This is a genomic window from Streptomyces flavotricini, assembly GCF_020639365.1.
Classification (GTDB): Bacteria; Actinomycetota; Actinomycetes; order Streptomycetales; family Streptomycetaceae; genus Streptomyces; species Streptomyces flavotricini.
Map to the genome: position 1 here is coordinate 2,241,622 of NZ_JAINUL010000001.1, position 114,083 is coordinate 2,355,704.

97 protein-coding genes and 4 pseudogenes (1 of these 101 running past the window's edge) are annotated in these 114,083 nt (G+C 72.2%); 27 read left to right on the plus strand and 74 right to left on the minus strand.

From position 1 onward, the window contains the following. A protein-coding gene (locus K7B10_RS10180) for a beta-sandwich domain-containing protein (protein ID WP_037847103.1) crosses the window boundary here: on the minus strand, window positions 1-295 show its 5' portion. 287 nt of this gene lie to the left of the window's left edge; the window shows 295 of its 582 coding nt (coding positions 1-295); the start codon lies at window positions 293-295; its stop codon lies off the left edge, out of view. Window positions 296-316: 21 nt separating this feature from the next. On the opposite strand from K7B10_RS10180, the gene K7B10_RS10185 reads away from it, so the two are divergent. Next, a complete protein-coding gene (locus K7B10_RS10185; protein ID WP_229335787.1) occupies window positions 317-1,183 on the plus strand; it encodes a GNAT family N-acetyltransferase in 867 nt (288 codons plus the stop codon). A gap of 1,080 nt (window positions 1,184-2,263) precedes the next feature. Here K7B10_RS10185 and K7B10_RS10190 read toward each other — a convergent pair. After that, window positions 2,264-2,644 (minus strand): PPOX class F420-dependent oxidoreductase, encoded by a 381-nt coding sequence (locus K7B10_RS10190; RefSeq protein WP_229335788.1) that lies wholly within the window; start codon window positions 2,642-2,644, stop codon window positions 2,264-2,266. Between the two features lie 291 nt (window positions 2,645-2,935). Further along, the gene (locus tag K7B10_RS10195; protein ID WP_229335789.1) at window positions 2,936-3,187 is read right to left on the minus strand and encodes a helix-turn-helix domain-containing protein; all 252 of its coding nucleotides are present in this window, start codon (window positions 3,185-3,187) and stop codon (window positions 2,936-2,938) included. 64 nt (window positions 3,188-3,251) lie between these two features. Between K7B10_RS10195 and map the strand changes: the two genes are divergently transcribed. After that, window positions 3,252-4,019, plus strand: coding sequence for a type I methionyl aminopeptidase (gene map, locus K7B10_RS10200; RefSeq protein WP_229335790.1), 768 nt, complete (start codon window positions 3,252-3,254; stop codon window positions 4,017-4,019). 20 nt (window positions 4,020-4,039) lie between these two features. Here the strand turns inward: map and ggt are convergent, their stop codons facing one another. Beyond that, window positions 4,040-5,854 (minus strand): gamma-glutamyltransferase, encoded by a 1,815-nt coding sequence (ggt, locus tag K7B10_RS10205; RefSeq protein WP_229335791.1) that lies wholly within the window; start codon window positions 5,852-5,854, stop codon window positions 4,040-4,042. A gap of 121 nt (window positions 5,855-5,975) precedes the next feature. Between ggt and K7B10_RS10210 the strand changes: the two genes are divergently transcribed. Further along, a complete protein-coding gene (locus tag K7B10_RS10210) occupies window positions 5,976-6,701 on the plus strand; it encodes an aspartyl/asparaginyl beta-hydroxylase domain-containing protein (protein ID WP_229335792.1) in 726 nt (241 codons plus the stop codon). Here the strand turns inward: K7B10_RS10210 and K7B10_RS10215 are convergent. From K7B10_RS10215 to K7B10_RS10240, 6 genes and pseudogenes are all read right to left on the minus strand, one after another. Continuing rightward, window positions 6,661-7,932: a cytochrome P450 gene (locus tag K7B10_RS10215; RefSeq protein WP_229335793.1), complete on the minus strand. Its 1,272-nt coding sequence runs from the start codon at window positions 7,930-7,932 to the stop codon at window positions 6,661-6,663. The two genes, K7B10_RS10210 and K7B10_RS10215, sit on opposite strands and share 41 nt — an antisense overlap. A gap of 44 nt (window positions 7,933-7,976) precedes the next feature. Further along, complete coding sequence (locus K7B10_RS10220) at window positions 7,977-8,477, minus strand: hypothetical protein (protein WP_229335794.1); 501 nt, start codon at window positions 8,475-8,477, stop codon at window positions 7,977-7,979. Continuing rightward, on the minus strand, window positions 8,474-9,916 hold the full coding sequence (locus tag K7B10_RS10225; protein ID WP_229335795.1) for an ATP-binding protein: 1,443 nt from the start codon (window positions 9,914-9,916) through the stop codon (window positions 8,474-8,476). Before K7B10_RS10225 ends, K7B10_RS10220 begins: the two co-directional genes overlap by 4 nt. Beyond that, window positions 9,913-10,596 (minus strand): response regulator, encoded by a 684-nt coding sequence (locus K7B10_RS10230; RefSeq protein ID WP_229335796.1) that lies wholly within the window; start codon window positions 10,594-10,596, stop codon window positions 9,913-9,915. The genes K7B10_RS10225 and K7B10_RS10230 overlap by 4 nt, the downstream gene beginning before the upstream one ends. 40 nt (window positions 10,597-10,636) lie before the next feature. Continuing rightward, window positions 10,637-12,242 (minus strand): annotated as a pseudogene (gene murJ / locus K7B10_RS10235) (murein biosynthesis integral membrane protein MurJ). A 95-nt stretch (window positions 12,243-12,337) separates the two neighbouring features. Continuing rightward, window positions 12,338-13,438: a lipid II:glycine glycyltransferase FemX gene (locus K7B10_RS10240; protein ID WP_229335798.1), complete on the minus strand. Its 1,101-nt coding sequence runs from the start codon at window positions 13,436-13,438 to the stop codon at window positions 12,338-12,340. Window positions 13,439-13,762: 324 nt separating this feature from the next. On the opposite strand from K7B10_RS10240, the gene K7B10_RS10245 reads away from it, so the two are divergent. After that, window positions 13,763-14,956, plus strand: a complete 1,194-nt coding sequence (locus tag K7B10_RS10245; protein ID WP_229344918.1) for a L,D-transpeptidase — start codon at window positions 13,763-13,765, stop codon at window positions 14,954-14,956. A gap of 121 nt (window positions 14,957-15,077) precedes the next feature. Further along, window positions 15,078-16,679 carry a CocE/NonD family hydrolase gene (locus K7B10_RS10250; protein ID WP_229335799.1) on the plus strand — a complete coding sequence of 534 codons (1,602 nt, stop codon included), beginning with the start codon at window positions 15,078-15,080 and terminating at the stop codon, window positions 16,677-16,679. 36 nt (window positions 16,680-16,715) lie between these two features. On the opposite strand, the gene K7B10_RS10255 is transcribed toward K7B10_RS10250, so the two are convergent. The 12 genes and pseudogenes from K7B10_RS10255 to K7B10_RS10310 form a co-directional block, all read right to left on the minus strand. Next, window positions 16,716-17,600: an amino acid ABC transporter permease gene (locus tag K7B10_RS10255; protein ID WP_229335800.1), complete on the minus strand. Its 885-nt coding sequence runs from the start codon at window positions 17,598-17,600 to the stop codon at window positions 16,716-16,718. After that, window positions 17,597-18,241, minus strand: coding sequence for an amino acid ABC transporter permease (locus K7B10_RS10260; protein ID WP_229335801.1), 645 nt, complete (start codon window positions 18,239-18,241; stop codon window positions 17,597-17,599). Before K7B10_RS10260 ends, K7B10_RS10255 begins: the two co-directional genes overlap by 4 nt. 16 nt (window positions 18,242-18,257) lie before the next feature. After that, window positions 18,258-19,223: a glutamate ABC transporter substrate-binding protein gene (locus K7B10_RS10265; RefSeq protein WP_229335802.1), complete on the minus strand. Its 966-nt coding sequence runs from the start codon at window positions 19,221-19,223 to the stop codon at window positions 18,258-18,260. Window positions 19,224-19,233: 10 nt separating this feature from the next. After that, the gene (locus K7B10_RS10270; RefSeq protein ID WP_030858240.1) at window positions 19,234-19,977 is read right to left on the minus strand and encodes an amino acid ABC transporter ATP-binding protein; all 744 of its coding nucleotides are present in this window, start codon (window positions 19,975-19,977) and stop codon (window positions 19,234-19,236) included. A 107-nt stretch (window positions 19,978-20,084) separates the two neighbouring features. Then, on the minus strand, window positions 20,085-20,525 hold the full coding sequence (locus K7B10_RS10275) for a DUF6278 family protein (RefSeq protein ID WP_229335803.1): 441 nt from the start codon (window positions 20,523-20,525) through the stop codon (window positions 20,085-20,087). A 66-nt stretch (window positions 20,526-20,591) separates the two neighbouring features. Next, window positions 20,592-21,377 carry an exodeoxyribonuclease III gene (locus tag K7B10_RS10280; protein WP_229335804.1) on the minus strand — a complete coding sequence of 262 codons (786 nt, stop codon included), beginning with the start codon at window positions 21,375-21,377 and terminating at the stop codon, window positions 20,592-20,594. A gap of 30 nt (window positions 21,378-21,407) precedes the next feature. After that, window positions 21,408-22,040 (minus strand): MBL fold metallo-hydrolase, encoded by a 633-nt coding sequence (locus K7B10_RS10285; protein ID WP_229335805.1) that lies wholly within the window; start codon window positions 22,038-22,040, stop codon window positions 21,408-21,410. Between the two features lie 39 nt (window positions 22,041-22,079). Then, a complete protein-coding gene (locus tag K7B10_RS10290; protein WP_229335806.1) occupies window positions 22,080-22,676 on the minus strand; it encodes a hypothetical protein in 597 nt (198 codons plus the stop codon). Between the two features lie 161 nt (window positions 22,677-22,837). Then, window positions 22,838-23,962: pseudogene (locus tag K7B10_RS10295) on the minus strand (ROK family glucokinase); the annotation flags it as partial. A 16-nt stretch (window positions 23,963-23,978) separates the two neighbouring features. Then, on the minus strand, window positions 23,979-24,857 hold the full coding sequence (locus K7B10_RS10300) for an ATP-binding cassette domain-containing protein (RefSeq protein ID WP_229335807.1): 879 nt from the start codon (window positions 24,855-24,857) through the stop codon (window positions 23,979-23,981). After that, window positions 24,857-25,888 (minus strand): ABC transporter permease, encoded by a 1,032-nt coding sequence (locus K7B10_RS10305; protein ID WP_229335808.1) that lies wholly within the window; start codon window positions 25,886-25,888, stop codon window positions 24,857-24,859. The genes K7B10_RS10300 and K7B10_RS10305 overlap by 1 nt, the downstream gene beginning before the upstream one ends. Further along, the gene (locus tag K7B10_RS10310) at window positions 25,885-26,895 is read right to left on the minus strand and encodes a sugar ABC transporter substrate-binding protein (protein ID WP_078860043.1); all 1,011 of its coding nucleotides are present in this window, start codon (window positions 26,893-26,895) and stop codon (window positions 25,885-25,887) included. Before K7B10_RS10310 ends, K7B10_RS10305 begins: the two co-directional genes overlap by 4 nt. A gap of 211 nt (window positions 26,896-27,106) precedes the next feature. On the opposite strand from K7B10_RS10310, the pseudogene K7B10_RS41575 reads away from it, so the two are divergent. Further along, window positions 27,107-27,445: pseudogene (locus K7B10_RS41575) on the plus strand (Gfo/Idh/MocA family oxidoreductase); the annotation flags it as partial. Then, a complete protein-coding gene (locus K7B10_RS10315) occupies window positions 27,425-28,111 on the plus strand; it encodes a Gfo/Idh/MocA family protein (RefSeq protein WP_372481546.1) in 687 nt (228 codons plus the stop codon). The pseudogene K7B10_RS41575 and the gene K7B10_RS10315, both read left to right, overlap by 21 nt. Before the next feature lie 50 nt (window positions 28,112-28,161). On the opposite strand, the gene K7B10_RS10320 is transcribed toward K7B10_RS10315, so the two are convergent. The 3 genes from K7B10_RS10320 to K7B10_RS10330 form a co-directional block, all read right to left on the minus strand. Beyond that, the gene (locus tag K7B10_RS10320; protein WP_229335810.1) at window positions 28,162-29,355 is read right to left on the minus strand and encodes a cytochrome P450 family protein; all 1,194 of its coding nucleotides are present in this window, start codon (window positions 29,353-29,355) and stop codon (window positions 28,162-28,164) included. A 39-nt stretch (window positions 29,356-29,394) separates the two neighbouring features. Further along, on the minus strand, window positions 29,395-30,312 hold the full coding sequence (locus K7B10_RS10325) for a DMT family transporter (RefSeq protein ID WP_229335811.1): 918 nt from the start codon (window positions 30,310-30,312) through the stop codon (window positions 29,395-29,397). 187 nt (window positions 30,313-30,499) lie between these two features. After that, window positions 30,500-31,120, minus strand: coding sequence for a dihydrofolate reductase family protein (locus K7B10_RS10330; protein ID WP_229335812.1), 621 nt, complete (start codon window positions 31,118-31,120; stop codon window positions 30,500-30,502). Between the two features lie 208 nt (window positions 31,121-31,328). Between K7B10_RS10330 and K7B10_RS10335 the strand changes: the two genes are divergently transcribed. Further along, window positions 31,329-32,069, plus strand: a complete 741-nt coding sequence (locus tag K7B10_RS10335) for a 3-oxoacyl-ACP reductase family protein (protein WP_229335813.1) — start codon at window positions 31,329-31,331, stop codon at window positions 32,067-32,069. A 100-nt stretch (window positions 32,070-32,169) separates the two neighbouring features. On the opposite strand, the gene alc is transcribed toward K7B10_RS10335, so the two are convergent. Further along, on the minus strand, window positions 32,170-33,288 hold the full coding sequence (alc, locus tag K7B10_RS10340; RefSeq protein WP_229335814.1) for an allantoicase: 1,119 nt from the start codon (window positions 33,286-33,288) through the stop codon (window positions 32,170-32,172). A gap of 3 nt (window positions 33,289-33,291) precedes the next feature. Then, window positions 33,292-34,632: an allantoinase AllB gene (gene allB, locus K7B10_RS10345; RefSeq protein ID WP_229335815.1), complete on the minus strand. Its 1,341-nt coding sequence runs from the start codon at window positions 34,630-34,632 to the stop codon at window positions 33,292-33,294. 329 nt (window positions 34,633-34,961) lie between these two features. Here allB and K7B10_RS10350 point away from each other — a divergent pair, with 329 nt between their 5' ends. Then, window positions 34,962-35,765, plus strand: a complete 804-nt coding sequence (locus K7B10_RS10350; protein WP_229335816.1) for an IclR family transcriptional regulator — start codon at window positions 34,962-34,964, stop codon at window positions 35,763-35,765. A gap of 70 nt (window positions 35,766-35,835) precedes the next feature. Here the strand turns inward: K7B10_RS10350 and K7B10_RS10355 are convergent, their stop codons facing one another. Together K7B10_RS10355 and K7B10_RS10360 are read right to left on the minus strand one after the other, a co-directional pair. Next, window positions 35,836-36,546 carry an ABC transporter ATP-binding protein gene (locus tag K7B10_RS10355; protein WP_229335817.1) on the minus strand — a complete coding sequence of 237 codons (711 nt, stop codon included), beginning with the start codon at window positions 36,544-36,546 and terminating at the stop codon, window positions 35,836-35,838. Further along, window positions 36,543-37,631: an ABC transporter permease gene (locus tag K7B10_RS10360; RefSeq protein WP_229335818.1), complete on the minus strand. Its 1,089-nt coding sequence runs from the start codon at window positions 37,629-37,631 to the stop codon at window positions 36,543-36,545. The genes K7B10_RS10355 and K7B10_RS10360 overlap by 4 nt, the downstream gene beginning before the upstream one ends. A gap of 134 nt (window positions 37,632-37,765) precedes the next feature. Between K7B10_RS10360 and K7B10_RS10365 the strand changes: the two genes are divergently transcribed. Together K7B10_RS10365 and K7B10_RS10370 are read left to right on the plus strand one after the other, a co-directional pair. Beyond that, window positions 37,766-38,965, plus strand: coding sequence for a sensor histidine kinase (locus K7B10_RS10365; protein ID WP_229335819.1), 1,200 nt, complete (start codon window positions 37,766-37,768; stop codon window positions 38,963-38,965). Then, window positions 38,965-39,594, plus strand: a complete 630-nt coding sequence (locus tag K7B10_RS10370) for a response regulator (RefSeq protein ID WP_229335820.1) — start codon at window positions 38,965-38,967, stop codon at window positions 39,592-39,594. Before K7B10_RS10365 ends, K7B10_RS10370 begins: the two co-directional genes overlap by 1 nt. 39 nt (window positions 39,595-39,633) lie before the next feature. Here the strand turns inward: K7B10_RS10370 and yczR are convergent, their stop codons facing one another. Continuing rightward, a complete protein-coding gene (gene yczR, locus K7B10_RS10375; protein WP_229335821.1) occupies window positions 39,634-41,121 on the minus strand; it encodes a MocR-like transcription factor YczR in 1,488 nt (495 codons plus the stop codon). 88 nt (window positions 41,122-41,209) lie between these two features. Between yczR and K7B10_RS10380 the strand changes: the two genes are divergently transcribed. The 4 genes from K7B10_RS10380 to K7B10_RS10395 all read left to right on the plus strand — a co-directional run bounded on the left by K7B10_RS10380 (window position 41,210) and on the right by K7B10_RS10395 (window position 45,362). Next, the gene (locus K7B10_RS10380; RefSeq protein WP_229335822.1) at window positions 41,210-41,422 is read left to right on the plus strand and encodes a hypothetical protein; all 213 of its coding nucleotides are present in this window, start codon (window positions 41,210-41,212) and stop codon (window positions 41,420-41,422) included. Beyond that, window positions 41,386-42,000 carry a nucleotidyltransferase family protein gene (locus tag K7B10_RS10385; protein WP_229335823.1) on the plus strand — a complete coding sequence of 205 codons (615 nt, stop codon included), beginning with the start codon at window positions 41,386-41,388 and terminating at the stop codon, window positions 41,998-42,000. The genes K7B10_RS10380 and K7B10_RS10385 overlap by 37 nt, the downstream gene beginning before the upstream one ends. 273 nt (window positions 42,001-42,273) lie before the next feature. Then, window positions 42,274-43,902: a malate synthase A gene (aceB, locus tag K7B10_RS10390; protein ID WP_229335824.1), complete on the plus strand. Its 1,629-nt coding sequence runs from the start codon at window positions 42,274-42,276 to the stop codon at window positions 43,900-43,902. A 269-nt stretch (window positions 43,903-44,171) separates the two neighbouring features. Beyond that, entirely contained in the window at window positions 44,172-45,362 is a 1,191-nt protein-coding gene (locus tag K7B10_RS10395) for a GDSL-type esterase/lipase family protein (RefSeq protein WP_229335825.1), read from the plus strand. A gap of 60 nt (window positions 45,363-45,422) precedes the next feature. On the opposite strand, the gene K7B10_RS10400 is transcribed toward K7B10_RS10395, so the two are convergent. Further along, a complete protein-coding gene (locus tag K7B10_RS10400) occupies window positions 45,423-46,019 on the minus strand; it encodes a TetR/AcrR family transcriptional regulator (protein ID WP_229335826.1) in 597 nt (198 codons plus the stop codon). A gap of 114 nt (window positions 46,020-46,133) precedes the next feature. Here K7B10_RS10400 and K7B10_RS10405 point away from each other — a divergent pair, with 114 nt between their 5' ends. Then, window positions 46,134-46,958, plus strand: coding sequence for an SDR family NAD(P)-dependent oxidoreductase (locus K7B10_RS10405; RefSeq protein WP_229335827.1), 825 nt, complete (start codon window positions 46,134-46,136; stop codon window positions 46,956-46,958). A 190-nt stretch (window positions 46,959-47,148) separates the two neighbouring features. Here K7B10_RS10405 and K7B10_RS10410 read toward each other — a convergent pair whose 3' ends face one another. The 7 genes from K7B10_RS10410 to K7B10_RS10440 form a co-directional block, all read right to left on the minus strand. Beyond that, a complete protein-coding gene (locus K7B10_RS10410; protein ID WP_229335828.1) occupies window positions 47,149-48,534 on the minus strand; it encodes a nucleobase:cation symporter-2 family protein in 1,386 nt (461 codons plus the stop codon). 329 nt (window positions 48,535-48,863) lie between these two features. Further along, window positions 48,864-50,267 carry an 8-oxoguanine deaminase gene (locus tag K7B10_RS10415; RefSeq protein WP_229335829.1) on the minus strand — a complete coding sequence of 468 codons (1,404 nt, stop codon included), beginning with the start codon at window positions 50,265-50,267 and terminating at the stop codon, window positions 48,864-48,866. A 191-nt stretch (window positions 50,268-50,458) separates the two neighbouring features. After that, window positions 50,459-51,382 (minus strand): factor-independent urate hydroxylase, encoded by a 924-nt coding sequence (pucL, locus tag K7B10_RS10420; protein ID WP_048478357.1) that lies wholly within the window; start codon window positions 51,380-51,382, stop codon window positions 50,459-50,461. A 1-nt stretch (window position 51,383) separates the two neighbouring features. After that, window positions 51,384-51,788, minus strand: coding sequence for a hydroxyisourate hydrolase (gene uraH, locus K7B10_RS10425; protein WP_229335830.1), 405 nt, complete (start codon window positions 51,786-51,788; stop codon window positions 51,384-51,386). A 2-nt stretch (window positions 51,789-51,790) separates the two neighbouring features. After that, window positions 51,791-52,309, minus strand: coding sequence for a 2-oxo-4-hydroxy-4-carboxy-5-ureidoimidazoline decarboxylase (gene uraD / locus K7B10_RS10430; protein ID WP_229335831.1), 519 nt, complete (start codon window positions 52,307-52,309; stop codon window positions 51,791-51,793). A gap of 153 nt (window positions 52,310-52,462) precedes the next feature. Next, window positions 52,463-52,846: a helix-turn-helix domain-containing protein gene (locus tag K7B10_RS10435; protein WP_229335832.1), complete on the minus strand. Its 384-nt coding sequence runs from the start codon at window positions 52,844-52,846 to the stop codon at window positions 52,463-52,465. Next, window positions 52,843-53,094 carry a YkoF family thiamine-binding protein gene (locus K7B10_RS10440; protein WP_229335833.1) on the minus strand — a complete coding sequence of 84 codons (252 nt, stop codon included), beginning with the start codon at window positions 53,092-53,094 and terminating at the stop codon, window positions 52,843-52,845. Before K7B10_RS10440 ends, K7B10_RS10435 begins: the two co-directional genes overlap by 4 nt. Before the next feature lie 126 nt (window positions 53,095-53,220). Between K7B10_RS10440 and K7B10_RS10445 the strand changes: the two genes are divergently transcribed. The 3 genes from K7B10_RS10445 (at window position 53,221) to K7B10_RS10455 (ending at window position 56,685) form a co-directional block, all read left to right on the plus strand. Beyond that, window positions 53,221-54,054: a TIM barrel protein gene (locus tag K7B10_RS10445; protein ID WP_229335834.1), complete on the plus strand. Its 834-nt coding sequence runs from the start codon at window positions 53,221-53,223 to the stop codon at window positions 54,052-54,054. Window positions 54,055-54,129: 75 nt separating this feature from the next. Next, window positions 54,130-55,020, plus strand: a complete 891-nt coding sequence (locus tag K7B10_RS10450; protein ID WP_229335835.1) for a 2-hydroxy-3-oxopropionate reductase — start codon at window positions 54,130-54,132, stop codon at window positions 55,018-55,020. 207 nt (window positions 55,021-55,227) lie between these two features. Next, the gene (locus K7B10_RS10455) at window positions 55,228-56,685 is read left to right on the plus strand and encodes a catalase (RefSeq protein ID WP_229335836.1); all 1,458 of its coding nucleotides are present in this window, start codon (window positions 55,228-55,230) and stop codon (window positions 56,683-56,685) included. A gap of 383 nt (window positions 56,686-57,068) precedes the next feature. Here the strand turns inward: K7B10_RS10455 and K7B10_RS10460 are convergent, their stop codons facing one another. Next, window positions 57,069-57,704: an ATP-binding protein gene (locus tag K7B10_RS10460; RefSeq protein WP_229335837.1), complete on the minus strand. Its 636-nt coding sequence runs from the start codon at window positions 57,702-57,704 to the stop codon at window positions 57,069-57,071. A gap of 30 nt (window positions 57,705-57,734) precedes the next feature. Further along, window positions 57,735-59,183, minus strand: a complete 1,449-nt coding sequence (locus tag K7B10_RS10465; protein WP_267501365.1) for an MFS transporter — start codon at window positions 59,181-59,183, stop codon at window positions 57,735-57,737. Between the two features lie 100 nt (window positions 59,184-59,283). Here K7B10_RS10465 and K7B10_RS10470 point away from each other — a divergent pair, with 100 nt between their 5' ends. Beyond that, the gene (locus tag K7B10_RS10470; protein ID WP_229335839.1) at window positions 59,284-59,997 is read left to right on the plus strand and encodes a TetR/AcrR family transcriptional regulator; all 714 of its coding nucleotides are present in this window, start codon (window positions 59,284-59,286) and stop codon (window positions 59,995-59,997) included. Window positions 59,998-60,118: 121 nt separating this feature from the next. On the opposite strand, the gene gcl is transcribed toward K7B10_RS10470, so the two are convergent. Then, window positions 60,119-61,906, minus strand: a complete 1,788-nt coding sequence (gene gcl, locus K7B10_RS10475) for a glyoxylate carboligase (protein ID WP_229335840.1) — start codon at window positions 61,904-61,906, stop codon at window positions 60,119-60,121. A 299-nt stretch (window positions 61,907-62,205) separates the two neighbouring features. On the opposite strand from gcl, the gene K7B10_RS10480 reads away from it, so the two are divergent. Together K7B10_RS10480 and K7B10_RS10485 are read left to right on the plus strand one after the other, a co-directional pair. Further along, entirely contained in the window at window positions 62,206-63,018 is an 813-nt protein-coding gene (locus tag K7B10_RS10480; RefSeq protein ID WP_229335841.1) for a hypothetical protein, read from the plus strand. A 116-nt stretch (window positions 63,019-63,134) separates the two neighbouring features. Further along, window positions 63,135-63,626 (plus strand): glutathione peroxidase, encoded by a 492-nt coding sequence (locus K7B10_RS10485; RefSeq protein WP_229335842.1) that lies wholly within the window; start codon window positions 63,135-63,137, stop codon window positions 63,624-63,626. Window positions 63,627-63,740: 114 nt separating this feature from the next. Here K7B10_RS10485 and K7B10_RS10490 read toward each other — a convergent pair whose 3' ends face one another. Continuing rightward, complete coding sequence (locus K7B10_RS10490; RefSeq protein WP_229335843.1) at window positions 63,741-65,423, minus strand: AMP-binding protein; 1,683 nt, start codon at window positions 65,421-65,423, stop codon at window positions 63,741-63,743. Window positions 65,424-65,468: 45 nt separating this feature from the next. Further along, window positions 65,469-66,569: a winged helix DNA-binding domain-containing protein gene (locus K7B10_RS10495; protein WP_229335844.1), complete on the minus strand. Its 1,101-nt coding sequence runs from the start codon at window positions 66,567-66,569 to the stop codon at window positions 65,469-65,471. A gap of 135 nt (window positions 66,570-66,704) precedes the next feature. On the opposite strand from K7B10_RS10495, the gene K7B10_RS10500 reads away from it, so the two are divergent. Further along, window positions 66,705-67,877, plus strand: a complete 1,173-nt coding sequence (locus K7B10_RS10500; protein ID WP_229335845.1) for a magnesium and cobalt transport protein CorA — start codon at window positions 66,705-66,707, stop codon at window positions 67,875-67,877. A 289-nt stretch (window positions 67,878-68,166) separates the two neighbouring features. Here the strand turns inward: K7B10_RS10500 and K7B10_RS10505 are convergent, their stop codons facing one another. From K7B10_RS10505 to K7B10_RS10610, 22 genes are all read right to left on the minus strand, one after another. Then, window positions 68,167-68,880, minus strand: coding sequence for an alpha/beta fold hydrolase (locus tag K7B10_RS10505; RefSeq protein WP_229335846.1), 714 nt, complete (start codon window positions 68,878-68,880; stop codon window positions 68,167-68,169). A gap of 169 nt (window positions 68,881-69,049) precedes the next feature. Continuing rightward, window positions 69,050-69,850, minus strand: a complete 801-nt coding sequence (locus K7B10_RS10510; RefSeq protein ID WP_229335847.1) for a helix-turn-helix domain-containing protein — start codon at window positions 69,848-69,850, stop codon at window positions 69,050-69,052. A gap of 146 nt (window positions 69,851-69,996) precedes the next feature. Beyond that, window positions 69,997-70,848, minus strand: coding sequence for an alpha/beta fold hydrolase (locus K7B10_RS10515; RefSeq protein WP_229335848.1), 852 nt, complete (start codon window positions 70,846-70,848; stop codon window positions 69,997-69,999). A gap of 138 nt (window positions 70,849-70,986) precedes the next feature. Continuing rightward, window positions 70,987-72,234 carry a PucR family transcriptional regulator gene (locus K7B10_RS10520; RefSeq protein WP_229335849.1) on the minus strand — a complete coding sequence of 416 codons (1,248 nt, stop codon included), beginning with the start codon at window positions 72,232-72,234 and terminating at the stop codon, window positions 70,987-70,989. Between the two features lie 136 nt (window positions 72,235-72,370). After that, on the minus strand, window positions 72,371-75,244 hold the full coding sequence (locus K7B10_RS10525) for a helix-turn-helix transcriptional regulator (protein WP_229335850.1): 2,874 nt from the start codon (window positions 75,242-75,244) through the stop codon (window positions 72,371-72,373). A gap of 60 nt (window positions 75,245-75,304) precedes the next feature. Beyond that, window positions 75,305-75,919: an FMN reductase gene (locus tag K7B10_RS10530; protein WP_229335851.1), complete on the minus strand. Its 615-nt coding sequence runs from the start codon at window positions 75,917-75,919 to the stop codon at window positions 75,305-75,307. Beyond that, window positions 75,916-77,001, minus strand: coding sequence for an LLM class flavin-dependent oxidoreductase (locus K7B10_RS10535; RefSeq protein ID WP_229335852.1), 1,086 nt, complete (start codon window positions 76,999-77,001; stop codon window positions 75,916-75,918). The genes K7B10_RS10530 and K7B10_RS10535 overlap by 4 nt, the downstream gene beginning before the upstream one ends. 104 nt (window positions 77,002-77,105) lie before the next feature. Then, a complete protein-coding gene (locus K7B10_RS10540; protein WP_229335853.1) occupies window positions 77,106-77,942 on the minus strand; it encodes an alpha/beta fold hydrolase in 837 nt (278 codons plus the stop codon). A 134-nt stretch (window positions 77,943-78,076) separates the two neighbouring features. Further along, the gene (locus K7B10_RS10545) at window positions 78,077-80,845 is read right to left on the minus strand and encodes a helix-turn-helix transcriptional regulator (RefSeq protein WP_229335854.1); all 2,769 of its coding nucleotides are present in this window, start codon (window positions 80,843-80,845) and stop codon (window positions 78,077-78,079) included. Then, window positions 80,842-81,729 carry a carbohydrate ABC transporter permease gene (locus K7B10_RS10550; protein ID WP_229335855.1) on the minus strand — a complete coding sequence of 296 codons (888 nt, stop codon included), beginning with the start codon at window positions 81,727-81,729 and terminating at the stop codon, window positions 80,842-80,844. The genes K7B10_RS10545 and K7B10_RS10550 overlap by 4 nt, the downstream gene beginning before the upstream one ends. Then, window positions 81,726-82,691: a carbohydrate ABC transporter permease gene (locus K7B10_RS10555; protein ID WP_229335856.1), complete on the minus strand. Its 966-nt coding sequence runs from the start codon at window positions 82,689-82,691 to the stop codon at window positions 81,726-81,728. The genes K7B10_RS10550 and K7B10_RS10555 overlap by 4 nt, the downstream gene beginning before the upstream one ends. Then, window positions 82,691-84,022 (minus strand): ABC transporter substrate-binding protein, encoded by a 1,332-nt coding sequence (locus K7B10_RS10560; protein WP_229335857.1) that lies wholly within the window; start codon window positions 84,020-84,022, stop codon window positions 82,691-82,693. Before K7B10_RS10560 ends, K7B10_RS10555 begins: the two co-directional genes overlap by 1 nt. A 104-nt stretch (window positions 84,023-84,126) precedes the next feature. Then, window positions 84,127-84,852, minus strand: coding sequence for an alpha/beta fold hydrolase (locus K7B10_RS10565; RefSeq protein WP_229335858.1), 726 nt, complete (start codon window positions 84,850-84,852; stop codon window positions 84,127-84,129). A gap of 82 nt (window positions 84,853-84,934) precedes the next feature. Beyond that, the gene (locus tag K7B10_RS10570; RefSeq protein WP_229335859.1) at window positions 84,935-85,249 is read right to left on the minus strand and encodes a GNAT family N-acetyltransferase; all 315 of its coding nucleotides are present in this window, start codon (window positions 85,247-85,249) and stop codon (window positions 84,935-84,937) included. Window positions 85,250-85,294: 45 nt separating this feature from the next. Continuing rightward, window positions 85,295-86,032: a GPR1/FUN34/YaaH family transporter gene (locus tag K7B10_RS10575; protein ID WP_229335860.1), complete on the minus strand. Its 738-nt coding sequence runs from the start codon at window positions 86,030-86,032 to the stop codon at window positions 85,295-85,297. Between the two features lie 16 nt (window positions 86,033-86,048). Further along, a complete protein-coding gene (locus K7B10_RS10580; RefSeq protein ID WP_229335861.1) occupies window positions 86,049-87,935 on the minus strand; it encodes an amidohydrolase in 1,887 nt (628 codons plus the stop codon). Then, window positions 87,932-88,885, minus strand: coding sequence for an alpha/beta hydrolase (locus K7B10_RS10585; protein WP_229335862.1), 954 nt, complete (start codon window positions 88,883-88,885; stop codon window positions 87,932-87,934). The genes K7B10_RS10580 and K7B10_RS10585 overlap by 4 nt, the downstream gene beginning before the upstream one ends. Before the next feature lie 47 nt (window positions 88,886-88,932). Further along, window positions 88,933-89,763, minus strand: a complete 831-nt coding sequence (locus K7B10_RS10590) for an alpha/beta fold hydrolase (RefSeq protein WP_229335863.1) — start codon at window positions 89,761-89,763, stop codon at window positions 88,933-88,935. Between the two features lie 121 nt (window positions 89,764-89,884). Further along, window positions 89,885-91,309 (minus strand): dihydrolipoyl dehydrogenase family protein, encoded by a 1,425-nt coding sequence (locus K7B10_RS10595; protein ID WP_229335864.1) that lies wholly within the window; start codon window positions 91,307-91,309, stop codon window positions 89,885-89,887. Further along, window positions 91,309-91,887, minus strand: a complete 579-nt coding sequence (locus K7B10_RS10600; protein WP_229335865.1) for a Dps family protein — start codon at window positions 91,885-91,887, stop codon at window positions 91,309-91,311. Before K7B10_RS10600 ends, K7B10_RS10595 begins: the two co-directional genes overlap by 1 nt. 93 nt (window positions 91,888-91,980) lie before the next feature. Then, window positions 91,981-92,487, minus strand: coding sequence for a DoxX family protein (locus tag K7B10_RS10605; protein WP_229335866.1), 507 nt, complete (start codon window positions 92,485-92,487; stop codon window positions 91,981-91,983). Between the two features lie 5 nt (window positions 92,488-92,492). Further along, entirely contained in the window at window positions 92,493-93,155 is a 663-nt protein-coding gene (locus K7B10_RS10610) for a hydrolase (RefSeq protein ID WP_229335867.1), read from the minus strand. A gap of 360 nt (window positions 93,156-93,515) precedes the next feature. Between K7B10_RS10610 and K7B10_RS10615 the strand changes: the two are divergent. After that, window positions 93,516-93,644: pseudogene (locus K7B10_RS10615) on the plus strand (CorA family divalent cation transporter); the annotation flags it as partial. A 58-nt stretch (window positions 93,645-93,702) separates the two neighbouring features. Here the strand turns inward: K7B10_RS10615 and K7B10_RS10620 are convergent. From K7B10_RS10620 to K7B10_RS10640, 5 genes are all read right to left on the minus strand, one after another. Further along, entirely contained in the window at window positions 93,703-94,170 is a 468-nt protein-coding gene (locus K7B10_RS10620) for a hypothetical protein (protein ID WP_229335868.1), read from the minus strand. Next, on the minus strand, window positions 94,116-95,417 hold the full coding sequence (locus tag K7B10_RS10625; RefSeq protein WP_229335869.1) for a serine/threonine-protein kinase: 1,302 nt from the start codon (window positions 95,415-95,417) through the stop codon (window positions 94,116-94,118). Before K7B10_RS10625 ends, K7B10_RS10620 begins: the two co-directional genes overlap by 55 nt. A gap of 147 nt (window positions 95,418-95,564) precedes the next feature. Further along, window positions 95,565-100,229, minus strand: coding sequence for a HEAT repeat domain-containing protein (locus K7B10_RS10630; protein WP_229335870.1), 4,665 nt, complete (start codon window positions 100,227-100,229; stop codon window positions 95,565-95,567). A 104-nt stretch (window positions 100,230-100,333) separates the two neighbouring features. Next, window positions 100,334-101,716 carry an aKG-HExxH-type peptide beta-hydroxylase gene (locus K7B10_RS10635; protein ID WP_229335871.1) on the minus strand — a complete coding sequence of 461 codons (1,383 nt, stop codon included), beginning with the start codon at window positions 101,714-101,716 and terminating at the stop codon, window positions 100,334-100,336. Beyond that, window positions 101,713-102,960 carry an FxsB family cyclophane-forming radical SAM/SPASM peptide maturase gene (locus tag K7B10_RS10640; RefSeq protein ID WP_229335872.1) on the minus strand — a complete coding sequence of 416 codons (1,248 nt, stop codon included), beginning with the start codon at window positions 102,958-102,960 and terminating at the stop codon, window positions 101,713-101,715. The genes K7B10_RS10635 and K7B10_RS10640 overlap by 4 nt, the downstream gene beginning before the upstream one ends. A 240-nt stretch (window positions 102,961-103,200) precedes the next feature. On the opposite strand from K7B10_RS10640, the gene fxsA reads away from it, so the two are divergent. The 3 genes from fxsA to K7B10_RS10655 all read left to right on the plus strand — a co-directional run bounded on the left by fxsA (window position 103,201) and on the right by K7B10_RS10655 (window position 108,338). After that, complete coding sequence (gene fxsA, locus K7B10_RS10645) at window positions 103,201-103,392, plus strand: FxSxx-COOH cyclophane-containing RiPP peptide (RefSeq protein WP_229335873.1); 192 nt, start codon at window positions 103,201-103,203, stop codon at window positions 103,390-103,392. A 163-nt stretch (window positions 103,393-103,555) separates the two neighbouring features. Continuing rightward, window positions 103,556-107,242 (plus strand): FxSxx-COOH system tetratricopeptide repeat protein, encoded by a 3,687-nt coding sequence (fxsT, locus tag K7B10_RS10650; RefSeq protein ID WP_229335874.1) that lies wholly within the window; start codon window positions 103,556-103,558, stop codon window positions 107,240-107,242. 82 nt (window positions 107,243-107,324) lie between these two features. Beyond that, window positions 107,325-108,338 (plus strand): hypothetical protein, encoded by a 1,014-nt coding sequence (locus tag K7B10_RS10655; RefSeq protein WP_229335875.1) that lies wholly within the window; start codon window positions 107,325-107,327, stop codon window positions 108,336-108,338. On the opposite strand, the gene K7B10_RS10660 is transcribed toward K7B10_RS10655, so the two are convergent. The 4 genes from K7B10_RS10660 to K7B10_RS10675 form a co-directional block, all read right to left on the minus strand. Further along, window positions 108,319-110,676: a hypothetical protein gene (locus tag K7B10_RS10660; protein ID WP_229335876.1), complete on the minus strand. Its 2,358-nt coding sequence runs from the start codon at window positions 110,674-110,676 to the stop codon at window positions 108,319-108,321. The two genes, K7B10_RS10655 and K7B10_RS10660, sit on opposite strands and share 20 nt — an antisense overlap. A gap of 116 nt (window positions 110,677-110,792) precedes the next feature. Beyond that, complete coding sequence (locus K7B10_RS10665; RefSeq protein WP_229335877.1) at window positions 110,793-111,827, minus strand: P-loop NTPase family protein; 1,035 nt, start codon at window positions 111,825-111,827, stop codon at window positions 110,793-110,795. Further along, window positions 111,824-112,657, minus strand: a complete 834-nt coding sequence (locus tag K7B10_RS10670; protein WP_229335878.1) for a hypothetical protein — start codon at window positions 112,655-112,657, stop codon at window positions 111,824-111,826. Before K7B10_RS10670 ends, K7B10_RS10665 begins: the two co-directional genes overlap by 4 nt. Window positions 112,658-112,797: 140 nt before the next feature. After that, entirely contained in the window at window positions 112,798-113,988 is a 1,191-nt protein-coding gene (locus tag K7B10_RS10675) for a cation:proton antiporter (RefSeq protein ID WP_229335879.1), read from the minus strand. Between the last annotated feature and the right edge of the window lie 95 nt (window positions 113,989-114,083).

Consider the following 114,083-nt stretch of genomic DNA (forward strand, 5'->3'; position numbering starts at 1 on the left):
CGTCCTCGGTGCGCCGTTCGGCCGCGCCGACCAGGCCGATCCAGTCCCAGCTGCCGCCCGGCAGCTCCACCAGCTGCCCGCGGCAGCGGACGTTGTCCCCGGCGGCGCTCTTGCGGGCCGGGAACTCGAAGACGGCCCCCACGAGGTCCACCAGGGAGCCGGGCTCCGGCAGTTCCTCGGCCGGAAACGTATTGCGCCAGATATTGAAGCCGTAGTCGCCGGGCGTGTCCGGCGGCTGTATTCCGCGATTGTTGAAATGCGCGGACAGATTGACGACGGTGTTTCCCAATCCCATCACATCCACTATGTTGCGGCTGTGCTCACCACAGAAAAGGCGGCCACTGCCGTCGATATCCAGATCCGATTCCTTGACTCTGTCGCCGGCGCACCGGAAGACCTCTGCGAGCGGGTGGCGGCGGTCACCGCGGCCGCGTACGCCGCGGGCGACCTCGTCCCGGGCCTGCCCGTCGCCGACGGTGCCCGCGAACGGGCCGGGGACGTACGGGAGGACCTCGCGGCGGGCCGCGGACTGTGGGTCGCCTCCCTCGACGGGGAGACCGCCGGATCGGTGCGGGCCGTGGTCCGCCCCGACGGCGACTGGGAGGTCCGCCGGCTGGCCGTCTCCCCCCGGGTGCGCCACGCCGGGCTCGGCCGGCTGCTGCTGCGCCGCCTGGAAGCCGCGGCCGCGGCCGCGGGCGCCCGGCAGGTCGTGCTCGACGCCGTGGTCGAGCGGGGCAACCCGGCCTTCTACGCCCGGGTCGGCTTCCGTACGGTCCGCCACTTCGGCGCCGCCGACAAGCCGCTCTCCGAGGTCCACATGGTGCGCGACCCGCGCGCCCCGCAGGAGCCCGGAGCGCCCTACGCCCCCGGTGGGGACGGCTGGGCGGTGTCCTGGTGGGCCGGTCCGTGCGGCATCCGCTGCCGGACCGGTGAGCCGCTGCCCGCCGCCCCGGAGGAGGCACTGCTCGGCATCGACTTCCTGCCCGGTGCCACCGCGTCCCGACGGGCCGCCGTGGAAGGGGTGTTGGCGGCGGCCGCGGACCGGCGCACCGCGGACGGGCTGTTCTTCGCCCGCCCCGCGGCGCAGATCGCGGCGTTCGCCCAGCCCCGGCTGATCCACACCAGCCTGCTGGCCTGGTGGCGCAGCCCGGCCGCCCGCGCCGCCCGCACCCCGCGCCCCTGAACCGCGGCGGCCCGCCGGCCGCACGTCGGGCCCGGCGGCGGCCCGCACGTCGGGCTCCGGGGCGGCCGGGACGTCGGGCTCCGGGGCGGCCGGCACCTGCGGCTCGGGCGGGGCGAAGCGGGCGCGGCCGAGCGTTCCGGTGCGGGACCGGCGCAGGGCCCGGGGCTCCGGGCGGGGCTCGGCGCGGGAGTCGGAGCGGGAGTCGGGATGCGGCTCGGCGCGGGAGTCGGGGTGCGGCTCGGCGTGGGCGAAGCGGGCGCCGCGGGGCGCGGGGGCCGCATCCGGGTGGGCGGGCGGCGGGGTGAAGGGGGCGGGGGCCACGGCCGCCGCACCCGCGTACCGGGCTCCGCCGGCCCGCCGCGCACCGCGCAGCCACCGGCCCTCGGCCCGCCCCACGGGCGGCTCGGTCCGCTCCTCCCCCGCCTCCCGCTGCCGCGGCGCCCCGGACACCGCCCCGCCCTCCTGCGCCCCGGCCCACTCCCCGGCCGGCGGCTCGGCCCCGGCGGGGCCGGCGGACCACCCCGGCTCGGGCGGGGTGTCCAGGTCCCCGAGGCGGGACACGAGGTCTTCGTGGCGGGAAGCCGCCCTGGCGGTGTCGTCCTGGGTCCAGGCCAGTTCCCGGGTCAGGGCCTCCGCCTCCGCCGGGCCCGGGGCCGAGCCCAGCCGGGCCGCCAGCGCGCGGGTCGCCGCCTCCGAGACGGAGCGCTGGTCGGCGGCCGCCGCCAGCAGGGTCCGGAGCTCCTGCGCCCCGCCCGGCAGCCGGTCCCACACCGCGACCGCCGCGGCCCGCAGCCGGGCCGCGTGCTCCCTCTCCCGCGCCGCGAACTCCGCACCCCGGGCCCCCGCGAGATCCCCGAGCAGCGACTCCACCACGTCCCACGGCGGCATCGCGGCGCCGTCCAGGCAGGCCCGCAGGCCCTCCGGATCCCGGCGCAGGAACTCCCCGTACCAGCCCGTCCCCGGATCGAGTCTCTGCGTCAGCCCGCGTAAATAGGAAGAGAGTTGAGCGATCGCCTGCGAAGTCGCGGTCTCCATGCCCGCATTGGACCCCACCGGTGTTACGGGCGGGCTACGGGAATCTCAAAGCTTGACGGCGATCGCGGTGTGCGGGCGCTTCCCCCGGCGCACCAGGGCGGCCGGTACGTCCACGGCCCAGAACTGCCAGGTGTACTTCCGCGACATCAGCTTCCGCACCCTCGCCAGCCCCGCCTCGTCCAGCAGCCGCGCCTCGCCCTCCAGCACCTGCGCCCCTTCGGCGACCCGCCCCCGCACGTCGCAGGCGCTGACCTCGACCCGCCCGTTGTTGCGGATCCGCTTCACCTTCCAGGAGTCGCTGCGCGTCCACACGTACAGCTCACCCCCGTCGGCAACCGCCCAGACCGGCGTCGCGACGGGGGTGCCGTCCTTGCGGAAGGTGGTGAGGCTGACGTACTTGCCCTGGTTCAGCTCGTCGAGAGTCATCCCCGGAGCCTACGACGACCCCCGGGGCGCGGTAGGCCGCGGACCCGGATCCCGGGCAGAGGCCCGCCCGTCCGGCGCCGCACACGCCGCGAGCAGCAGACCGGTCGCGAGCAGGGCGCCGAGGAGCGCGAAACCGAGTCTTTGGGAAGCGTTCGAGGTCGACACGCCTTCACGCCTGCCCCGCTCCCGGCCGCCCCCACCGCCGATTGGGCCGTTCGGCCCGCCGGCCCCGCCCGAAAGAAACCGCAGGTCCGCGGCTCCGACAGGGGCTCGGGCGGCCCCGCCGGAGCCTCAGGCCGGCACGAACGCGCAGCGGCGCAGCACATCGTCCAGGGACAGTCCGAGCACCTCGGTGAGGGCGGCCACCGTGAAGAAGGCCGGCGTGGGCGCGCGGCCGGTCTCGATCTTGCGGAGGGTTTCGGCGGACAGCCCGGCGCTCGCCGCGACCTCGACCATGCTGCGACCGCCGCGGGCTTCGCGCAGCAGCGCGCCGAGCCGCTCGCCGCGCTCGCGCTCTTCGGGGGTGAGGGGGGTACGGACCATGGCCTCATCCTACCCCCTCCCCCAATAACTATCCCGTTAAAGTTATACCGGTATAGTTATTGGCATGGTGGAACTGAAGACAGAAGAGTCGATCAGCGCGATGCGGGCCCCCGGCCGGGTCGTCGCCCAAGCCCTGGCCGCCGCGCGGGAGGCGGCGGCCGTCGGGGTGTCACTGCTGGACCTGGACCGGGCGGCCCGCGCGGTACTGGCCGGGGCGGGCGCGAGCTCGCCGTTCCTCGGCTACCGGCCGCACTTCGCGCCCGTGCCCTTCCCCGGGGTCGTCTGCGCCTCGGTCAACGACGCGATCGTGCACGGCATCCCCGATGACTACCGGCTCCGCGACGGAGACCTGGTCAGCATCGACTGCGGGGCCGAGCTGGGCGGCTGGGTCGGGGACGCGGCGGTCAGCTTCACCGTCGGCCGGCCCCGCCCCGCCGATCTGCGGCTGATCGAGACGGCCGAGGCGGCCCTCGCGGCCGGCATCGCCGCCGCGCGGCCCGGCAACCGGATCGGCGACATCGCGCACGCCATCGGCACGGTCTGCCGCACCGCCGGGTACGGGATCATGGAGGACTTCGGCGGCCACGGCGTGGGCCGCACCATGCACGAGGACCCGGGCGTGCCCAATGAGGGCCGGCCGGGGCGCGGCATGCAGCTGCGCCCCGGCATGGTCCTCGCGATCGAGCCGATGCTGATCGCGGGCGGTACGGACGAGTACCGGTGCGACGGGGACGGCTGGACCCTGCGGACCCTCGACGGCAGCCGCGCCGCGCACGTGGAGCACACGGTCGCGATCACCGCCGACGGCCCGAGGATCCTCACCGCCCCCTGAACATCGGGAGCGGACGTTCCCTACGGCTTCCCGTGCGGGTGGACCACCATGGCCGAGCCCCCGCCCCGCCGGGTCGTCTCCGCCGCGGCCAGCCAGCGCCCGTCCGGGAGCCGCTGGACCCCGGTCGCCGCGCCGATCTCCGGGTTCTGCCGGAAGCCCTGGCCCAGCGCCTCCAGTTGACCGCGCAGCGGGCTGTTCCACAGGCCCGGCTCCAGCTCGGTGGTGGTCTGGTTGCGCTGGCTGGCGCGCGGCGCCGCGATGGCGTCGACCAGCGGCAGCCCCCGGTCCAGGTGCCCGATCAGGGTCTGCAGGACGGTGGTGATGATGGTGGCGCCGCCCGGGGAACCCACCGCGAGCACCGGGCGCCCGTGCTCCAGCACGATGGTCGGGGACATGGACGAGCGCGGCCGCTTGCCGGGGCCGGGCAGGTTCGGGTCCGGGACCCCGGGGGCCGCCGGTGCGAAGGAGAAGTCGGTCAGCTCGTTGTTGAGGAGGAACCCGCGGCCCGGGACGGTGATCGCGCTGCCGCCGGTGGACTCGATGGTCAGGGTGTAGGAGACGACGTTGCCCCAGCGGTCGGCGACCGTCAGGTGCGTGGTGTTCTCGCCCTCGTACGTGGTGGGTGCGGCCTGCCCGGCGCCGCCGCAGGCCGCCGGGTGGCGCGGGTCCCCGGGGGCCAGCGGGCTGGTCAGCGTACGGTCTGGGGAGATCAGGCAGCCGCGCGAGTCGGCGAACCGCTGCGAGAGCAGTTCCCGCGTGGGGACGTTCTCGGCGGCCGGGTCGCCGACCCAGCGGCCGCGGTCGGCGAAGGAGATCCGCGAGGCCTCGATGAACCGGTGGAGGTACTGGGTCTCGGACAGCTTCGACAGGTCGGTGCGCTCCAGGATGTTGAGCGCCTCGCCGACGGTGGTGCCGCCCGAGGAGGAGGGCGCCATGCCGTACACGTCGAGGCCGCGGTAGCCCACTTCGGTCGGGGCCTGGCGCTTGGCCCCGTACGCGCGCAGGTCGCCGGTGGTCAGGTCGCCGGAGCGGACGATCCGGGTGGCGGCCGGGTCCACGGGGGGCTTGCGGACGGCCCGGACGACGTCCTCGCCGATCGGGCCCCGGTAGAGCGCGCCGGTGCCCTTGCGGCCCAGCTCGGCGTAGGTGGCCGCCAGGTCGGGGTTCTTGAAGGTGGAACCGACGACCGGCAGGGCCCCGCCCGGCAGGAACAGCTTCGCGGTGTCCGGGAAGTCCTTGAACCGGTCCTGGTTGAGCTCCGTCTGCGCCCGGAACGTCGGGTCGACGGTGAACCCGTCGCGGGCCAGCTTCTCGGCGGGCTTGAGCATCTGGCCGAGCGACCGGGTGCCCCAGGCGTCCAGCGCGCTCTTCCAGGTGGCCGGGGTGCCGGGGACGCCGACGCTGCGGCCGCTGGTCTGGCCCTGCTCGAAGGGGATGGGGACGCCGTTCTCCTGGAACAGGGTTTCCGTCGCCGTCGCGGGCGCGGTCTCGCGGCCGTCGATGGTCTGCACCCGGCGCGACCCGGCGTCGTAGTAGACGAAGTAGCCGCCCCCGCCGATGCCGGCCGAGTACGGCTCGGTCACCCCGAGCGCGGCGGCCGTCGCGACGGCGGCGTCCACGGCGTTGCCCCCGGAGCGCAGCACCGCGATGCCGACGGCCGAGGCGTCGGCGTCGACACTGGCGACGGCCCCTCCGTACCCGGCGGCGACCGGAACCTTGGCCGGAGTGCCCGGGCTACCGCCGGACGCCGCTGACGGCGGGGCTGCCGCGCCGGTGGACACCAGCGCTCCGGTGAGGGCGACGAGCACTAACTGACGTGTGGCGGAGCGACGCATCCGAACCTCCAGTCGACGGCCTGTCGCACCCCACCGGACAGGCCTGAACCCTGAACTCGGCACTGTAACTTCACCGCACCCCCCGCGTCAGGAAGACCACGTGCGGGCTAGCATCCGGCGCATGAACGACGACGTGCGCAACATCGTGCTCGGGGTGGTGGCCACCGCGATCAGCGGCGGCTTCGGCTGGTTCTCCCGGACCTATCTGTGGCGCCGTACGCTGCGCCGCAAGCAGGCCTTCTTCGGGCTGCCCACCGGCTCCGACTGCCTGTTCGTGGTCAACCGGCAGATGGGCGGCACGGAAGGGTCGGTGCACCGCAACGACGCTTTCGCACTGCTGGAGATATCCGCCCTGATCAAGGACTGCGGGGCCAATCTCCAGATCGTCTCCCACGACTCCGTCCGCCAGGGCTTCGGCGAGCGTGCCGAGTTCTGCGTGGGCGGGCCGGTGTCCAACGCGCGGACGGCGGCGCACCTGGCCTCCATGCTGCCGGGCGTCCGGGTCGACCTGTCGAGGGATCCGGGGCCGGACCGCGGGGCGATCCACGTCGGCGGGGAGACGTACCGCTGGGAGAAGGGCCAGATCGACCACGTACTGCTGGCCCGGCTGACGACCGGGCCGGGCAGCCGCCCGGTGTTCCTCGTCTCCGGGCAGACCGCGATCAGCAACCAGGCGGGCGCCCGCTACCTGGCGCGCCATCACAAGGACCTGGCGCGCCGCTACCGCGGGGAATCCTTCTGCGTGGTGCTGAAGGTCAACAACTCCGACGCGTACGGCCCGGACGTGGTCGACCTGCTGGCGGACGTCACCCGGCAGGCCCGGACACCCGCAGCGGCAACCGTGTGATCCCGTTGATGAAGTTCGAGACCAGCCGGCGCGGCGGACCGGCGAGTTCGGGAGCCGGCATCGCCGCGCGCCACTCCTCGTGGAGCACGCGCAACTGGAGCCGGGCGAAGTGGGCGCCGAGGCAGACGTGCGGTCCGTCGCCGAAGGAGACGTGCGGGTTGGGCGTCCTGCCGAGGTCGAGGCGCCCGGGGTCGGTGAAGACGCGCTCGTCGTGGTTGGCGGAGGCGTGGAAGACCACCACCTTGTCCCCGGCCCGGATCGGCTGCCCGGCGAGCTCGGTGTCGACGGCGGCGGTGCGGCGGAAGCTGAGCACCGGCGGGTGGACGCGCAGGAGTTCGTCCACCGCGCCGGCCATCGGCACCCGGCCGTCGGCGAGCAGCCGGTACGCGTCCGGGTCGCGCGCCAGGGCCAGCAGGCCGCCGGGGGCCGCGCTGCGCACGGTGTCGTTCCCCGCGACGGTGAGCAGGAAGAAGAACATCTCCAGTTCGGCCGGTTCCAGTCCGGCCTCCGCGAGGGCGGTCATCACGTCGTCGCCGGGGTGCCCCCGCTTGTGGGCGGCCAGTTCGCGGGCGTACGCGAACATCTCGCCGAGCAGGGCCGGGGAGCGCGGGTTCAGGGGCTTGCCGTCGGGGCCGAGCCGGGGCGCGGGCGCGTCCTCGGGATCCTGGTACCCGATGATCCGTACGGTCCACTCCAGCAGCAGGCCCCGGTCGGCGGCCGGAACGCCCAGCAGGTCGGTCAGGTTGAGCAGCGCGTACTCGTCGGTGACCGCGGCGACCAGGTCGGCGGCGCCGTCCTCGGCCCCGTCCCGGGCGGCGGCCAGCAGCGTGCGGGCGCGCTCGCGGACCCGGCCCGTGAAGGCGTCGACGCGGGCGGGGGTGAAGGCGCGCGAGACCAGGCGGCGCAGCCGCCCGTGGTCGCCCGCCGCGCGGCGCGGGTCCTGGTTGAGCATGGTGCGCCGCAGGAACGGCAGGTCGGCCGGGTCCGGGTCGCGGATCTGGGTGGCGCCGAGCCAGGAGGAGTACGTGGTGTGGTCGCGCAGCACACGGACCACGTCGGCGTGCCGGGTGACCGCCCGGAAGCCGGGGCCGGCGGGCCAGCCGGCGATCTCCGGCTCCTCCTGCCAGGCCACCGGGTGGTGGTCGCGCAGCAGCCGGTAGCTCGCGTACGGGATCCCGGCCCCGTAGATCCGGGGGTCGAACACGTCGGGCACGTCCGCGGCGGGGTCCATGGGGCCACGGTGGCGGGAGCAGCCGCCCCGCCGCAAGGGGACGGTCAGTCGCCGAGTTCGCAGCGGGCGGGGCCGATGTCGGCGTCCGGGCCGAGCAGGACGACCTGGTACCGCGGTTCGGTGGAGGCCACCGTGCACACCAGCTGCTGGCGGGCCGTCTCGGACAGGGTGGAGACCTTGAAGGGCACGCCGACCCCGATGGTGTCGGCCGAGATCATGGTCGTCCCGGCGCTGGCGCCCTGTTTCTTGATGTCCAGCACGGGCAGCCGGGTCTCCAGGCCCGCGGCCCTCTGCGCTTCGTTGGGGCCGACGAGCAGCCGTACGAGGAGCGAGGTCTCCGACACCGAGGGCTGCTCCCTGTCGGGTATGGGGAAGAGCCGCCCGTCGGCCGACACGAGGTACACCGTCCCCGTGGTCCCGGGCCCTGGCACGACGACCTTCGCGGCGGCTCCGCTCTCGATGACCCCGGTGGGCTTGATCCCGCAGCCGGTGAGCAGCCCGCCCAGCAGCAAGGCGGCGGCCGCGGCCGCCCGTGTCCGGGTCATGCGTCGGCCTCCAGGGGCATGTCGAGGGTGAACACCGCTCCCCCGGCGGCGCCGTTCGCGGCGCGCAGGGTGCCGCCGTGCAGCCGGACGTTCTCCAGGGTGATGGCGAGCCCGAGGCCGCTGCCCGCGGAGCGGGTACGGGCGGCGTCGGCCTTGAAGAACCGGTCGAAGATGTGCGGCAGCACCTCGGGGGCGATGCCGGGCCCGCTGTCGGCGACTTCGATCAGCAGCCGGGGGCCGTCGGGCCGCGGCTGCGTGCGCACGCCGACGCGGACGGGGGCGCCGCCGTGCCGGAGGGCGTTGCCGATGAGATTGGCGAGGACCACGTCGAAGCGGCGCGGGTCGAGCCGGGCGCGGACCTGCGACGGCAGGTCGGTGAGCACCCGCTTGTCGTCCCAGTGGCGGCGCTCGAGGGTCTTGCGGACCGCCTCGGCCACGTCCACGTCGTCGAGGTTGAGCTCGGCCGCGCGGGCGTCGAAGCGGGATATCTCCATGAGGTCCTCGACGAGGACGGCGAGCTTCCCGGTCTCGGCGCTGACCAGCCGCAGGGCGGCGGCCGTATCGGGGTCGAGGCGCTCGGCCTCCTCGTCCAGGACCTCGGTGACGGCGAGCATCCCGGCGAGCGGGGTGCGCAGTTCGTGGGAGACGTCGGAGGCGAAGCGGCGGGCCCGGGCCTCGGCCTCGCGCAGTTCGTCCACCGACTGTTCGAGGGCGCCGGCCGTCTCGTTGAAGGTGCGGGCGAGTCCGGCGAGCTCGTCGGAGCCGCGGACCTCGATCCGCGTGTCGAGGCGGCCGCTGCCGAGCCGCTGGGCGGCGCGGCGCATGTCCCGTACGGGGCGCAGCACGCTGCGCGCGGCGAGCAGGGCGGGGATGACGGCGATGGCGAGGCCCGGGACGGCGCCGCGCTTGGCGGCTTCGACCATGGCCTCGACCGTCTTGCCCTCGGTGGTCAGGGGCATCGTCGCGAAGAGGATCAGGCCGGTGGGTTCCCGGACGTCCTGGTGGAGCCAGACGGCCGGCATGCCGACGGCGAGGTACGGTCTGCCCGCGGGATCGGTCACCCGTTGGAAGGCGCCGTGCGGATGGGCCGTCACCTGGCGGCGGAGCTCGTCGGTGACCACGGTGGAGGTGGGCGCGCTGGTGCTGGAGGCCCGCAGGGTGCCGTACTCGCCGAAGACGTTCCAGGGGTTCGGCTTGCCCTTCTTCCCCAGCTCGGTGACGACCCGCTGGAGCTGTGCCTGGTCCAGCGGCAGGTCGAGCGGCAGGGTCTCGATCTGGTCGCGCAGGGTGCTGACCGCGGTGTCCTGGCTCTGCTTGAGCACCGCCGTGCGGGCCTGCTGGTAGGTCAGCGTGGCCGTGGTCACCGCGCTGATCGCGGCGACCAGCAGGAAGGCCGCGATCAGCCGGGTGCGCAGTCCGAGCGGCGCGATGCGCCTCACAGCGGGCCGAAGCGGTAGCCGAAGCCGCGCACGGTCTGGATGTAGCGGGGGCTGCCCGCGGGGTCCTCGATTTTGGTGCGCAGGCGGCGTACGCAGGCGTCCACGAGCCGGGCGTCGGCGTGGTAACTGTGCTCCCACACGTACTCCAGGAGCTGCTGACGGGAGAAGACCTGCTCGGGCGAGGCCGACAGGTGCAGCAGGAGTTTGATCTCGCTGGGGGCGAGGGGGACGCGTTCGCCGTTCTTGGCGACGGCCAGTCCGGCCCGGTCGATGGCGAGCTCGCCGTGGAACTCGACCTCGGGCCGGCTGCCCGCCGGGGCGCCGAGGCGGCGGAGCACGGCCCGGATGCGGGCCTCGATGACCTCGGTGCGGGCGGGTTTGACGATGTAGTCGTCGGCGCCGGCTTCGAGGCCGACGACTATGTCGAAGTCGTCGCCGCGGGCGGTCAGCATGATGATCGGGAGCTGGCTGGTCTCGCGTATGCGGCGGCAGACCTGCACGCCGTTCATCCCGGGCAGCATGAGGTCGAGCAGGACCAGCTCCGGGAGGAAGGTCCCCATCAGCGCGAGGCCCGCCTCGCCGGTTTCCGCCGCGGCCACCTCGTGGCCGCGCCGGCGCAGGCCGAGACCCACTCCTTCCCGGATGGAAGGGTCGTCCTCGATCAGCAGTACGCGTGGCATCCGGTCATTATCCAAGACGGTTCGAAGGCTCTTCCTCCCGCTAACGGCCGGTCTTGCGCCGCAGGGAGTCCAGCAGGTCGGTGATTTCCGTGAGGCCGAGCGGCCTGGCGAGGAGGACGACGACGAGCGCGAGCGCCGCGGTTCCCGCGCCGACGGCCGCGAAGTCGCCGAGGCCGTCCGCGGCCCGGGCGGCCGCGTGGCCCCGCGGCCCGGGCGGCCGCGTGGCCCGCGGCGGCCCCGGGCAGGCAGGCGGTCAGCAGCCGCAGGTGGGTGCGGACCGCGGTGGCGCGGCGCTCCGTACGGGTTCCGGTGCGCGGGCCGAGCCGCCGGGCGAGGGTGTACGCGGTCACCGCCAGGCCCGCGAACAGGGCGACGGAGTAGGCGCCGGCCATGCCGGTGACGGCCCAGCGCGGGGGCAGCAGCAGGTAGGCGGCGGCGGACAGTCCGGCGTTCAGGGCGGCGATGACCAGGTTCAGGAAGAAGGGGGTCCGGGTGTCCGAGAGGGCGTAGAAGGCGCGCGAGAGGACGTACTGGCCGGAGAAGGCGATCAGGCCGGGTGCGAAGGCGACGAGCATGCCCGCCATGACCTCGGTGTCGGCGGCGCCGGTGCGCCCGTACCCGAAGACGCTGCCCATCACCCAGGGGGCGAGCGCCGCGAAGAGGGCCGCGGCGGGGACGACGAGGGCGGCGCTGGAGCGCAGCGCGTACGACACGTCCCGGCGGAGCGCGCCGAGGTCGCCGTCGGTGGCGGCCGCACTCATCCGGGGCATCAGGGCGGTCACGAGGGAGACGGTGATGATGCCCTGCGGGACGATCCACAGCTGGTAGGCGTTGCTGTAGGCGGTGTACCCGGCGCCGCCCGCGAGCCCGGCTTCCACGGCCCGGTGTCCGGTGGCGGTGGAGAGCCGGGTGACGACCCAGTAGCCGATCTGGTTGGTGAACACGAGCATGACCAGCCAGCCCGCGTTGCGCAGCGGGCGGGCGAGGCCCTGGCCCCGCCAGTCGAAGCGGGGACGCCAGCGGAAGCGGGCGGCGCGCAGCGAGGGGATGAGCGCGACGGCCTGGATGACGATGCCGGCGGTGGTGCCGAGGCCGAGGAGGCGGGTCTCGCCGGCCGTCAGGGCGTCCGCCGAGCCGTGGGTGACGTACAGGAAGAGACCGAAGACGCCGATGATCACGAAGTTGTTGAGAACGGGGGTCCACATCATCGCGCCGAACCGGCCGCGGGCGTTCAGCACCTGGCCGAGCAGGGTGAACAGCCCGTAGAAGAGGATCTGCGGCAGGCAGTACCGGGCCAGGGCCACGGTGGTGCTCGCCTGGCCCCCGGTGTACGGGGTGTACGCGGCGACGATGAGCGGCGCGGCCACCACGGCGACGGTGGTCAGTACGACGAGCGCCGCGGTGCACGCGGTGAGCAGCCGGTCGGTGTACGCGGCCCCGCCGTCCTCGTGCTCCTTCGCGGCCCGGACCAGCTCGGGGACGAAGACCGCGTTGAGCGCGCCGCCGATGAGCAGCATGTACAGGATGTTCGGGACGGTGTTGGAGACGGCGTAGCCGTCGCCGAGCAGCCCGGTGCCGAGCGCGGCGACGACGACGGCGGAGCGGACGAATCCGGTGGCGCGGGAGACGATCGAGCCGGCCGCCATGAGGGCGCCGCTGCGCAGTACCGAGGTCTTCCCCGCTGCCGCGCCGGCGGCTGCGTCGGCGGAGGGGCCGGTGGCCGGTCTGGTGTCGGTGGTGGTCACCGGCGGGCCAGGTAGGCCTGGAATGCCTTGTGGAGCGCCGTGTTGGCGTATCCGTCCATGGGGGTCTCCCACTCGCCGAGCGTTTCGACGACCTGCCCGCCGGTGCCGAGCTTCCAGCGCAGCAGCCCGAAAGAACGTTCGTCGGGGTCAAGGGTGGAGGGTACCCCGCGCATGTCGTACTCGTCGGCTCCGAGGTCGAGGGCGTCGCACATCATCCGCCACTGGAGCGCGTTGCTGGGGCGGACCTCGCGGCGGTGGTCGGCGGAGGCGCCGGTCTGGTACCAGACCCGGCTGCCGGCCACGATCATGGTGTGCGCGGCGAGGATCTCGCCCTGGTGGACGCCCAGGTAGAGGCGCATCCGGCCGGGCGCCTCGGCATTGAGGACCTCGTACTGCTGCTGGTAGTACGCGAGCGAGCGGCCGAGGCGGAAGCCGTCGCGCTCCTCGGTGATGCGCAGCAGCCGGTAGAACTCGGGCAGGTCGGCGGCGGAGCCGAGGACGGTCTGCACTCCGGCCTTCTCGGCCTTGCGGACGTTGCGCCGCCATTCCTGGTTGAGGCCGGACCACAGCTCCTCGCGGGAGCGGCCGGCGAGCGGTACGCGGAAGACGTGGCGGGGCTGGGCGTCGCCGTCGTCCTCGCCGCCGCAGCGCTTCCAGCCGCGGGTGCGCAGCCGGTCGGCGAGGGCGGCTCCGACCGGGTCGACCTCGGTGGCGAGCACGTCGGATATCTGCCGGCCCGGCCCGGTCCCGGACTTGACGGCGGCGGCGTCCCAGCGGCGGTAGGCGGGCGTGGGCCCCATCCGGACGGCGAAGGCGCCGGCGGCGCGCAGGTGGCGCTTGAGGGGGTCCAGCCACCGGTCGATGTGCGGGTCGGACCAGTCGGCGACCGGGCCTTCGGGAAGGTAGGCGAAGTATTTTCGGGTACCGGGGAATTGGCGGTAGAGGACGAGCCCGGCACCGGCCGTCTGCCCGTCGGGGTAGTGCCATCCGACCCTTTCCGAGCGCCAGAGGTCCTTTACCTCGGCCCAGGACGGGTACTGCAGAAAGCTCGCGTTCCGGTTCCGGAAAAGGAAACCCTGGTATTCCGGTACGGACATGGGCTGCACACTCAGCTCCCGCTCCGGGGACTGGTGTCGCTGGGCGGGGTTCACGAGCAGTGCGCACACGGCAAATCGGCCTTCCTGTACGTCCGGGGATGCGGGACACACAGGACTCTCACAGGAGTCCGTGACCGGCGCGCGCGGCGATTGTGACCGGACGATGACCGTTTCGCTGCGGTCCACGTCACAACCGAAAGTCAGATCTTTTCGGCGGTTTGTGCAACCTAAAGTCGTGCCGTCCGCATCTCCATTTGCGAACGATCATTACTTGGAGGGGTTTCGTTGAGCCGCACACGCCGTACCGCACGCAGTCGCCACGCCATGCTGGCCGGGACCGCACTCATGGCCGTAGCGCTGACCGCCTGCGGGGGCGGCTCGGGCGGAGGCGGGGGCGCCGGCGCCTCCGGCACGGCGGACGCGAAGAAGAAGCCGGACATGGCGATATCCGTGAACCTCACGGGCGATCAGGCCAAGCCCGGCGAGCCGGTGAAGGTGACCCTCACCGAGGGGAAGCTGGCCCTGGTCAAGGTGTCCGACGGCAAGGGCGGCGAACTGCCCGGGAAGATAGCCGACGACGGCAAGACGTGGACCTCCGAGCGCAACGCCTCGCCGGGCACGGACTACAAGGTCGAGGCCCAGAACACCGACAGTCAGAGCGCGAACGCCCAGTTCAAGACGGCCGCCGCGGACAAGGTGAACAAGGTCACCATCAACCCGGGCAAGGCCAACGGGGTGGTGGGCATCGCCCAGCCGGTCTCGATCGTCTTCGACAACCCGGTGAAGAACAAGGCCGAGGTGGAGAAGCACCTGAAGGTCACCACCTCGAACAACACCGAGGGTTCCTGGGGCTGGTTCAAGGACTACACCGGCAACGACCGGGTGGACTGGCGGCCGAAGGAGTACTGGAAGTCCGGCACCGACGTGAAGGTCGAGATGAGCCTCAACGGGGTGGACTCGGGCCAGGGCGGCGGGATGTTCGTGAAGGACTACAACACCGAGTTCAAGATCGGCAAGGATCGCCGGCTCCAGGTCAACCTCGACACCCACAAGATGACGGTGACCGAGGACGGCCAGGCCGTGAAGACCATCCCGGTCTCGGCGGGCACGCCCGGCGGCCAGAAGGCCTCCTGGTCCGGGAAGATGGTGCTGATGACCAAGGAGGGCACCATCCGGATGGACTCCCAGACGGTGGGCCTGGGCGACTCCTACGACAAGATGGTCGACTACTCGATGCGGGTGACCTGGTCGGGCATGTACATCCACGCCGCTCCGTGGAACAGCGGCAACTTCGGCCGGGCCAACACCAGCTCCGGCTGCGTGGGCATGAGCGACTCCGACGCGAAGGCCCTGTTCGGCGAGGCCCAGGTCGGCGACCTGGTCGAGGTCACCGGCGACGGCTCCAAGGGCAAGGCCGACATCGGCAACGGCTACGGCGAGTGGAACCTGTCGTGGGAGGAGTGGAAGGCCAAGAGCGCCCTGGCCGGGGCCGCGGGCGCCACTCCCCAGAACGGCTGATCGGCGCACTTGACACGCGTCCAATCGTTACCAGCGCGTAGCTCACCGATGGGTTACCTCCGGTAAGCCCCTCCCGTTACCGTCGGGTCACTTTGACACCGGCGCACGCGAGGAGCGATCGATGGTCCGCACCGCCCGCACCACCAGCAGCACCGTGGCCGCCGTGGCGGCCGTACTCGCGGCAACCGCCCTGGGCCTGGCCCCCCACCAGGCCCGGGCGGCAACCGCCCCCTCCGGCGCGGCGGCTGCGTCGGCCCCGTCCGACCTCCGCTTCCACGACATCCCCGGCTCCGGCGGAATCACCCTGAAGGGCAACGTCTTCACCCCCGCCGACGCGCGGTCCGGCCGGACGTACCCGCTCATCGTGCTCCCCACCAGCTGGGGCATGCCGCAGATCGAATACGTCGCCCAGGCCAAGAAGCTCGCCGACGACGGCTACGTCGTCGTCAGTTACACCTCCCGCGGCTTCTGGCTCTCCGGCGGCCAGATCGAGGTGGCCGGACCTCCCGACATCGCCGACGTGTCCGCCGTCATCGACTGGGCGCTGGCCAACACCCCCGCCGACGCCGCCCACATCGGCCTGGGCGGGGTCTCGTACGGGGCGGGCATCAGCCTGCTGGCCTGCGCGCAGGACCCCCGCATCAAGGCCGTGGTCGCGCTCAGCGGCTGGGCCGACATCATCGAGTCGATCTACTCGGGCCGCACCCAGCACCTCCAGGCCGCCGCGCTGCTCGGCGGCGCCGGCTACCTGACCGGCCGCCCCGGCCCCGAACTCCAGCAGATCCTCGGCGACTTCATCGGCTCCCGGCTGGACCGGGAGCCGCAGATGATCGAGTGGGGCAAGAAGCGCTCGGCAGCGGAACGGATCGACGAGATCAACGCCAACGGCGCCGCGATCATGCTGGGCAACGCCTGGGGCGACTCCATCTTCCCGCCCAACCAGTACGCGGCCTTCTACGAGAAGCTGACCGGCCCCAAGCGCCTGGAATTCCGGCCCGGCGACCACGCCACCGCCGAGGGCACCGGCCTGCTCGGGCTGCCCAACGACACCTGGACCAACGCCCACCGCTGGTTCGACCGCCACCTCAAGGGCGAGCTCAACGGTGTGGACACCGAGGCGCCGGTGCAGATCAAGTCCCGCAGCACCGAGGGCTACGAAGGCTACGCGGACTGGAAGTCGGTCGGCTCCGGCGGCACCGAGAGGATCCCGCTCTCCGACGGCGAGCACCTCTTCACGGGCGTCGACTCGGGCGCCGACGGCGGCGTCGTCTTCCTCTCCAGCCTCCTGGACCAGTTCGCCAAGGCTCCCCCGACGGCCTCCGTCCCGCTCCTGCCCCGCGCCTTCGCCGCCGTCTGGCAGTCCCCGCGCCAGGACGCCGACCGCCGCATCCGCGGCACCGTGAAGCTGCACACCACGGTCACTCCCACCGCCTCGGACGGCACGTTCGTCGCGTACCTCTACGACGTCGGCCCGCTCGGCATCGGCAAGCTCGTCAGCAACGCCCCGTACACCTTCCACGGCAAGCCCCGGGGCCAGTCCTTCGGTGTGGACCTGGAGCTGTTCTCCACCGCCTACGACGTGCCCGAGGGCCACCGGCTCGCCCTCGTCGTCGACACCGTCGACCCCCTCTACATCGAGCACAACCCCACCGGCGCACAGCTGACCTTCTCCTCGCCGCGCACCGATCCCTCGTACGTCTCGGTACCTCTGCGCGAGCAGTGATCTGCGGCTGCTGCCGGGCGGGGCGGCTCTTCGGAGCTACCGCGGCTCGCCCGGCAGCACCGTTCCGGGTCCGGCCTCGGCGACGTCGACCGCCTCGGTCTTCGGGCTGCTCCGCTCGAACCGCGCCACCCAGCCGGCGAACCAGGAGAGCAGCATGCACATCCCGATGTAGATCGGGGAGATGATCATCACGACGGGGATGAAAGGGAGGTCGTAGTCGAGGTTCGAGGCGATCAGCTTGCCCGCGTGCAGGAACTCCTCGTACGTGATCAGGTAGCCGAGCGAGGTGTCCTTCAGCGCCACCACCAGCTGGCTGATGATCGTGGGCAGCATCGCCCGCACCGCCTGCGGTGCGAGTACGAAGGTCATCACCTGGGTCTTGCGCATGCCGAGCGCGTACGCCGCCTCGCGCTGGCCCCGGTCGACGGAGTTGATCCCCGTACGGAAGACCTCGGCGAGCACGGAGCCGTTGTACAAGGTCAGCCCCGCCACCAGCGCGGGCAGCGGCTGGACCTTCAGGGCGATGAAGATGAAGAAGATCATCACCAGGACCGGCATGGCCCGGAAGAACTCCACGCACAGGGTGGCCGCCCAGTGCACCGGCCGGTGCACGGAGAGCCGTCCGGCCGCGAGCACCGTGCCGAGGACCAGCGAGAACACCGAGGCGTACAGGAAGGCCTTGAGGGTGTTCCCCAGCCCCCTGAGCAGCAGCTCCTGGATGCCCTTGTACGTGAAGGGGCTCCACTTGGCGGCGGTGAACTGCTCGGTGTCGAACAGGAGGTAGAGGAGCCAGGCGAGCAGCCCGAGGATCACCACCGTGGAGGCGATCCCGTAGAGGAAGTGCCGGCGCCGGGTCCGCGGGCCGGGCAGGTCGTAGAGGGCGGTGGACTCCAGGTCCCCGTGGAGCGCGTGCGCGGTCATCGGGTGATCCCCCAGCGTTTCTCCAGCACGTTGAAGAGCGCGCTGATGGACAAGGTGATGATCAGGTAGCCGACGGCGATCCAGACGAAGGTCCAGATGATGTTGTAGCCCAGCTCGCTGAGTGTCTTGTACGTGCCCAGCAGCTCGGTGACGCTGAAGGCGCCGGCGATCGCCGAGTTCTTGGCGAGGGCGATCAGCGTGGACCCGATGGGCGGGATGACGCTGCGGAAGGCCTGCGGCAGGACCACCGAGCCCAGGGTCTGGGTGAAGGTCATGCCCAGGCTGCGGGAGGCCTCGCCCTGGCCCTTGGGCACGGTGTTGATGCCCGAGCGCAGGGCCTCGCAGATGAAGGCGGAGGTGTAGCAGCCCAGGGCGAGGACCGCGAACACCTGGAAGGGCAGGACCAGACCGAAGCGCGGCAGGCCCAGCAGCACGGCGAAGAAGAGCAGGGTGAGCGGGGTGTTGCGGAGCACGGTGACCCAGACCGTGCCGAAGACCCGGAAGGAGCCGACGGGCGCGACACGGAAGGAGGCCATCACGAAGCCGAGGACGAGGGCGAGGAGCGAGGCGTAGACGGTGAGCTGGACGGTTCCGAGGAAGCCCTGCCAGTAGAGCGAGAAGTTCTCGGTGAGCACGTACATGGTGGTGGCTCTCCCCTCAGCCCGCCGGGTAGCGGTCGATGGCGGGCGGTTTCGGGGCCGGGACGCCGGACAGGCCGAGCGTGGCCTCGTACGCCTTCTTCCAGTTGCCGTTCTCCTCCTGCTGCCGGAGGGCGTCGTCGAGGGCGAAGCGCAGGGCGTCGTCGCCGCGCGGGACGCCGATGCCGTAGGGCTCCTCGGAGAAGGGCTCGCCCACGACCTTCAGTTCCTCGGGGACCTTGGCCGCGTAGCCGAGGAGGATGGAGTCGTCGGTGGAGACGGCGTCGACCTGGTAGGTCAGCAGGTTGTCCACGCAGACGGAGTAGGTGTCGTACGCGACGAGGACCGCCTCGGGGTACTCGCGCCCCAGCCGCTGGTAGGGGGTGGAGCCGGCGGCGGAGCAGACCTTCTTGCCGGCGAGGTCGCCCGGCCCCTTGATGTCCTTCTCGTCCTTGCGCACGAGCAGGGACTGGCCGGCCATGAAGTACGGGCCGGCGAAGCCGACCTGCTTCTTGCGGTTGTCGTTGATCGTGTAGGTGCCGACGTAGTAGTCGATCTGGCCGTTCTGGAGGGCCGTCTCGCGGTTGGCGGAGGCGATCGTCTTGAACTCGGTGGTCTTGGGGTCGAAGCCGAGCGAGGCCGCCATCATCTTGGCGATCTCGATGTCGAAGCCGGAGTAGCGGCCGCTCGCGGGGTCCTTCTCGCCCAGGTACGGCTGGTCCTCCTTGACCCCGACCACCAGGTGGCCGCGCTTCTTGGCACGCTCCCAGGTCCGGGACTGCGGCAGTTCGAAACCGGTCGCGACCTTGTACACCGGAAGGTCCTCGGGCTGGGGGCCCTTGACCGGCGGGCTGCCCTCCTTGCCGCAGCCGGTGAGGAGCGCCAGCAGGACGGCGACGAGGAGGAGCGGGAGGAGGCGCAGCGGACGGCGGGACGGGCGGGGACGGCGGCGGGCGCGCGGGGGCGCGCCGTGGGTGCGCTTCATCGGCCCGCCCTCAGTGCTTGAGGATCTTGGAGAGGAAGTCCCGGGCCCGCTCGCTCTCCGGGGCGGTGAAGAACTCCTCCGGCGTGCGGTCCTCGACGATCCTGCCGTCGGCCATGAACACGACGCGGTTGGCGGCGGACCGGGCGAAGCCCATCTCGTGGGTGACCACGACCATGGTCATGCCGTCGGCGGCGAGCTGGCGCATGACCTCCAGCACCTCGTTGATCATCTCCGGGTCGAGGGCCGAGGTGGGCTCGTCGAAGAGCAGCGCCTTGGGGTTCATGGCGAGGGCCCGGGCGATCGCGACGCGCTGCTGCTGGCCGCCGGAGAGCTGGGCGGGGTACTTCGGGGCCTGGTCGGCGAGGCCCACGCGGCCGAGCAGCTCACGGGAGCGCTTGTCGGCCTCGTCCTTCTTGCGCTTCCTGACCTTGACCTGTGCGAGCGAGACGTTGGCGAGGACGGTCTTGTGCGCGAAGAGGTTGAAGGACTGGAAGACCATGCCCACATCGGCGCGCAGGGCCGCCAGCTCCTTGCCCTCGTCCGGCAGCGGCTTGCCGTCGAGCCGGATCGTGCCCGACTCGATGGTCTCCAGGCGGTTGATGGTCCGGCACAGGGTCGACTTCCCGGAGCCGGAGGGGCCGATGATCACCACCACCTCCCCGCGGCCGACGGTGAGGTTGATGTCCTGGAGAACGTGCAACGCCCCGTAGTGCTTGTTGACGTCCCTCAGTTCGATCAACGGATCGACGGCCATACGCTGCCCTGCCCACCTGTCGGAGTGTCGAGGTCAGCGCAAACTATCCAGCGTCGGAAGGGCACTTCCGCTCGACACGCCTAAAGGCGACATAAAGCTCAATCGGGTCAGCCTTCGGAGGCTTCGGCATACGCCTGGGAGAGCTCCGGGGATCCCGTCATCGCCCAGGACACCCCCGACTCCACCACGTTCAGCTCGCGGCCCGAGGCCAGGCGGATCACCGGCTGGCCGTTGGGCCAGACCTGCCAGGCGGAGCCCAGCTTGGTCCGGATGATCACCGTGCCGAGGTAGAAGCCCGCGTCGTTGCCGAGCCAGGGCACGACCTCGGGGTCCCGGCGCCAGCGGGGCATCAGCTGGTCGAGCGCCTCCAACGAGGCCGGGCTCCCGTCGAGTTCCAGTCCTGCCGCGCGGGCGTGGACGCGCAGCATCTCGCATTCCGAGAACAACTCGTTGACGCTCTCGGGGTCGTCCGCGAGGGCGGCGGCCAGTCCCGCACCCCGTTCCGTTTCGTGCCGGTTCAGCCAGTGGTCCAGGAAGGGGATGTTCATACCGACCAGCCTGGCACCAGGATCCCGCGCTGGCCACAGGGCGCGCGGGATCCGTCCGGGGACCGGCTACGCGTCCAGCGCCAGGTCGACGACGACCGGGGCGTGGTCCGAGGCGCCCTTGCCCTTGCGCTCCTCGCGGTCGACGTAGGCGTCGGTGACGGCCTTGGTGAAGGGCTCGTTCCCGTAGACCAGGTCGATGCGCATGCCCCGGTTCTTGGGGAAGGCGAGCTGGCGGTAGTCCCAGTACGTGTACGGCCGGTCGTACTTGAGCGGGCGCGGCAGCACGTCGGAGAGGCCCGCGGCACGCAGTGCCTCCAGGGCGGCGCGCTCGGCGGGGGTCACGTGGGTCAGGCCCGCGAAGACCGCCGGGTCGTACACGTCCTCGTCGGTCGGGGCCACGTTGTAGTCGCCGAGCACCGCGAACGGGCGCGGGCCGGCCGCGTCTTCGGCGACGGCGGTGGTCAGCGCGCGGAACCAGTCCAGCTTGTAGCCGTAGTGGTCGTGCTCGACCTCGCGGCCGTTCGGCACGTACACCGACCACAGGCGCACCCCGCCGCAGGTGGCGGAGATCGCCCGCGGCTCCTCGACGCCCTCGTAGTCGGGGCCGCCGGGCAGGCCCTTGACCACGTCTTCCAGGCCGACCTTGGAGATCAGGGCCACCCCGTTCCACCTGCCGGTGGCGTTGACGGCCGACTCGTACCCCAGCTCGCGCAGCTGCTCGTGCGGGAACTGCTCCTCGGAGCACTTGGTCTCCTGGATGCACACGACATCGGTGCCGGAGCTCTCCAGCCAGGCCAGCAGCCGGGGCAGCCGGGCGGTGATCGAGTTGACGTTGAACGTGGCGATACGCATGCCGTCCAACCTACCGCCCGGCACCGACAGTCACAGCTGGGCGGCGTCCCCGGCGGCGAGCCGCCCGTGGTCGGTGCCGCCCAGGGCCGCGAGGACGTTGTCGTAGATCGGCCGGGCGATGTCCGAGAGGTAGGCGTCATGGATGTCGATCGCCCGGCGCGGCTTGACCTCGCGCAGGTAGTCGATCACCTCGGCGACCTTGTTCCAGGGCGCGTGCACCGGGAGCATCAGCGTGTCCACGGGAACCTCGGGCACGGTCAGCGCGTCACCGGGGTGGAAGAGCGAACCGTCCACGAGGTAGCCGACATTGGTGACCCGCGGGATGTCGGGGTGGATCACGGCGTGCAGCTCGCCGTGGACCTGGACCTCGAAGCCCGCGGCGCTGAAGGCGTCCCCGTGGCCGACGGTGTGCACCCGGCCCGGATAGGCGGGGGCCAGCCGCTCCGCGACGCTGCGCAGCGTCCAGAGCGCGGCCGCCGGGTTGGCGTCGAGGGCGGCGCGCAGCCGGCCCTCGTCGAAGTGGTCGGGGTGCTCGTGGGTGACGAGCAGGGCGTCCGCCCCGAGCCCGGCGTCGGGTTCGCTGAAGGCGCCCGGGTCGATGACGAGCACGCGCCCGTCCTTCTCCAGTTGGACACAGGAGTGCAGCCGCTTGGTGAGCTTCATGGGAGCAGGCTATCGGCGGGGCCGGCCGGACCGCCGTCGCTACGGCGTCGCCGTGGAGACCACGTAGACCCTCGGTTTGGCCGGGTCGGTGAGGTCCACCGTGACGTCCCGGGTGGGGCGCGGGTTCTGCTGCTCCAGGGTGGTGCCGTACCAGGTGTTGTGCGGGCCCCAGCTCCAGCCCGCGATCGCGGCGTCGTGCGCCCCGACGGAGACCTCGCGGGTCAGCTCGGAGCGGCTGGTGCCGATGTCGGCCAGGAAGGCGTCCAGGTCGGCGGGGGTGACCGCGAACTGGACGTACAGCCGGCTGGTGCGCCAGTTGTTGGTCTCCAGGAACCCGACCCGCCAGGCCTTCGGCGGGATCGGCACCTCGTAGATGCTGCGCTGCACCTTGGAGGGCCAGCCGGGGCGCACCTTGGTCGCGCCGACCTTGGCGGCCTTGTCCCGGCCGCTCTCACGGCTCTGCTGGGCGGACACGGCGAGGTAGCCCGCGGGCACGCCGACCAGCAGCAGGATGATGATCGCGGTGATCCAGCGGCGCCGTACGACGTGCCGCCGGTCCTCCACCGGGAGGGGGGTGGCGGGGGTGGAACCCTCGTCGGGGGGCGGCGCCTGGCGGGGCAGGGAGGGCGGGGTCACGGCGTGCCCCCCTCGGGGTGGTCGGCGGCCCGGGGATCCGCGGCCCCGGAGCCGGCCCCGTCGGCCGCGTCGGCTCCGCGCTCCGCCGCCCTGCGCTCGGCGGTCTCGGCCTCGGCGGCCTTGGCCTCGGCGGCCTTGCGCTCGGCGATGGCCGGGGAGTCGATCAGGCCCCATTGCGCGTAGCGCTCGTACCGCTCGACGCGCCGGCGCGTGGCGCGGCGGAAACGGCGGGCGACGAGCCGGGCGAGGTCGGCGGCCCCGACCATGCCGGCTTCGGGGCCGAGCTCGGCCTTGGCGATACGGGCCTCGGGGCGGTAGCCGCGTCCGGTGAGGTGGCGCCGGAAGGCGTCCCGCGCGGGGCCGATCAGCAGGTCGTCGGCGGCGCTGACGCCGCCGCCGATGACGAAGCAGGAGGGGTCGAGGGCGGCGGCGAGGTTGGCGATGCCGACGCCCAGCCACTGGCCGATGTCCTGGAGGAGCTCGACGCACATGGCGTCACCCTCGCGGGCCAGCTCGGTGATGAGCGGACCGGTGATCTCCGCGACGTTGCCGCCGACCCTGGCGATGATGTTGTACGCGACCGGCGAGTCGGCGGCGGCCAGCTCGCGGGCTTCGCGGACCAGGGCGTTGCCGGAGCTGTACTGCTCCCAGCAGCCGCGGTTGCCGCAGGGGCAGCGGTGGCCGCCGGGCACGACCTGCATGTGGCCGAACTCGCCGGCGACCCCGAAACGGCCGCGCTTGACCTGGCCGCCTTCGAGGATCGCGCCGCCGATGCCGGTGCCGAGCGTGATCATCACGAGGTGGTCCTCGCCGCGCCCGGCGCCGAAGCGCCACTCCGCCCAGGCGGCGGTGTTGGCATCGTTGTCCACCATGACCGGGACCGCGAGCCGGGACTGGAGCGCGTCGCGCAGCGGCTCGTCGCGCCAGGCCAGGTGGGGCGCGAAGAGCACCCGGGAGCGGTCGGCGTCGACCCAGCCGGCCGCCCCGATGCCCACGGCGTGGACGTCGTGCCGGTCGGACAGGTCGAGCACCAGCTCGACGATGGTGTCCTCGACGACCTTGGGGCTCTTCGACTTGTCGGGGGTCTCGGTCCGGATCTTCTCCAGGATGACCCCGTCGGCGTCGACCACACCGGCCATCACCTTGGTGCCGCCGATGTCGATGCCGACGGTCGGGACGCGCGGGGCGGTCAGGTGCGACCGGCGCTCACGGGTCCCGATGGTCCGCAGGACGGTGCTCCGCGCCGCCCCCCGGTGGGTCAGCGCAAAGTCCCGGTACGTGCTCATCGAGTCGTGTCGTCCCTCAAAGTGCGGTGGTTCCGGACGCCGGATCGGCTGCTCCGGACGGGTGCTCCGGTCCTGATTCTGCCACCCGCTCCAGTTCGTGGCTCAGCTCGTCCAGCTCGGAGCCGCCCGCCATCTGCCGGGTGAGCTCGTCCAGGGTGATCGAGTCACGGGTGTGGCTGCCCGCCATCGTGCCCCGCTTGAGCAGCACGAACCGGTCGCCGACCAGGTAGGCGTGGTGCGGGTTGTGGGTGATCAGGACCACGCCGAGGCCCGCGTCACGGGCGGCGGCGACGTACTTGAGGACCACGCCGGACTGCTTCACCCCGAGGGCGGCGGTGGGCTCGTCGAGGACGAGCACCTTGGCCCCGAAGTAGACGGCGCGGGCGATGGCCACGCACTGCCGCTCGCCGCCGGACAGGGTGCCGATCGGCTGGTCGACGTCGCGCAGGTCGATGCCCATGCGCAGCAGCTCGGCGCGGGTGGTCTCCCGCATGAAGTCCACGTCGAGGCGGCGGAAGGGGCCGCGGCCCTTGGTGGGCTCGGAGCCGAGGAAGAAGTTCCGCCAGACCGGCATGAGCGGGACGACGGCCAGGTCCTGGTAGACGGTGGCGATGCCGTGGTCGAGGGCGGCGCGCGGGTTGGCGAGCACGGTCTCCTCGCCCTCGATCTCGAAGCGGCCGGCGTCGTGCCGGTGCAGCCCCGCGATGATCTTGATGAGGGTGGACTTGCCGGCGCCGTTGTCGCCGAGGACGCAGGTGATCTCGCCGGCGTGGACCTCCAGGGAGACCCCCTGGAGCGCGCGGATGTTGCCGTAGAACTTGCTGACGTCGGTCATCTGCACGAGCGCCGGCGCGGAGGACTTCTCGTACGGGGTCGGGGACACGGACTTGGTCATCACTTCGCCTCCGCCCGCTTGCGGACCCATGCGTTGAGCAGCGTCGCCAGCAGGAGCATGGCGCCGAGGAAGAATTTGAACCAGTCCGGGTTCCACTGGGCGTACACGATGCCGTTGCTGGTCATGCCGAAGATGAAGGCGCCGACGGCCGAGCCGATCGCCGAGCCGTAGCCGCCGGTCATCAGACAGCCGCCGATGACGGCCGCGATGATGTACAGGAACTCGTTGCCCACTCCCTCGCCCGACTGCACCACGTCGAACGAGAAGAGGATGTGCTGCCCGGAGATCCAGGCGCACAGGGCGACGCCCATGTACAGGCCGATACGGGTCTTGACGACGGGGACTCCGGTCGCGCGGGCCGCGTCCGCCCCGCCGCCGACCGCGAAGATCCAGTTGCCGGCGCGGGTGCGCAGCAGGATCCAGGTGGCGACGGCCACCAGGGCCAGCCACCACAGGATGGTGACCTTGAGGGTGACCGAGCCGACGTTCCACTGCGAGGCGAAGAGCGCGCGGGCGGAGGAGAAGCCCTCCATGTCGGCGATCGTCTTCGTCGAGACGGAGCCGCTGATCAGCTTGGTGAAGCCGAGGTTCAGGCCCGTCAGCATCAGGAACGTGCCGAGCGTGATGATGAAGCTGGGCAGCCGGGTGCGGGTCAGCATGAACCCGTTGAAGAAGCCGATGGCCAGGGTGACCAGCAGGGACACCCCGACGCCCACCCACACGTTGGCGGTCATCTGGTAGCTGAACATCGCGCTGACCAGCGCCGAGGTGGTGACCATGACGCCGGCCGAGAGGTCGAACTCGCCGCCGATCATCAGCAGGGCCACCGGGCACGCCATGATCCCGATGGTGGAGGCCGAGTACAGGATCGTGCTGAGGCTGGAGGCCTGCAGGAAGCTCGGCGCGGCGAAGGAGAAGAAGACGAAGACGGCGGCCGCGCCGACGACCGCGCCCAACTCGGGGCGGCCGAGCAGCCTGCGGACCAGGGAGGTGGGGGCGAGCCGCTCGTCGACGGCCGTTGCCGTGCTCATCGGCTGCCCCGCTTGATGAACTCCTCCAGCTTGCCGGCCTCGTCGGCCGTCACGATCTGCGGTCCGGTCAGTACGGGGCGGCCGCCGCCGAGCACGTTCGCGTTGTAGCGGTAGAGCCAGAGCAGGTCGATGGCTTCGTAGCCCTGCAGGTAGGGCTGCTGGTCGACGGCGAAGCCGAGGGCGCCGGACTTGAGGTCGCGGGCGACGGACTCGTTGAGGTCGAAGGTGTCGACCTCGGCCTTGCTGCCCGCCGCGTCCTTCGCCTTGACCGCCGTCGGCGCGAAGGGGGCGCCGAGCGTGACGATCGCGTCGACGGAGGGGTCGGCCTGCAGCTTCGCCTGGATGGCCGCCTGCACGGAGGGCATGTTGGTGCCTTCGACGTACAGGTTCTCCATGGTCCCGCCGAACGTCTTCTTCGCCCCGGCGCAGCGCTGCTCGTGGCCCACGTTGCCCTGCTCGTGCAGGACGCAGACGGCCTTCTTCTTGCCGCGCTTGGTCAGCTCGGTGCCGACCGCCTCGCCGGCGATCTGCTCGTCCTGGCCGATGTGGGTGAGGGCGCCGTACTCGGCGGACTGCGCGGATCCGGAATTGACCGTGATCACCGGGATGCCGGCCTTGACCGCCTTGCCGATGACGTCCTTGAGCGCCTCGGGCTTGGCCAGACTGACCACGATCCCGTCGACCTTCTGGTCGATGGCGTTCTGCACGAACTGGGCCTGCTGCTGGGCCTGGTCGTCGTGGGCGTAGACGAAGTTGATGTTGTCCTTCGCCGCGGCCTCCTTGGCGCCCTTCTGGACGATGTCCCAGAAGGTGTCGCCGTCGCCCGCGTGCGTGACCATCGCGAAGGTCCAGCGCGGGGTGGACACGGCGGGCCGGCCCGCCTGCGCGGCCTTCGCCCGGTCCTCGGCGCGCTTGCCGCCCGTGCTGCTGCAGCCCACGAGCGAGGCTCCCAGCACCGCCGCGAGCACGGCGCCCACGACGCGTACCCCTGTCCGAACCCTAGCCACGTCTGCGTGCCCTTCCCTCGTCCTGCGTCTGCCGCCGCCGTCTGGGGCTGCTGCCGCCAAAAAGCGGTCATTACGGTTCCAGCCGCTCAGTATCCGCCACAGTGGACCATGTGCGGTCATCGGGGCCTTAGAGCCCATCCGGTCCCACTGTGCCATCGAAGGCCCCTCCGGGCGGATTGACAGCTTCCGGTGACAGGGTCACGTTGATTGCATGCGCATCGGGGTGATCGGAACGGGCCGGATCGGCTCTTTCCACGCGGCGGCACTCGCCCGCCACCGGGACGCCGGCTCGCTGCTGCTCGCCGACGCCGATCCCGCGCGGGCGGCGCGCCTCGCCGACCGGCTGGGGGCGACCGCCGCCCCGTCCGTGGAGCAGGTCTTCACCTGGGGCGTGGACGCCGTGGTCGTGGCCTGCGCCACCGACGGGCACGCCGAGCTGGTCCTGCGGGCGGTCCGCGGCGGGCTCCCGGTCTTCTGCGAGAAGCCCCTGGCCCCCGATCTGACCCGGACACTGACGGTGCTGCGCGAGGTGTCCGCCGCGGACGGGGTGCTCCAGCTGGGCTTCATGCGCCGCTTCGACGCGGGCTGCCGCACCGCGCGCGAGCTGGTGCGCTCCGGGGCCCTGGGCCGGCTGCACACCGTACGGACGATGACCGCCGATCCGGCGCCGCCGCCCGGCGCGTACCTGGCGACGTCCGGCGGCCTGTACCGGGACTGCCTCGTGCACGACTTCGACATGGTCCGCTGGGTGACCGGGCACGAGGTGAGCGAGGTGTACGCGACCGGCTCCGACGCGGGTCCGCCGGTCTTCCGGGAGCTCGGCGACGTGGACACCGCCGTCGCCCTCCTCACCCTGGACGACGGGACCCTGGCCACCTGTACGGGCACCCGGTGCAACGGCGCCGGGTACGACGTGCGGATGGAGCTGGCCGGGACGCTCGACCAGGTCTCCTCCGGGCTGGACGACCGGACGCCGATCGCCTCGACCGAACCGCACGGCCCGCCCCCGGCGAGCAAGCCCTGGACGGGGTTCCTGGAGCGGTTCGCCCCCGCGTACGAGGCGGAGCTGGCGGCCTTCGTCAAGCTGGTGCGCGGCGAGGGGCCCAACCCGTGCGACGGCCGGGAGGCCCTGGCCGCGCTGCGCGTCGCGGAGGCCTGCGAGGTGTCGCGGCGGGAGCGGCGCCCGGTCCGGATGACGGAGCTCCCGGACCTGTAGGGACGTCGGGGGCCGCGGCGGGGGCGGTACGGAATCGGCCACGGACGGCGCTACCAGCGCACCGGCAGCCGGGTCACGCCCCGGATCAGGCTGCCCCCGATGTACGTCGGGGCCTCCCCGGCCGGGTCCTCGGCCAGGTCGGGGAAGCGCTCCAGCAGCCCGCGGAGCGCGATGCGGCCCTCCATGCGGGCGAGCGGGGCACCGATGCAGAAGTGCAGCCCGTGCCCGAAGGCGAGGTGGCCCTGCGGGGCGCGCCGGATGTCGAAGGTGTCGGGGACCTCGTACCGCCCGGGGTCGCGGTCCGCCCCGGCCAGCGAGACGAGGACGGTGGCCCCGGCGGGGATGGCGGTGCCGCCGAGCTCCATGTCCTCGCGGGCGTAGCGGTAGGTGGTGTTCTGCACCGGGCCGTCGTAGCGCAGCATCTCCTCCACAGCGCCGTCGAGCAGGCCGTCGTAGTCGGCGCGCAGGGCGGCCAGTTGGTCCGGGTGGGCCAGCAGGGCGCGCGTGCCGTTGGAGATCAGGTTGACGGTGGTCTCGTGGCCGGCGACCAGCAGCAGGAAGGCCATCCCGATCAGCTCGTCGGGCGACAGCGCGTCGCCGTCCTCGTCGCGGGTCCGGATGAGGGCGCTCAGCAGGTCGTCGCCCGGGTCCTTCGCCTTGGCCCCGACGAGTTCGGTGAGGTAGTCGCCGAGCTTCTGGTGCGCGGTGGTGCTCGGGGGCACGGAGGTGGGGGCGAGAACCTCTTTGGACCAGTGGCTGAAGCGCTCGCGGTCCAGGTCCGGGACGCCGAGGAGTTCGCCGATGACGGTCATGGGAAGCGGGAAGGCGAGAGCCTTGATCAGGTCGGCCGTGCGCTGCGGGCGGGCGGCCATCGCGTCGAGCAGTTCGTCGGCGATGCGCTGGACGCGGGGGCGCATGGCCTGCACGCGGCGCAGGGTGAACTCGCGGGCGATCAGACGGCGCAGCCGGGTGTGGTGCGGCGGGTCGGCCTCCAGCATGTTGCTGTTGGCGGCGGTGGTCGCGATGCCCTGCAGGACCTGGCCGCGGGTCCAGTTCTTCAGCAGACCCGGGTGGTTGAGGGCCCGGCGGGACTCTTCGTACCCGACGACCAGGAACGTGGGCCTGTACTCGGCAGCCGTGACCTCGACCTGGTGCACCGGGCCGGCCGCGCGCAGCCGGGCGTAGAACGAGTAGGGGTCTGCGTGGAAGTCGGCGTCGTTCACGCTGATGTCCGGTTGTGGCATACCGGTCAGATTAATTGTGACCGATGAGTGCTGGAACCATCAATTTCCGGCCACGGCGCGACGGCCCCACGCGGTCCCGCCGAGGACGAGCAGGGCGCCCGAGAACCCGGCCGGGCCCAGGTGTTCCCCGCCGATGGCGATGCCGGCGGCGGCCGCCCACAGGGGTTCGGTGCCGAGCAGCAGGCTGACGCGGGAGGGCGAGGAGCGGCGTACGGCCCACATCTGCACGAAGAAGGCGAAGAGCGTGCAGAAGAAGGAGAGGAAGGCGAGTCCCGCCCATTGGGCGGGACCGAAGGCCGCGGCCGTCGCCCAGGGGCTGTCGCCGGTGCCGGGTACGGCGGCCAGCACCGCGAAGACGAGGACGGCGCCGCCGAGTTGCACGGTGGTCAGCGACAGCGGATCGGCGCCCCGGACGGCCTCGAGCCGCGCCATGAGGAGGACGTGCAGGGTCCGGGCGAGCGCCGCGCCGAGGATGAGCAGGTCACCGGCGCCCGGGACGGTGAGCCCGGCGCCCTGGGTGAGCAGGACGACGCCGGCGACGGAGGCCGCGGCGCCCGTGAGGAAGGTGCCCGAGGGGGCCTCGCGCCGTACGGCGGCCTCGGCGAGCGGGGTGAAGATCATGGTCAGGCTGATGATCAGGCCGGCGTTGGTGGCGGAGGTGTGGACGACCCCGTACGTCTCCAGCAGGAAGATCCCGCCGAGTACGAGGCCCAGCAGGCCCGCGCCGGACAGCTGACGGGCGGTGAGCGCCCGCAGCCGTCGCCGGCCGGCGACGGCGACGACGGGCAGCACGAGCGCGAAGCGCAGGACGAGGACCGCGATCACGGTGTGGGCCGTGGTGAGGCCCTTGGCCGCGAGGTAGCTGCCGCCCCAGACGACGGCGACGGCGAGGACGGGCAGGTCGGCGAGCCAAGCGCGGCGGGGGGTGGTGGGTGCGAGCAGGGCGGACGAGCTCACCGGGGACTCTCCAGCGGCGTGGGGCGGGGTGGAGACTGCGGCGGCTCCCTCGGGCGCGCTCACCGTACCGGAGCCGATCATGGCGGTCGAGCGGGTTCGCCGGGGCCCGCCGGGGCCCCGGCCGGTGTCCGTGGCGCTCCTTCCTCGGTCGCCCCTCCGGTCGCCCTTCCGGCGTCGTCCTTCCGGATCAGCCGAAGGCGGCGAAGGTGGGCCGGCCGGTCGGGCGGTACGTGAGGATGGCGGCGCCGTTCGGTGTCGTGCGCGAGGCGACCAGGTCGTAGGCCGTGGGCAGGCCTCCCGTCGGGAACAGCCGCCGTCCGGTGCCCAGGGATACGGGGTACAACTCCAGGTTCAGCTCGTCCACGAGGTCCCGCGCCAGCAGCCACTGGGCCAGCTGCCCGCTGCCGTGCACCTGGAGCTCCCGGTGGCCCTCCAGCCCGTCCTTGATCCGCATGATCTCGCTCTGGAGCTGTTCGCCGTCGATGACGGTGGTCCCCGCCCAGGCCGGATCCTTGAGGGTGGTCGAGGCCACGTACTTCGGCAGGCCGTTCAGCCGGCTCGCGATCGGGTCGGTGGGGTCGGTCCGCTGCGGCCAGTAGCCGGCGAAGATCTCGTACGTCCGGCGCCCGAGCAGGAAGGCCGCGGCCCGGTCGAACAGCTCGGTGGTGAACGCGTGCACGCCCTCGTCGTGGAAGGGGGTCAGCCAGCCGCCGTACTCGAACCCGCCGCTGGGGTCCTCCTCCGGCCCTCCCGGGGCCTGCATCACGCCGTCGAGGGTCACGAAAGTGGTGAGGGTCAGCTTGCCCATGGCTCTGCGCTCCTTGCGTCCGGTGTCTCCTGCGCGGGTCCCCTGCCCGGGTTCCCCCTGCACGCGTTCAGACTCCCGGCCGCCCCGGGACTCATCGGCGCGGCGCGCGCGAACGCGAGGTCCGATTCCCGCCAGCGCCCGCTCCCCTGCCCCGATTTCATTGAACCCGCAACGACTTATCGGGCAGCGAGAACGAGGGAGCACGACCATGAGCAGCAACGACGCGGCGGTGGCACTGGTGACCGGCGGCAGCCGCGGCATCGGGGCGGCCACCGCCCTGCGGCTGGCGCAGGACGGGGCCGACGTAGCCCTCACGTACGCCCACGGCGCGGAGGCCGCGGCGGGGGTCGTGGCCGGGATCGAGGCGCTCGGCCGGCGCGCCCTGTCGGTCCGGGCCGACGTGGGCGACCCGGCGCAGGCGGTCGCGGCGGTGGAGGAGACCGTACGGGGCCTGGGGCGGATCGACGCGCTCGTGAACAACGCGGGCATCGGCGTGCTCGGGCCGCTGGACGCGCTGACCCCGGCCGATGTGGACCGGGTACTGGCGGTCAACGTGCGCGGCGTGTTCCTGACCACCCGGGCCGCGGCCGCCCGGATGGGCTCCGGCGGGCGGATCGTCACCATCGGCAGCTGCATGACCGCGCGGGTCCCCGGCCCCGGCGGCACCCTGTACGCGATGAGCAAGGCCGCACTGACCGGACTGACCAAGGCGCTGGCGCGGGAGCTCGGCGAGCGCGGCATCACCGCGAACCTCGTGCACCCGGGCCCGGTGGACACCGACATGAATCCGGCGGACGGTCCCTACGCCGCCGCGCAGAGCGCGCTGACGGCCCTCGGGCGCTTCGGGACCGCGCAGGAGGTGGCGGGCCTGGTGTCCTTCCTCACCGGTCCGGACGCCGCCTACGTGACGGGCGCCGAGTTCGCGGTGGACGGCGGGCACGCGGCCTGACGACCGCCGGACACGCCGATGGGGCGCACCGCTCGCGGTGCGCCCCATCGGGCCGTGCGGGCCCCGGGAGTGTCGGCCCCCGGGGCGGTCACGGGGCGGATCAGCCACCCAGCTCCCGGTTGCGGGCGCTCAGCGCGGCCGCGCCGGCCTCCGTCAGCGAGCCGTACAGGCGCAGACGGGAGAAGCCGCCGTCCGGGAAGATGTCGATCCGCACGTGCGTGCCGACCGCCGGGGTGTCCAGTACGAAGCGGTGGTTGGTGTCGGGCTGCAGGCGGGTACGCGGCAGGAACTCCGTCCACTCGCCCTCCTCGCCGGACTTGACGGACAGCGAGGCCCAGCCGGCCGAGTTGCCCTTCAGGTAGGCGGTGTCGATCTCGACGGCGCGGATCTCGGAGTCGGCCACCAGCTGGTAGCGGATCCAGTCGTTGCCGTTGTCGCGGCGGCGGGCGGTCTCCCAGCCGTCGTCCATCTTGCGGGAGCGGCCCGGGTTGATGGTGTTGGCCGGCGGGGAGTAGAAGCGGTTGGAGGCGTCCTGGACGGAGCCGCCGTTCTCCAGGGCGACGACGTCGAAGGAGCCCAGCGCTTCGAGCCACTTCGGGTCGGGCAGGACCTCGCCGTAGACGCGCAGGCGGGCGATGCCGCCGTCGGGGTGCTGGTTGACGCGCAGGTGCGTGAAGCGCTGCTCCACGTCCACCTCGAAACCGTTGGCCGCGTGGCCGCCGACCGGGGTGCGGGCGACGATCGTCGTCCACTTCACGTCGTCGCCCTGGAGCTCCTCCGGGGTGGGCGCGAGGGCGCCCGTCCAGTTGGTGGCCTCGACGGAGACGGCCTGCGGCATGTTGCCGCGGAAGTGGGCGGTGTCGACGACGATGCCGCGGATGACGCCCGGGGCGCCCAGGCGCACGAGCGCCCAGTCGTGGTCCTCGGGGGTGGGCCAGGGCTGGGTGGCCGAGACGCCGCGGCGGCGGCGGGTCTCCCAGCCGTCCATGACCTTGCCCTTGTGGCCGAAGTCCTCGGGGTCGAAGTGCGCGGCCTCGGAGATCAGCAGGTTCTCGCGCTGGGCGAAGAACTCGTCGTTGGCGGCGATGACACCGGCGCCCAGCTCACGGGCGGCGAGGTTCGCGTACTGGGTGAACGGGAAGTCCGCGGTGCGGTAGTCCGCGTACGGGTCGCCGCCTCCGTACGGGTTCGCGTTGCCGGTGAAGGATTCAATCGCCACTGGTCAGTTCTGCCTTTCGAGGAGGAGGCCCGTGGGCTCGGTCGGGGTGCCGTGGTCGGCGATCCGCGCACCGCGCAGCCAGGTGGACTTCACGACGCCGTGCAGGGTCTTGCCCGCGTACGCCGTGACCTGGTTGCGGTGGTGGAGTTCGGCCGGGTCCACGGTGAACGTTTCTTCGGGGGCGAGCACGGCGAAGTCGGCGTCGCGGCCGGCCTCGATCGCGCCCTTCTGCGCCAGCCCGGCGAGGGCGGCCGGGGCCGCGGACATCCAGCGGACCACGTCCTCCAGGGTCCGGCCGCGGCGGCGCGCCTCGGTCCAGATGGCCGGCAGGCCGAGCTGGAGGGAGGAGATGCCGCCCCAGGCGGTGGAGAAGTCGCTGGTCTTCAGGTCCGCGGTGGAGGGCGAGTGGTCGGAGACGATGCAGTCGATGGTGCCGTCGGCGAGCGCGTCCCACAGGAGGTCCTGGTTGGCGGCCTCGCGGATGGGCGGGCAGCACTTGAACTCGCTGGCGCCGTCCGGCACTTCCTCGGCCGTGAGGGTGAGGTAGTGCGGGCAGGACTCGACGGTGATCCGGACGCCCTCGGCCTTGGCGGCGGCGATCAGCGGCAGCGCGTCGGAGGAGGACAGGTGCAGTACGTGGACGCGCGCGTTCAGCCGCTTCGCCTGGGCGATCAGGTTGCCGATCGCGGTGTTCTCGGCGTCGCGCGGGCGGGAGGCCAGGAAGTCGGCGTACTTGGGGCCCGGGACGACGGGGGCGGCGTCGAGGTGGTGCGGGTCCTCGGCGTGCACGATCAGCAGGCCGCCGAAGCCGGTGATCTCGGCCAGGGAGGTGGCCAGCTGCTCCTGGTCGAGCTCGGGGAACTCGTCGACGCCGGAGGGCGACAGGAAGCACTTGAAGCCGTAGACGCCGGCGTCGTGCAGCGGGGCGAGGTCCTTGACGTTGTCCGGCAGGGCGCCGCCCCAGAAGCCGACGTCCACGTGCGCCTTGGTGCGGGCGACCTCCTGCTTGACGCGGAGGTTGTCCACCGTGGTGGTCGGCGGCAGGGAGTTCAGCGGCATGTCGAGGATCGTGGTGACGCCTCCGGCAGCGGCGGCGCGGGTGGCCGTCCAGAAGCCCTCCCACTCCGTGCGGCCCGGGTCGTTCACGTGCACGTGGGTGTCGACCAGCCCGGGGAGCAGGACGTCGTCGCCGAAGTCCTCCAGCCGGGCGCCGGCCGGCACCTCGGCGTCGTGCGGCAGTACGGCGACGATCTTCCCGGCGGCGACGGCGACCGAAGCGGCGCGCGTCCCCCCGGGGGTGATGACGCGAGTCGAGCGCAGTACCAGTTCCACGTCGTCGGACACGCCGGAACCTCCCCATCTACTTCCACAGAGCGAAATTCAACGTTCTGTTGACGGAGTCTCGCCGCCGATCCGGGGCCAGTCAAGAGCCGCCGGACAGAGCACCGACACACCGGCGCCGCAATTGGATGTTTCCACAGGATGGAATTAAGATTTCACTATCCAGAATGTAGCTACCGCCACCGGGGGGCGGGCGGGTAACTTCCCGAGGACGTCCGCGACCCGGACAAACCCCCTCTGACCGGCGGGGACGGCTTCGACCCGGCTCTAGGGCCGACGCCGACCGACCGGTAGGCTGCTTCCTTGCCTGCCAGCACCGAAAGGACCGCGCCGTGCCGACGTCCAGCGCCAGCACCACCGACGCTTCCGCGAAGCCCACCGCCGCCAGCGGTGGCGTTCAGTCCCTTGAGCGCGCCTTCGATCTGCTCGAACGCATGGCCGATGCCGGGGGCGAGGTCGGCCTCAGCGAGCTCTCCACCGCCAGCGGTCTGCCGCTGCCCACCATCCACCGCCTCATGCGCACCCTGGTGGCATGCGGCTACGTCCGGCAGCAGCCCAACCGACGGTACTCCCTCGGCCCCCGCCTGATCCGCCTCGGCGAGTCCGCGTCGCGCCTGCTGGGAACCTGGGCGCGGCCGTACCTGGCCCGCCTGGTCGAGGAGACCGGCGAGACGGCCAACATGGCCCTGCTCGACGGGGACGAGATCGTCTACGTCGCACAGGTGCCCTCCAAGCACTCCATGCGCATGTTCACCGAGGTCGGCCGCCGGGTGCTGCCCCACTCCACCGGCGTGGGCAAGGCGCTGCTCGCGTACACGCCCGCCGACGAGGTGCGGGCGCTGCTGGCGCGCACCGGGATGCCGGCCGCGACCGAGAAGACCATCACCACGCCGGAGGGCTTCCTGGAGGCCCTCGAGCAGGTCCGCAAGTCGGGCTACGCGGTCGACGACAACGAGCAGGAGATAGGGGTCCGCTGCCTGGCCGTGTCGGTGCCGAACTCGCCGACCGCCGCCGCGATCTCCATCTCGGGTCCGGCGGGCCGGGTGACCGAGGCCGTGGCCGAGTCCTTCGTGCCGATCCTGCAGAACGTCGCGGCCGAGCTGTCGGTGGCGCTGCAGAGCCAGAACCCCGCGTAGGTCCGGTCCGTACGCCAGGGCCCCGGCCCCTCATCGGAGGGGGCCGGGGTCCTGGCGTACGTGCGGGCACTCAGGCGGCCGGGACCGTCTCGGACCCGGGCTCACGGGATGCGGCCCGCGTCAGGCGGCCGTCCGTCATCGTCGACGTCCGGTCCATCCGCTCCAGGTGGGCGTGGTCGTGGGTGACCAGCACCGTCGCCGTGGACCGCTCACGGGTCAGCGTGACCAGCAGGTCGAGTACGGCCGCCCCGCGCTCGTGGTCCAGGGCGCTCGTGGGCTCGTCGACCAGGAGCACCGCCGGCTCGTTCATCAGGGCGCGGGCGATGTTGACCCGCTGTCGCTGGCCGCCGGAGAGCTGGTGGGGCCGCTTGTCGGCCTTGTCGGCCAGCCCCACCGCGTCCAGCAGCTCCAGTGCCCGGCGGCGCAGCGTCCGCGCGGGGCGGCCCGACAGGTGGGCCATCACCTGGAGCTGCTCGGCGGCCGTCAGCGAGGCCAGCAGGTTCGGCTGCTGGAAGACGATCCCGATCTTCTCGCGGCGCAGGGCCGACTTCTCGGCCGCGCTCAGCCGGGCGGTGTCCTGTCCGGCCACCACCACCTGGCCGGAGTCCGGGGTGACCAGGGTGGCGGCGACGGCCAGCAGGCTGGACTTGCCGGATCCCGAGGGTCCTATCACCGCGGTCAAGGTGCCCGCGGGCACCTCCAGGCGGACCCGGTCGAGGGCGGTGAGCCGGCTCTCGCCGTCCGGGTAGGTGAGGGTGACGTCGTGCACGAGCAGGGTCATCGGGCGCTCCCGAGGGCGGTCAGGGGGTCGACGGCGGTGATCCGCCGGATGGACAGGGCCGCGCCCAGCGCGCCCAGCGCGATCATGATCGCGGCGGGCACCAGTACGGTCGCGGTGTCGAGGACGAAGGGCACGTCGCCCCCGCTGATCAGCGCGCCGAATCCGGCGGCGAGCGCCGTACCGAGACCGGTGCCGATCGCGAGCATGACGACGGCCTGGCCGAGGGCGTCCTTCAGCAGGTACGGGGTGGAGGCGCCCAGTGCCTTCAGTACGGCGATGTCACCGCTGCGCTGGATCGTCCACACCGTGAAGAAGGCCCCTATGACGAGGGCGGAGATGGCGAAGAGGAAGCCGCGCATCAGCTGGAGCGAGCCGTTCTCGGCCTGGTAGGACCCTATGGCGCCGAGTGCCTCGTCGATGGTCTGGGCCGTGGTGGCCGCCGCCGCGTCCCCGGCGGCGAGGTCGGCGGAAGCGGTGGTGTCGAGCGCGATGACGGTGGCGAGGGTGTCGATGGACGTGCCGGGGTTGCCGATGCGCTGCCAGTCGTTCAGGTCCATCCAGACGACCGGGGTGTGGCTGTAGGCGGCGGTGCCGGAGACGGCGGCCACGGTCAGCTCCAGCGGACCGATCTTCAGTGTGCCGCCGGCGGCCAGGCCGCCGAGTTCCTTGGCGGCCTTCTCGGTGAGGACCACCTGCCCCTGGGAGAGGCCGCCGCCGCGGGGCGGGAGGGGGCCGGCCGGGTCTACGCCGAAGACGGAGACCGCGGCGGTGCGGGCGCCCGCGGACGCGTTGGTGGTGCGGATGCCGAGCGGCTCGGCGGACTTCACGCCGGGCTGCGCCCGCCAGGCCCGCCAGGCCTTCTCGGACACCTGGGAGTTGGCGAAGGACACCTTCTGGTCACCGGCCGGCGCGGCGAAGGCGAGGTGGCCGGCGGGCAGTCCGGTGACGGCCGAGACGTTCTCCCGGGCCAGTCCGGCGGTGAGCCCCGACAACAGGCCGACCAACAGCGTGATCAGCAGTACGACCGAGCCCATGAGGGCGAAGCGGCCCTTGGCGAACCGTAGATCTCTCCATGCGACAAACATGGTCCCCACCCTGGTCCTCCCCGTGGACACAAGGCATCGCGCCGCGGTAGCGATCCTGGTATCGAAGGACGCATCCGCACATCAAACTTTCGATTGACCGGGTGCCGCGCGTCCCGGCTTACGCTGTCAAGGCCATGGCTGCCACTACGGAACCCTCCGCTCCGCGTCCCCTGACCCCCGTCTCGCGCGTGCTGCGCCTGTGCCTGCACGCGCTGCTGTTCGGGCTGCTCGCGCTGGCCGCCGGGCGGGCCGTCACCGACTCCGCGCCGCACGCCGGCGGAGTGGTCGCCGCCTGCGCGGTGCTGGCCGCCGTGTACGTGGCCGGCGTACTGGCCCCCTCGGTGCACCGCTCGCCGCGCGCCGCGGCGGTGTGGCTGGCCGCGCTGGGCGCGGCGTGGGCGGGGCTGCTGGTGATCTCCCCCGACGGGCTGTGGATCGCGTTCCCGCTGTACTTCCTGGAGCTGCACCTGCTGCGGCTGCGCTGGGCGATCGCGGCCGTCGCGGTGACCGCGTGCGCGGCGATCGGCGGCTTCCTGGCGCACGCGCAGGGCGGCGTGGTCTCGCCGGGGGCCTTCCTGGGACCGCTGCTCGGCGGGGCCGTGGCGGTGGCGACCGTACTGGGCTACCAGGCGCTGTACCGCGAGAGCGAACGCCGCCGCGAGCTGATCGAGGAGCTCATCGCCACCCGCGCCGAACTGGCCGCGGCCGAGCGGGACGCCGGGATCCTGGCGGAGCGGGAGCGCCTGGCCCGCGAGATCCACGACACCCTGGCGCAGGGCCTGTCCTCGATCCAGCTCCTCCTGCGCGCGGCGGAACGATCCCTTCCGCAGGACGCCCCGGCCCTGGAGCACATCGGCCGGGCCCGGGAGGCGGCCCAGGAGAACCTCGCCGAGGCGCGCCGCTTCGTACGGGCGCTCACCCCTCCCGACCTGGAGCACGGGTCGCTCGCCGCCGCGCTGGAGCGGCTGTGCGCGGCGGCTCCGGGGCCGCGCGTCCGGTTCTGCCTGAGCGGCGCGCCGCGGGTCCTGCCGACCCCGTACGAGGTCGCCCTGCTCCGCATCGCGCAGTCGGCGCTGGCCAATGTCGTCCAGCACGCCCGCGCCGACCGCGCCGAGATCACCCTGACCTTCATGGACGCGTCGGTGACGCTGGACGTCGTGGACGACGGCAACGGCTTTGAACCCTCCTCGGCCCCTTCCGGCGAGGGCGGCTTCGGCCTCCCCGCCATGCGCTCGCGGGCCGAGACCCTCGGCGGCCTGTTCACGGTCGAGTCCTCCCCCGGCCAGGGCACCGCCGTGGCCGTCACCCTGCCGCTGCCCCTGGAGGCATCCTGATGACGATCCGCCTGCTGCTCGCCGACGACCACCCGGTGGTCCGGGCCGGGCTGCGCGCGGTGCTGGACACCGAGCCGGACTTCGCCGTGGTCGCGGAGGCCGCCACCGCCGAGCGGGCGGTGGAGCTGGCCGCCTCCGAGCCGGTGGACGTGGTCCTCATGGACCTCCAGTTCGGTACGGGCATGCACGGCTCGGCGGCGACGGCCGCGATCACGGCCCGGCCGGGGGCGCCCCGCGTCCTGGTGCTGACCACCTACGACACGGACGCGGACATCCTCGCGGCGGTGGAGGCCGGCGCGTCGGGCTACCTGCTGAAGGACGCCCCGCCGGAGGAGCTGGCGGCGGCGGTCCGCACGGCGGCGGCCGGCCAGTCGGCACTGGCGCCGGCCGTGGCGCTGCGCCTGATGGACCGCATGCGGATGCCTGCGCAGGCGCTGACGAAGCGGGAGCTGGAGGTGCTCCAGCTGGTCGCGGACGGCCTGTCGAACCAGCAGATCTCGAAGAAGCTCTTCCTGAGCCAGGCCACGGTCAAATCCCACCTGGTCCACATCTACGCGAAGCTGGGCGTCGACTCCCGCACGTCGGCGGTGGCCGCGGCCGCCTCCCGCCGCCTGATCCGCACTCCGTAGCCGCCGGGCACCGCCAGGGCCTGATCGGCAAGACGTCCCCTAGGCCACCCAGTGCGGCCGCTCCACCGCCGGAGCCAGCGGAACGCCGTCGTGGAAGGCCGCCGCGAGGCGCCGTACGGCCTCGTCCAGCAGCTCCGGCCCCAGCGTGTACGGAATGCGCAGCCGATGCTCGAACGTCCCCGGATCCACCCCGAACCGCGCCCCCCGCCCGACGTGCACGCCGCAGGCCCCCGCCCGCTCCGCCAGCGCCGAGCCGACCGGCTCCCCCAGGTCCACCCAGAGCGACAGCCCGCCCGGCCCCCGCTCCCACGACCACTCCGGAGTGTGCCGTTCGAGCGCCCGCTCCAATGCCTCCCGCTGCCCCCGCAACTGCGCGAGTCGCGCCGGCAGGGTCCGCTCCAGCCCCTCCAGCAGCGGCTGCGCCACCAGCTGGTCCAGCACCGACCCGGTCATGTCCGCGGCCACCTTCACCGCTGCCAGCTCCGTGATCATCTTCGCGGTGGCCCGTACCCACCCCACCCGCAGCCCGCCCCAGTGCGTCTTGCTGAGCGAGCCGATCGTCACGACGTGTTCCGCCCCGCCCCTGGGCGCCAGCGAGGCCAGCGGCGCGGGCGCCGGCACGTCGAGGGCGATGTCGGCGATGGTCTCGTCGACCACGAGCCACGTCCCGGTCCGCCGCGTCGCGGCCAGCAGCCGCAGCCGCAGCTCCTGCGGCATCAGCAGGCCCGTCGGGTTGTGGAAGTCGGGGACGACGTACGCCAGCCTCGGCACGGTCTGCCGCAGCGTGGACTCGGCGATCTCCATGTCCCAGCCCGCGTCGGAGACCGCGATCGACCCGGTGCGCAGCCGTGCGTGCCGCAGCGCGTCGAGGGCGTTCGCGTACGTGGGGTTCTCGGTCACCACCCGGTCCCCGGGCCCGCACAGCAGGCTCACCACCAGCGAGAACGCCTGCTGGGCGCCGGCGGTGACCAGGATCTGCTCGGGGCGGGTCGCCAGCCCCCGCCGGGTGAACCGCTCGGCGACGGCGCTGCGCAGGTCGGGCAGCCCGAAGGGGTGGTAGCCGGGGCTCCGGGCGAGCCCCGGCAGCCGCGGGGCGGCCCAGGCGAGGGCCTCGGTGAGGCTGTCCTCGGGGGCGCCGAGGGCGGCGATGGCCAGGTCGATCCCGGGATCGCCGTCGGCCTGGTACCCGCCGGATCCGAGCAGCAGGTGCGCGCCGACGGCGCCGTGGCCCTCGGGGAGCTCGGTCCAGGTGCCGGAGCCGCGCCGGCTGCGGACGTAGCCGCTCTCGCGCAGCAGGTCGTAGGCGCCGGTGACGGTGGCGCGGCTGGCGCCGAGCGCCTCGGCGAGCTCGCGCTCGGCGGGCAGCCGTACGCGCAGGGCGATCCGGCCGTCGAGGATCAGCGTCCGCACGGCGTCGGCCAGGGACCGGTAGCCGGGGCGGGCCAGCACCTCGGAGGGCAGCAGCGCCGCGAGCTGGCGACTGCCGAGGGTTCTGTCCGCCGTCTGGACGACTCGCCCGTTTGCCATGCCAACCTCCCCCGATTGGCTCTGCCGACCAGACCAATCGAGGGTCCAGACTCGCGGCATTGGCCCCCGATTGGCAAGGAGACCTTCCATGTCGGCGCAGTTGACCCCGCTGACCCGCCTGACCGACCGCGACGAACGCGCCCTGGTGGCGGCGACGGAGAACCGGATCTCCCGGCCGCTGCGCCTCGGACCCGCCCTGGCCGCCGTACGACGCCTCCTGGCGCGGCGGCCGCGCGCCACGCCGCAGGGGCGAGAATCACTGACATGCCACCCACCACACACTCAAGCCCGAGCCCGGTGATCGCGGGCCTGCTCCTCGCCGCCGGCGGCGGCCGACGCCTGGGGGGCCGCCCCAAGGCCCTGCTCCCGTACCGCGGCCGTCCGCTGGTCGAGAACGCCGTACGGGTGCTGCGCGAGGCGGGCTGCGGTCCGGTCCACGTGGTGCTCGGCGCCTCCGCGGCCGAGGTCCGCGAGCGGGCGGACCTGACCGGCTGCGTGGTCGTGGACAACCCGGACTGGGCGGAGGGCATGGGCTCGTCCCTGCGCGCGGGCCTCGCCTCGCTCGCCGGTACGGGCGCCCGCGCGGCCCTCGTCTCGCTGGTGGACCAGCCGGGCATCGGGCCGGCGGCCGTGGCCCGCGTCCGGGAGGCGTACCGCTCCCCCGCGAGCCTGGCGGCCGCGGCGTACGACGGGGAGCGCGGGCATCCGGTGCTCTTCGGCTCGGACCGCTGGGCGGACATCACGGCGACGGCGGAGGGGGACAAGGGCGCGCGGGTGCACCTGACAGATCACGCGGACGAGCTCACGCTGGTGGAGTGCGGGGACATCGCCGAGGCCTTCGACATCGACACCCCGCCCGACCTGGCACGACTCGCTTGAGCGGCGGTCACGGGGTGGTTGAGCGGGCAGTGACGACGGTGGCACTGAGGGCCACCGGGCGCAGGACTCTGTCGACTCAGAGAATCTCGACATCAACAAACCATTGAACTTCCACCATAAGGAAATTACTATCCACTGGTCAGAAGCGCCCTGAACCCCCAGACGGCGCCCGCGACCGTATCCCGGAACTCTCCACACCCGACGGCACTGCGTGCCGTCCTGCGCGAGCATTCCCCGCGGCCGCCAGGCACCGCCGCTGAAGGAGTGACAGATATGTCCGCACCAGCGCCGTCATCGCTGGCCATCGTCGACGCCGAGCCCCTGCCCCGGCAGGACGAAGTCCTGACCGAGGCGGCCCTCGCGTTCGTGGCCGAGCTCCACCGGCGGTTCACGCCCCGCCGCGACGAGCTCCTCGCCCGCCGCGCCGAGCGCCGCGCCGAAATCGCCCGCACCTCCCACCTCGACTTCCTCCCGGACACCGCACAGGTCCGCGAGGGAGACTGGAAGGTCGCGCCGGCGCCGGCCGCGCTGAACGACCGCCGTGTGGAGATCACCGGTCCGACCGACCGCAAGATGACCGTCAACGCCCTGAACTCGGGCGCCAAGGTCTGGCTCGCCGACTTCGAGGACGCCTCCGCTCCCACCTGGGAGAACGTCGTCCTCGGCCAGCTCAACCTCATCGACGCCTACGAGCGCCGCATCGACTTCACGGACCCGCGCACGGGCAAGTCGTACGCCCTGAAGCCGGCCGAGCAGCTGGCGACCGTCGTGATGCGCCCGCGCGGCTGGCACCTGGAGGAGCGCCACCTCCAGGCCGAGGGCCGGCCGGTCCCGGGCGCGCTGGTCGACTTCGGCCTGTACTTCTTCCACAACGCCAAGCGGCTCATCGAGCTCGGCAAGGGTCCGTACTTCTACCTGCCGAAGACGGAGTCGCACCTGGAGGCGCGCCTCTGGAACGAGATCTTCGTCTTCTCGCAGGACTACGTCGGCATCCCGCAGGGCACGGTCCGCGCGACCGTCCTGATCGAGACCATCACGGCCGCGTACGAGATGGAGGAGATCCTCTACGAGCTGCGCGACCACGCGGCGGGCCTGAACGCGGGCCGCTGGGACTACCTGTTCTCGATCGTGAAGAACTTCCGTGACGGCGGCGAGAAGTTCGTCCTCCCGGACCGCAACGCGGTGACGATGACGGCCCCGTTCATGCGGGCGTACACCGAACTCCTGGTCCGCACCTGCCACAAGCGCGGCGCGCACGCCATCGGCGGCATGGCGGCCTTCATCCCGTCCCGCAAGGACGCCGAGGCCAACCGGGTCGCGTTCGAGAAGGTCAAGGCGGACAAGGACCGCGAGGCCGGCGACGGCTTCGACGGCTCGTGGGTGGCCCACCCCGACCTCGTCCCGATCGCGATGGCCTCCTTCGACGCGGTCCTCGGCGAGAAGCCGAACCAGAAGGACCGGCTGCGCGAGGACGTCTCGGTGGCCCCGGGCGAGCTCATCGCGATCGACTCGCTGGACGCGAGGCCGACGTACGAGGGCCTGCGCAACGCCGTCCAGGTCGGCATCCGCTACATCGAGGCCTGGCTGCGCGGCCTGGGCGCCGTCGGCATCTTCGGCCTGATGGAGGACGCGGCCACGGCCGAGATCTCCCGCTCGCAGATCTGGCAGTGGATCAACGCCGGAGTCGTCTTCGAGCACGACGGCCGGCCCGTGACGGCCACCGCGGACCTCACCCGCGAGCTCGCCGCCGGGGAACTGGCGGCGATCCGCGCCGAGATCGGCGAGGAGGCCTTCGCGGCCGGAAAGTGGCAGCAGGCCCACGACCTCCTCCTCCAGGTCGCCCTGGACGCGGACTACGCGGACTTCCTCACCCTCCCCGCGTACGACCAGCTGGTCGGCTGACCCACACCCCACCCGAACCCCACCTCCGCCCCCCAGGCCCCGCCAGGCCTGGGGGGCGGAGGTGTTTGCGGAACCCGGCCGCGGAAGCGGAACCTTGGCGGCCCGACCGATCGATCGGTTGTTACTCCATCGTAACTTTCCTGTACCTAGCGGTAACAACGCGCGCCGTGTCACCTTTCCGATGCCACCGGCCGGCGGTACCCCCACTTCCCCAGCCATGCACCGGAGTTCGCTTCGGCATCGCCATGGCCGACCGCAGGAGTTCCGCCGTGATCGGATTCCGCAACGCCAGCAAGGACCGGGCCCGTAGTCGAGTGCGACGGCTCGCCGGGGCCGGGATGGTTCTGCCGCTCGCCGCCGGCGCTCTGGTCGCCGGCTCCGCCGGGACCTCCGTGGCCAGTCCCGGGACCGGGCCCACCGCCGTGGTGTCCATGGGCGACAGCTACATCTCCGGCGAGGCCGGCCGCTGGAAGGGCAACAGCCTGACCAACAGCGGGAATCGCACCGGGACGGACCGCGCCTGGGTCTCCGGGAGCACCTACGACCCCGCCAAGGTGTACGGCAGCACCGCCGGGGGCTGCCACCGCTCCGACTCCGCCGAGGTCAAGAGCGCCGGAGCCATCGCCGATGTGGCCGTGAACCTGGCCTGCTCCGGGGCGACTTCGGAGAACGTCTTCCGCGCCTCCAACGGCGGCGTGGCCTTCAAGGGCGAGGCCCCGCAGGCCGATCAGCTCGCCACCGTGGCCCGCGCCAACAACGTCAAGGTCATCGCCCTGTCCATCGGCGGCAACGACCTCGGCTTCGCCGACATCATCAAGGACTGCGCCCTCGACTTCGTCCTGTGGAACTCGTACTGCTACGACGACCAGCAGTACGGGGTCGACGAGAAGATGGACGCGGTGATGGCGAACGTCGGCAAGTCCGTCGACGAGATCCGCGCCGTGATGCGGGCCGCCGGGTACGCCGACTCCGCGTACCGGATCGTGCTCCAGTCCTACCCGTCGCCGATCCCCCGCGGCGCCGAGAACCGGTACACGCAGAGCGACTGGAGCCGCCTCAACACCGGCGGCTGCCCGTTCTGGAACCGGGACTCCGACTGGGCGCGCGATTCGCTCGTGCCGCAGATCGCGGGCCGCCTCAAGGGGGTTGCCGCCGCCAAGGGCGTGCAGTTCCTGGACCTGCGGGACATGATGCAGGGCCGCGAGGTGTGCGCGAAGGCCAGCAAGCAGGTGAGCAGCTCGGCGCCCGCTTCGGCGAAGACGAGCGAGTGGGCGCGCTGGATCGACAGCAGCGAGACGCAGGGGCTGGTGCAGGAGTCGATGCACCCCAACCACTTCGGCCAGCTGGCGCTCGGGCGCTGCCTGAACCTCGCCGTCGCCCAGCCCGCGAACTCCGCGTCGAGCTGCAAGAACACCGCCGGAGCGGACCAGACGGGCATGTTCCTGACGTCCGCCCCCTGATGACCGCGTTCCGGTCCGGGGCGCCTGCGGAGGTTTCCGCGGGCGCCCTTCGCCGTTCGCTCAGCCGCGTACGGCGGCCAGCGCCTCGTCGTACAGGGACGCCAGGTCGGCGCTGCCGCCGCTGCGGACCCAGGCCTCGGTGGCGGCGTCCACGCAGGCGAAGACGGTGGCGGTCACGGCCGCGGCGCGCACCTGCGGGACCGGGCCCTCCCCGGCGGCCATCCGGGCCGTGACGGCGGGCTGGACGAGCTCCTGCCAGCGCAGCCGCTTCTGCGTGTAGCGGGCGCGCAGTGGCGGGGTGTGGAAGATCAGCGTCGTGATCTCGAGCAGCTGCCCGGGGTCTCCGTGCGCCTCCATGAGCACCTCGAAACCGGCGCGCAGGGCCTCCCACGGGGTGGCGGCGGCCGGCTGGGCCTCCACCGTCGCGCGCAGCAGCTCCCCGAGCTCCTCCTGCTCTCCGCAGACGATGTCCTCCTTGGTACCGAAGTACCGGAACAGCGACCGCTGGGAGATGCCCGCCTCCTTGGCGATCTGCGCGATGGTCGTGGCCTCGTACCCCTGCTCGGCGAAGAGCCGCATGGCGGTGTCGAAGATGCTCGCGACCACGGCCTGCCGGGAGCGGTCCCACAGGCTCGGCTGCGTTGCGGTTGTCCCCATCGGGCCAGCATATAGGCGGACCGCCAGCCTGACCCTTACTGTCCGCTTGGCAGTCACTGCCACCCGGGCATAGAGTGATGACAAGACGTTGTCATCCCATGGGCAGGAGCCACTGTGAACGCGGTCGACTACCGAGGCAGGACCACCCTGATCACCGGCGCGAGCTCGGGCCTGGGCGCCGAGTTCGCACGCCAGCTCGCCGCGCGGGGATCCGACCTGGTGCTCGTCGCCCGCCGGGAGGACCGCCTGAAGGCGCTCGCCGCGCAGCTGTCGGCGGCCCACGGCGTCTCGGTGGAGCCGCTCGCCATGGACCTGGCCGTCGACGGGTGCGGCGAGTTGCTGGCCGCCGAGGTCGAACGGCGCGGGATCACGGTCTCCAGCGTCATCAACAACGCCGGCTTCGGCACGTACGGGCTCTTCCACGAGGAGGATCCACAGCGGGTCCGCCAGGAGGTGGCCCTCGACGTGACGGCCGTCGTCGACATCAGCCGGGCCTTCATCGGCCCGCTGCGCAGCCGCGGCGAGGGCGTCCTGGTCAACCTCGCCAGCGCGGCCGCCTACCAGCCCGTCCCGAACATGGCCGTCTACGGCGCCACCAAGGCCTTCGTGCTCAGCTTCACCGAAGCCCTCTGGCAGGAGTCCCGAGGTACCGGGCTGCGCGTCATGGCACTGTCGCCCGGCGCGACGAAGACGGAGTTCTTCGACGTCGTCGGCACGGAGAACGCCACCGGCGGTACCAGGATGCAGACCTCCGAGGAGGTCGTGCGGACCGCGCTGAAGGCGCTGGACCGGCGGAACCCGCCGCCGAGCGTGGTGTCCGGGGCGATGAACCGGATCATGGCCCTCAGCGGACGGTTCGCGAGCCGCCGCACGGTCGTGCGGATCGTGGGCCGGATGACCTCGCCGCGGACCCCCGCACGGGCAAGGGCCGCAGCGTAGGAGCTGCGCTGCGCGCGGCGGTCGAGGGCCGGATGCCGCACGAGCTGTTCTCCGCCCGTCGGCACACCCACCGCGCGCTGGACGACGCCGTCGAGCAGGCGGAGCTGATGAGCAACCAACGGCCGGTGCGTACGCCACACCCGCAGTGGGTGGCGTGCGCACCGGCCGGGAGCGGCCCGCGGGGGCCGGGTCAGTGCACCGGGACCGGTTCCGGCGAGGCCGCCGGCGCCCGCTGGGCGCCGAAGTGGTTGAAGGCCAAATTGAGCGCGATGGCCACCACGCAACCGGTGCTGATGCCGGAGTCCAGGACGACCAGCAGGTCCTTCGGGAACGCGTGGTAGAAGTCCGGCGCCGCGATCGGGATCAGGCCGATGCCGACCGAGGCGGCGACGATCAGGGCGTTCTCGCCCTTCTCCATGGCGGCGCCCGCCAGGGTCTGGATGCCGCTGGCCGCGACCGAGCCGAACAGGACGATGCCGGCGCCGCCGAGGACCGGCAGCGGGACCACTCCGATGACGGAGGCCGCCATCGGGCACAGGCCCAGCAGGATCAGGATGCCGCCGCCCGCGGCGACGACGAACCGGCTGCGCACCTTGGTCATCGCGACGAGCCCGATGTTCTGCGCGAAGGCGCTGCACATGAAACCGTTGAACAGCGGGCTGAGCGCGCTGCCGAGGGTGTCGGCGCGCAGTCCGCCCTCGATGGTCTTCGCGTCCGCCGGCCGGCCCACGATCTTGCCCAGCGCCAGGATGTCGGCGGTGGACTCGGTCATGCACACCAGCATCACGATGCACATGGACACGATGGCCGCGACCTGGAACTGCGGTGCGCCGAAGTGGAAGGGGGTCGGAAAGCCCACCAGGGAGGCGTTCTTGACGGAGTCGAAGCTGGTCATCCCCAGCGGGAGCGCGATGAGCGTGCCGGCCACCAGGCCGAGCAGGATCGAGATCTGCTGCAGGAAGCCGCGCAGGAACTTGCGCATCAGCAGCACGATGACGAGGGTGACGGCCGCCATGCCGATGTGCTTCATCGAGCCGTAGTCGGCGGCGGTCCGGTTGCCGCCCTGCGACCAGTTGAAGGCCACCGGCAGCAGGGACACCCCGATCAGGGTGATGACCGTACCGGTGACGACCGGCGGGAAGAAGCGGACGAGCTTCCCGAAGTACGGGGCGGCGAAGAAGCCGACGGCCCCCGCGACGATGATCGCGCCGAAGATGACGGGGATGGCGTCCGCGCCCTCCCCCTTGCCTATGGCGATCATCGGGGTCACACCGGCGAACGAAACGCCGTTGACGAAGGGGAGTTTGGCGCCGATCTTCCAGAAGCCGAGGGTCTGGAGGAGGGTGGCGAGGCCGGCGGTGAAGAGCGAGGCGCCCATCAGGAACGCCGTCTCGGTCGCGGAGAGTCCGACGGCAGGGCCGACGATCATGGGCGGGGCGACGACACCCGCGTACATGGCGGCCACGTGCTGGAGGCCGCTCGTGAACATCTTCAGAGGAGGCAGGGTCTCGTCGACCGGGTGCTTCTCCTCCGGTACTGCGACTGCATCTTTGCGAAACCTGGGCGTGTGGGCCACGGCTTCCTCCGGTCGGGTAACACGTCGGCAGGGACGTGGGTGTCTTGGAGGTGGTGCGAACGCTGTGCGAGTCGAGCCGGTATGGAGTTGTGGATGTGATGCGGGGGACGCGCTTCTCGCCCGGGGGTCTTCTTGCCCGGGGTGCTTCTTGCTCAGGAAGTGCGGAAACGATTCGCCCAAACCGTTCCGGCCGAACGGTGGCACGAGTCACCGCCCCCGGGAACGCCCTCGGAAAACCTCGGGCGCTACCCGGGAACAGCTGCCGCGGACCCCGCTCGGGTCCGCGGCGACCGGCCGGGGGCCGTCCCCCCCGGCCGGACTCCGGGGGATCAGCCCTGCGCGGTGATGCGCGCCAGGCGCTGGGCCTCTTCGCGGGTGGACACCGCGATGGCGTCCTCGTCGGCGAAGAGGAGCCGGTTGTTCTCGACGATCTGCTTGCCGTTGACGAACGACGCCGTCACCGGGGCGGCCGCACCGAAGACCAGCGCGGTGACCGGGTCGGCGATCGAGGAGTGCAGGAAGGTGCTGATGTTCCAGAGCACCAGGTCGGCGCACTTGCCGGCTTCCAGCGAACCGATGTTGTCGCTGCGGCCGAGGACCTGCGCGCCGCCGTACGTACCGAGGCGCAGGGCCTGGCGGGCGTTGAGCGCGGCCTCGCGGTGGACCGGGTTCAGCCGGTTGATGAGCAGCGCGTTGCGCAGCTCGGTGTGCAGCTCACCGGACTCGTTGGAGGCGGTGCCGTCCACGCCGAGGCCGACCGGTACGCCGGCCGCCAGCATGTCCGGGACGCGGGCGATGCCGGCGGCCAGACGGGCGTTGGAGGACGGGCAGTGCGCGACACCGGTCTTGGTACGGGCGAACGCGGCGATGTCGGAGTCGTTCATGTGGACGCTGTGCGCCATCCACACGTCCTCGCCGAGCCAGCCGGTCGACTCGAAGTAGTCGGTCGGGCCCATGCCGAAGAGTTCGTGGCAGAACTTCTCCTCCTCGACGGTCTCGCTGCCGTGCGTGTGCATGCGCACGCCGAGGCGGCGGGCCAGCTCGGCGCCCTGCTTCAGCAGCTCGGTGGAGACCGAGAAGGGGGAGCAGGGGGCGACGGCGACCTGGGTCATCGCGTCGAAGGAGGCGTCGTGGTACTTCTTCACGGTCGCCTCGGTGTCGGCGAGCGCACCTTCGAGGGTCTCGACGGCGTGGTCCGGCGGCAGGCCGCCGTCCTTCTCGCTGCGGTCCATCGAGCCGCGGGCGAGGGTGAAGCGGACGCCCATCTCGGACGCGGCGCGGATGATCGAGCCGGAGAGGTCGCCCGCGCCCTTCGGGTACACGTAGTGGTGGTCCATCGCGGTGGTGACACCACCGCGGGCCATCGCGGCGAGGGAGCCCTGGGCGGCCGAGTAGGCCATCTGCTCGTCGATGCGCGCCCACGTCGGGTACAGCGCGACGAGCCAGTTGAAGAGGTTGTGGTCGGTGGCCAGGCCACGCGTGATCCACTGGTAGAAGTGGTGGTGCGTGTTGACCAGACCGGGAGTCACGAGGTGCCCGGTGCCGTCGATGCGGCGGACGACGTTGTCGAGGTTCTCGGGGGCCTTGCCCGCACCGATGGACTCGATCTTGTTGCCGGCGATGACGATGTGACCCGAGGCGTACTCGGTGTCGTTCGCATCGACGGTTGCGATCGCGCAGTTCTCGATGACGATGCGCTCTACTGCGCCGTCCTGGGCTGCCGATGCTGCCATGGGACTTCCTCGTGCTTTCAGTGGCGGTGCGGGCACGGCAAAACCCAGGGGATTTGAGTGCCGGAGCCGGGGGCCTGACAGCTGACAGTACTGTCGCCCCGTGCGTTGCGTCCGGGTGCCGATTCAGGAAGTGGGGGGCGTGTCGTGCGGCCCCGGGGCCACTGCGGGGCCCCGGGACGCGCGTGCCGCGCTCAGAGGTTGGTCATGTCCACGGGGATGCGGGCGTCCACGCCGTCCCGCAGGATCGTGGCCTCGATCAGACCGTACGGACGGTCCGCGGCGAAGTAGACCTCGTTGTCGTTCTTGAGGCCGAAGGGCTCCAGGTCGACGAGGAAGTGGTGCTTGTTCGGGAGCGAGAAGCGGACCTCGTCGATCTCCGAACGGTGGTTGATGATGCGCGAACCCATCTGGTACAGGGTCTGCTGCAGCGAGAGGGAGTAGGTCTCCGCGAAGGCCTGGAGCATGTGCTTCTTGGTCTCGGCGTAGGACTTCTCCCAGTTGGGCATCCGCTGCTCGTCGTCGGTCCAGTTGAAGCGCCAGCGACCCGACACCTGGGTGGCCAGGATGCGGTCGTACGCCTCCTGCAGGGTCGTGTACTTGTCCTTCACGTAACCCCAGAACTCGGAGTTCGTGGAGTTCATGACGATCAGGTCCTTGAGGCCGGAGATGACCTCCCAGTTCTGGCCGTCGTACGTGATCTGGGTGACGCGGGTCTCCATGCCCTTGCGGACGAAGGAGTGGTTCACCTCGTCGGAGCCGATGAACTTGGAGTTGGCGTCCGAGGTGGCGATCCGGTCCCAGGCGTACTCCTCGATCCGGATGCGCGCCTTCTGGATCGGCTCCTGGCTGTTCACGAACCAGCGCGCCAGGTGGATGCCGAACTGCTCGGCGGACTCGATGCCGTACTCCTTGGCGAACGCGTACACCGTGTTCTTGGTGGTGTCCGTCGGCAGGACGTTGGCGTTCGAGCCGGAGTAGTGGACGTCGTCCATGTCGCCGGAGAGGGCGACCGAGACGTTCAGGTCCTTGATGTGGTGGGTGTCGCCGTCCCGCGTGATCTTGACGACGCGGTTCTCTGCTTTGCCGTACTGGTTCTGGCCCAGAATCGTGGCCATGCTAGCTCCCTCGGTAAACGGAGTAGCCGAACGGGTTGAGCAGCAGCGGTACGTGGTAGTGCTCGCCGGGAGTGACCGCGAACGTGATCGTCACTTCCGGGAAAAACGCACCGCTGTCCCTTACGCGGGGGGCGTCCTGCTGCGCCTCGGCTTGCTTCTCGGAACTGTGCTTACTAAAGAAGTACGTCTCGGTCTCGAAGTCGAGACGTACGTGGGTGGTGCCCTCCGGCAGCGCCGGCAGGTCCTTGCATCGCCCGTCCGTATCGGTGGCGGAGCCGCCCAGGGCCGCCCACTCGCCGTCACGTCCCGTACGGGCCGACAGGGAGATGGCGACGCCCTCGGCGGGACGTCCGATGCTGGTGTCCAGGATGTGCGTGGACACCGACGCGGTGGTCTCGGTGCTCATGCTCACGCTCCTTCTTCTGCGAGTTCGACGAGGCGGGTCAGTCGGATCCGGTTGATCTTCACCAGCTCGCCGCGGGCGATCTCCCGCTCCTGCTCCGGCGAATTGTCGATCCGGACCTTGACCGCGTCCCGCATGAACTCACCGGTCGCACCGGTGGCGCAGATGAGGAAGACGTGGCCGAACTTCTCCTGGTACGCCAGGTTCAGTTCGAGGAGCTCGTTCTTGAGCTCCTCCGACGCGCCGGCCATGCCGCGCTGCTCGCGGGCGGAGGTCGGGTCTCCCGGCTTCGGCCGGCCGATCGGCGCGTGGCCTCCCATCGCCTCGGCCAGGTCCGCGGCGGTGAGCTCCGCCATGGCGGACTCGTTGGCCGAAAAGAGGGCTTCGGCATCGGCGAAGGGGCGCTGCGCGAGCAGCTTGCCGCCCCATGCCGAACTGGCGCACACCTCGTGCAGCTCGGCCGCGGCCGCACTGTCGTCCAAGGCGTTGAACCGGGTGAGACCCGGGGTCGGACTCGAAGTCACGGTAGGCCTCCGTGGCCTGTTGTTGCTTGACGGGCTGCGCATAGCTAACGCCCTCGACAACACGGCGTCAACACTTTGTTGAAACTTCCCGTACACAAAAGCCGCCGCCCGGATGAATGGGGCGGCGGCTCGTCACGAAGGGTCAAGCAGGTTTCACGCTTGGTTGTCTTTGTTTGCGTTTTCCCTGTTCAGGTAGTTGTAGACCGTGAAACGGCTTACGCCCAGGGCGCCCGCGACCGTCTCCACACCGTGCCGCACGGAGAAGGCGCCCCGCGCCTCCAGTATCCGTACGACGTCCTGCTTGGTCTTCCGGTCGAGCTGTGACAACGGTACGCCGTGCCGGCGCTCCAGCGCCGCCAGGATCCGCTCCAGCGAATCGGACAGCTGGGGCAGCCGTACGGCCAGCAGGTCCTGACCCTCCCAGCTGAGCACGACGTCGTCGGGCTGCGCCAGGGCCGGATCCATCAGCTCGCCGCCCATCGCGTCGACCAGCGGCTTGACCGCGGTGACGAACGGGTGGTCGCGGGGCTCGGTCATGGGGTGTCCTCCCCGATCACGTTGACCTGGAGCGAGACGCGCGTGGCGCCGGACTCCAGCGAGTCGCGCAGCAGCGCGGCCACCGCGGTCAGCACCGCGTCGGCGTCACCCTCGGCGGTATTGCCGAACGGGCCCACGTCGACCGCGTCCAGTCGGGCCTTCTGGATGACCTCGCGAGCGGCCACGGCATGGGCGGGGGCCTCTTCGAGATCGAAGGGCTCGGTCGTGAACTCCACTCTCAATCGCACGCTGGTCAAGCTACCTCCCGGTCATGATTTTTCGGCAGTCCGGGCTTGACATCCACGCAGAAGCCCATGCAGTCTTCCATCAAGCAGAAACTAACTTCCGCAATACGGAAGGAGCGCACACCCCTCATGGGATACACGGACCAGCGCTTCGATGTGAACCTTTCGATCCTCTTCACGGAACTCCCGCTTCTGGAGCGCCCCGCGGCAGCCGCCGCGGCGGGCTTCACCGCGGTCGAGCTGTGGTGGCCCTGGATCGAGACCCCCACCCCCGCTCAGGCGGAGCTCGACGCCCTCAAGAAGGCTCTTGAGGACGCCGGCACGCAGCTGGTGGGCCTGAACTTCTACGCCGGCCGGCTGCCGGGCCCGGACCGCGGCGCGGTCTCGGTACCCGGTGAGGAGTCGGACCGCTTCAACGCCAACATCAACGTGGCCGCGGACTTCGCCGCCTCGGTGGGCTGCAAGGCGCTGAACGCCCTGTACGGCAACCGCGTCGAGGGTGTGGACCCGGCCGTCCAGGACGAGCTCGCCCTGGAGAACCTGGTCGTGGCGGCCCGGGCCGCCGACCGCGTCGGCACGATCCTGCTGATCGAGACCCTCAACAAGCCCGAGTCGCCGCTCTACCCGCTGGTGAGCGCCCCGGCCGGCATCGAGGTGGTGGACAAGGTCAACGAGGCCACCGGCCTCGGGAACGCCAAGTTCCTGCTCGACCTGTACCACCTGGCGATGAACGATGAGGACCTCTCCGAGGTCATCGAAAAGTACGCCGCCAAGACCGGGCACGTCCAGATCGCGGACAAGCCCGGACGCGGCGCCCCCGGCACCGGCGAGCTGCCCCTCGAGGAGCTGCTCGACCAGCTGGAGAAGGCCGGGTACCGGGGCTACGTAGGCCTCGAGTACAAGGCCGCCGACGCCGCCGCCTCCTTCGCGTGGCTCCCGGCCGAGGCCCGCGCCGCCCAGTAGGCGGACAAAGTCCGGGCGATCAGCCAGGCACCTCACGAACTTTTCGTACAAAGCATTAAGAGAAGGACCCTCATCATGAGCACGCTCCCCAACATCGCCTGGATCGGCCTCGGCATCATGGGCTCCCCCATGGCCGAGAACCTCCTGAAGGCCGGCTACTCGGTCACCGGCTTCACGCTGGAGCAGGACAAGCTCGACCGCCTGGCCGCCGCCGGCGGCACCGCGGCCGGCTCGATCGCCGAAGCCGTCAAGGACGCGGACGTCGTCATCACGATGGTGCCGGCCTCCCCGCACGTCGAGGCCATCTCGTACGGCGAGAACGGCATCCTGGAGAACGCGAAGTCCGGCGCGCTGATCATCGACATGTCGTCGATCACCCCGCAGACCTCGATCGACCTCGCCAAGAACGCCGCCGAGAAGGGCATCCGCGTCATCGACGCCCCGGTGTCCGGCGGCGAGGCCGGCGCCATCGAGGCCGTCCTGTCGATCATGGTCGGTGGCGAGAAGGCCGACTTCGACGCGGCCCTGCCGATCCTCGAGACCCTCGGCAAGACCATCGTGCTCTGCGGTCCGCACGGCTCCGGCCAGACGGTGAAGGCCGCCAACCAGCTCATCGTCGCCGTCAACATCCAGGCGTGCGCCGAGGCCGTGGTCTTCCTGGAGAAGTCCGGCGTGGACCTGAACGCCGCCCTGGACGTCCTCAACGGCGGTCTGGCCGGCTCCACGGTGCTGACCCGCAAGAAGGACAACTTCCTGAACCGCGACTTCAAGCCCGGCTTCCGGATCGACCTGCACCACAAGGACATGGGCATCGTCACCGACGCCGCCCGCAACGTCGGTGCGGCCCTCCCGGTCGGCGCGGTCGTCGCCCAGCTGGTCGCCTCGCTGCGCGCCCAGGGTGACGGCGGCCTGGACCACTCCGCCCTGCTCCGTGCGGTCGAGCGCCTCTCCGGCGCCCAGATCTGAGCAGTCCCCCTCTCGCAGGGGCCCTGAGTTTCCGGATGGTGCCGGTGCTGACACCTGTCCTGTCGCGCCCAAGCGCCGGCACCGTCCGGATCACCTCTCACCATCTTTGTTCAACAAACTGTTGACGCTGCGTTCGGCCTGAAATTAGGCTGTTCCGCATGACGGAAGACGCTTTCCGTCAGCAGGTTTCCCGTACGGAAGGTCACCATGTCGAAGCGCACGCTGACGACCGAGTCCGGCGCCCCGGTCGCCGACAACCAGAACTCCGCCACCGCCGGCGTCGGTGGCCCGCTCCTGATCCAGGACCAGCAGCTCCTGGAGAAGCTGGCCCGCTTCAACCGGGAGCGCATACCGGAGCGCGTGGTGCACGCCCGCGGCTCGGCCGCGTACGGCTACTTCGAGGTGACCGACGACGTCACCGGTTACACCAGCGCCGCGTTCCTGAACACGGTCGGCAAGAAGACCGAGACCTTCCTGCGCTTCTCCACCGTCGCCGACTCGCTCGGTGGCGCGGACGCGGTCCGCGACCCGCGCGGCTTCGCCCTGAAGTTCTACACCGAAGAGGGCAACTACGACCTCGTCGGCAACAACACCCCGGTGTTCTTCATCAAGGACCCGATCAAGTTCCCCGACTTCATCCACTCCCAGAAGCGCGACCCCTTCACGGGCAAGCAGGAGCCGGACAACGTCTGGGACTTCTGGGCGCACGCCCCCGAGGCGACGCACCAGATCACCTGGCTCATGGGTGACCGCGGCATCCCGGCCTCGTACCGTCACATGAACGGCTACGGTTCGCACACCTACCAGTGGACGAACGCGCAGGGCGAGGCCTTCTTCGTCAAGTACCACTTCAAGACGAACCAGGGCATCCGCTGCCTGTCGGGCGAGCAGGCCGCCGAGCTCGTCGGCAAGGACGCCAACTCGCACCAGACCGACCTGCTCCAGGCGATCGAGCGCGGCGTGAACCCGAGCTGGACGCTGTACGTCCAGATCATGCCGGCCGCCGAGGCCGCGGACTACCGCTTCAACCCGTTCGACCTCACCAAGGTGTGGCCGCACAGCGACTACCCGCTGCAGCGCGTGGGCCGTCTGGTCCTCGACCGCAACCCGGACAACGTCTTCGCCGAGGTCGAGCAGTCCGCCTTCTCCCCGAACAACTTCGTCCCGGGCATCACCGCCTCGCCGGACAAGATGCTCCAGGGCCGCCTTTTCGCGTACGCCGACGCCCAGCGCTACCGCCTCGGTGTGAACCACACCGTGCTGCCGGTCAACGCCCCGAAGGCGACGAAGGCAGACAACTACGGCCGCGACGGCGTCATGGCGCTGCGCAACGGCTCGCGCCACGACAAGAACTACGAGCCCAACTCGTACCAGGGCCCCGCCGAGACCGGTCTCGCGCTCGGCGCCCCCAAGGCCGTCTCCGGCTACACGGGCACCCACGAGGCCCCGGCCCACACCAAGGACGACGACTTCTTCCAGGCCGGTGAGCTCTACCGCCTGATGTCGGAGGCCGAGAAGCAGCGCCTGGTGGCGAACATCGCCGGCGGCCTGTCTCAGGTCACCCTGGAGGACGTCATCGAGAAGAACCTGGCTCACTTCCACGCCGCCGACGCCGACTACGGCAAGCGCGTCGAGGAGGCCGTCCGCGCCCTGCGCGACGCCTGAGCCTGAAAGCTGCACCGGGGACCTGGCGGGAGGTCAGGTCCCGGGTGCCGAGCCCGAACCGCGGACCCGGATGAGGGGTGGTACGCGGTAAGGGCCGGACGAGGGCCGCGACGGGCGTGTGAGCCAGTGCGGTGGTAATGGGTGCCGAGGCCCGTCTCTTGACCTGAGGGAGACGACGCCGGAGCTCTCGTCACCGCCCGTCGCGGTCCCAGCCGCACTCCACACCTCCCTCCTCATGTACGGGGGGCCACGCACAGAGCCCCCTCTGCATGAGCCGCATGCTCCGCCCGGCGGCGCGAACGTCCTGTCGCGCCAGCCTCGCACCGTCGGGCGGTCACACTCAAAGCGCCGGGTCACGGACGGTCCCGTGACCCGGCGCTTTGTCATGCGCGGCGGTCGTCGATCTCCACGGACAGGTACGGCCACGCGTTCGTGAGAGCGGCCAGTTCACCGCGTGCCGGACCGCCGCCCGTTGCGAGCGTCGCCCCCAGGCGATCGGCGGGGCTGAAGTGGACCGTCGTACCCGTCGTGCCGTCGCCGTCGACCGGTGTCAGGCCGGTGACGGGAACGCCGTGCTCGTAGCACTGCACCCAGGATCCGCCCGCGCGGCGGTTGGTGTGGACGAGCCGTTCGCTCAGCGCCGCCACGACGGACATGCCGCGCCGCGGGTGGCCGTCGGGCAGGACCTGCGCCCCGGGGTGGTCGAAGAACCGGAGGTCCTTCGTCGCCATGACCGGCTTCTTCACCGGCCGGCCCCGATCGTCGAGGCGGGTGTCCGTGCCCCGGCCATCGTCCGCCACGGACACCGATCCGTCGGCATGGAGCGTCACGGTGCAACGCCCTCCACCCGAGCACTCGGCCTCGTCGGCCGCGTACGCGACGACTTCGAGCAGCAGATGGCGAACGCCGCCCGGAGCGAACAGGGCCGGGTCCCGGCGGATGCGCGCGAGGTGCTCGGCGTCCACGGAGCGTGACCAGTCGTGCGTCGTGTTGCACCAGGGGGCCGATGATCTGTCCATCGCAGCAGTATGCCCACCCGGTGCCTCCCGTCAGGCGCGGGTCCGGCGGGGAAGCCGGATGGACAGGCCCAGGGCCGCCGCCAGGAGGGCCGCCGTCACCAGGGCCGTCGCGGAGAGCGCCGCCGCGGGGGCGCGGCCGTGGTCCGTGAAGGCCGACCAGACCGTGACCAGCAGGGCCACCCCGACCGCGTTGGCCAGTTGCTGCGCGGCGTTGAGCACACCGGACGCGGAGCCCACCTCCGGTTCGGACACGCCCGCCAGGATCACGTCGAAGAGCGGTGGAATCACCAGGCCCATGCCGAGCCCGGTGACGAAGGTGCCCGGGACCAGCCGCCAGCCGTCGCTCGCCCCGCCGGCCGTGGCGGCGAGCACTCCCAGCCCCACCGCGGTCAGGACGATTCCGCACTGGATCACCACCCGGCCGTGCCTGCGGGCCAGCGCCCCCGCCGGGCCCGCGGCGACCGCGATGCCCAGCGCCATGGGGGCGATCGCGTACCCGGCGCCCTGCGGCGAGAGGCCGAGCGGGCCCTGGAGGAACAGGGACAGCACCATCATCAGGCCGGTGAACGAGGCGAAGAAGGCGACCGCGACGAGGATGCCGCCGGTGTAGCCCCGGTTGGTCAGCAGACTCGGGGTCATCAGCGGCGAGGGCCGGCGGTGTTGGAGCCGTACGAAGAGCAGGAAGCCGAGGGGGCCCGCAGCCAGCAGGGCGAACACCCAGGCCGGCCACCCCAGTTCACGCCCCTCCACCAGTGGGTACACCAGCGCCCCGGATGCCGCCCCGGCCAGCAGCACGCTCGGTACGTCGATGCGCAGACCCGCATCGGGCGCGCCGCGCGGGACCCACCGGAGCGCGCCGGCCAGCGCCGCCAGCCCCAGCGGCAGGTTGACCAGGAACACCATCCGCCAGCCGGTGCCGAAGAGGTCGGCGCCCGCCAGGAGTCCGCCCACCACCGGGCCGCCGACGGCGCACAGGCCCATCACCGGGCCGAACAGGCCGAAAGCCTTGCCCAGTTCCGCCTCGGGGAAGGTCTCCTTGATGATCCCGAAGCCCTGCGGCAGCAACAGCGCACCGCATGCGCCCTGCAGCGCCCGGGCCGCGATCAAGGACCCCGGCCCCGGGGCGAGCGCGCAGAGCGCGGAGGCCAGGGTGAACCCGGCCGCGCCGATCAGGAAGAGCGGGCGCCGCCCGTACCGGTCCCCCAGCCGCCCGGCGGTGATCAGCAGGACGGCGAACGGCAGGGTGTACGCGGCTCCGAGCCACTGGGCGGTCTCCCGGCCCCCGCCGAGGTCGGCGGCGATGGCGGGGGCGGCGACCCCGGTGATGGTGGCGTCGAGGAGGTCCATGACCTCGGCGATGAGGACGACGGCCAGCACCGCCCAGCGCCGCGGATGCGGATGGGAATGGAGATGGGGATGGGGATGGGGATGGGGATGTGGATGTGGATGTGGATTCGGGTTGAGGCATGGCTGTGCCATGGACGGACTCCCCCTTGGTGACGGATGGTCGACGAACGGTGTTCGTTACGAACAACGTTCGCCACGAACACCGTTCGCTGTCAAGTGCTAGCCTGTCGCCATGGATTCGCCGGCCCGCCGCAAGAGCACCCGCACCCGCCCCTCCAAACCCCCGCTCGGCGAACGGGCCGTCGTCGATGCCGGCCTGCGCGTCCTGCGCCGCGAGGGCCTGGACGCCGTGACCATGCGGAAGGTCGCCGCCGAGCTGGACACCGGGCCCGCCTCGCTCTACGTCTACGTCGCCCAACGCGAGGAGCTGCTGCGCCTGATGCTCGACGCCGTGATCGCGACGGTGCCGCTCCCGGCGCTCCCCGCTCCGCCCCCCGGAGACTGGCGCGAGCGCCTCGCCGGGCTGATCACCGACGTGGTCCACACCCTCAATGCCCACCCCGGCATCGGGCGGGTCTCCCTCGGCTCCATCCCGACCGGCCCCGCCTGGCTCGACCTCTTCGACCGGATCCTCGGACTCCTACTGGCCGGCGGGGTCGACCGCCAACGCGCAGCCTGGGGGTGCGATCTGATCGCCCTGCACATCGGGGCCGTCACGTACGAGGTCGCCGTCGCGCAGCCGGCGCACGGCGACGGCCCCGACGCCCTCCAGGGCGCCCTGGAGAGCCGCCACGCCCAGGCCTCCATCGAGGACCGGCTCGCCGCGCTGGACCCCGAACGGCATCCGCATCTTGCCGCCAGCACCGCCGAGTTGACGGCCGGCCCCGCCGCCGCCCGACTCGCCCTCGGCATCGAGGTGCTGATCAGCGGCCTGGCCCCTTCGTAGGGCAACGGCGCGAGGCACGACGCGGAGCGGCCCCCGTTCCTCCTCACGGAGGGACGGGGGCCGCTCGTACGAACTACGAACTACGAACTACGAACTACGAACTACGAATTGCGAACTGCCGTCAGACGGACAGCGGGCGGATCGCGGTCGGGGCGTGGCCCGGCTCGGTCGCGAGCTCCTCGAACTCGGTGACGTCGCTCATGTCGACCGTCTTGCTCATCGCGATGTTGGTGACGCGCTCCAGGATGGCCTCGACGACGACCGGGACCTGGAACTCCTGGGCCAGCTTCTTGGCCTCCTCGAAGGCCTCGCCCAGCTTGTCCGGGTCGGTGACGCGGATGGCCTTGACGCCCAGGCCCTCGGCCACCTTGACGTGGTCGACGCCGTAGACGCCCAGCTCAGGGGTGTTGATGTTCTCGAACTCGAGGTTGACCTCGAAGTTGATGCCGAGGCCGCCCTGCGCCTGGCGGATCAGGCCCAGGTAGGCGTTGTTCACGAGGACGTGGACGTAGGGGACCTTGTGCTGGGCGGCGACCGCCAGCTCCTCGATCATGAACTGGAAGTCGTAGTCGCCCGAGAGCGCGACGATCGGGGTCTGCGGGTCGGCGGTGGCGGCACCGATCGCGGCCGGGATGGTCCAGCCGAGGGGGCCGGCCTGGCCGCAGTTGATCCAGTGGCGCGGGCGGTAGACGTGCAGGAACTGCGCGGCCGCGATCTGGGAGAGGCCGATGGTGGTGACGTAGCGGGTCTCCGGGCCGAAGGCCTTGTTCATCTCCTCGTAGACGCGCTGCGGCTTCAGGGGGATGTTGTCGAAGTGCGTACGGCGCTGCAGGGTGGCCTTGCGCTCCTGGGCGGAGGCGGCCCAGGCGGAGAAGTCCGGCAGCTTGCCCGCGGCCTTGAGCTCCTTGGCGACCTCGATGAAGAGCTCCAGCGCGGCCTTGGCGTCCGAGGCGATGCCGAAGTCCGGGGCGAAGATCTTGCCGAGCTGGGTCGGCTCGATGTCGACGTGGACGAACTTGCGGCCCTTGGTGTAGGCGTCCAGGTTGTAACCGGTGTGACGGTTGGCCCAGCGGTTGCCGATGCCGAAGACGAAGTCCGACTCCAGGAAGGTCGCGTTGCCGTAGCGGTGCGCGGTCTGGACGCCGACCATGCCGGCGGCCAGCTCGTGGTCGTCCGGGATGGCGCCCCAGCCCATGAGGGTGGAGATGACGGGGACGCCGGTCAGCTCGGCGAACTCGACCAGCAGGTCGGTGGCGTCGGCGTTGATGATGCCGCCACCGGCGACGATCAGCGGACGCTCGGACTCCAGCAGGAACTGAAGGGCCTTGACGGCCTGGGCACGCGAGGCCTGCGGCTTGTAGACCGGCAGGGGCTGGTAGGTCTCCGGGTCGAACTCGATCTCGGTCAGCTGGACGTCGATCGGGAGATCGATGAGGACCGGGCCCGGACGGCCGGAGCGCATCAGGTGGAAGGCCTGCTGGAACACGCCGGGGACCTGCGCGGCCTCCAGGACGGTGGTCGCGGCCTTGGTGACCGGCTTGGCGATCGAGGCGATGTCGACGGCCTGGAAGTCCTCCTTGTGGAGCTTCGAGACCGGAGCCTGACCGGTGATGCACAGGATCGGGATCGAGTCCGCGATGGCCGAGTACAGACCCGTGATCATGTCGGTGCCGGCCGGACCCGAGGTGCCGATGCAGACGCCGATGTTGCCCGCCTTGGCACGGGTGTACCCCTCGGCCATGTGCGAGGCGCCCTCGACGTGTCGGGCCAGCGTGTGACTGATGCCGCCCACGTTCTTGAGCTCGCGGTAGAACGGGTTGATCGCAGCACCAGGGACACCGAACGCTTGTTCGACACCCTCGAGCTTGAGGATCTCCACTGCAGCGGCGGCGGCTGTCATACGAGGCATCGAGTTCTCCTGCGGGTCGGGCGGTCAGGCGGTCGGGCGGCCAAGCTGCTTCCGGATTCCGGGGCGTTTCCGTAATGCGGAAGTTTTGTTCTGCTATACGGAACAAGCTAAGCGGCGCGTCACGGCGCGTCAAGCAGCTTCAGAACCCCGGAACACACCAAAAGCCGCGGGTCGCACGAGCGACTTGTACGAACGACCGGGACGCGGCCGAATATCAGCGGAAAATCGAGGGCACACCCGCCCCGTCGGTGGCCGGTGGTGGAGCATGGGTCTACGCACGGCGACGGAGGGCGGCACTCATGGCGGAAGCGGTACCGGTGCGCTGCCCGGCATGCCTGCGCGAGAACGACTACGCCGCCCCGGTCTTCCCGTGCGCGTGCGGAAGTCCGGTCGTCCCGCCACTGGATCCGGACGCGGCGCCCCTGCCGCTGACGCACCGCACCTGGTCGGACACGTGGGTGGCGGTGCGCTGCGCGTCCTGCGGGCTGGTGGGCGAGTGGCCGCATCCGGAGGTGGGGTGCGCCTCCTGCGGGACGGTGGTGCGGATTCCGGTGCGTCCGGTGGAATCCGGGCCCGCCCGGGGTGGCGGCGTACGGGACGGGCTGCGTCCGCGTCCGGACGTACGGGGAGAGGTACGGGAGGACGTACGGGAGCAGGGGCGCCCGGCCGCCCCCGCCGACGCCGGCGGATCCGCCCCCGGGCGGCCTTCGGCAGCCCCCGGGCCGCGGCCCGCGTTCCGCCCGGTGACCATCCGTACCGCCCGGGACGCGGTGGCGACGGCCGCGCTGTACCTGCGGTGGCTCGGCTTCCGAGACGTCCGCCGGCCCGACGGACAGCCCATCCCCTCGGCGGCCGTGGACCTGCGGGCCCCCGGCCTGGTGGCCCAGGTGGACCCGACCACCGCGCCGGCCGGGCTGCGGGCCGTGGAGTGCGTCTGGCTGAACGGGCTGACGGCCTCCGCGACCAGCGTCTACTTCTCCCTGGCCGGGTACACGCAGGACGCCCGCTCCCGCGCCGACGACCTGGGTGTACCGCTGTTCGTCATGGACCTCACGGGCGTGCCGCAGCCGGTCAACGACCCGGCGGACGCCCTGGTGGGCAGGGGCGCGTAGGGCGGTTCCGGGGCCTGCGCGGGCCCGGCCGACCGGCTCCGTCGGCCCGCGGGGCAGGACGTAGGCTCGGAGCACATGGCGGAACACGCATCCGTATCTGTGCCGAGGAGAGCCCGATGAGCCTGTACGACATCCCGCTGACCACCCTGTCCGACGAGCCCACCAGCCTGGCGGCCCACAAGGGCAAGGCGATCCTGCTGGTGAACACCGCCTCGCAGTGCGGTCTCACCCCGCAGTACTCGGGACTGGCCCGGCTGCAGTTCGCGTACGAGGAGAAGGGCTTCACCGTCATCGGCGTGCCCTGCAACCAGTTCGGCGGGCAGGAGCCCGGCACCGCCGACGACATCGCGACCTTCTGCGCGGCCGGCTTCGGCGTGACCTTCCCGATGCTGGAGAAGACCGAGGTCAACGGCGAGAACCGGCACCCGCTGTACACGGAGCTGGTGAAGACCGCGTACGCCGACGGCGAGGCGGCCGAGGACATCCAGTGGAACTTCGAGAAGTTCCTGATCTCCCCCGCCGGCGAGGTCGTCGCGCGCTTCCGGCCGAGCGTCGAGCCCGAGGCCCCCGAGGTCGTCGCGGCGATCGAGGCGCAGCTGCCGGCGTAGCGGATCATGCGGGGGGCGGGCCGGCCGTGCGGTCGGCCCGCCCCGGGCCGTACCGGTACGCGGTAGTCGCTACGAGGTATCCGGTACTCCGTACGGGGTGCGGGTGCGGGCTGCTCAGCCGAGCTCGGCCTCGTCGTACTCCGCCCCCGAGCCGGCCGCGGTGAGCTCCCGCAGCTCCACCCGGCGGATCTTGCCGGACACGGTCTTCGGGAGCTCCGCGAACTCGATGCGGCGGATCCGCTTGTACGGGGAGAGCACGGCGCGGGAGTGCGCGAAGAGCGCCCGGGCGGTCTCCGGCCCGGGCTCCCAGCCGGCGGCGAGCGCGATGTACGCCTTCGGCACGGCGAGGCGCAGCGGGTCGGGGGCCGGGACCACGGCGGCCTCGGCGACGGCCTCGTGTTCGAGCAGTGCGCTCTCCAGCTCGAACGGGCTGATCTTGTAGTCCGAGGCCTTGAAGACGTCGTCCGAGCGCCCGACGTAGGTGAGGTGGCCCGCCTCGTCGCGCGAGGCGATGTCCCCGGTGCGGTAGAGCCCGTCGGCCATGGCCTCGGTGGTGCGCTCGGGGTCGTCCCGGTAGCCGGTCATCACCCCGGCGGGCCGGGTGCGCAGGTCCACGCAGAGCTCGCCCTCGTCGGGGGACTCCTTGCCGGTGACGGGGTCGAGCAGCACGATCTCGTATCCGGGCGCGGGGCGCCCCATCGAGCCGGGCTTGACCGGGACGCCGGGGAAGTTGCCGACCTGGAGGGTGGTCTCGGTCTGCCCGAACCCGTCCCGGATGGTGAGGCCCCAGGCCTCGCGGACCTTCTCGATGACCTCGGGGTTGAGCGGCTCGCCCGCGGCCACGGCCTCGCGCGGAGGCGTGCGGAGCCGGGTGAGGTCGGACTGGATCAGCATCCGCCAGACGGTGGGCGGGGCGCAGAAGGTGGTCACGCCGTGCCGGTCCATCTCCGCCATCAGGCGTTCCGCGTCGAAGCGCGCGTAGTTGTGGACGAAGACGGTGGCCCCGGCGTTCCACGGGGCGAAGAGGTTGGACCAGGCGTGCTTGGCCCAGCCCGGCGAGGCGATGTTGAGGTGCACGTCGCCGGGGCGCAGCCCGAGCCAGTACATGGTGGAGAGGTGCCCGATGGGGTACGAGGCGTGCGTGTGCTCGACGAGCTTGGGGCGGGCGGTGGTGCCGGAGGTGAAGTACAGCATCAGCGGGTCGGTGGCCAGGGTCTCGCCGTCCGGGCTGAACTGGGCGTCCGCCCCGTACATGTCCTCCAGCCGCCGCCATCCGGTGGGGACGTCCGCTCCGGCGGCGATGCGGGTGTAGGTGCCGGGGACCTCGTCGAACTTGCCGGTGTCCTCGGCGCGCACGATGACGTGGCGTACGTCTCCGCGCTCGATGCGGTCGCGCAGGTCCGCCGCGCCGAGGAGGGGCGTGGCGGGGATGACGACGGCCCGCAGTTTCATCGCGCCGAGCATGACCTCCCACAGCTCGCGCTGGTTGCCGAGCATGACCAGGAGCCGGTCGCCGGCCGCGACGCCCTGCTCGCGCAGCCAGTTGGCGGCGGAGGCCGACCGTACGGAGAGCTCCCCGAAGGAGACGCACCGGCTGGTGCCGTCCTCCTCGACGATGCGCAGGGCGTCGGCGCCGTTGCCCTCGGCGATGTGGTCGAACCAGTCCAGGGCCCAGTTGAAGCGCTCGGGGCGGGGCCAGGTGAATCCGGCGTGGGCGGCTTCGTAGTCCCCGCGGCGTTCGAGCAGGAAGTCGCGTGCGGCCAGGAACTCGGCGGTGGCGCCGGTGTTGTGCGTCATGGAAGGCATCGTGCCGTGCCGCCCGTACGCCCCACCAGAGCGACGTCAGCCGTGGATTGACCCGAAGCGTACGGAACCGGCGGCGCCGCCGGTCTCGGTCATCTCCGCGACCAGCCGCTCCCCTTCGGCGACGATGAGCTCCTGCTCCCCCTTCGGCGTCTTCCCGAAGAGTTCGACGGTGAGGGATTCGCCCTCCCACCGCCACAGCCCGGCGACGAAGCCGTCGACGAGGAGGGTGCGGTGCGCCTGGTTCCCCGTCCAGGTGCGCCCCCTGGCCTCGGGGGCGATCACCCGGGTGCGGTCGGCGTGGGAGAGCAGCAGGTTGTCGAACTCCGGGAGGAAACGGGGCGGCGCCGGGGTGTCGGCGTCGGGCCGGGGCGCGTCGGGCAGGTCGAACAGCTCGGTGCCGTTCTCGTCGCGGAAGACGGCCAGCCGGGGCCGCAGCCGTTCGAAGGCTTCGCGCAGCCGGGTCAGACCGGCCCAGGTCTGCATGTCCTTGACGGAGGCGGGCCCGAAGGCGCCGAGGTAGCGCAGTACGACATCGTCGACGGCGTGCGCCGGAGGCTCCTCGGCCGGGGACCGGCCGGTCCACTGCTGCAGGGTGGTGAGCCGTACCTGCCCGCTCTGCCCCCAGACCCCGCGCGGTGTGACCTGGACGAGCGGCAGCCGGCAGCGTGCGGCCACGGACAGGGACTGCGGATCGGCGTCCGGCCAGTACGCGAGCAGCTCCTCGCGGATCTCGCCCATCGTGCGGGGCTCGGCCTCGACGAAGGCCCGGGCGAGCTCGCCGAGCCGCTCGAGGTCCACGCCGACGAGGCCCTTGCGGAATGCGTTGACCTCGCGGTCGCGGGCGGCCTGGACCAGAGGGCGCAGGGTCAGCGCGTCGTGCGCGGTGTGGGTGTGGATGGTGGACCGCATGGTGACCATCCGGACCACCTTCCGGGATTCCATCAGCTCCGCGAGCGCGGCGGGCCGGAATCCGGCGAGCCGGGCGTGCAGCTGGAAGTACGGCGGCTTCACGTTCTGCGCCTGGAGTCCGAGCAGATGCGCGACGGCGTCCTCGGCGGACAGCGCGGCGCGGCGCAGGAGCAGCTGGCGCGCGAGCGTGGCACGGTTCAGTGAACGGGTGTCGAGTACGGAGCCCATGGCGGCAAGCTACCCGCACTTGCGGACAGCTACTGTCCGCGACGAGAAAAGGGCAGAGCGCCCCAGAACCGTCGATACCCTTCCGATATCCTGCCCTCGCCGAAAGAACGATGCCGACTGGGGAGCTGACCCGCGATGCCGGAGCGCCCGGACCACCGCCACCGCCGCCCCGCACCGCCCGGGAAGCGCACCGGCTGGCGCCGCCTCACGCCCCCGCCGACCGCACCTCCCGCCTCCCCGCCGGCCGGTCCGGAGCCCGCGGCGGCGCCGGCCACTCCCCCGGACCACCGCAGCGTGATCGACTCCGCCGTCTACCGCGACGGCCGGCGCATCGCCTCCCCCGCGACCCTCGCGGAAACCTTCCGCCGGCTGCGCGACCAGCCCGACGGCATGGCCTGGATCGGCCTGCACCGCCCCACCGAGCCGGAACTCCACTCGCTGGCCGCCGAGTTCAACCTCCACGAGCTCGCCGTCGAAGACGCCCTGGAGGCCCACCAGCGCCCCAAGCTGGAGCGCTACGGCGACACCCTCTTCGTCGTCCTGCGCGCGGCGCGCTACCTCGACGCGTCGGAGGAGGTCGAGTTCGGCGAGTTGCACGTCTTCCTCGGCCCGGACTTCCTGATCACGGTCCGCCACGGCGCGGCCCCGGACCTCTCCGCGGTCCGCCGCCGCATGGAGGAGACCCCGGAGCTCCTCTCCCTCGGCCCCGAGGCGGCCCTGTACGCGATCCTCGACGCGGTGGTCGACGGCTACGCCCCCGTCGTCGCGGGCGTCCAGAACGACATGGACGAGATCGAGACGGAGGTCTTCCGCGGCGACCCGGAAGTCTCCCGCCGCATCTACGAACTCTCCCGCGAGATGGTCGAGTTCCAACGCGCCACCCGCCCCCTGGTCGGCATGCTCCACGCCCTGATGGCGGGCTTCGCGAAGTACGGCACGGACGAGGAACTCCAGCGCTACCTGCGCGACGTGGCCGACCACGTCACCCACACCAGCGAACGCGTGGACGGCTTCCGCCAGGCCCTGACGGAAATCCTCACGGTCAACGCCACCCTGGTCTCCCAACAACAGAACGCCGAAATGCGAGCCCTGGCCGAAGCCGGCTTCGAACAGAACGAGGAGATCAAGAAGATCTCCTCGTGGGCCGCCATCCTCTTCGCCCCCACACTGGTCGGCACGATCTACGGCATGAACTTCGAGTACATGCCGGAGTTGGGTTGGAGCTTCGGGTACCCCCTTGCGATCTGCCTCATGGGGATGGTTTGCATCAGTTTGTACGTGATTTTCAAGCGACGAGACTGGCTCTAATCCCATCGCACGACGCTCAGTCATCCTTCGCACTTCGCTTTCGCATCACTCACAGATCGCCCCGGAAGCAGCGCTCGGGGGGCGCTGGGGGGAAATGGATGCGGGCGATCTCCTCGCCCTAGCCCCAAAGGAGCCCCTGGCCTGGGCTTTCGAGGTTCCAGGGACGCTGGGGAGCCTCTGGGGAGAAGCGGAGTCGCCAACCGCTCCTCACGCCTGCGCCATCAAGCCCGCCCGCCGGTCGGTCGACGACTGGCCCGGTCCCACTCCTGTCGTCGCAGAGGTCGGCCGGTCAGCTCGCCGCCCGTACCGCGTCCCTGATCAGGTCGGCGACCCGTGTGGGCTCGGAGAGGACGACGGCGTGGGAGGCGTCCGGAAGTTCGACGACGACGGCCCCGGCTCGTGCGGCGCCGAAACGCTGGACCTCGGGGCTGATCGTGCGGTCCGCCCCGGCCACCAGGGCCCAGGACGGTTTCGACCGCCACGCCGCCGCGGACGCGGTCTCGGTGAAGGCGGCCGTGGCGAGCGGGCGTTGGGCCGCTGCCAGGACGCCGGCGACGTCCTCGGGCACGTCCGCCGCGAAGACGGAGGGAAAGGCCGTCTCCTCGATGGTGACCTCGACCCCGGAGTCGCCGTCGAGGAGCGGGTACGTCCACTCCTTCAGGCTGCCCGTCAGCGGGGACTCGGGGAAGCTCCCTTGGAGTTGGCCGAGGCTCTCGCCCTCGTGGGGCACGTAGGCGGCGACGTAGACCAGCGCGACGACGTTCTCCGCGGTGCCGGCCACGGTGATCAGCGCACCGCCGTAGGCGTGGCCGACGAGTACGGCCGGGCCGTCGACCTGCGCGAGGACGGAGGTGAGGTAGGCGGCGTCCGACGTCAGCCCCCGCAGCGGGTTCGACGGAGCGATCACCGGGATACCCCTGCTCCGCAGTTCTGAGATGACGCCTATCCAGCCTGTCGCGTCGGTGAAGGCGCCGTGCACGAGGACGACGGTGGGGTTGGTCATGCGAGTTCTCTTCTCGGTGTCGGGCCACGTGGGGGCGTCGTCACGACGGTCTGGGGGCGGCCCGGAACCCGGCAAGAGGTCCGTGCGACTGTTACTCACGGTATAGCCGGGGAAGGGGCACCTCTTGTACATGCGCGCATCCGCGCTGTCATGACAGCGCACACGCGACTCAGCGCCTTCGCTCGTCCTGGGCGCCGGCAGTCGTCGTCGCGAAGGCCGAGGTCGCCAGCGCCTGCCATTCGCTGGGGCTCATGCCGTAGGCCCCGCGGAACGTGCGGCTGAAGTGCGAGGGGCTGCTGAAGCCCCAGCGGTGTGCCACCGCGGCCATGGTGATCCTCCGGTTGGAGCGGCCCAGTTCGAGCCGGCAGAACTCGAGCCTGCGACGCCGCACCCATTGGCTCACCGTGCTGCCGTCGTTCTGGAAGAGCTTCTGCAGGTACCGGACGGAGATGTGGTGGGCGCGTGCGATCGACTCCGGTGAGAGGTCCGGGTCCATCAGATGCTCTTCGATATAGCCGTGGATACGGGACAGCAGCTCGTTGGCGGCCCCGGACGCGTCGCCGGCCACGTCAGTCGTGTCCGCTTCGACGAGCTCCATGACCAGGACGGAGAGGAGGTGTACGGCCGTCCGGGCACGCCGGTCCCCGATCGTGGACCGTCGGAACTCCGCCTCGGTGGCGAGCGCCGTCAGGAAGTCGGACGCCAGTGCCCCGATCCCCTCCCCGCCGCGTACGGGTACGCCGAGCACCTGGTTCAGTTCCGACTCCGTGACGCCCAGATAGCACCGGGGCACCCGGAAGAAGATCATCTGGCAGTCTTCTCCGAACCGCAGCAGATGCCGTCGGGCCGGGTCGCAGAAGACCAGGTCGTTCGGCTCCAACAGGGTCTTGGCATGCTCGTGGACGACGGTGACGGGCCCACGGACATGGACGCCGAGGTAGAGGTGGGTCCGGTCGTTCGTCTCCGGCATTTCGGAAAGCATCTGGACCAGCCACCCCGAGCGGGAGGAGGGCGAGGTCGGATCGGGCGCTTGCCGGGGCACGCGTTGGGGCGCACGTGACAGTGTGAGGGTCATGGGGATTCCTAGCCGTGGGTGCGGGCGGGCGGAGGGCGGATTCACGCCCCGTTCGCCGGCTCCTCGGCCAGGAACTTTTCCACCACGGCATTGAAGGCCGACGGGTTCTCCAGGAAGGGGAAGTGCGAGCTCGCCACGTCGGAGGCGAAGACGTGCAGGCGTGCGCCGGGAATCCGCTCGGCGACGAAGCGCTGCGAATCGGGGTGCACATGGCTTCCCTCACAGCCGACCACCAGGGTCGGCACATCGATCCGGGGAAGCACGTCGCGCCAGTCCTGCGCGCAGTGGTCGAACAGCAGCGGTACGCCCGCGTAGGCGGGCGTCGACCGGATCTCCTCCCCGACGAAGGCCAGCACCTCGGGGTCGGGCTCGCCGGAGAACATGCCGCGCACGAAGTCGGCGCGGACCGCGTCGCCCTCCGGCCCCGCGAGGGCCGCACCCAGGTACAGCAACCCCGACACATCGAAGATGGCACCGGAGTCCCGCTGCTCACGCTCGGTCATCCAGGGCACGGCGGCGACCGCCGCGGGCTGGTCGACGGCGACGAAGCGCCGGATCCGTCCGGTCCCGTACTGGTCGATGAAGCTCCACCACACCGAGACGCCCATGGACCAGCCCAGTGCGTCGAAACGGTCGAGACCGAGACGGTCGACGAGTTCGAGCACATCGCGGGAGAGCCGGGCGATGCGGTAGCCGTGACGCGGCTTGCCGGACTTCCCATGGCCGCGGAGGTCGACGGTGACGACGCGACGGCCGGGGGCCAACCCCTCGATCTGGTGGCGGAACATCGCCTGCGTCTGCCCCCAGCCGTGCAGCATCACCAGTGGGACGCCCTCGCCGCCGGTGTCCTGGTACGCGAGCCGTGCGCCGTCCGTCGTGATCAGTTCCTTCATGACCTCTCCCCCGGTCAGAGGCGGTACATCGTTCCCGCCCGTCCCGGACATCATCGAATGGGGCCCGCCGCCCGCACCACCGCGAGCTGTAGGAATCGGGCCGTGGATCCTCCTCGCTTTGTCGAAGCGAGTCCGTGGTCAGACGGCCCCGTCACCGCCCGGGGCGAGGAGTTCCTCGATCCTGAGGCCGAGGTGCAGAGTGAGCCGGTGGGCGCCGTCGTCGAGGTCGAGTCCGGTGATCTCCTGAATCTGGCGCAGGCGGTAGTAGAGCGAGGTGCGGTGGATTCCCAGCGTGTCCGCGGTCCGGGGAATCGATCCCGCGTGTTCGAGGAAGCAGCTCAGGGTGTCCCGCAGGCGGTCGCCGCCATGAGTGTCGCTCAGGGTACGGAGCGGCTTCGGGACCAAAGACGCGTTCAGGGCGTGCTCGGGGAGCTGGAGCAGCACCCCGAGCTCCCCGAGCAGCTCCCAGTCACCGGCGCTCTTCAGGGTGGGCAGCCGGCGTGCCGCGCGTGCCGCCACGAGCGCCTGCTCGTACGACGTCCATGCGTCGCCCAGGCTGGGGTGCCGGCCGCCGACGCCGATCACGGGGCTCGCCGACGGGCCCAGAAAGGTGCGGAGTTCGTCCAGGATGCGAGCGGACTGTGCGGTGACCTCGTCCTGGCCGGGTGGGCGGTCGCGCAGCTGGAGCAGTATCGCCCGCTCCTTGCCGATCGCGATGAGGCCCGTGGCCGAACGCGTCTGCCGGAACCCCTCCAGCGCTCCCCACAGGGCCGCCTCGGACTGCCGCACGAGCTCCGTCGCGCAGCTCAGCTGGACGACGGTGACCAGGACGTGCTCGGCTGCTCCGAGCAGTCCGAGTTCCTTGCCTCGCCGCCGTGCGGTGGTACGGGCGGCGACGTCGGTGCCGACGAGTTCGAGGACGAGGTCCCGCTCGTCGGCCTTCCGGGTGTCGGTGGCGATGTGCTCTCCGTGCATCTGGGCGGCCATGGCGTCCGCGGCCCGGGCGATGGCACGTGTCTCGTGCTCTGCGAGCGTCTTCTCGGGCACGACCACCAGGAGCAGTCCGAAAAGGTGCCCGCGCTCACGCAGGGGCACGACGTAACGGGGCAGCAGTCCGAGATCGTCACGGCCATCGATGAATCCGGCTCGGGACCACTGGGTCACGCCTTGGGCGAGGACGTAGCGGATGGCCGCGTTGTCGGCGCGGCCCTGCAACAGGGTGCCGATGCGCACCGGGTCCTCGTCGCCGAAGTGGCGGCTCGTGCAGACCATGCGGACCAGCGGGTCGTCGACGGCGACGGACCGGCCGAGCCGCTCCGCGAGCTCGTCGACAAGCGCCTGGAGCTCGGGGCTGCCGGGGCGGGCTCGCTGGAGCCTTACGGTCATGCGCTGTTCCTCTCTCGACCAACGGTTCCCGCGGACTTTTCCATTCCGCGGCTCTTGATCATTCTGAGGAAGCGACGACGTCGGCACATCACACGAATCGTCCATTGCCATGACGCCCACGGGGGATACGAAGCGACTACTCTCCGCTGTCGCGATGCTTCACCAGCCGGGTCAGCTCCACGCGCGAGGTGAGGTCCAGCTTGGTGAAGGCCCGGCGCAGGTGCGAACTCACCGTGTGCGGCGAGAGGGAGAGGTGCTCGGCCACCTGTTGGTTGGTCAGCCCACGGGCCACGAGCCGTACCACCCGTATCTCCGCGGCCGTCAGCTCGGGCCATGCACCGGAGAGTCCGGCCGTCGAGGGCCGGCGGCGGACACCAGCGGCCCGCAGGCGCCGGCGGACGCGTGCGACGTCCCGCTCGGCGCCCGTTCGCGCGTAGAGCGCGAGGGCCGTGTCGAAGTACGGCACCGCTTCGGGCATGCGGGTGGCCGCCAGCTTGCGTCCGGCGTCCTCCAGTGCCGACGCCCGGGCCAACGGCCGAGGGCAGTCCTCGTACAGCCGGACGGCGCGTACGAGAGGGACGAGGTCGTTGTCGAGGATCCCCCGGGCGTGCGCGGCGGTGGCGGCGAGGAACGTGAGGTCGGGGTTGAGCACGGCCAGTCGCTCGGCCAGGGCCACTGCCTGCGCGGCCCGTTCGTGCGCGCCGGCACGCAGCGCCAGGCGGACGAGGAACGGGGCGTCCGCGGGGTCGACCAAGCCGGCGTAGGCCGGCCGGTCCGCGGCGGGCGACGTCATCACCTCGTCGAGTTCGGCCATGGCACGGTCGGGCCGGCCTTCGAAGTCGGCCATCAGTGCCAGCATCCAGGAGCCGAAGTACCGGACGACGGGTGCGCCGTCGCTCCGCATGCGCCTCGCCTCCGCCGCGTACCCTCGTGCGGTCTGCTGGTCGTTGGTGTGGAGGGCGACGCGCATCATCACGTACCGGAGCGTGACGTCGGCGAGGTTGCCCGGGCCGAGATCGTCGGTCGTCGCGGACGCGGCTTCGGCGTCGGCCCGGGCGTCCGTCAGCCGTCCGGCCTCCAGAAGGATGCGGGAGCGGGTCATGAGCCACATCCGGGTGGCCGCCGTCCGGCCCTGCTCCCTGGTGATCCGGATGCCGTCCTCCGCGGCGGCGAGCGCCTCCGCGGAGCGTCCGGTGGTGTTCGACAGGAGAGCGTGCCACAAGGCCTCCGGAACCCACAGCGAGGTGCTGACGCCCAGGGCGTCGGCCAGCGCGGCGGACCGCTCGGCCTGCCGGAACGCCTCGGTCAAGTCCATGCGGTGGAAACTCGCGGCCGAGCGGACCGTCGTCAACGTGGCTTCGGCGGAGCGGTCCCCCGCTGCCGCTGCGGCCTCCCACGCCTCCGCGGCGACCTGCTCGGCCGCCGAGTGCTCGCCCGACATCGACAGGCCGACCGCGAGCATGGCGAGCAGTCGCCCCCTCACGTCCACGGGGATCCCGGGCAGTGCCGCCCCGGCGCGGGCCTGCCGGACCGCCTCGGAGAAGTCGAACGGTACGGCGAGGCGTGCCAGGGCAAGGCGTATGCGCGCCTCGTCCTCAGGTCCGAGACCGCCGGTCGCCAGGGCGGAGACACCCAGCTCACGTGCCTGGGCGGCCCGGCCCGTCTGCCAGAGCAGCGGGATCGTCTCGGCGATGACCCGCGGCCGCTCCGGAGCGTCCACCATCGTGAGTTCCAGAGCCTTGAGGCTGCGTTCCGCGGCGGGTCCGGGAGCGGTGGCCGCGAGTTCCGCCGCGGCGATACGCAGCCGGGCGGCCTCCGCCACGTCTCCCGCCCCCGCTCTCCCGGCCTCCGCCGCATCTGCCGGTGCTCTCCCGGCCGACGGCCCGGGGCGCTCGACGGGGGAGGCCGCGCCCCCCGGCGGCAGTTCGGCGGCTTGACCACGCAGGGCCTGACGCAGGGACAGGGGGAGGCCTGCTTCCACCGCCTCACGGATCAGGCCATGGCGGAAGGCGAGGCGATCGCCGCTTTCGGTGAGCAGATCGGCGTCGAGGGATTCCCGTACCGCTGTGATGAGCGCCGCCGAGGACCTGCCGAGCAGTTCGGCCAGCAGCGCGACGGTGACCGGACCGCCCACGGCGGCCGCCGTCTGCACCAGCTGCCGTGCCTCGTCGGACAGCTGGTCGAGGCGGTGCACGACAGAGGGGAGTTCCCGTGGGACGGGGGGTCCGGCCGACAGCCTGGCCGTACCGTTCTCGATCGTCACTGCCTCCCGCAGCGAGACGAGCAGCTCGACCAGCAGCTGCGGGACACCTTCCGCGCGGCGGGCGACGCGGAGGACGTCCGGGTCGGGAGCGGCGCCGAGGACGTCCTCGGTGATCCGTGTGGTCGCCTGGTCGTCCAGCGCTCCCAGCGTCAGCTCGTGTGCGCCTGCCTGCCGGATCCGGTCCAGGGTCGTGCGCACTCCCGACGGCACGCTGCCGCCGCGCACGGCGACCAGCCACAGGATGGCGTGCGCCGAGAGTCCGGCCGCGAGGGTGTTGAAGGTGAGAAGGGTCAGGTCGTCGCACCACTGGAGGTCGTCGAGGACGACGAGCAGGGGGCCGTTTCGAGCCGTCTCCCTCAGGCGGTCCCCCAGTTCCTGGAGCAGCCAGAAGCGCTGGCCGGGTGTCGTGGCGAGGTCCCTGAGGCGGACGGCGCCCGACAGCGGTTCCTCGCCGGAGAGCAGACCGTCGAGGAGCGGGCCGAGCGGCACGAACTGTTCGTCGGGGTCCGCCGCTCCCTCGAACACCCTCGTCCCGCGCCGCCTCGCGGATGCCGCGGCCTCCGCGAGGATCCTGGACCTGCCGATGCCGACGGGTCCTTCGACGCGGATGATCCCGCCTTCGCCCCGGTCGAGCGCGTCGAGCCGCGCCTCGATGAACGCCAGTTCGGCGTCCCTGCCGCGCAGCGGCGTCCGTACACCCTCGAGTTCCTCGGGCACGGTCCTTGTCGTCGCTCGGTTCACGCTCATACGGCGGAACAGTATGAACCATATGAACCACCCCGCCGTCGCCCGCCCCAGGTGCCCGTCTCAGTCGAAGCGCAGGTCGGCGAGTTGCCGTTCGAGGATGGTGACGTCGTCCTCGGGCTCTTCACCGACCGGGCGCGCCGCCATGAGCGCGGCGAGCTCGGCGCCGGCCCGGCGGACGCGGCCGGGCAGGCCGTCGGTGTACTCGTCTCCCCCCGAGCCCCAGTCCTCGGAGGCCGCGAACACGGCGGTGGGGACGACGACGGCGCGGAGGTAGGAGAAGAGCGGGCGCACGGCGTGCTCAAGGACCAGGGAGTGGCGGGCGGTGCCGCCCGTCGCCGCGATGAGGAGCGGCTTCCCGGAGAGGGCGTCCGGATCGATCACGTCGAAGAAGGACTTGAAGAGACCGCTGTAGGAAGCCGCAAAAACGGGAGTCACCGCGATCAGGCCGTCAGCCGCCGTCACCGCGTCGATCGCGGCGCTCAGTCGCGGCGGCGGAAAGCCGGTCACGAGGTGGTTGGCGATGTCGCCGGCCAGCTCCCGCAGCTCCACGACCTGGGTCGACGGCGCCTGCCCCCGGGCGGCGAGTTCGTCGCGGGCCGCCTCGGCCAGCCGGTCCGCGAGCAGGCGGGTGGAGGAGGGGGTACTCAGCCCCGCGGAGACGACGATCAGCTTCATGCGGCGGACACCTCCCGGACGGCTCGAAGGGACGCGTGCGTGGGGGCCTCCGGCACGTCGGCCGGACGTCCCTTCGCGAACTCCTCCCGCAGCACGGGCACGACCTCTTCGCCGAGGATGTCCAGCTGTTCAAGGACTGTCTTCAGAGGCAGGCCCGCGTGGTCCATCAGGAACAGCTGGCGCTGGTAGTCGCCGACGCTCTCCCGGAACGACAGGGTCCGCTCGATGACCTGCTGGGGAGAGCCCACCGTCAACGGGGTCTGCTCGGTGAAGTCCTCCAGCGACGGGCCGTGGCCGTATACGGGAGCGTTGTCGAAGTAGGGACGGAACTCCCGGACGGCGTCCTGGGAGTTCTTCCGCATGAAGACCTGTCCGCCCAGGCCGACGACGGCGTCTTCCGGCCGGCCGTGGCCGTGGTGCGCGAACCGGCGCCGGTAGAGCTGCACCATGCGCCGGGTGTGGTCGGCCGGCCAGAAGATGTTGTTGTGGAAGAAGCCGTCCCCGTAGAAGGCGGCCTGCTCCGCGACCTCGGGGGACCTGATGGAGCCGTGCCAGACGAAGGGCGGGACGGCGTCCAGGGGCCGCGGCGTCGAGGTGAAGGCCTGGAGCGGCGTCCGGAACGTGCCCTCCCAGTCCACGACGTCCTCGCGCCACAGCCGGCGCAGCAGCGCGTAGTTCTCCTTGGCGAGGTTGATGCCCTGGCGGATGTCCTGGCCGAACCACGGGTAGACCGGACCGGTGTTGCCGCGCCCCAGCATGAGGTCGACCCGGCCGTCGGCCAGGTGCTGGAGCATCGCGTAGTCCTCGGCGATCTTCACCGGGTCGTTCGTGGTGATCAGCGTCGTGGACGTGGACAGGATCAGCTTCTCGGTGCGGGCGGCGATGTAGCCGAGCATGGTGGTCGGCGACGACGGTACGAACGGCGGGTTGTGGTGCTCGCCGGTCGCGAAGACGTCCAGGCCGACCTCCTCGGCCTTGAGCGCGATGGCCACCATCGCCTTGATGCGCTCGCGTTCGGTCGGCGTGCGACCGTTGGTGGGGTCGGGGGTCACGTCCCCGACGGTGAAGATGCCGAACTGCATGGGGTGTCTGCTCTCCTGAGCTCGTCCGGTTCCCGCGCCGGGGAACCGGAGGCCCGGGTGACGCCGGGGGCTCCGGCGTCACCCGGCGGGTGGGCGGTGCGGCGTCACTTCGCCAGGAAGGCGAGGAGGGCGGTGTTGACCTCCTCGGCGTGGGTCCACAGCAGACCGTGCGGGGCGCCCTCGATCTCGACGTAGTCGGCCGACGGGAGCGCCTTGTGGAACGGGCGCGCCGTGCCCTCGGCCGGCAGGATGCGGTCGGCGGTGCCGTGCAGGATCAGGGCCGGCACGTCGACGGACGGTATGTCGGCGCGGAAGTCGGTGTACCAGGTCGCCGGCGCGGCGGACGCGGCGAAGGAGCCGCCGCGGGCCGCGGTGTTCCGGCTGTTGCGGACGGCCTCCTCGCTGATGCGGGTGCCCAGGTTCTCGTCGAGGTTGTAGAAGTCGTTGAAGAAGGCCGTGTAGTAGGCGTAGCGGTCGGCCTTGACGGCGGCGACGACGCCGTCGAAGAACTCCTTCGGGGCGACGCCGTCCGGGTTGTCGTCGCTCTTCAGCAGGCAGGGCTCGAGCGAGGCCAGGAAGGCGACCTTGGCGACCCGGCCGGAGCCGTACGTGGACACGTAGCGGGCGACCTCGCCGGTGCCCATGGAGAAGCCGACCAGGACGGCGTCCTTCAGGTCGAGGGTCTCCATCACGGTGTTCAGGTCGGCCGCGAAGGTGTCGTAGTCGTAGCCGATGGTCGGCTGCGAGGACCGCCCGAAACCGCGGCGGTCGTACGTGATCACGCGGTAGCCGGCGTCGAGCAGCGCGGCGCTCTGGCGCTCCCAGGAGTGGCCGTCGAGCGGGAAGCCGTGGATGAGGACGACGGGCTGCCCGGCACCCTGGTCCTCGAAGTACAGCTCGATGGGGTTGGTGTTCTCCTGGCCCGCGGTGATGTACGGCATGGGGATGCTTCCTCGATTCGGGTCGGCTGGTCCGCGCGTCGGAGCGGCGCGGTATGCCCGTCACGCTAGGACCGGTCCCGCACCTCCTGTTGCCGTACCGCGCACCACACCTTGCACGGGGGCGCAGAGGTCACTCAGCCGCCGGTGGCTGTTCCGGCGTCGCCCTCCGCAAGCGCGATCCGGGCCAGGTGGACCCGCGAGCGCACCGAGAGCTTGCGGAAGATCGACGCCAGATGGGTGTTGACCGTGTGCGGGGAGACGACGAGGGCCTCCGCGGCCGACCGGTTGGTGTGGCCCGCGGCGATCAGCCGGGCCACCTTGCGTTCCGAGGCCGTGAGCGCGTCCCAGCCCTGGGCGGGGCGCGGCCGGAGGCCTCCGCTGCGTCGGCCGGAGCGGCTGGTGGCCCGTTCCAGATCGGCCCGGACCCGGTCGGCCTCGGCGTCGGCCCCCGCCTGGGCGTAGATGTCGTGGGCCCTGGTCAGGGCGGGTGTCGCGGCGGGGTCGCCTGCTGTGAGGAGCGCGCGCCCGAGGTCGGCGGATGCGGCGGCGAGGGGCAGCGGCCGGGGGCCATTGAGGAGGATGCGCACCGACCGCTCCAGGAGTTCGTGGTCGGCGTTCGCCAGGGCGGACGCGTGGGCGGCCGCCCCCTGGGCGGTCGGCACGCCGGCGTTGCGGGTGGCGTGTTCGACAGCCTGGGCCGCGAGTTCCTCGGCCAGGTTCCGGTCCCCGCCGCGCAGGGCGATCCGCACGGCCTGGACGACATGGGGGCGCAGGAGCCGCCATCGGAGGAAGGGGTGGTCACGCTGCACGGATCGGACCAGTTCGGCCGCTGCCGCGTGGTCGCCGTCGGCGTCGGCGACGACGGCCTCGAAGTACTGGTGCGTGGCGTGGTTGCCCGTGTTCGGCCGCTCGGCCACGGTCGCCCGCACGACGTCCAGGTGTTCCCGCGCGGCTTCGCGGTCGCCGCGCAGCATCGCGAGGAAGCCGCGGTTGACGCGGATGTTGACCAGGTTGCCGGGCACGTGGAGGTCCGCTTCGAGCCGCTCGGCGGTGACGAGGTCGGCGTCCGCGTCGTCGAGCCGGCCGAGCCCCATGTTCAGGGTTCCCTGGGCCCAGATCAGCATGGCGGGGCGCAGCGGAGCGTCGCCCGCCGTCCGGAGCAGTCGCCGTACGGTGTCGAAGTCGTCCATGTGGATCCGGGCGACGGCCTCCTCGGGCAGGAAGGCCGTGTCGAACACGCTCAGCGCCGTGTGGTGTTCGACGGCGGCGGCGCAGTCGCCCGCGTTGAGGGCGATCTCGCCGAGGCCCCACAGCGCGAGGACACGGGCCTCCCGGTCACCGGACCGCTCCGCCTCGGCGAGCGCCCGTTCGCCGGTCTCGCGAGCGGCCCCGAGGTCGCGCCCGCGGGACCGGGCGAGGGCCTGCCGGGCGGTGAGCCGGGCGCGGATCGTCGGGTCGGTGACGGCTGCCAGTGCGGCCGTCGAGCGGCGGGTCAGCTCGTGGACGTCGTCGAGGTGCCACAGCGTGTCGCCGAGTACGGACTGCAGACGGGCGAAGACGTCCAGGGGCGGCTGCCGGGCGAGCAGCGAGTCGCCGGTATCCCGTGCCTGGGTGTACCGGCCCGCACGGGTCAGCGCGACGATGGCCCGTTCTCCCACGTCGAACACCATGGGCGCATGGGGCGGTACGAGTTCCAGGGCGCGTACGGCCAGGTCGGCGGCGAGGTCGGGCATCACGGCGATCACGTCCGTGGCGGCCGTGCCGAGCAGCCCGATCGCCTCCTGATCGCCTGGTTCGGCGCTCTTCAGCAGATGCGGGACCGCGTCGGTGGAGCTCAGGCCCGCTACGACGAGCCGGCTCGCGGCCTCCCGGTGGAGCGCCCGGCGTACGGAGGGGGCGAGATCGGCGTACACCGCTTGGCGGAGCAGGTCGTGGCGGAACAGGAGGCGTTCCCCGTCGTCGTGGAGGAGGGCGGCCGCGATCGCATCGTCCACTTCGGCGCTGAGTCCGGACGCGGGCCGGCCGCACAGGGCGGCGGCGTCCGCGAGCGAGAACGCACGGCCGAGGACCGAGCCGATCCGCAGGAAATGGAGGGTGTCCGGCCGGAGGCCGGCCAGCCGGTCGCGTACACCGAGGACCATCCGCTCCGGCGGCTCCGGCGCGTCCGCGCCCGACGCCGCGATGCCCGCGAGCATCTCGGCCGCGAGGAAGGGGTTGCCTCCCGCCCCGTCGAGAAGTTCCGCGACCTGCGTCGGCACGTCCCCGCCGAGGACGTCCCGCGCCAGCTCGGCCAGGGCCGTGTCGGACAGCGGCCGGAGGGGGAGGGCCGTCGTCCGCGGCCCCTGCCCGTAGAGTTCCGGGTCGTTCCTGCTCGTGAGCAGCCAGAGGACCGGGGAGCTGAGCAGCCGTGCCGGCATGACACTCAGGGCGAACCGGCTCAGCGGGTCGGCCCAATGGACATCGTCGACCGCGATCAGTACGGGCGTGCTCGCGGAGCGTTCCTCGATCAGCTGGGCCAGTCGTTCGACGAGCCAGATACGCTGGTCGTGATGGCCCGCGAGGTCTGCGAAGTCCGTGCTGGACAGCAGCGGCGGGTCACCGTGCAGGAGGCCGGAGGCCAGTGAGGCGAGCGGTGCCAGCTCGTGCAGTTCCTCGGCGCGTCCATGGCTGACGACGAACCCGTGAGCCCGCGCGATCGAGACCGTCTCCTGCAGCAGTACGGTCTTCCCGATCCCGGGCTCGCCCAGGAGCAGCGCGATCGCTCCTCCCTCGCCGTCGCGCACCGCCTCGACCAGGGCGCGCAGCCGCTCCAGCTCGGCTTCACGGCCCCGCAGCCCGGGCCGGCTCAGCCCCGCGCTCCCGGGCACCGCCATGCCTTCTCCCTCGGGCCGCTCGGGGCTCATCCCTTGACCGATCCGGCGAGCAGTCCCCGCGCGAAGTGCCGCCGGAGGGAGAAGAAGACGAGCAGCGGGACGAACGCCGCCACGAAGGCTCCTGCGGTGAGCCGCTGCCACTCGTTGCCGTACGTCCCGGCCAGGCTCGCCAGTCTGACCGTCATCGGCGCGGTCTCGGCCGTTCCGCCCGACAGCGTCAGTGCCACGAGGAGGTCGTTCCACACCCACAGGAACTGGATGATGGCGAAGGAGACCAGGGCCGGGCGGGCCAGGGGCAGCACGATCCGGAGCAGCAGCGTCCCGTGGGACGCGCCGTCGACGCGGGCGGCCTCGATCAGGTCCCGGGGCAGCCCTGCCAGGAAGTTGTGCAGGAGGAACACCGCGAACGGCAGCGCGAAGACCGTGTGGGCGAACCAGATCTGGCCGAAACGCGCGGGACCGGTGAGGTTCCACGCGGGCAGGAACAGCCAGCCCTGGGAGAACAGCTTGAGGAGGGGGACGAGCGCCATCTGGAGCGGCACGACCTGGAGCGCGAAGATGCCGACGACGAGCGCGTCCCGCCCCCTGAAGTCGATCCACGCCAGGGCGTACGCCGCGAAGAAGGCCAGCACGAGCGGGAACAGCACCGAGGGAAGGGTGATGACGACGGAGTTAATGAAGTACTCCGCGAGCCGCCCCGACCCGTGCCCGCCCCCGGAGAGCACCTCGCCGTAGTTGTCGAGCGTGAGGTGCGGCGTACCGAACACGGTCCACCAGCCCGTCGTCTTGATCTCCTCCTCGGGACGGAACGAGGAGAGCAGCAGACCGAGGGTCGGTGTCGTCCAGAGGACCGCGATCACCACGGCGATCGACGTGAAGGCGCGGGAGGCCAGACGCTGCCGGACGCCGTTCACACCGTCCTCCGCTGTGCCCGGACCTGGTGGGCGACGAAGGGGGTGACGAGGACGAAGAGGAGCACGGCGAGCGCCGCACCGCGGCCCGTCTCGCCGTAGCGGAAGGCCTGGTCGTACATCTCGTGGGCGATGACGCCCGTGTCGAACTGGCCGCCGGTCATGGTCCTGACGATGTCGAAGGCCTTGAAGGTGCCGATCGTCTGGGCGAGGACCACGACGAGCAGCGTGGGCCTGATCGACGGCATGGTGATCCGCCAGAAGATCTGCCGGGGGGACGCGCCGTCGAGTCGGGCCGCCTCGGTCAGTTCTCCGGGAACGGCCCTGATGGCGGCGGCCAGCAGGACGGCTGCGAAGCCCGCCTGTGTCCACACCATCACCACGATGAGGAACAGGACGTTCCAGGGAGAGTGCACGAGCCATTGCCTCGGTTCGCCGCCGAACGCGACGACGAGCTGGTTCAGCAGCCCGATCTGCCCGGCCTCCGCGGGACGGTAGGCGTAGACGAACTTCCAGACGACACCCGCGCCGACGAAGGAGATCGTCATCGGCATCAGGAGGAGGGACAGCGCGAACGCTCTGAACCGCGACCGTACGACGGCCGCCGCGTAGAGCAGACCGACCGAGGCTGCCAGCAACGGCACGAGCACCACCCACGCCAGGGTGTTGCGCAGCGCCACCATCGCCCGGGGGTCGGTGACCATCCACACGTAGTTGTCGAAGCCGGCCCACGCGTCTCCCCCGCTGTCGGTGAACGACAGGGCCAGGGTGCGCAGGCCGGGCAGGAGGAGACCGACCGTGAGCAGCAGCAGCGCGGGGGCCAGCAGGAGAAGGGCCGCGGCCTTTCTTCGAAACGGCCTCCGGTGCAGCGCCAGCAGGATCAGGGAGACCACCGCCGCGAAGGCGGCGACGCCCTGGAGCAGGTACAGCAGCTTGGGCTGCTGGGCGACGGCGTCGAACGACATCAGTGGCTCGGCCAGGACCGTTCGATGGAGTCGGCGACCTGCCGGGTGCTCGCGCCGCCGATCCAGTCGACGGCTCCCTTCCAGAACGTCCCGGCGCCGACCGACGCGGGCATCAGGTCCGAACCGTCGAACCTGAACTGTGTCCCGGGGTTCTGGAGCAGCTGGATCGAGAGCCTGTCGACCGGGGTGGCGGCGTTCGCCGGATCCACGCCCTTGTTCGCCGAGACGAACGGGCCCTTCTTCATACGCGCGTTCGCGAAGTCCGCGGAGGCCAGATACTCCTGGAACGCCCGCACTTCGGGACGGTCGGCGAACGCCGCGGTGAACACCCCACCGCCCAGTACGGGGCGGTCGGCCGGGTCGGCCCCCGGCAGGAGGAAGGCGTAGACGTCCTTGTCCGGTCCGATCTCGGTTCCCTTCGGCCACATGTCGGCATAGAACGAGGCCTGGCGGTGCATCGCACAGTCGCCGGAGAGAATCGGCGTGCCGGCCTCCTGGAAGGAGATCGACGCCATCGAACGGGCCGAACCGAAACCGCCGTTGGCGTACCGGTCGTTCTTGAGGATGGACCCCACGGTGTCCATGGCCGTGATCACCCGCGGGTCGTTGAACGGGATCTTGTGGGTGACCCACTGGTCGTAGACGTCCGTGCCCTGCTGACGCAGCAGGACGTCCTCGATCCAGTCCGTCACGGGCCAGCCGGTCGCCTCGGCGGACTCGATGCCCGCGCACCACGGCTTGACACCCGACGCCGCGACCTTCTCCGTCAGGGCCGTCAGCTCGGACCACGTACGGGGAACGCTCAGTCCCCTGTCACGGAAGAACTTCGGCGAGTACCAGACGAACGACTTCACGTTCGCGACCAGCGGCGTGCCGTAGAGGGTGCCGTTCACGGTCGTGTAGCTGTTCCAGTCAGCCGACCAGCCCTGCTTCGCGAGGGCCACGACCCCGGCGCTCGCGGGCTTGAGCTTCCCCGCCCGCGCGAAGCGTTCCAGGAGCCCGGGCTGAGGGAAGAACGCCACGTCCGGCGCACTCCCGCCGTCGACCCGGAGCTGGATCCGGGCCTCGAACTCCCCGTCCCCCTCGTACTGGACGCCGATTCCCGTGCAGTCCGCGAAGTCCGCCCAGGTCTCTTCGAACAGGTCGGCCTCCCGGTCCCGGTTCTCCGCGTAGACGGTGACCTTGGTGCCGGGGTGCTTGCCGTACCTGGCGTACGGCCCACAGTCCACGGCGGTGTGCGACCGCGAGCCACTGTCCTGCGGAACACCACAGGCAGCGGCAAGGGCGGCGAGGGGGATGACGGCGAGCGCGAGCCTCGCGCCGAACCTCATGGGCGCATCTTCTCCGATCACCCGCCGAAGGGGTCCTCGGGGGCGATCAGAAGCTACCAGCGCTCGAACATTATCGACTAATCATTCGATCCTGAACGATCGGGTCAGTGGGCCGTGATCCGGGCCGCGTCCTGGATCAGCTCCGCCACGGCCTTGGGCTGGGCAAGCATGACCAGATGAGAAGAGTCGACCTCGACGGTGGTCATGCCGGCGCGCTCGTACCCGTAGCGCTCCACATCGGGGTTGATCGTGCGGTCGGAGGAGGCGACCAGGCCCCACGAGGGCTTGGTCTTCCACGCCGCGACAGGCGCCGCCTCCGAGAAGGCCCGTGCGGCCAGGGGGCGCTGGGAGACGGCGAGCACCGCGGCGAGGTCAGGGTCGACGTCCGCCGCGAAGAGGGCGGGGAACCTCTCGATCTCCACCGAGACGTCGGTGCCGGTCTCGGTGGAGCCGGCCACCGGGAACGGGGTGTAGACGAGCGCGTCGGCGAGACCGGAGTCGGGGAAGCGGCCCTGCAGCTCGCCCAGGCTCTCGCCCTCCTCCAGCGCGTATCCCGCGAGGTACACCAGTGCGCGGACGTTGTCCTCCGTGCCGGCGAGGGTGATGACGGCACCGCCGTAGGAGTGCCCGACCAGGATCACGGGGCCTTCGACGGCGCGGATCACCGAGGCGATGTACGCGGCGTCGTCGACGAGGCTGCGGTTGGGAACCGCCGGGGCCACCACTTCCATGCCGGCGGCGGTCAGCTCGGGGATGACGCGGGCGAAGCTGGAGGCGTCGGCGAAGGCGCCGTGGACCAGGACGACGGTGGGGCGGGCGTGTCGGGGCATGGGGGAACTCCTCGGTGCTTGACGGGGGATGGGGCAGGGGATGCGGGAGACGGGGGCGGATGTGTGGTGTTCGTGTGGTGCTTCACAGGCCGAAGCGGGCGCGCCTCGCCTCGGGCACCAGGTCGGTGTACTCGGGGTGCTTGCCGATCCAGCCCCGGATGAAGGGGCAGTACGGCAGGACGCGCAGCCCTCGGGCCCGGGCGTCGTCGAGGACCCCGCGGGCGAGCAGCCCGCCCAGGCCCCGGCCGGCGGACCGGCTGTCGATCTCGGTGTGGATGAAGGCGATCTCGCCCTCCGAGAGGTGGTACTCGGCGAAGCCGGCGGTCTCGGCGCCGTCGTCGCCGGCGAGGATCTCATACCGGGACTTCTCGGGCCGGTCCGTCACCTGCGGTTCCATGGGTGCTCCTGTGCGGTCGTCGTGTGACGGGGTGGGTGGGTGCGGTCAGAGCGTGCGGCGTACGCCCGCCTGACGTTCCAGGTTGCGGAGTTGGACGGACAGGTCGCCTTCCACGGCGAGGTGGGCGGGGCCGCTGCGGCCGATCGGCAGGACCTGCTCGCTGCGCATGTCCTCGAGCATCAGGGCGAACGCCGTGTACATCGCGACGAGCGCCACCACGAGGCCGAGCGCGCCGGACGTGCGCGTCAGCCATTCGGCGCCGGTGATGCCCGCGAGGCCGGTGGCCGCCCAGCGGGGCAGGGAGACCGCGAGGACGAGCCACAGCGCGCGCTTGGGCCGGGTCACGGCGGTCATCAGGGCCCCGAAGCAGAGGAGCGCCAGGTTGAACACGCCGAGGACCTGAAGGCCGTCGGCCGCGCCGCTGAGCATGATGAGCGAGTAGGGCAGCCAGCTGCCGGCGAAGACCGCCATCAGCGTCGCCGCGATCACGTCACGGGCTCCGAAGGCCAGGAAGCTCACCAGGAGTTGGAGGACGAAGGCCGGAAGCACGGTGAAGGCGACGGCACTGCGGGCCGTCTGGTCGAAGAGCCCGAGCTGCAGGCAGCCCGTCATCACGGAGGCGATGGCTATCGTGAAGAAGCCGAGCGGCATGGGTGAGGCGATGGGGCGCAGGTTGATCCGTGTCATCGACCGGAGGTCCGGCTCGAAACGGCGTCCCGGGGGAACGTCCGGCAGGGTTGCCGGCGTGTCGCCGCCGTCGGCGGCGGGGGAGGCTGCGGACATCGGGTGGATCTCTCTTTCAGTGATCGAAGCAGGGATCGACGAAGGACGGCGTCGTGTCGGGAACGGAGCCGCGTGCGACGCGCCAGCGGCGGTGCTGCTCGGACTCGGCGACGGCCTCGGCCACGGCCGATGCCTGGCGGGCACCGCTCTGGTACCCGCCGAAGTGGGCCACCGGGCTCCACTCGGGGGACACCGGCGGGATGGCCTCGTCGAGCCCCTCGTACTCGGCGGTCGCGTAGACGATCCGGCCGCCGACGACAGTGAGGACGGACTCGATGTCGGGAATGACGTCCTCGGGCACGGTGAGGAAGTCGTCGGAGAGGATCGCGAGGTCGCCGTAAGTCCCCTCTCGCAGCGTTCCCTTGACGTCCTGCTCGCCGGTGAGCTGCGCTCCGCCCCGGGTGTAGAGGCCGAGGGCGGTCTCCCGGTCGATCAGGTTCCCGGCCGGGTAAAGGGCCGTGCCGCCGACGGTGCGCCCGGTGACCAGCCAGTGGAGGGCGACCCACGGGTTGTACGAGGAGACGCGGGTGGCATCGGTTCCTGCGGCGACGGTCAGGCCTCGGTCGAGCATGGCCCGGACCGGCGGGGTGTGGGCGGCGGCCCCGGCGCCGTAGCGGTCGAGGAACGCGGTGCCCTGGAAGGACATCCGGTTCTGGACCGAGACGGCGCCGCCGAGGGCGGCGATCCGGTCGAGGCTGTCGGCCGAGACCGTCTCCGCGTGGTCGAAGAGCCAGCGGTTGCCGCCAGGGAAGAGTCCTTCGGCCGCGAGCTTCTCGAAGACGGCCAGGTCGCGGCGGATCGTCTCGTCGTAGGTCGCGTGGAGCCTGAAGCCCCAGCCGTTCTCGAGCAGCAGCCGGACGGCGCTCTCGAATTCGGTCTCGTAGCCGGCGGCGAGTTCGGGCCGGGGTTCGGAGAAGTTCTCGAAGTCGGCGGCGGCCCACGTCAGGTTCTCTCCGGCGCCGTTGAGCCGGAGCCACTCGTCCCCGTCCCCGGGCTTGACCATCTCGGTCCAGCGCTTCAGGTCGGCGAGCTCCTGCCCGGCCGTCTGCGGGAAGAGGTGGTAGGCGATCCGGAGGGTCAGCTCCCCCGACCTGGCGAGGTCGGCGACCGTGGCGTAGTTGTCGGGGAAGTTCTGGAACCCGCCGGCGGCGTCGACCGCGGACGTCAGTCCGAAGCGGTTCAGCTCGCGCAGGAAGTGGCGCGTCGACGTCCGCTTGTCGGCCTCGTCGAGGGCCGGCGCCTTGGCCAGGGTCGAGTACAGGATGAGGGCGCTCGGCGCCGCGAGGAGCACGCCATTGGGTTCGCCGTCCCGGCCGCGGACGATCTGCCCGCCGCGGGGATCCGGGGTGTCGCGGGTGAATCCGGCTGCCTGCACCGCGGCCCGGTTCATCAGGGCCGACTGGTACAGGTGCAGGACGAAGACCGGGGTGTCGGGGGCGGCGGCGTTCAGCTCCGCGACGGTCGGCATCCTGCGCTCGGCGAACTGCTCGGCGGTCCAGCCGCCCACCACCCGGATCCACTGCCCCTTCGGGGTGCGGTCGGCCTGCTCGCGCAGCATCGCGAGGGCGTGTCGGAGGCTTCGTACGCCGTCCCAGCGCAGCTCCAGGACGTAGTTCAGGCCGCCCCGGATGACATGCAGGTGCGAGTCGTTGAGGCCGGGGATCACCCGTCGGCCGAGGGCGTCGACGACCTTCGTTCCCGGCCCGACGAGGTGGGCGAGGTCGTGGTCGTCGCCGAGGGCCGCGACCCGGCCGTCGCGGAGGGCGACGGCACGGGCCTCGGGGCGGTCGGGGTCACCGGTGAAGACCTTGGCATTACGGACGAGGAGGTCGGCGTGCTCGTGTTCCCGACGCGGGGCGGGGACGAGGCCCGCCACCGGCATGCTCGTCGACGGCCCGGTCATGCGAGGGCCTTGCGCAGGGTGTCGGTGGCGAGACCGATGGCGAGTTCCGCGGCCTGCGTCTCGCGCAGTGCGTTCAGCATCACGAAGTCGTGGATGACGCCCTGGACGCGCAGGGCGGTGACGGGGACGCCGGCGGCGCGGAGCTTCGCCGCGTACGCCTCGCCCTCGTCGCGCAGGACGTCGGCCTCGGCGGTGATGACCAGTGCCGGCGGCAGGCCGCTGAGCTGCTCGGTGGAGGCGCGCAGCGGGGAGGCGGTGATCTGGGCCCGCTCGGCCTCGGCGGTCGTGTACTGGTCCCAGAACCACTTCATGGCGTCGCGGCGCAGGAAGTAGCCCTCGCCGAACTGGTGGTACGAGTCGGTGTCGAAGCTCGCGTCCGTGACCGGGTAGAAGAGGACCTGATGGACGAGCGTGACGTCGCCGCGCTGCTTGGCCATGAGGGTGAGGGCGGCGCTCATGTTGCCGCCGACCGAGTCGCCCGCGACGGCGATCCGCGTGCCGTCGAGGTCCTTGTGGTGTCCCTCGCGGGCGACCCACTGGGCGACGCTGTAGTTCTGCTCGATCGCGACGGGGTAGCGCGCCTCGGGCGAGAGGTCGTACTCGGGGAACACCACGGCCGCCCGGGTGCCGACGGCGAGTTCGCGGACGAGCCGGTCGTGGGTGTGGGCGTTGCCGAAGACCCAGCCCGCTCCGTGGATGTAGAGGATGACGGGAAGCGGGCCGGTTGCGCCGCGGGGGCGGACGATCCGGGCGCGGACGTCGCCGGTCGGGCCGCCGTGGACGGTGATCCACTCCTCGTCGACCTCGGGCAGGGGGACGCCCTCACCGCTCTGGACACCGTCCACGGCCTTACGGCCTTCGGCGACGGGGATCTGGTAGAGGTACGGCGGCTGGGCGGTGGCGTCGGCGAAGGCCTGGGCGGCGGGTTCGAGGATCGGACGGTCCTTCATGTGGGGTTCTCCTTCTGGGGATGTACGAGAGGGCGCAGGTCGGGGGCTCAGCGGGTCGTCCGCACGGCGTCGAGGATCACGTCGGTGACCACGGCCGGACGGGAGACGGCCACGGCGTGCGACGCGTCCACTTCGGTGATGTGCGAGCCGGCGCGCCGGGCCATCCACCGTTCGGCGGCCGGCGGGATGTTCTTGTCGGCGGTGGCGATCAGCGCCCAGGACGGGATCGTCTTCCAGGCCGCTTCCCCGGCCTTCTCCTCCAGCGCGGCAGTGGCGACCGGGCGCTGGGTCGCGGCCATGACGGCCGCGTCGGCGATGGGGACGTCGGCGGCGAACTGCCGGTGGAACTTGGCCCGTTCGATGACGAGTTCGGTGCCGGTGCCACCGCCGGGCAGCGGGTACGACCGCGGGTTCACGGTGTCGCCGAGGGTGGAGCCGGGGAACTTGGCGGCGAGCTCGGCCGCGCTCTCGCCCTTGCCCGGGGTGAACGCGGCGATGTAGACGAGGGCCTTCACACGGCTGTCGCCCAGCGCGGCGCCACTGATGACGGCGCCGCCGTAGGAGTGGCCGACCAGGACGACGGGGCCCTCGACGGCGGCCAGCACGCTGCGCAGGTAGGCGGTGTCCGCGGCGAGACCGCGCAGCGGGTTGGCGGGGGCCAGGACGGGGTAGCCGGCGCGCTGAAGCCGCCTGATCGTGCCGCTCCAGCTGGAGGCGTCGGCGAACGCCCCGTGGATCAGGACGATCGTGGGCTTGGGACCGTGCCGGTCGGCGCCGGCGGCGGCCGGGACGCTCGCGGGTGCGGCGGGTGCGGCGCCCATCAGGGCGGCCAGTGTGGCCGGCAGGGCGAGGGCGAGGGCGCGCCTCTTGGGATGCATGGGGTTTCCTTGTCGGGTGGTGAGGCATTCGGGTGCGCTCGGGCGGGCGGGGGTGCACCGATTGGGCGGGAGGGTGCGCCGATCGGGCCGAGCGGGTGCGGCGGTCGGGCGGGGCCTCGCCTCAGAGGCCGTACGCCTCCAGGAGCCGCAGCCAGATCTCGCTGACCGTCGGGAAGGCGGGGACGGCGTGCCACAGGCGTTCGAGCGGGACTTCTCCCACGATGGCGACCGTTGCCGTGTGGATGAGTTCGGTCGCCATCGGGCCGGTGAGCGTGCAGCCGACGACGACTCCTCGGGTCTCGTCGACGACGAGCTTGGCGAGGCCGCGGTAGTCGTCCGCGTGGAGCGCGGCGCCGGCGACGTCGTCGATGCGGTACTCCACCGTGCGTACCGCGAGACCCGCTTCGCGTGCCGCGCGTTCCGTGAGACCGACGCTCGCGACCTCCGGACGGGTGAAGACGGCCTGCGGGACGGCGACGTGGTCGGCTTCCGCGCTCCACGGCTGCCGGCCTCCGGTGACGGCCGGGCGCCCCGCGGATCGCTCGGCGATCGCCGCCGCGCAGGCGCGGGCCTGGTACTTGGCCATGTGGGTCAGCGGCGCACGGTGATTCACATCGCCGACGGCGTAGAGCCATGCGCCCTCGACCGCGGCAACCCGACAGGTGTCGTCGACCGGGAGCCAGTCGCCCGCCGGCAGTCCGACGGAGTCCAGGCCGAGGTCTGTGGTGCGCGGGCGCCGACCGACGGCGGCGAGGACCTCGTCGCAGACGAGGGCGGTGCCGTCGTCCGTGTTCACGGTCACCGTGCGGGTGTCGGCGTCACGGGCGACCCGGACGGCCGACACCCCGAAGCGGATCGTGACGCCCAGATCGCTCAGCCCCCGGGTGACCTCTTCGCCGGCGCACGGCTCCCAGCCGGTCAGCAGGGCCTGGTCGCGGACCAGCAGGGTGACGGAGGAACCGAGCGAGCGCCACGCGGTGGCCATCTCGCAGGCCAGCACTCCCCCGCCGATGACGACGAGCCGCTCGGGCACCGCGTCGGCCGTGGTGGCCTGCCGGCTGGTCCACACACCGATCCGGTCGAGCCCCTCCACTGGCGGAAGGGCGGGCTCCGTGCCGGTGCAGACCACGACCGCGCGCCGGGCCCGCAGGGTACGGACCGTGCCGTCGGCTCCGGTCACCTCCACCCGGCGCTCACCGGCGAGCCGTCCGTGCCCCCGTACGAGCGCGATGCCCGCACCGTCGAGCCAGTCGGCCTGGCCGGTGTCGTCACCGCGCCCGGTGAAACGGTCACGCCGGGCCAGGACGCGCGCCGGGTCGAGTGCCGCCGTGACCGCCTGCCGGGCCCCGTCGACCGACCGGGCCGCCGCTCGGGCGGCGCCGGGTCGCAGCAGGGCCTTGCTCGGCACGCAGGCACGGTAGGAGCACTCGCCGCCGACCGCCTCGGCCTCGACGACGACGGCGGTCAGCCCCGACCGGACGGTCCGGTCGGCGACGACCTCGCCGGCCGGACCGCCGCCGACCACGACGATGTCGTACGTGTCCATCAGCCGTGCACCAGAGGGGTGTCCACGAGGTGCTCGGCCAGGAACCACACCTGCGCCTCGCCGGTGCGGACGACATCGGAGACGAGCAGGTCGGCGCTGCCCTCGTCGCCCTCCCCGGAGAGCCGGGCGGCGGCGTCCCGCGCGTCGATCAGGATCCGCTCGTGCGCGTCGAGGAGCCGCGACAGCATGACGGGCACCGGCTCCACACCGTCCGGCGGCCGGGGTATCGCGGTCAGTTCCGCCACGTGGCGCGGGTCTCCGACGGCGACGCCGCCGAGGCTCTGGACCCGTTCGGCCAGCGCGTCAACGATGGCCAGTTGGGCCTCCGCGTGCTTGTCCAGCATCAGGTGGAGCGAGTAGAAGGTCGCCCCGCGCATGAGCCAGTGGTGCTTCTTGTAGAGGGAGTAGAGGATCTGTGTGTCGGCGAGGACGCGGTTCAGCCGCTGGCAGGCGTACATGCGGGTGTCGTGGCCGAGGCCGATCGGCAACTGCTTGAGCGTGCCGAACGCCTGGGTCTCGGCGCCCTTCTGGTGCAGCAGCGGCTGGCCGCCGCCGTGCGGGGTCGTGAGGGTGTCCATCGAGTGCTCCTGTTCGGGAGAGAAGGTGGGAAGGGCCCGGCCGCCCGGTCGGGGGGTACGCGGGCGGCCGGGCCCGGTCTGTGCGGCTCGCGCTCAGCGCTCGGCGATCGCCGGGGCGGCGGTCCGGTGCAGGACGAGCCGGGTGAGGAGTCCGCTGCCGAGACCGGCCACGAGCGCGAGGGCCGCCCACCACATCGGGTACGGCGTGAGGCCGAGGGCCGCGTCGAGGGACCAGTCACCGGGTCCGGTGGCGGCGAGGGCGGCGGCGGTGCCGATGAGGACGAGCGGGTACTCGTATCCGTCGTTCTGCACCCAGAGGCCGTGGCGCCATTTCACGGTGAGGGCGACCGTCATGACCCCGATGACCCCGGTCGCGGCGAGCGGGGTCAGGAGGCCGGCCGCGAGCAGCAGACCCGACCCGATCTGGCCGCCGCCCGCCGCCAGGGCGGTGAGGGCACCGCCGCGGAAGCCGTCGGCGCGGAACTCCTCGGTACCGCCCTCAAGTCCCTTGCCGCCCAGGTGCGAGCTGATCTTCTGCACACCGTGGCCGGCGACGAGCAGTCCCACCAGCAGACGCAGGATCAGAATGCCGGTGTCCACAGGGGTCAGCCGGCCGCGTGCGCGCCGATGACGCTCTGCGCGTACACGACGCCCAGGCCGTACGCACCCGCGTGGGCCTTGACGATCTCCATGACCGCGCCGTACGACTCCTGGCGCGCCCAGTCGCGCTGGAGTTCCAGGAGCACCTGTACCCAGGTCACCGGCACCGCTCCGGCGGCGATCATCCGCTGGAGCGCGTGCTCGTGGGCGGCCGGGCTGACGCCGCCGGAGGCGTCGGAGACCACGTACACCTCGTATCCCTGCTCAAGCGCGGACAGCGCGGGCAGCACCAGGCAGACCTCGGTCCACAGCCCGGACAGGATGATCTTCTTGCGCCCGGTCGCCTTGACCGCCGCCACGAGCGCCTCGTCCTCCCAGGCGTTCATGGTCGTGCGGTCGATGGCCTCGTGCTTGGGGAACACCTCGGCGAGCTGGGGCAGCAGGGGCCCGGAGAACGATTCGGCGGCGACCGTGGTCAGGACGGCCGGCACATCGAACGCCTGAGCCGCCTTGGCGAGACCCACGGTGCTGTTGATGATCGCGGCGCGATCGCCGCTCCCGGTGCCGAAGAACATCTGCGGCTGGTGGTCCACGAAGAGCATGACCGAGTTGTCGGGCGTGAGCAGATCCTTGCTCGGGGCGGCCTGCACCTTGTTGATGTCGAACACGAGGAGTCCTCTCGAAGCAATCGGTGACGTGCCCGCCGCGTCCGCGGCTCGGCACTTCTGCAAGCTACGAGCGACCCGACCGACCGGGTTGACCTCCTGCGCCCAGGGGTTGGCACGACAGCGCACAACCGGTCAAGGACCAGAGCCGCGCAGTGTCGCGGGCGCGAACGCGCGAGGCTGCGACGCCCAGCACACTCGCCCCGAGACTCCTCAGGGACGGTACGTAACCACACCCCAACCCAACGAAGGACCGCCTCACTAGCGGAAACACCGCCAGGAACGGGCTGTGGCTGGGGAGAATCCGGGGAGAATAGAGGTCCGGTGGGGAGCGGCTGGGGAGAATCGACCACGCAAAACGGCATCTACGGCATGAACTTCGAGACGATGCAGGAGCTGCACTGGGCGGCGGGCTACCCGTTCGCGATCCTGCTGATGGCGGTGGTCTGCACGAGCCTCTACGTGATCTTCAAGAAGCGCGACTGGCTCTAGCAGCAGCGTCTGTTGTGCTGTGCGGTCGTCGGCGGCAGGCCCGCGGCGGGGGCGGGGGTTAGCAAGGTGGGGACGAGCCCTTTTGGCGGGTGAGGTCGCGGTTGTACAGCCACCCGGTCGTGTTCGTTCCGTCCACGCGCACGTACGTCCACTGGTTTCCGTACGAGTTGACTACGTAGCACTGGTACCAGAGCTTCGTGCCGTCCTTGACCAGGGCGCCGGCGGGGCACGGTTGGTACGGCGCGGTCAGCAGGTGGTGGTCGCCGGAGATGTAGCCGTAGGTGCCCGGATTCGGGTCGCTGTGGGTCCAGCCGGCGCAGCCCGTCGGTACGGGGGTCGGCCGGGCCGGGGCGGGCGGGGACGCCGTGGTGGATGGTGACGCCGCGCCCGGCCGGCCGTCGTCCGCCGGAGGGCCGCCGCCGGTCACCGGCGTCGGGGCCACGGCCCGCACCCGGTCGCCGCCGCCCGAGGTCATGGCGTAGGTGACACCACCGCCGGCGGCGAGTACGACGACCGCGACGGCCATCGCGACGCGACCGCGGCGCCTGGCCCGGTCCACGGTGGCCGAACCGGCCCGCGCGGTCGTGAGCGGCTGAGCCGGCGGGTGGGCCGGCCCCGGTACCTGGGGTTGCAGGAACGATTCACCGGCGAACGCAGGCGGTGGTCCGAAGCCGGGAGCCGGGGCGGGCGCGAGCACGGACGGCGCGAGCACGGACGGCGCGGTCGGCGTCGGCCCGATCCGAGCCGGCGGGACGGCGCCGGCCGCCGCCGCCGCGGGAGGAGCCTGCGGGGCGGGCGGTGCGGCGGGAGCCTGCGGGGCTCGGGCCTGAGTGGCGGGCGGGGCGGCGGGGGTCCGGCGGGGGTCTGCGCGGCACGTGGTGCCGCGGGAGTCTGCGGGGCGGGCGGGGCGGTGCCGGTCGCCACCGCTTCCAGCATCGCGCGGGCCTGGTCGGCGGTGGGCCGGTTCTCCGGCTCCTTCGCCATCAGGGCCAGCAGTACGGGACCGAGCGGTCCCGCCCGCCGGGGCGCGGGCAGCGGTTCGGCGACGATCGCGGCCAGCGTGGACCACACGGAGGTGCGGCGGAACGGCGAGACACCCTCCACCGCCGCGTACAGGGTCATCCCGAGCGACCAGATGTCCGAGGCCGGGCCGGGCTCCCTGCCCTGCGCGCGCTCCGGCGGCAGGTAGTCGAGCGAGCCGACGAGCTGGCCGCTGCGGGTCAGCTTCGCCATCTCCTCGTCGCCGGGAGCGTGCAGGGTGGCGATGCCGAAGTCGGTCAGCACGACCCGGCCGCCCCGCTCCAGCAGCACGTTGCCCGGCTTCACGTCCCGATGCAGGATGCCGGCCCTGTGCGCGGCGTCGAGCGCGCCCATCAGCTTCGCGCCGATCGCGGCGGCCTCGTACGGGTCCAGCGCGCCGCGCTCGGTCACCACGTCGTCGAGCGAGGGACCGTCGACGAGCTCCATCACGATGACCGGCAGCCCCTGCTCCTCGGTCACGTCGTACACCGTGACCACGCCGTCGTGCCGGATGCGCGCGGCGGCCCGCGCCTCGCGCTGCATCCGGCTGCGCATGTCGGCCAGTTCGGCGGGGGTCGCGTCGGTGTAGGCCCGCAGCAGCTTGACGGCGACCTCGCGGCCCAGCGCCTCGTCGACCGCCCGCGCGACCACTCCCATGCCACCGCGGCCGACCAACCCGGTCACCCGGTAGCGCCCCCCGAGTACCTTGCCGACCAGGTAGCCGTCCTTCGCTTGCCCTGATGACACCGGCACCGCACGCTCCGTTTCCTCACCGGCCGTCCGTCGACGGCCTGACGGGACCCAAGCGTAAAGGCATGATCGTCAGGGGCAGGCGGGCGTGGCTTCCTCGTTCCTCGTACGCCGCCCAGAGGCGACCGGCGACCGGCGACCGGGAGGGCGCTACTCGGGGTCGGCGGTCGTGATCCGTGCGAGGAGGTCGGTGTACGGGGAGCGTTTGTCGGGGCGGGCGTGGGCGGCCGCGTGTCGGAGGGCGGGGATCGAGGGTGCTCCCATGACGGTGAGCCCCTCGGCCGCGGCCTTGCGGACGGCGGGGTGGGGGTGTTCCAGCAGCCGGGTCAGGGCCGGGATCGCGGGTGCCCAACTCGCGTGGGAGAGCGTACGGATCGCCGTCCGCACCAGGTCCGGCTGCGGGTCGTCCAGCAAGATCGACGTGTGGCGCAGATGGGTCTGCCGGTCCAGCATGGCCCGCGACGTCCGGTGGGCGTGGAGGCGGACCTTGGGCCTGGGGTGGTGCAGCAGCTCACCGATCAGGTCCCGCAGGCCGGGGTCCCGGTCGGGGTCGGGGCCGCCGTGTCCCTCGGCCAGTCGCGCGAGTGCCCGGCGTATCCGGGTCGGGTCGCCGGTACGGGCCTGGTCCAGCAGTTGCCGCCGGGACGGGGTTCGTGACGTCCCCGTCGACGCGGCCGGGGCGGCGTCACGGAGGGCCGCCAGCACGGCGGCGTCCTGCCGTGCGGCGTCCGGGCGGCGCAGCGGACCCTCGACGAGGATCAGTCCGTCCGCGAGGTCTTCGCGTCCTTCGGCACGCAGCCGCCGACAGGTCTGCGTCAGCGCGGGGGTGCGCAGCAGGGGACGCCCGCGGAGCAGGTCGAGGAACCCCCAGGCACCGGCGTCGAGCCGGGCGCCGAGGTGCTCCGCCAGTACGTCGGAGGGGACGTGCCGCAGCGCCCGCCCGGCCGCGGAGCCGCTGGACGGCGGGTCGTGCTCCCACCAGTCGAGCAGCAGGGGGACCAGCGGTTCCAGGTCCCACGGGTCGAGCCGGCTCGCCACGAGGGCGGCCCTGTCGTGCAGGACGCCGTCCGCGCGGAGTTCCGTCTCGCCCATGGAGTTCAGCGCGCGGGCCAGTTCGGTGCCGACGGGTACGTCGACGGGTATGTCGACGCTGCCGCGCAGAAACGCTCGGAGCACGGGAAGCGCGGTCTCCGGCTCGGGCCACTCCAGGAGTGCCAGGGCCGCGGTGCGGCGCCGATCGGGGGCGGGTGCCCGCAACATGGCCAGGAGGCGCTCCCGCAGTGCGGCCGAACGGGGCTGGTCGAGGTCGTCGGCGCGTACCGTCCGCGGTCGCGGCGCCGTCGCGTACGTGGTCTCGGCGATGGTCCAAGGTGGTGCGTCGAGCGGCTGGATGTCCGTCATCCAGTCGACGAGGGCCGGGCGGACCTCGGGGCCGGCCGAGGCGTGGACGTCGATCAGCGCGCTCAGGCGCTCCCGGGAGCCCGGGACGCCCTCGTGCGTCCCTCGGAGTCGGCGCAGCCGCTCCAGGGCGCTCGGCGCGCGCACGGCCGCCTCCAGCGCGGCGCGCCACGCGTCGGCCCCGGCATCGACCCCGGCCGGCGAGGTCGCGGCAGGCGACCGCGGGACGCCGAACGCCTCCCGCAGTACGGCGGTCTCGGCCCGCCAGGGGTCCGCGCCCAGCCGGGCCGAGGCGAGCGCCCGCTCGAGGTCGGCGCGGACCAGCACCGCGCCGAGGCCGCGGAGCAGCGCCAGTACGGACCCGCCCCCGGGGGCGGGGGGCAGCGCGCGCACCGCCTCGGCGACGGCCGGCTTCAGAGCCGCCGGGACGGCCGGCGCGGCCGCTTCGAGTACCGTGACGAGGTCGTGCCGCTCTCCGGCCGATGCCTCGTCGAGCCCGTCGAGCCCGTCGAGCCCGTCGAGCCCGTCGAGCAGGACCCCGGTGGACCGGGCGAACGCCGTCAGCTCCTCGGTCGTCCACGGTGCGGGGCAGAGCCGCAGAATGAGGCGCAGTACGCGGCCTCGTACGGCGGGGTCGGAGCCGGCCAGGCGGAGCCAGTCCGCCAGCATGGGCCGCAGCGCCCGCAGACGGGCGGGGTGCGTCCGCCCGTGCCGTTCGGCCACGCGCAGCGCGACCGACGGGTTCCAGCCCCGCACCGTCAGCGACCTGACGTCCGGGTCCTCTCCCGAGTCCGGCGCAGGCCCCGGCGCGGCGGGCGGGGTGATCCCGTGCCGGGCCATGGCCGGCGCCAGTTCCTCGACCGTCCCGGAGGCGAGGCCGACCCGGCCGGCCGCCACCAGGGCGAGCAGGGCCGGCGCGACCCGCGATGCCTGGTCGTCCAGTGCGAGGACCGAGCGCGCCGCCAGGGTGCGGTCGAGGCCCGCCAGCAGCAGCTCGCGGGCCCGGCCGTCCTCGCCGTGTTCGGCGGCGGCGAGGACGGTCGCCGGGTACGCGTCGCCCAGGACGGCGCGCAGCGCCTCGACGAGCGAACGGCGCAGGCCCGGGTTGTCGTGGCTCCCGAGCCGGCGGAGCAGCGCAGGTACCACCGTGGGCGTGCCCGCCCGGACCAGCACCTCGGCGGCTGTCTTCCTGATGTTCATGTTCGGATGGTCGAGACACACGGCGATCGCGGTGGAGGCCCAGCGGGCCCGCGCCTGGCCGAGTGCGAGCAGCGCCTGCCGGACGGTCTGGACGTCCTGGGCTGCGGTCAGCGCGATCAACGTCGCCGACAGCGCCTGCGCGTCGTCCCCGGTGACGTCGCGGGCGAGCAGCGCGATCACGTGCTTGCGCACGTGCCGGTCGCGGTGGCGCAGCAGGCGGTGCGCCCGCGCGCGGGTACCCGCGTAGGGGGCCCGGAGCAGGAGTTCGAGCAGGATCGCCTGCTCGGCGCCCGACCGTCCGGGCCGGTCCAGCAGGTCCAGGGCCAGGGTCGCGACGAGTGCGTGCCCCGCTTCTCGGGCGGTCGCCGCGTCGAGCAGGCAGGACGGCCTGATCCGTCCCCGCTCGTGGAGCCGGCGGCCCAGGCCCTGGAGGGCGTCCAGGATCTCCTGGGGTACGACGGGCTCCCCGGCCGGCCGGCCGCTCTCGCCTCGCGGGGAGGCTGCGTCCGGTTCCCGGGACCGCGCCAGCTCGGCCACGACGCGAAGGAGCAGGTCCGCGATGACCGGCAGGGTGCCGGCGCCGCCGTGCGCGGCCAGTCTGCACAGTGCCGCCGCCGGTTCGTCCGGGTCCAGGTGGGAACTCAGGAGGGCCAGTTCCCGCTCGTCCGGGCCACCGAGATCCGTCGCGATGCGGGCCGGCAGATCGACGGGATCGAGACGGACGAGGAGGGCACGTCGCCGTGACGGATCGTCGGTCAGATGCCACAGCACCTCGAGGGCGCGGCCGCGCACCGCGCGCAGATGCGGAGCGATCACGCCCGCGCCGTCCGCCGCGGCGAGACCGAGCCCCGCCTCCAGCGTCTTCGCGGTCCGGTGCCCTCCGATGGCCTCCAGAGCCTCCAGGGCCGCCGCGGGCGCGGACGGGAGGAGGGCGATCACGGCCTCTTCCGCCGCCACATGGCGCAGTGCGCGGATCGCGTCGAGGAACGGCCCCGGCGCGGGGGCCGAGGGAAGCGCCCGCGTGATCGCGTCGCCGATCGGCAGCCCCGTCCCCTGCCCGGCGAGGGCGACCAGCAGCGTGAGCCGCCGCGGCCAGCTCGGATCGTCGGCGTCCGCGTCGAGCAGTACGCGGAACATCGCCTGCCGGCAGGTGAACAGGATCGTGGCGATCTCGTGGGCCGGGATCGAGTGATCGGCCAGCGCCAGGCCGATGAGGGCCGGGACGTGTGGTTCGCCGGGGAAGTGCCCGCGCCGGTGGAGCCCGCGCAGGCAGGCCACCGCCGGCCCGCCGAACAGCAGGGGGTCCCGTGCGGCGATGGCCGTCAGTGCGCCGATGTCCGCGCGGTCGGCCAGGTCACCGAGCAGTTCCATCGCGCGCCGGCGAAGCGCCGGCGGCAGGTCCGGATCGGCGACGGCCTGGCGCAGCAGGCCGCGGTGCCCGTGACGGGCGGCAGCCGCGATGGCTGCATCGGCCACCCCGGGCCTTGTGGTCACCGCGTCGGCGGCGAGGAAGGGAGAGAGGAGTCCCGGCGGCAGGGGGTCCAACGCGGCCCACGGCTCGGCGAGTTCACCCAGCGCGGCGGCGACGACGTCCGCGCCGTCGGCGCCGAGCAGGCCGACCGCGTACCCGCGAACCCGCGCGGGGGCCAGCAGGCCGGCGTGCAGTCCCTGCCGGGCCAGCCGCAGTGCCGCTGCCTGCAACACCGGATCACCGCTGTCCGCCAGCTCGTTCACGAGCCGGTCGGGCCGGTGCGCGCGGGTGACGGTCAGTTCCCGCACGGCCTGGTACAGCAGTTCGCCCGCGGGCTCCTCGCGGATCACCGTCGGCTCGTTCAGGAGCTCGGCGCGCAGCCAGGCGATGCGCACCCGTACCGGCAGCTCGGCCGTGCGCCACGGCGGTCGGCGGAGCCCGCGGCGGTACGGGCCCAGTCGTTCGTGGAGCCGCGCCAGGACGAGCGCCGCCTCCGGCGGTCCCTCCACCACGGTCGGCAGCAGCCCCGCGAGCTCGGCCGTCTCCTGGTCTTCGCACGGACGGCCCGAGGTGACGCGCTCGTGCAGGAGGACCAGCCCCAGGTGTCGCAGGCGGGGATCGTCGTGCCGGACGAGGAGTCCGAAGACGGCCGGCGGGCAGAGCCGCGCGTCGAGATGGCCGGCCAGCCGGCCGACGTCGGCCCGCCGCAGCGCGTCCCGGAACGGTTCGTCCGCCGTCGTGATCACCGTCGGATGCTAACGGGGTCGTCCTCCGCCCCACCAGCGGGATCCGCCCGGTGCGCCCCGCACCCGTGGACGCGCCGGTGCCCGCACGAGCCCGTACGCCGTCTTCACGAGGCGCGGCCGGCCGTGGGCGCAGGTGCGCTTCCCGCCGCGTCGTGCCAGGCGGCCAGGTGTTCCCGCGCCGCCGTCTCGGCGCGTCGTACGGCCGACGCCGGCAGGGGGACGCGGCACATGCCGTCGAGGGTCTCCATCATCCGGCCGGCGAACCTCAGGCCGAGCGGGGTGAGTCGGCCGGAGTCCAGGATCACGGCGGTCGCCTCCCGCGCCCCGGAGCGCCAGCGGGCGAAGCGGGTGTGCGCCAGGGCCCGCAGTGCCGGATCCGGTTCCGTCTCCCCCCGCCTGCCCCAGAACTGGGCGACCGCCAGATGCGCGTACGCCCCGTGGAAGAGGCCGACCAGCGGGCGCGGGTCGGGACGCCACGGCGCGTAGTACCGCTCCTGGGAGCCCTGCGGTCCCTCCTCGAACAGGTCGAAGAGGTGCAGCAGTGCCGCGAACTTGTTGTGCTGCATCTCGTGCGCCATCGTCACGGCGAGGACGGTGCCGTTCGGCGGCAGTGACAGCGCCATGGAGCCGAAGGTCTCGGCGCTGCTGCCGCTGACGATGCCCCGGGCCGGGTTGCGCAGGGGCACCAGGAGCCAGGGCCCGGCGGTCAGTTCCGCGTAGGCCTGCGGATGGTCGGCGCGCAGCAGCGCGCAGGCGGCCTTCGCCCGCGCCGCCCAGCGGTGCGCCTCGTCGGCGTCGGGGTGGACCGCGCGCCCCGCGGCCGCCGGGAAGGACGGCGGGTCGAGGGTGTCGAGGGTGAGGGCGGCGTCCGTGTCGAAGGCCGCCAGCAACCGTGCTCCCCGCCAGCGTTCGCCGCCGCGGTACGGATCGCCGGTCACCGGCACCGGGGGCTGCGGGACCGGGGCGTCCGGGATCGCGAGCGTGGCCCGTCCTTCGGCCCCCACGCGCAGCTCGGCGTGGTCCCCGGGACGGGCGCCGGGGAAGTGGGCCCGGCCGAGCGAGGGCAGTGGCACCCAGGGGCCCGGACCCGCCAGCGGCCATCGCGCGCGGGCGGGCACCCGGGCGCGCACCGCCGCCGCGGCGGCGAGCGCCGTGAGCAGGTGCACCGGGGCGTCGGCTCCCTCGGGCCGCCGCGCCAGGTGGGCGAGCAGGCCGACGAGCGCGGGGCCCGCCGCCGGGTGCGTCAGGACGGCCGTCGCGGCGCCGGGGTCCGACCGGTGGACCGTCTCCAGCAACTCCCAGGCGCTCTCCGCCCTCTGGGCGACGGCGCCGCCGGCCTCCCGGGTGGCGGTGCGGATCGCGTGCAGGCAGGCGAGGCGCCGGCTGTGCTCGGCGCGGGCGAGCGCGCGCACCGCCTGCGCTCCGCCGCCGCCGGCGGCGATCGCGTCGAACAGTTCGCCGGGCAGACGGTGCGGCGACGGGGTCATACCGCCTCCGCCGGCGCCGGACGGGCGGAGGTCAGTCCCCGCACGTCCCCGGCCAGCCGCCCTCGTACCCGCCCGATCAGCGCCGTCAGGTCGGCGCAGTACACGCTGGGGTTGGCGAAGCCGGTGTCGTGGCGATAGCGGTTGGCGTAGTGGCCGGCGCCGCACACGGTGTGCAGCGGGCAGGCCCGGCAGGCGGCGCACAGCCCGTCGGCGCCCCACTGGCGGGCCGCGACCCCGGGATGGCGCAGCAGCTCGTCCAGGGAGTGGCGCCACACGTCGAGCCCGGTGCGCGCCGCTCCCTGGTAGGCGGTGCGCAGGGTGTCGTCCTGGGTGAGGGAGCCGTCCGTCTCCACCACCGCGTAGCGCACCGGGGCGAGCCCGAGGGCCTCCGTCTGCGGGGCGGCGCCGAGCAGGAGCGCCATGAGGTCGTCCAGGAGGCGGACGCCGGTCTCGCGCACGGGGGCGTCGTACCAGCGCTCGAAGACGGACCACAGCCAGTCCGCGTACGGGGTCCGGCGTCCGGCGGGATCCAGGCCGGGCGGCGGGGTGTGCCAATTGCCCAGCGGCAGCAGGAAGTCGACGGCGGGCGGGCGGTGGACGAGCAGGTCCTCGTACGTCCGCACGGGGTCGTTGCGCAGGTCGATCGTGCACAGCAGTGCGGCGAACAGCGGCCGGTAGCGGTCGCTGCCGAGCAGGGCCAGGGCGGCCTGGACCCGGGCGTGACTGCCGCGGCCGTCGGCGCTCCGGCGGTGCCGGTCGTGGGCTGCGCGTCCGCCGTCGGTGCTCACCCCGATCCGGATCCCCGACTCCGCGCAGAGGTCGAGCCGTTCCTCGGTCAGCCGGACGCCGTTGGTCTGCAGTGCCAGGTGGAGCCGCACGCCCGCGCCGATGGTGGCGCGCAGCACCCCGGCGGTGCGGGCGAGCGCCTCGTCCCCGGCGAGGAGGGGTTCACCGCCGTGCAGGACGACGCCGGCCTCCGTCAGTCCGTGCGCGGCCAGGTGCTCGGCGATCCGCTCGGCCGTACGCGCGACGGTGGCCGGTGCCATGGCGCGCGGCTGGGTACGCCAACTCTGGTCGTGCGAGCGGTACATGTAGCAGTAGTCACAGGCGAGGTCGCAGCGGCTGTGGACCTTGAGGACGAAGGAGTGGAGGGGGTGCGGGACCCAGCCGGCGGCCTCACGGGCCAGCACGTCGGCGGCGCCCGGCCAGGGCGGCCGGCCCGGGCGCAGTGACGGTCGACTCATCCGCTCCCCCCCGAAAGCGTGCGCCGATCGGTCGCGCATCGGTACGTGCGCACTCCGTTCGTCCAGTATTCGGTTGGGGTGCGCCGACCGTCAACATCACGAACGAGCCAACGGGTGGCACGGGGGGCGGAGTTGGCGCAGTTCCGGCGCGTTCGGCGGTTGCCGTGGGGGCGAGGGGCGGCGCTACCCTGGGAAGGACACCGGTTCTCCGGTCCGCAGCGATCTCCGGGAGTGGACATCGTGACCGATGACGCCGAGGGCGCCGGCCCGGCCCCCGCGGGACCCGACGCGGAGTCCGTCGTCCTGGACATCGCCGGGCTCTCGCCCGAGGAAGTCGCCGCCCTCCCCGATTCGGTACTGGGCGCTCTGCTGCGCCGGGTGCACGACACGGCGGGCGATCCCTTCGTCACCGGGTTCTCGGAGAGCCTGTGACCGGTCGCGGCCCGGTGCGGCCGGGCGCGCGGCGGAGCCCGCGGGTCCTGCGGACGCCACGGGCGCGCGGCGGGGAACGAAGGGGGAAGGCCCCTATACTTGCACCCCTGCATGCCCGTTATGTCCATCGTCATTCGCTGTCACCTCGCCGAGTGGAGAGGTCATGCCAGACGCCAACCCCCAGCGCCACGCGGGTTCGTTCGCCGTCTTCTACACCACGTCCGAGAACCTCGGGCTGAGCACCACCCTGCGCAACGCGGCGGACATCCTCGCCGAGGGCAACCGCAGCGTGCTGCTCGTGGACGGCCGCCCCGGTGCCCCGGGGGACGGGGCCGCGGTGCCCGAACCGGAGGCCGGGCAGGTCGCCGCGGTGGGGCGGGCCGCCCCGCGCGAACTCGCCGCCCTCTTCGACGACCCCGTCGCGACGCGCTACGACCACGTCCTGATCGAGGCGCCCGTCCCGGCGGCTCCCGGCGACGAGGCACCCGGCAGGCTGGTGGAGTTCGCCGACGCGCTCGTGATCTGCTTCGCCCTCACGGCCTGGTCCATCGACGGCGCAGCCGCCCTCGCCGAGGAGCTCGTCGGTCGCCGCGCGGACCGGCCCGTACGGTTGCTCACCCTCGGGCTCAAGAGCGACATCGGGGTGCACGACCGGCTGCGGGAAGGGCGCGAGCGGGTGCGCCGCAAGTTCTCGGCGCTCGCCCAGGCCCGCGGCGCGGGCGAGTACCCGTTCCTGGAGATCCCGTACAACCCGCTCTACCTGGACAGCCGGAGCCTCGCCGTCGAGACGGAGGACGCGGGCAGCGTCATGGGCCTGCGCCCGTCCTACGCTCAGCTCGCCGACTGGCTCCGCGCCCGCCGCGAAGCGCGGCTCACCGACGCCACCGTCGTCCACTCCGGGCGGCACGTCGCCTGGGCGGCCTGGCTGCGCGACCGGCTCGGCGAACGAGGCGTCCGCACCGAACTGCGCAGGGTCGACACCTACACGGGAGAGCGTCCCGAGACCGGCACGGCCCTGCTCTTCCTGTCTCCGGGCGACGCCGACGACGCCCTCCTCGCCCAGATCGGCGCGCTCTCCCACACCGACGTGCGCATCGTCCTGGTCGACGAGCCCTTCCCGAACGCCGAGGCCGCGCACCACGAGCGCATCGACCTGCGCGACACCACCGAGGACGAGGCGCTGCGGATCCTCTATTCCGGCCTCGGCCTGGGACCCGGGCGGCCCCGCGAGGGCGCTGCCGGCGCCCGCTTCCCCCGGCTTCCCGAGATCACCAACGTCGCCGCGCGCAGGGGCGGCTTCACCGACCGCGACGACCTGCTCACCTCCCTCGAGGAGCAGCTGCGGGAGGCCGGCCGCGACGGCGCGGCCCTGGTGCTGCACGGCCCCAGCGGCTGGGGCAAGAGCGAGACCGCCCGCGAGCTGTGCCATCGCCACGGCCCCGGGTACGACGTGGTGTGGTGGGTGCGATCCTGGGACCCGCAGCGCCTGCGCAGGAGCCTGGTCCGGCTCGCGGGACGCCTCGGCACGGCCGAGGACCGGCTCGCGGCCGTGGCCGCCGAAGGAGACGTCTCCCCGCTCCTCAACCACCTCTCCCGCCCCGACACCGAGACCAGCTGGCTGATCGTCTACGACGGGGCGCCGGACCCGGCCGAACTGAACGGGCTGCTCCCGATCCCGCACGAGCGGGGCCACGTCCTGATCACGAGTCGCGTCCGTCCGGCGCGGGAGACCCCCGGGGACACGCGCCCGCCGTTCCTGACGTCCTGTGCCATGCGGGCCATGACCCAGGCGGAGAGCGGCGACCTGCTGGGCGAACGGCTGCCGGAGCTCACCGCCGACCAGGCCCAACAGGTCGCCAGCATCGTCGACTTCATCCCGCTCCCCCTGCAGCTGGCCGCCAGCTGCCTCGCCGAGCGCGCCGCCTCCCACCGCCGCGAGGACCACATGACGCCGGAAGCGGCCGCCCGCGCGGCCGTCGCGGACCTCCTCGCCCAGTACCGGGCCAGCAAGACCGAACTCCTCGGCGAGAGCGCGACCGGAGCGGTGTCCTCCCTCGCCGTCATGGTGCACGTCGCCCGGCAGTTCGCCCGGTTCACGCCGGGCGCCGCCGCCTGGCGCACCGAACGTCCCGCCGCCGACGCACTGGACTGGCTGCTCCAGGCCGCCTCCCTGCTCACCGGGCGCGGCATGGGCCTGGAGCTGCTGCGCTCGCGCCGCATCCTGTCCGAGCTGGCCCGCGACGACTCCTCCGGACCGGTGGCCCCCGACGGCGACGGCGGCGTCCGTCACCCCGACCAGGTCCAGCTGCCCGACGAGCACATGGTGAGCGTGGCCCTCTGGGCGCTCGCCCAGGTCGGCCTGCTCAACGTCGAGTTCGACCGCAGGGACCAGCCCCTCACGCAGCACCACGCGCTGCGCGACCTGATCCGCGACGGCATGCAGGCGCAGGCCCGGGAGCGCATCGAGTCCGTCCTGCGCGGCGTACTGGCCGAGTACGTGCGGCAGGACGAGGACCTGCCCCCCGACTGGGCGCGCGAGGTGTACTCGCTCAGGTTGTGGGAGGACGACCGGCCCCGCGTACGCCGCTCACTGCTGCGGCATCTGCAGGCGCTCGGCGCACGCGCCGAGAGCACCGACCTCGCCCGCCTCCTCGACATCGCCGACAAGGCCCGCGAGGCGTGGCGGGTCGAGGGCGACGAGCCCCCGCCCGAGTACCTTCGCCTGCTCAACCTCACCGCCCGCGCCCACCGTCTCTCCGGTGCCTACGACCAGTCCCGCGTGCTCTCCCGGGAGGCCCTGCGCGGCCACCGCAGGCTCCTCGGCCTCGTGCACCCCCGCACCCTGCTCTCGGCCGACTCGCACGCCGCGACCCTGCGGGCCCTCGGCAGGTTCCAGGACGCCTTGACGGAGCTCAGACCCTCCGTGGAGGGCCTCACCCTGCTGCTCGGGCGGCAGCACCCCGCCACCATCCAGGTCGAGCACAACCTGGCCCTCAACGAGGCGCTCACGGGACGCGTCGCCGCCGCCCTCGGCCGGGTCCAGGAGCGCTTCCGCTACCAGCAGGCCGTCAAGGGCAAGGGCGACCCGGCCGCCTGGGCCGAGGCGGACCTGCTCGCCTACCTGTACCGGGCGATGGGGCGTGACGGCGAGGCCCGGGACCTGTTGCGGCAGCGGCTTCGCCGGCACGGCGACGTCTGGGACGGGGCGCGGCTGAGGACGGAGGTCGGCCTGGCCGTCAGCGAGCGCCGTCTCGCCGACGGCTTCCCCGCCGCCAAGGACCCCCGCTACGGGTACGAGATGGCCCATGAGCGCGATCTGCGCGCCCTGAAGCTGTACGTCAGCCGCTTCGGCGCGGACCGGATCGACACCCTGCGCTGCCAGTTCAGCTACGCGGCCGACCTGCACGCCCTCGGCAAGGCGGACGAGGCGGAGCTCCAGGCGCGGCTGTGCGGCGCCTCGCTGGCGGAACGGTTCGGCGTGACCCACCCGTACACGGCGCTCAGCGACGTCCGCCACGGCGTCTACCTGCGGGCGACGGGCGACCTGACGTCCGCGGAGGCGACCGGCCGTCACGCCCTGACCCGGCTCACCTTCAAGCTCGGTCAGGCGCACCCGTGGGTCGCCGCCGCCGAGAACTCCCTCGCCGCCACCCTCGCCGCGGCGGGCCATGCGCAAGAGGCCGCCGAACTCGCCGGCAGCGCCCTGACCCGGCTCCGTGACCTGGGCGTCGCCCACCGCCCGGACGGCCGGCGCGTGAAGGCGCACCACGCCCGTCTGACCACGTCGGGCGCCCCGCGCCCGGTCCCGCAGTCGGGGTTCGACATCGATCTGGAGCTGCCGGGACTGTAGGACTTCGACGGGACCTGTAGCAACCTGTAGGAACCAGTAGGACCGCGAGGCCCCCAGTCATCCACCGAAAGGCGACGTGCTCGTGGCAGCCCCCGCACCGCATGGCACCCAGACGCTGACGGAGCACCACTGGGCTCCCGAACGGCACGGCCGGATAACCTCGTTGTGCGACGAGACGGTCGCCTCGACCCCCGGGATCAGGTCGCTGTCCCACTTCGGCAACGGCATCCTCGACTTCGTCGTCTGCCGCACCGACCGGCGCCCCCTCGGCGCCTTGATCGGCGACCTCGGCGACGAACGGGACGAGGAGTCGTTGCCCGGGAGCCGCCTGCTGCTCTCCACCCAGGACATCGGCGTGCTCCTGCAGCCGCTCGGCACCGGAGAGCTGATGCGCACCGTCGTCTCCAACAGGGAGGGCTGCCTGTGGGGCGGGCGCGTCAAGCCCGGCGAGTACCTGGCCGCGGTCACCGACACGGCCGACGGCGCCGACGCCATGGACACGTCCATGAACGCCCTGGTCACCCGGATCCGCCGGGAGGTGCACCGGCTCTCCGACGAGCTGCCCGGCGGAGACTCGACGGCCAAGCCCGGCCTCTCCGCCGTCGACGGCGGACGCATGCCGCTGCGCGTCGACTTCGGTACGGCCGCCACGCCCGAGCCCGCCTACGAGGAGCGGCTGCGCGCCCTGTGGCTCGGCCACGTGAACACCACCGACCTGCAGTACGCCGCCTACTACCGGGACTGGACCCTGGTGTGCGCGGGTGACGTCTTCGAATCGGACGACCTCGGCCCGAAGTTCCTGAGCGTCAGCGTCCGCGCGCGGCGCACCGCCTACCGCGAGCTCTCCAGGAGCCTGCGCGGCCACCTGATACGCCTCGCCGACGCACTGGGCCTCGTCGCCCCGGCTCAGGCGGGCCGTCCGGCCGTGGAGCGGCTGGTCCTGGACGTGCAGGAGGGTGCGGTCTACCTCGTCTGGACCTCGTCCCGCGAGTTCCTCGTCGGTGTCACCCTCGACCAGACCCAGGTCGCCAACGCCGACGCGCAGCTGCAGCGGCTCGCGGGTGCGGTACGGGGGGTCACGGAGCCGCCCCGCTGAGCGTGCCCCACACCTCCTCCGCGAGCACCTCGACCGTACGGGCCGCCGTCAGCGGGTGAGGGGGGCCGGGGTTGCCCAGCAGGTGCACCGGAAGGACCTCGACCGCGCTCTCGTACTCCCGGCAGATCCTGCGCAGTTCGCCCCACTGGCGCTCGGTCGGCGCACCGGGCACGGCGGCGCGGTGCCAGGCGGCCACCGAGCCGCGGAAGTTCTCGGTCAGCGCGCGGACCAGAGTGGCGCAGCCGAGCACGCCGAGCTCCGCCGACGTCGCCGTGATCCGTCGTTTGACGGCCGTGCCGGCGACGCGCCGGGTGACCGTGTCGAGCACCGCGAGCGCCTCCTGGAACCGGCGCCGTACCGGTCCCGGCAGGTCCGGGGCGGCCGGCTCCGGCTCGGGCGGGCTCTCGACGAGCACCGACGTCGGTGACCCCGGTGACGGGGTGCGCCGCTCGTCGGCGGCGGCCGGCAGGGAGCGCGGCCGGGGTTCAGGCGTCCACGAGGCCATCGCCCGGCGCAGTTCGGCGAGTTCGGCGGTCTGCTGCTCCAGGTCGCGGCGCATCCTCTCGCCGAGCTGGACCAGGCCCTCCTCGCGGCGCCCGTCCGCAAGACGCCCGTCCAGCTTCCGCAGCGCCTTGTCCGCCCTCTCGGGGAAGCCGCCCTGCCGGTACACCAGCGGCCGGGACCCGATCGCGCGCGCGAGACGGTCCTGCATGGCCTGCGAGACGTGGCCGTTGACGACGAGCAGCACCTCGCACCGCCCCGGACGCACCGCACTGCGCAGGCTGTGCACCTGGGCCGCGATCCGTTCGGCGTCGTCGGCGACGAGGACGGAGCGGGTGAGGATCACCGCGAGGTGGGCGTTCGGCGCGGGAGAGAGCCAGTGCAGCACCTCCTCGCGGCCTCCCGGCGGGGCCGACAGCCGGGCCGGGACCGGATCGCGCGAGGCGATCCGCCACTGGCCGATGTCCAGGGCCGTGCGCACGTCCGTCTCGACCTGCCGACGGGCGACGCCCTCGTGCAGATCGCGCACCGCCTGCAGCACCCTGGCGGCCGGCACGTCCCGTACCGCACCCCCGCCGCCGTCGAGCCGGTCCTTGTCCTCGACGAGCTGCCAGGCTTGCCGGCAGGTCTTGAGGACCTCGCGGGGCACCCCGTCCGTCAGCTCGTGCAGCAGCCGCAGGGCCTCCGCGTCGAACGGGCCCGCCGACCCGTCGGGCGCCGGTCCGCGGGGCCCGCCGCCGTCGCCCCGGCCCGCGTGGACGTACGCGGCGACCAGCTCGCCGGTGAGCCTTTCGTCGAATCCGCTCGGCCACAGCTGCACCAGCCGCTCGTGCACGCTCTGCCGCAGCTCCCCCAGCCCGCTCGGAGAGACGCAGAAGACCAGCAGGCCGCCGCGGCTCGCGTAGATGTTGACGAGCCGTTCGAAGGCGTCCATGAACGTGCGCCGGTGCTCGTCGCGCCACTCGAGCACCTTCTCCAGGGAGTCGATCAGGAGGGCGTACGGCTTGCCGACCCGGCCGTGCAGGACGGCCTGCACCGCCAGCGTGTCGAACACCCGGTCGATGCCCGCGGCGTCCTCGTGACCGCCCTGCCCCGCCGCGGGCCCGATGGCCTCGGTGATCCCGCGCTCCCGCAGCGGCTCGGCGGGCTCGCCGCCGTTCAGCCAGTCCCACACCATCCTGTTGAACGACGGATCCTGGAGCAGTGCCAGCGCGGTGGCGAAGCGGCGGTGCTCGGTGACCTCGCCCAAGGTGCGGCGCAGGTCCGCGTGGATCACCTCGGGGTCGTAGCGCAGCGCCGACACCACCTTGTCCGGGTCGAGGCTGCCGCCCCGCAGCCCCGCCGCGATCTCGCCGAGCGCACCCAGTCGCGCGTCGCTGCCCTGCGTGTCGACGCGGTTGGCCGTCGCGTACGCGTAGTAGTTGCGGACCAGTTCCTCGAAGGCGCGCTTCCCCTGGGGGGTGTCCCCGGGGCCGCGCAACCGGTCCCGGTACATCCGCCCCATGTCCTGCACCGGCTCGTCCATGATCCACATGGCCAGGGGGTCCGGCAGCCGGCCCAGATCGGCGTACGCCTTGCGCAGCGCATGGCTCTTGCCCAGTCCGAACTCGCCCACCAGGGCGATCACCCGGCCGCGCCGGCCCCCGGTCGGCCGGCTGCCGAGGTAGTCGTCGACCAGCCGGGTGAGCTCGACGGTGGTCGGCGTCCCGATCGTCGCGTTGCCCGAGTCCGCCGCCTCGACCGGCACGTTCCCGAGGTCGGCCGATGGGCCGAGGCGCACGACCGGACTCAGGGGGAAGGGGTTGCTGTGCCAGATGTCTCCACTGTCTGGGGCCACGGCGGGCACTCCTCGTGTTTCCGGTGACGGCGATCCGAGCGGCGGACGGATGGGGCGTGGGAGCTGGGTCAGGGGCTCGCGTGCGGGGCGGAGCCGTCACGCTACGAATCTTCGGGTCAGGAGTCGTCGGGCGGGAAGTCGTGGGCGAGCGCACCGAGCAGGTTCTCCCTGGCCTCGCGTCTGAGCCGCTCCGCGTGGTGGCTCAGCTCGCGCGCCGTGATCCGGACCGGTTCGCCCGCGCGTATCTGGTGTTCGGCCGCGGCGTGGTAGACCAGCCGCAGCTCCCTCACATCGGCGGGCTCCCACCCGGTCAGGAGCGTCGCGTCCGGGTCGGGGTGGCCCGAACGGGCGGCCTGACCGAACGCCACCCTGTCCTCCCCCTTCAGGTGGCCGAGTTCGAGGTGCGTGACGGCGGGATGCCTGCCCACCTCCTTGACCACTTCCTTGGCCCGGGCGGTCGCTCCGTGGCTGATCTCGACGAAGAGGACGATCCGGCTCCGCGCATGCTTGAGACAGGTCAGGAGGAACTCGCTGCGCACGCCCGGGTCCTTCCAGGCGATGTGCGGCACGATGACGAAGAGCAGCGCGTCCTGCTGCTCCAGGAGCTCGCTGATCGCTTCGAACGCCTCACCCGGGGGCCATTTGGAGATGCCCGTGTCGACATGGGCCAGCTTCGTGCGCAGTTCCGTGACGACCTGCTTCACGATGCCGGCGTTGATGGCCGGAACGGTGGCGAACCGGCCGTTGTCGTCGAGGCTGATGACGTCGCCGATGTTGTCGTAGCCGGCCGTCATCGCGACGACCTGGTTCAGGGGCGGGTCCGGGTCCATCCGTTCGATGTGCTTCTGCGCCTCGTGGACGCACCGGTGGATGAGCGTGGTCTTGCCCATGCCGATCGGGCCGGTCACCACCACCAGAGAGCCGTAGTTCACCCCGCTGTCGACCACGTCCGGGAGCCTCTCCAGCCACTTCCGGAAGGTGTCCACCTGCGCCTTGGCGTGATCGACGTCCACCCACTGCTCGCAGTGGCTCGTCTCGCTCCAGGGCACCAGCGGGTAGTCGACCCGGGGCGGGGACTCGGCGTTGCGCAGGGCCTGCCTCTTCTTCGGCACGCGCACGCCGTACGGGTTGTGCTGCGCAGGCACCGTCATGCGGCCGCTCCCGGGGTCGTGCGAGCCAGGCGCTCGCGTGCGGTACGCCATCTCCGCTGGAACCCGCGCCTGTTGAGATCCGACACGGCGCTCAGCTTACGGTCCACGGACTGCCGCACCTCCTGCGCCCGCCGGGCGCGCGCGTCGGTTCCGAGCCGCCGGTCGCCGTCGAACTCGGGCAGCGGCCGGGCCAGCGGCAGCTCGTCCGCCAGCCGATGGGCCCGCGCCCGCCGCGCACCGGGTGCGGAGATCTGGGCGAGGGCCGCGCCCAGCGCCTCGCGCGCCGTCAGCACCGCCGTGTGGTCCGCCGCCGGATCGTCCTCGTAGTTCCTGAGGTACTCCCGGGCAGCCGCCCGGAAGGATGTTCTCCCGCTCTCCAACTGCTGTTTCAGCAGCCGCCGTTCGACGGAGGTGCGCTCCCAGGACTGTCCGCCGAGCGTGAGCAGGGCGCCCACCGCGAGGAGGGGGAGCGAGGTCAGGAAGGTCTCGAACCAGCCGTTCTCCCCCTTCTTCTCCTCGGCCGCGGCTCCCGGCGCATCGGCCGCGGCCCCCATCAGCGCCGAACAGGCCCGGGCGAAGTCGTCCTGACGGCGCACGGACCACGCCTGCGGCGTCATGCGCCCGACGGAGGCCGTGGGCATCACGGAGTCCGTGGCCATGACGGAAACGGGGGCCGACGCCGCCGGTTGCAGGAGGCCCAGGCGTGCGGCGGCCGTGAAGAGCTCGGCCCGGTGCGAGGCGTCGAGGCAGTACACGAGCTGGACGTCGCGCTCCTTGGACCCGGCGGGCGCGGCGAACGCCGGGGCGGCCGCCAGCAGCACGAGGACCACGGCGGCCGTCCCGGGCCCCGTCCGACCCTGACGCCTTTTCCGCCTCATGCGCACCCTCCCCCTCCGGCCACGCCCGGTGCCCGTTCCTCGACTCGTTCCCCTGGGCCCCGCAAGGGTCGCCGCCACCGCCCTGGCGGCCGTCAGGCGGGCGACCGCCCCTTGGTCAACGACTCCCGCGCCACCCTCTCGGGGGGACGCTCCCCGTCGGCTTCGGGTTCAGGCCCACCCCGGCGCCGCCACGGCCACGGCGGATGGGCGAGCAGCGCCTGCGACGTGCCGTGGAGCAGGTTGACGACGAGTACGGCGGGGCCGACGGTCGCGACCGTGCCGGGGAAGTCGCGCTCCAGGGCGAGGGCGATGAGGACGGCCGTGATGCCGTTCTGCTGCCCCAGTCCGAGCCCGATCCGGTCCCGCCGCTCCAGTCCCCGCACGAACAGGGGCATGACGCCCAGGGCGACCACCGCTTGCGCGCCGAACGCGGCCGCGCCGAGGACCAGTCCGGGCAGGAGCGCCACGCCATGGGCCAGGAACAGGCCGAGTGCCAGGAACGCGGCCGGATAGGCCACGGCGACGGCCCGGTCGACGACCTTGTCGAACGCCCCCGTACGGACGACCAGACCGGCCAGCGCCACCGCGGGCATCAGCATGCCCGACGCGGCGACCGCGAGCATCGCCACCACCAGCGCTCCCGTGAGGACCGCCCCGGCGCGCCGGCCCCGCGGCGTGCCCGCGAGCGCCGTGGCCGCCGCCCCCGAACCGGCGAGCGCCCGCAGCGCCCTGCGCCCGGCCCACCACAGCAGCAGCACCCCGGCGAGCAGAGCGGCGTTGAGACCCAGACCCCTGGCATAGCCGCCGGCCCCGCCGCCCGCCACGGCCGGTGCGCCCTCGTGGCCCGCGGCCGTGTAGGCGTAGGCCGCGACGTACAGCGTCAGCAGCACCGTCATCGGATCGTCGAACGAGGCCCACGCCGCGAGCAGCGATCGGGCGCGCGGCGACATGCGTTCGCCCTTGCCGAGCGCCGCGACGGACAGCGGATCGATCTGGGCCACCGCGATGCCGAGCACCAGGTACTCGGGCCGGTCGAAGGTCAGCACCATCACGCCCGCGATGAGCGACGCCTTCAGGACGACGCCGAGCGTCACGGCCGCCACCACTGCGGACAGGTCCGAGCGCAGGGCCCCGAGATCGATCGAGTACGTGGATCCGTACAGGCCGACGGCGAGCAGCAGCCCCGTGCCGTAGAGGTAGCCTCCACTGCCGAGCAGCGCCGCCGGCTCGGTGAACAGCCCGATCGTCACGCCGACCAGCAGCGCGCCGATCCCGCCGGCCACGACCGCCGGGATCGATTCCGGCAGCCGCCATGGCCGGGCACGTCCACCTCTCCTCACAGCCCCTCCCCCTCCCGGCCCGCGGACGTCGCCCTGCA

Coding starts and splice junctions, on each gene's coding strand:
- K7B10_RS10300 (WP_229335807.1), bottom strand. CDS start 24,857: ATGACCAAGTCCGTGTCCCCGACCCCGTACGAGAAGTCCTCCGCGCCG.
- K7B10_RS10575 (WP_229335860.1), bottom strand. CDS start 86,032: ATGTCCGCAGCCTCCCCCGCCGCCGACGGCGGCGACACGCCGGCAACC.
- K7B10_RS10285 (WP_229335805.1), bottom strand. CDS start 22,040: ATGAAGCTCACCAAGCGGCTGCACTCCTGTGTCCAACTGGAGAAGGAC.
- yczR (WP_229335821.1), bottom strand. CDS start 41,121: ATGGCAAACGGGCGAGTCGTCCAGACGGCGGACAGAACCCTCGGCAGT.
- K7B10_RS10240 (WP_229335798.1), bottom strand. CDS start 13,438: ATGTCCGTACCGGAATACCAGGGTTTCCTTTTCCGGAACCGGAACGCG.
- K7B10_RS10480 (WP_229335841.1), top strand. CDS start 62,206: ATGGCGGAAGCGGTACCGGTGCGCTGCCCGGCATGCCTGCGCGAGAAC.
- K7B10_RS10360 (WP_229335818.1), bottom strand. CDS start 37,631: ATGTTTGTCGCATGGAGAGATCTACGGTTCGCCAAGGGCCGCTTCGCC.
- K7B10_RS10565 (WP_229335858.1), bottom strand. CDS start 84,852: ATGCCCCGACACGCCCGCCCCACCGTCGTCCTGGTCCACGGCGCCTTC.
- K7B10_RS10370 (WP_229335820.1), top strand. CDS start 38,965: ATGACGATCCGCCTGCTGCTCGCCGACGACCACCCGGTGGTCCGGGCC.
- K7B10_RS10220 (WP_229335794.1), bottom strand. CDS start 8,477: ATGACCCGGACACGGGCGGCCGCGGCCGCCGCCTTGCTGCTGGGCGGG.
- K7B10_RS10635 (WP_229335871.1), bottom strand. CDS start 101,716: ATGACCCCGTCGCCGCACCGTCTGCCCGGCGAACTGTTCGACGCGATC.
- K7B10_RS10580 (WP_229335861.1), bottom strand. CDS start 87,935: ATGACCGGGCCGTCGACGAGCATGCCGGTGGCGGGCCTCGTCCCCGCC.
- K7B10_RS10215 (WP_229335793.1), bottom strand. CDS start 7,932: ATGGACCCCGCCGCGGACGTGCCCGACGTGTTCGACCCCCGGATCTAC.
- K7B10_RS10415 (WP_229335829.1), bottom strand. CDS start 50,267: ATGGCAGCATCGGCAGCCCAGGACGGCGCAGTAGAGCGCATCGTCATC.
- K7B10_RS10255 (WP_229335800.1), bottom strand. CDS start 17,600: ATGACCGCGCACGCGCTCCACGGGGACCTGGAGTCCACCGCCCTCTAC.
- K7B10_RS10665 (WP_229335877.1), bottom strand. CDS start 111,827: ATGACGGTGCCTGCGCAGCACAACCCGTACGGCGTGCGCGTGCCGAAG.
- K7B10_RS10520 (WP_229335849.1), bottom strand. CDS start 72,234: ATGACCGTAAGGCTCCAGCGAGCCCGCCCCGGCAGCCCCGAGCTCCAG.
- K7B10_RS10525 (WP_229335850.1), bottom strand. CDS start 75,244: ATGAGCGTGAACCGAGCGACGACAAGGACCGTGCCCGAGGAACTCGAG.
- K7B10_RS10270 (WP_030858240.1), bottom strand. CDS start 19,977: ATGGCCGTCGATCCGTTGATCGAACTGAGGGACGTCAACAAGCACTAC.
- K7B10_RS10515 (WP_229335848.1), bottom strand. CDS start 70,848: ATGAAGGAACTGATCACGACGGACGGCGCACGGCTCGCGTACCAGGAC.
- K7B10_RS10595 (WP_229335864.1), bottom strand. CDS start 91,309: ATGGACACGTACGACATCGTCGTGGTCGGCGGCGGTCCGGCCGGCGAG.
- K7B10_RS10355 (WP_229335817.1), bottom strand. CDS start 36,546: ATGACCCTGCTCGTGCACGACGTCACCCTCACCTACCCGGACGGCGAG.
- K7B10_RS10490 (WP_229335843.1), bottom strand. CDS start 65,423: ATGACGCACAACACCGGCGCCACCGCCGAGTTCCTGGCCGCACGCGAC.
- K7B10_RS10555 (WP_229335856.1), bottom strand. CDS start 82,691: ATGTCGTTCGACGCCGTCGCCCAGCAGCCCAAGCTGCTGTACCTGCTC.
- K7B10_RS10500 (WP_229335845.1), top strand. CDS start 66,705: ATGCCGGAGCGCCCGGACCACCGCCACCGCCGCCCCGCACCGCCCGGG.
- K7B10_RS10570 (WP_229335859.1), bottom strand. CDS start 85,249: ATGGAACCGCAGGTGACGGACCGGCCCGAGAAGTCCCGGTATGAGATC.
- K7B10_RS10385 (WP_229335823.1), top strand. CDS start 41,386: ATGCCACCCACCACACACTCAAGCCCGAGCCCGGTGATCGCGGGCCTG.
- K7B10_RS10505 (WP_229335846.1), bottom strand. CDS start 68,880: ATGACCAACCCCACCGTCGTCCTCGTGCACGGCGCCTTCACCGACGCG.
- K7B10_RS10365 (WP_229335819.1), top strand. CDS start 37,766: ATGGCTGCCACTACGGAACCCTCCGCTCCGCGTCCCCTGACCCCCGTC.
- aceB (WP_229335824.1), top strand. CDS start 42,274: ATGTCCGCACCAGCGCCGTCATCGCTGGCCATCGTCGACGCCGAGCCC.
- K7B10_RS10335 (WP_229335813.1), top strand. CDS start 31,329: ATGAGCAGCAACGACGCGGCGGTGGCACTGGTGACCGGCGGCAGCCGC.
- gcl (WP_229335840.1), bottom strand. CDS start 61,906: ATGCCTCGTATGACAGCCGCCGCCGCTGCAGTGGAGATCCTCAAGCTC.
- K7B10_RS10250 (WP_229335799.1), top strand. CDS start 15,078: ATGGTCCGCACCGCCCGCACCACCAGCAGCACCGTGGCCGCCGTGGCG.
- K7B10_RS10455 (WP_229335836.1), top strand. CDS start 55,228: ATGTCGAAGCGCACGCTGACGACCGAGTCCGGCGCCCCGGTCGCCGAC.
- K7B10_RS10320 (WP_229335810.1), bottom strand. CDS start 29,355: ATGCCACAACCGGACATCAGCGTGAACGACGCCGACTTCCACGCAGAC.
- uraH (WP_229335830.1), bottom strand. CDS start 51,788: ATGAGCACCGAGACCACCGCGTCGGTGTCCACGCACATCCTGGACACC.
- K7B10_RS10275 (WP_229335803.1), bottom strand. CDS start 20,525: ATGAACATCCCCTTCCTGGACCACTGGCTGAACCGGCACGAAACGGAA.
- K7B10_RS10445 (WP_229335834.1), top strand. CDS start 53,221: ATGGGATACACGGACCAGCGCTTCGATGTGAACCTTTCGATCCTCTTC.
- K7B10_RS10265 (WP_229335802.1), bottom strand. CDS start 19,223: ATGAAGCGCACCCACGGCGCGCCCCCGCGCGCCCGCCGCCGTCCCCGC.
- K7B10_RS10380 (WP_229335822.1), top strand. CDS start 41,210: ATGTCGGCGCAGTTGACCCCGCTGACCCGCCTGACCGACCGCGACGAA.
- K7B10_RS10560 (WP_229335857.1), bottom strand. CDS start 84,022: ATGAGGTTCGGCGCGAGGCTCGCGCTCGCCGTCATCCCCCTCGCCGCC.
- K7B10_RS10600 (WP_229335865.1), bottom strand. CDS start 91,887: ATGGACACCCTCACGACCCCGCACGGCGGCGGCCAGCCGCTGCTGCAC.
- map (WP_229335790.1), top strand. CDS start 3,252: ATGGTGGAACTGAAGACAGAAGAGTCGATCAGCGCGATGCGGGCCCCC.
- K7B10_RS10400 (WP_229335826.1), bottom strand. CDS start 46,019: ATGGGGACAACCGCAACGCAGCCGAGCCTGTGGGACCGCTCCCGGCAG.
- K7B10_RS10230 (WP_229335796.1), bottom strand. CDS start 10,596: ATGCCACGCGTACTGCTGATCGAGGACGACCCTTCCATCCGGGAAGGA.
- K7B10_RS10210 (WP_229335792.1), top strand. CDS start 5,976: ATGAACGACGACGTGCGCAACATCGTGCTCGGGGTGGTGGCCACCGCG.
- K7B10_RS10485 (WP_229335842.1), top strand. CDS start 63,135: ATGAGCCTGTACGACATCCCGCTGACCACCCTGTCCGACGAGCCCACC.
- K7B10_RS10280 (WP_229335804.1), bottom strand. CDS start 21,377: ATGCGTATCGCCACGTTCAACGTCAACTCGATCACCGCCCGGCTGCCC.
- K7B10_RS10305 (WP_229335808.1), bottom strand. CDS start 25,888: ATGAGCACGGCAACGGCCGTCGACGAGCGGCTCGCCCCCACCTCCCTG.
- K7B10_RS10465 (WP_267501365.1), bottom strand. CDS start 59,183: ATGGCACAGCCATGCCTCAACCCGAATCCACATCCACATCCACATCCC.
- K7B10_RS10495 (WP_229335844.1), bottom strand. CDS start 66,569: ATGGGCTCCGTACTCGACACCCGTTCACTGAACCGTGCCACGCTCGCG.
- K7B10_RS10245 (WP_229344918.1), top strand. CDS start 13,763: ATGCTGGCCGGGACCGCACTCATGGCCGTAGCGCTGACCGCCTGCGGG.
- K7B10_RS10460 (WP_229335837.1), bottom strand. CDS start 57,704: ATGGACAGATCATCGGCCCCCTGGTGCAACACGACGCACGACTGGTCA.
- K7B10_RS10470 (WP_229335839.1), top strand. CDS start 59,284: ATGGATTCGCCGGCCCGCCGCAAGAGCACCCGCACCCGCCCCTCCAAA.
- K7B10_RS10450 (WP_229335835.1), top strand. CDS start 54,130: ATGAGCACGCTCCCCAACATCGCCTGGATCGGCCTCGGCATCATGGGC.
- ggt (WP_229335791.1), bottom strand. CDS start 5,854: ATGCGTCGCTCCGCCACACGTCAGTTAGTGCTCGTCGCCCTCACCGGA.
- K7B10_RS10585 (WP_229335862.1), bottom strand. CDS start 88,885: ATGAAGGACCGTCCGATCCTCGAACCCGCCGCCCAGGCCTTCGCCGAC.
- K7B10_RS10545 (WP_229335854.1), bottom strand. CDS start 80,845: ATGAGCCCCGAGCGGCCCGAGGGAGAAGGCATGGCGGTGCCCGGGAGC.
- K7B10_RS10535 (WP_229335852.1), bottom strand. CDS start 77,001: ATGCAGTTCGGCATCTTCACCGTCGGGGACGTGACCCCCGACCCCACC.
- K7B10_RS10530 (WP_229335851.1), bottom strand. CDS start 75,919: ATGAAGCTGATCGTCGTCTCCGCGGGGCTGAGTACCCCCTCCTCCACC.
- K7B10_RS10590 (WP_229335863.1), bottom strand. CDS start 89,763: ATGCATCCCAAGAGGCGCGCCCTCGCCCTCGCCCTGCCGGCCACACTG.
- K7B10_RS10435 (WP_229335832.1), bottom strand. CDS start 52,846: ATGACCGAGCCCCGCGACCACCCGTTCGTCACCGCGGTCAAGCCGCTG.
- pucL (WP_048478357.1), bottom strand. CDS start 51,382: ATGGCCACGATTCTGGGCCAGAACCAGTACGGCAAAGCAGAGAACCGC.
- K7B10_RS10640 (WP_229335872.1), bottom strand. CDS start 102,960: ATGAGTCGACCGTCACTGCGCCCGGGCCGGCCGCCCTGGCCGGGCGCC.
- K7B10_RS10330 (WP_229335812.1), bottom strand. CDS start 31,120: ATGGGCAAGCTGACCCTCACCACTTTCGTGACCCTCGACGGCGTGATG.
- K7B10_RS10540 (WP_229335853.1), bottom strand. CDS start 77,942: ATGCCGTACATCACCGCGGGCCAGGAGAACACCAACCCCATCGAGCTG.
- fxsT (WP_229335874.1), top strand. CDS start 103,556: ATGCCAGACGCCAACCCCCAGCGCCACGCGGGTTCGTTCGCCGTCTTC.
- K7B10_RS10260 (WP_229335801.1), bottom strand. CDS start 18,241: ATGTACGTGCTCACCGAGAACTTCTCGCTCTACTGGCAGGGCTTCCTC.
- K7B10_RS10510 (WP_229335847.1), bottom strand. CDS start 69,850: ATGCCGGAGACGAACGACCGGACCCACCTCTACCTCGGCGTCCATGTC.
- K7B10_RS10195 (WP_229335789.1), bottom strand. CDS start 3,187: ATGGTCCGTACCCCCCTCACCCCCGAAGAGCGCGAGCGCGGCGAGCGG.
- K7B10_RS10620 (WP_229335868.1), bottom strand. CDS start 94,170: ATGGCCGTCGCGGTCGTCGTACTCGCCGCCGGCGGTGGTGTCACCTAC.
- K7B10_RS10190 (WP_229335788.1), bottom strand. CDS start 2,644: ATGACTCTCGACGAGCTGAACCAGGGCAAGTACGTCAGCCTCACCACC.